We start from the raw sequence: 97067 nt of genomic DNA, 5'->3' as shown, positions 1-97067 counted from the left end.
CTCGTGCTGTGCGTGCACAACTTCTCCCGCTTCGCCCAGCCCACCGAACTCGACCTCCAGACCTTCGACGGCCGCCACCCGGTCGAGCTCATCGGCGGGGTGCGTTTTCCGGCCATCGGTGAACTGCCCTACCTCCTCACCCTCGCAGGTCACGGCTTCTACTGGTTCCGGCTGCGCAAGGAAGCCTGACCGCCGACCGGGGAGGGCCGGTTTCCACCGCCCCTCCCTGGGCACCCATCACCACACACCCCGACACGTCCCGCACGTACTGCCTCTGCCGCATTTCCGGGACGCCGCCCCGCAACCCAGTCGCGGCCCGCCCCGGGGAAAGGACGTGACGCCATGCCGGATGCCGTCACCCGAACCGGCCCGACCGCGCGACCCGAGCTGCTCGCCTCGCTCGATCCGCTTCTGCGTACGTGGCTGCCCCGGCAACGGTGGTTCGCGGGCAGAACAGCGCCCGCCCTCACCCTGCTCGCCGCGACGGACCTGCTGCCGGCCACGGCGCGGCAGCCGGGCCTGATCCACGCCCTCCTGCGCATCGAGCCCACCCAGGAGACGTACCAACTCCTGCTGGGCATACGGGAGTCACTCCCCCCGTACCTGGCGCCGGCCCTCATCGGCCACGTCACGCGGGGACCCCTCGCCGGGCGCACGGTCTACGAGGCCCTGCTCGACCCCCGCCTGACGGACCTCCTCCTGGAACGGCTGCGCCACCCGGGCCGCCTGGACGGACTGCGTTTCGCGCACGACGGCGAGACCCCGATCCCGCCGGGCCTCGCCCCCCGTCCCCTCGACGCGGAGCAGTCCAACTCGTCGATCATTTACGGAGATACGTTCATCCTCAAGGTGTTCCGTCGTGTCACTCCGGGCCTCAACCCGGATCTGGAACTCCAGCGCGCGCTGGCCGACGAAGGCTGCGCACGCGCGCTCGCCCCGGTGGCGTGGTTCGAGACGACGGACGGCGACCCGCTCTCGCTCGGCCTGCTCCAGCCCTACCTCACCGGCGCGACGGACGGCTGGGACCTCGCGCTCGGCGAACTGTCCAAGGGGCAGGACTTCCGCCACGAGGCCCGCGAACTCGGCCGCGCGACAGCCGAGATCCACCTCGCCCTGGCGCACGCCCTGCCGACGGTCACTCTGGGCCGCGCCCACACCGTGCAGCTGGCGCAGTCGATGAAGGACCGTCTCGACAAAGCGGTCCAGGCCGTACCGGCGCTCCATCCCTACGCACCCGCGCTGCACACCGCCTTCGACGCCCTCGCGGCCGACACCACTCCCCGCACCGCCCAGCGCGTCCACGGGGACCTGCACCTGGGCCAGTGCCTGCGCTCGCCCGCCGGCGCCTGGTCGGTCATCGACTTCGAGGGCGAGCCCTCCCGCCCGCTGCCCGAGCGCCGGCTGCCGCACCCGCCCGCCCGGGACGTGGCCGGCATGCTGCGCTCCTTCGACTACGCGGCCCGCACGAACCGGCCGTGGGCTCCGGACTGGGCGCGCCGGTGCCGGGACGCGTACTGCGCGGGCTACGCGCAGGCCGCCGGTGACGACCCGCGTACGGACCCGGTCCTGCTGCGCGCCTACGAGACGGACAAGGCGGTCTACGAAGCCGTCTACGAGGCCCATCACCGCCCGGACTGGCTGCCGATCCCCCTCTCGGCGATCGAGCGCCTCGCCACGGAGGCCGCCGGCGTGCCGCGCCCCCGGCCCGAGGACGCGGCACCGCAGCACCCCATGTCGACCCCGAGCCAGGAGGCCACTCCGTGACGCACGACCCCTCCCGCTCCACACCTCCGACACCCGTCACCGCCGCCCCGGACCCCACCCCCGCCGCCGACCGCGACCGCCTCCTCGCCGGTACCCACCACGACCCGCACTCCACGCTGGGCGCGCATCCCACGGCCACCGGCACGGTCTTCCGGGCGCTGCGCCCGCACGCCCGCACCGTCACCGTCGTGGCGGACGGCCTGCGGGTCCTGCTGCACGACGACGGCGACGGTTTCTTCTCGGGCCTCGTCGACCTGCCCGCCCCCCCGGACGCGTACCGCCTCCTGGCCACCTACGAGGGCGCCGACCACGAGACCCCGGACGCGTACGGGCTGCTGCCCGCGCTCTCCGGGTTCGACCTGCACCTGATCGGCGAGGGCCGGCACGAGCAGCTGTGGCAGGCGCTCGGCGCGCACCCCATGACGCATCAGGGCATCACCGGCACCCGCTTCACCGTCTGGGCGCCCAACGCCCAAGGGGTGCGTGTCGTGGGCGACTTCAACTACTGGAACGGGACGGGCCACCCGATGCGCTCGCTCGGCTCCACGGGGATCTGGGAGCTCTTCGTGCCGTCGCTCGGCGAGGGTGAGCTGTACAAGTTCGAAATCACCCGCCCGGACGGCTCGAAGACGATGCGCGCGGACCCGCTGGCCCGCCGCACGGAGGTCCCGCCCGCCAACTCCTCCGTCATCGAGGCGTCGCACCACACCTGGCACGACGGCGAGTGGATGGGGCGCCGCGGCACGCCGACCGCACACGAGGCCCCGTTCTCGGTCTACGAGATCCACCTCGCGTCCTGGCGCCCGGGCCTCACCTACCGCCAGCTCGCCGACCAGCTTCCCCGCTACGTGGCCGACTTGGGGTTCACGCACGTAGAGCTGATGCCGGTGGCCGAGCATCCCTTCGGCGGGTCGTGGGGCTACCAGGTCACCGGCTTCTACGCCCCGACGGCCCGCATGGGCACGCCCGACGACTTCCGGTACCTGGTCGACGCGCTGCACCGGGCAGGCATCGGCGTGCTCATGGACTGGGTGCCGGCCCACTTCCCGCGCGACGACTGGGCCCTCGCCGAGTTCGACGGCCGCACCCTGTACGAGCACGAGGACCCGCTGCGCGCCGCCCACCCCGACTGGGGCACCCTCGAGTTCGACTACGGCCGCAAGGAGGTCCGCAACTTCCTGGTGGCCAACGCCGTGTACTGGTGCGAGGAGTTCCACATCGACGGCCTGCGGGTCGACGCCGTGGCCTCCATGCTCTACCTCGACTACTCGCGTGAACACGGCCAGTGGTCGCCGAACGAGTACGGCGGCCGGGAGAACCTCGATGCCGTCGAGTTCCTCCAGGAGATGAACGCGACGCTGTACCGCAGGGTCCCCGGCGTCGTGACGATCGCCGAGGAGTCGACGGCGTGGGACGGCGTGACCCGTGCGACGCACCACATCGGGCCGGGCGGCTTCGGCGGTCTCGGCTTCGGCCTGAAGTGGAACATGGGCTGGATGCACGACTCGCTCGGCTACCTGTCCCACGACCCGGTCCACCGCAGCTACCACCACGACGAGATGACCTTCTCGATGGTGTACGCGTACAGCGAGAACTACGTCCTGCCGATCTCGCACGACGAGGTGGTGCACGGCAAGAAGGCCCTGGTGTCCAAGATGCCGGGCGACTGGTGGCAGCAGCGGGCCACCCACCGCGCCTACCTGGCCTTCATGTGGTCCCACCCGGGCAAGCAACTCCTCTTCATGGGGCAGGAGTTCGCACAGGGAGCCGAGTGGTCGGAGGCGCACGGCCCGGACTGGTGGCTGCTCGACCCGTCGTACCCGGCGGAGCCCGACCACCGCGGTGTCCGCGACCTCACCCGCGACCTGAACGCCGTCTACCGGAACGCACCGGCGCTCTGGCAGCGGGACATGGACCCGGCGGGCTTCGAGTGGATCGTCGGTGACGCGGCGCAGGACAACGTGTTCGCCTTCCTGCGGCGCGCCGCCGACGGCAGCCCGCTCATGTCGGTGTCCAACTTCTCGCCCGTCGTCCGCCACGAGTACCGGCTCGGCGCCCCCGACGACGTACCGGCCTGGCACGAGGTCCTCAACACCGACGCGGCCCGCTACGGCGGCGGGGACGTCGGCAACCCCGACCCGGTCAAGCCGGACGCCCAGGGTGCCCACGGGCGTCCGGCAAGTGTCCGGCTCACGCTGCCGCCGCTCGCGACGGTGTGGCTCAGGCCCGCGTGACCGGGACAGGCCCCAGCACGCCGCGCAGCGACGCGGGCAGCTCCCCGCCGTGCACCACGCCGAGGGTCTGGGTGGCCCGGGTCAGTGCGACATAGAGGTCGCTGACGCCGTACTCGCCGGGCTCCACGACCAGTACGCGGTCGAACTCGAGGCCCTTGGCCTGGCGGGGGTCGAGCAGCACCAGGTGTTTGGTGAGATCGGGCTCGCCGCCCGCCACCACGTCCGGCAGGACGGCGGCGAGCGCCGCGTGCATCCGGCGGGGGGCGATCACCGCGAGCCGCCCCTCCTCGGGCGTCGCGGCGGCGGCCTCCTCGGCCACGGCCCGCACGACGTCCTCGGCCGCGCGCACCCAGGGGCGCACGCCCGTCGAGCGGACCGAGGACGGCGGCTCGAAGGCGGGGTGCTCGGCGCGCAGCACCGCCGCCGCCACGTCCATGATCTCGGACGGCGTGCGGTAGTTGACGCCGAGACGGGTGTGCTCCCAGCGGTCCTCGACGTACGGCGCGAGGATCTTCTCCCACGATCCGACGCCGGCCTCCTCGGCGGTCTGCGCGGGGTCGCCGACCAGCGTCATGGACCGTGTCGGCGAGCGCCGCATCAGCAGCCGCCACGCCATCGGCGAGAGCTCCTGCGCCTCGTCGACGATGATGTGCCCGAACGCCCAGGTCCGGTCGGCCGCCGCTCGTTCGGCGGCGCTGCGGTGGTCCTCCTCCTCGTACCAGTCGGCGACCCGCTCGGCGTCGACGATGTCGTGCGCGGCGAGGACCTCGGAGTCCTCCTCGTCCTCGAACTCGTACGTCTCCGAGCCGCGGGAGAGTTCGAGCACGCCCTGCGCGTAGCCGATCCGCTCCTGCCGCGCCGCCTCGGCCAGGGCGCGTTCGGCGCTGTCGTCGACGCCGAGCAGCTCGGCGACCTCGTCGAGGAGCGGAACGTCGGCGGGGGTCCAGTCCGCCGGACCCGTCACGTCCCGGCGGATCGCCTTCGCGTCCTCGTCGGCCACGTGCACGGGCTCGGCCAGGAAGTCCGCGACGAGGCCCTGTGGAGTGAGCCGAGGCCACAACTCCTCGATGGCGGCGTGCACTTCGGAGCTGGCGGCGACGCCCTTGCCGAGCAGGGCGAGGTCGTCGGGGCCGAGGAAGTTGGGCCCGCCGTACGGGTCGGCGCCGATGCGCTCCGCGAGCTGGGCGGTGAGCGCGTCGATGATCCGGAAGGCGAAGTGGGGGCGGGCGAGGTTGTGCGGCAGGAGCGTGTCGCGGGCGGCCTGGCGGGCCTCGTAGGCGATCTCCCAGTCGAGGATCAGGTCGCCGTCGTCGTGCCGGACGATCATCGGGGCGCCGGGCTCGGGGAGCTGCTGCCGGTCCCGCACGGCGAGCGCGAGGGCGTCCACCATGGCATCGGCGCCCTTGACGGCGGCGGCGTGCGGGGTGTCCTCGGCGGTGGCGTGCACGCCGGGGAACAGCTCACCGAGCGACGCGAGCAGCACACCGGTCTCGCCGAGCGCGGGCAGGACCTCACCGATGTAGCCGAGGAAGGCGGGGTTCGGGCCGACGATGAGCACGGCCCGCTTGGCGAGGAGCTCGCGCTGCTCGTACAGGAGGAACGCCGCCCGGTGCAGCGCGACCGCGGTCTTGCCCGTGCCGGGGCCGCCCTCCACCACGAGCACACCGCGGTGCGAGTGGCGGATGATCCGGTCCTGCTCGGCCTGGATGGTCTGCACGATGTCGCCCATGCGGCCGGTGCGGGCCGAGTTCAGGGCGGCGAGCAGCACCGCGTCGCCGCTCGGGTCCTCGAACCCGGTGCGCTCCTCGTCACCCAGGTCGAGGATCTCGTCGTGCAGCTCGGTGACGGTGCGGCCCTCGGTGGTGAGGTGGCGGCGCCGCCTGATGCCCATGGGCGCGTGCCCGGTGGCGAGATAGAAGGGGCGGGCGACCGGCGCGCGCCAGTCGATCAGAATCGGGGTGTGCTCGCTGTCGTCCTCGCGAATTCCGATGCGCCCGATGTGATGCGCGGTGCCGCCCGCCTTTTCGGTGAGGTCGATCCGGCCGAAGCACAGCGAACCGTCGACCGCGTTCAGCGCGGCGAGCAGGCCGGAACGCTCGACGACGAGGAGATCCCTTTCGAGCCGCGCCTGCTGGCCGGTGCCGACCGGCGTCAGGGCGTCCGTGACCGACTCCGCGGCGTCGCCGCGCAGCACATCGACGCGCGCGTAAAGCCGGTCGATGAATTCCTGCTCTTTCTGCAATTCAGCGATTTCACGCGCTTCACGGGTTGACAAAACGGCTCCCTGCCAGGTACTGTGTGTTTATTCGGCCCCTCGTCAGGGGCCTTTTCTGTGGGTATACAGAAACACCAAATATACCCCCTGGCAGGGTCCAATTGCACCCCCGGGATTTCACCGCCGCTATTCGGCCCGGCCGCCGCTCTCCGTCACACCGGCACGATCAGACGGCCTCCGCCAATTCCTCCAGCAGTCGCCGCTTGGGGCGCGCCCCGACCCGCGACCACACCGGCTCGCCACCCTTGAAGACCATCAGCGTGGGCATCGACAGCACCCCGTAACGCGCCGCGGTCTCCGGGTTGCGGTCCACGTCGATCACCACGACGTCGAGCCGCTCCCGCTCCTCGTCCGCGATCGAGCGCAGCACCGGCGCGAGCTGCCGGCACGGTCCGCACCACTCGGCGGTGAACTCCACCAGGACCGGCCGCCCGGCCCCCAGCACCTCCGCGCCGAAGTCCGCGTCCGTGACGTCCCTCAGATCCGTGCTCACATCACCCTCCCAGTTCGCAGCGCGGCGACGGGTCCTCGCCCGCCAGCGCGTCCATGGCCTCTTCGGCGCGCTCCAGCTGCGCGCCGACCTTCTCCCGTACGGCGGTCAACTCGCCGATCAGCGCATCGAGTTCGCCGAGCTTGCGGCGGTAGACCGCGAGCGAGGCGGGGCACGAGTCGCCCTGCGGATGACCGGCCCGCAGGCACTCCACGAAGGGCCGGGTCTCCTCCAGCTCGAACCCGAAGTCCTGCAGGGTCCTGATCTGCCGCAGGGCCCGCAGGTCCGCCTCGTCGTACATGCGGTAGCCGTTGCCCCCGCGCCGCGCGGGCAACAGCCCGCGCGACTCGTAGTACCTCAGCGTCCGCGTGGACGTCCCGGCCCGCTCCGCAAGCTCTCCGATGCGCATGTCTTCGACGGTAGACGTTGACGCCGACGGAAAGGCCAGCGATTACGCGTTGCTCCGCGCGGCCGGCTCCTTCTCGCAGGCGTCCGACGCGCCCCCGGCATCCGGCTCGACGGCGGCGTCCGAATCAGCGGCACCGGACGGTTCGGCAGCGGCGTCCGCCTCCGTCACCCGCTCCCCGCGCCCCGGCAGCAGTACCGCCACCAGCACCGTCCCGACGCCGAGGATCACCGCGCCGACGACGCTCGTGTGGGCCACCGCGTCCGAGAACGCGGAACCCACCGCGTCGGCCATCTGCCGCGCGCCGCCCGCGAGCTGCTCGGCCTGTGCCCTGAGCTGGGCCGCCCGCTCGGGGCTGGTCGCGCCCGCCGCCTGCTCGGCGATCTTGTGGGCCCGGTCCCCGATGCCCTGCGCCACCGCGTAGCCCGCGCCGACCGAGTCCTGCGCAGTGCTCAGCGCGTGGGCGGGCAGCTTCGAACCGGCCGTGTCGTCCGCCAGCTGCGACGCGTACGAACCGGCCAGGACCGAGCCGAGGATCGCGATGCCGAGCGAGCCGCCGAGTTCGAGAGAGGTGTCGTTGACCGCGCCGCCCACGCCCAGCTCCGACTCCGGGAACGAGCCCATGATCGCGTCGGTGCACGGCGAGAGGGCGAGGCCGATCGCGAGGCCGAGGATGACGAGGGGCAGCACGAAGTCCCCGTACGAGGACGTGGCGTCGACGCGGGTGAGGAGGGCGAGGGCCGCGGTGCCGCCGACCATGCCGGCCGTCACCGTGATCTTCATGCCGATGCGCGGGGTGAGGTACCCCGTGAGCGCCGAGCCCACGAAGACCGCTCCGGCGAGCGGCAGCATGCGGACGCCGGTGGCCAGCGCGTCGTAGCCGAGGACGAACTGGAGGTGCTGGGTCAGGTAGTAGAAGGCGCCGAAGACCGCGAGGAAGAAGAGGGCGACCGCGAGGTTCGAGCCGGAGAAGCGGCGGTTCGTGAAGCGGCGGACGTCCAGGACCGGGCGCGGGTGGCGCAGCTCCCACAGGACGAAGGCCACCAGGGCCACGCCCGCGACGACCGCGGCGCCGATCGCCTTGACGCCCCAGCCGAAGTGCGGCCCCTCGATGATCATGTAGACGAGGGCACCGACCCAGACGACGGAGAGCAGCCCGCCGACGTAGTCGATGCGGTGCTGGTGCGCGGCCCTGGACGGGGGCACGAGGACGAGGGCGCCGACGAGGGCGACGGCGGCCACGGGCACGTTGATCAGGAACGTCGACGACCAGCCGTGGTCGCGCAGGAGCGCGCCGGCGACCAGCGGCCCGGCCGCGATGGCGAGGCCCGCGGTGGCGGTCCACAGCACGATGGCCTTGGCGCGCTCGGCGCGCGGGAAAGTGGCCGCGAGCAGCGACAGCGTGGCGGGCATGATCATGGCCGCGCCGACACCCATCACCGCGCGGGCCGCGATGACCCCGGTGGAGCTGTCGACGAGCGAGCCCGCGACGGCGCCGCCGCCGAAGACGACGAGGCCGAGGACGAGCGCCCCGCGCCGGCTGTACTTGTCGCCGATCGCGCCGAGCAGCAGCATCAGGGCCGCGTACGGGACGGTGTAGCCGTCGATGACCCACTGGAGGTCCGCGCTGGTCAGGCCGAGGTCCTTGGTCATGTCGGGCGCCGCGACGGTGAGCGCGGTGTTCGCCATGACGATGATCAGCAGGCTCAGGCAGAGCACGATCAGGGCCCACCAGCGGCGGGCGTACGGCCGGTCCGTCCCCTCGACCGGTTCCTTCATGACGAGGCGCATTCCCTTGCCACCCTCCGGGGCGCTCGGCCCCCACAGTCCACGAGTCCATGCATCCACGGACATTGCACAGTGATGTGCAATTACACAACGCTGTGCAATTTACGTCATTGCACAGCACTGTGCAAAACCACACGTGAACGGGGTCGGGACCGGGGTGCAGAATGGGCGCGTGACTTCAGGCCGAGCCGACACCAACCGCCGCCGCATCCTCGACGTCGCGCTCGCCGAGCTGCTGCGTGACCCGGACGCCTCCATGGACCAGATCGCCCGGGCCGCGGGCGTCGTCAGGCGCACGGTCTACGGGCACTTCCCCAGTCGCGAGGCGCTCGTCGCCGCACTGGTCGACGACGCCGTCGTCGCGGTCGAGGCCGCGCAGACCGAGGGGCGCGCGGGCGTGAGCGACCCGGCCGAGGCCGTGGCCCGCTCGCTGCTCGCCGTGTGGGAGGTCGCCGACCGCTACCGTCTGCTGGTCGCGCTCGCGCAGCGCGCCGTGACCGTCGAGGGCATCCGCACCCGGCTGACCCCGGTCCGCGACAGCTGCGCCGAACTGCTCCAACAGGGTCTGGAATCGGGCGAGTTCGCCTCTCCCCTGCCGCCGTCGGCCCTCGCGTACGTCCATGAGCAGGTCCTGTTCGGGCTGCTCGAAGCGGTCAACGACGGGCTGATCCCAGCAGAAGAGGCGGGCCGCTCCGCCGCGGTCACCGTACTGACCGCGGCGGGCGTACCCGCCTCTCGCGCCACCGAACTGGTGGCAGGGCTCACCTGAGGGCCGCCACACGCCCCGTCAGGGGCGCGGGCAACTGCGCGACCAGCCCCCACCGGTCCGCCGCCTCCCCCTGCCCAGGGGCGCGGGGGAACCGCGCAGCCGGATGCGGACCGACCCGTACCGGCCGCGCACCCGGCGGCGCGCTCACGCCTTCGCCAGCTCCTTGTCGTCGCCGCCCCGCTGGTCCGGAACGTCGGCCGCCGGAGCGTGACTCCCGTCGTCGACGAGCGTGCGCTCGTCGAAGGGCAGGTCACCGGCGAGCACGCGCTGGACGCGGTCCCTGTCCACCTCACCCGTCCACGTACCGATGAGGAGCGTGGCGACGGCGTTGCCCGCGAAGTTGGTCAGGGCGCGGGCCTCGCTCATGAAGCGGTCGATGCCGATGATCAGGCCGACGCCGTCGACGAGCGCGGGCTTGTGCGACTGGAGTCCGCTGGCGAGCACCGCGATGCCGGAGCCGGAGACCCCCGCGGCGCCCTTCGACGCGACCATCATGAACAGCAGCAGGCCGATCTGCTGGCCGATGCCGAGGGGCTGGTCCATGGCGTCCGCGATGAAGAGCGAGGCCATGGTCAGGTAGATCATCGTGCCGTCGAGGTTGAACGAGTACCCGGTCGGCACGGTGATGCCGACGACGGGACGGCTGACGCCCAGGTGCTCCATCTTCGCGATGAGCCGCGGCAGCGCCGACTCGGAGGACGAGGTGGACAGGATCAGCAGGAACTCGCGGCCCAGGTACTTCAGGAGCGCGAACAGGTTGTACCCGGTGGCCAGGCGCAGCACGCTCCCGAGGACCACCACGACGAACAGGACACAGGTCACGTAGAAGCCGAGCATGATCGTGGCCAGGGCCTTCAGGGCGTCCACGCCGGTCTCGCCGATGACGGCCGCCATCGCGCCGAACGCGCCGACGGGCGCGGCCCACATGATCATGCCGAGGACGCGGAAGACCAGCTTCTGGATGTGCTCGACACCCTTGAGGACCGGCTCACCGGCCCGCCCCATGGCCTGGAGCCCGAAGCCGACGAGCAGGGCGACCAGGAGCGTCTGGAGCACCTCGCCCTCCGTGAACGCCGACACGAGGGTCGTCGGGATGATTCCGAGGACGAAGTCGACGGGACCCTCGGCGGCGTCCTTGGCCGCCGTGTGGCCGACGTCCTTCACGGCCTGCGTGAGGTGCATGCCGTCGCCCGGGTGCAGGATGTTGCCGACGACCAGGCCGATGGCGAGCGCGACCACGGACATCACCAGGAAGTAGCCGAGCGCGAGCCCGCCGACCTTGCCGATCTTGGCGGCCTTGCGCACGGAACCGACGCCGAGCACGATCGTGCAGAAGATGATCGGCGAGATCATCATCTTGATCAGGTTCACGAAACCGGTGCCGACCGGCTTGAGCTCCTTGGCGAAGTCCGGCCAGATGAAGCCGACCGCGATGCCGAGAAGGACGGCACCGATGACGGCGATGTACAGATAGTGGGTGCGGTCTCTCTTGGTGGCGGCTGCCACCTGGGTCTCGGCCACGGGTGCCTCCTGACGGCTGTGTCTGAGGTACGGCGTACTGCGTACGGGAAAGCTGCACGTACGCGCCATGCGTGCGGCTCACGTCTGGCGAATCACGAGGACTATCTCCCGGCTTGTGAGGGCCGTCACCCTTCCGTTCATTTAGTTCACGCTTATACGTTCAGCTCGTACCGAGAGGCACACTGGGCCCATGCGCCTCCCCCTCCTGCCACGCGCCCGCAGCCTGGCCGGCCAGCTCTTCGCGATGCAGGTCGTCCTGGTCGCCGTCGTGGTCGCGGGGTGCGCGCTGTTCACGTACATCAGCGACGGCAACCAGGCCGAGCAGGCCGCCACGCGCCAGGCGACGGCGGCGGCCCGCGCGGTCGCGGACGCGCCCTCCGTCCGCGGGGCGATCACGGGCGACGGCGACCCGACCCGCACGCTCCAGCCGTACGCGAGCGACGTCCAGCGCCACACCGGCGTGGACTTCGTCACGATCATGGACCCGCACGGCATCCGCTGGACGCACCCCGACGAGCGCCGCATCGGCGAGCGCTTCCTCGGCCACATCGGGCCCGCCCTGCGGGGCCGGACCTTCTCGGAGACGTACACGGGCACCCTCGGCCCGTCCGTGCGCGTGGTGACCCCGATCGTGTCGGGCGGGCGGATCGTCGGCCTGGTCAGCGCCGGCATCACGGTCGAGGAGATCAGCGCGCAGGCGCGCGGCCAGGTGATGGCGGTGGCCGGTGTCGCGGCGGGCGCCCTCGTACTCGGCGGCATCGGCACCTACGTCATCAACGCCAGGCTGCGGCGGCACACCCACGGCATGAACGCGACCGAGCTCAGCCGCATGCACGCCTACCACCAGGCGGCGCTGCACGCGGTGCGCGAGGGGCTGGTGATGCTCGACGGGCAGCGCAGGATCGCGCTCATCAACGACGGGGCGCGCGAGCTGCTCGGCGTCGGCGACTGGGCGGTCGGGCGCAACGTCGCGGAGCTCGGCCTGCCCACCCCGCTCACGGGCGCGCTCCTCGCGGCGGAGCCCCGCGTCGACGAGGTGCACCTCACCACCGACCGCGTGGTCGTCGTCAACACCTCCCCCGTCTCCAGCGGCGACCGGCGCGGCACCGTGGTGACCCTGCGCGACCACACCGAACTCCAGGCGGTCATGGGCGAGCTGGACTCGGAGCGGGGCTTCACACAGGCGCTGCGCTCGCAGGCCCACGAGGCCGCGAACCGGCTCCACACCGTCGTCTCGCTGATCGAGCTGGACCGGGCCGACGAGGCGGTCGACTTCGCGACGGCCGAACTGGAGCTGGCGCAGACCCTCACCGACCAGGTCGTGGCCGCCGTGAGCGAACCGGTGCTCGCCGCCCTCCTGCTCGGCAAGACGGCGCAGGCCAACGAGCACGGCGTGGAGCTGGAGATATCCGAGGACAGCCGCATCGACGACGGCCTGGTCCCGCCGACCCTGCCGGCCCGCGACCTCGTGACGATCCTCGGCAACCTGCTCGACAACGCGGTCGACGCGGCGCAGGGCTCCGCGCACGCGAAGGTGACGGTCACCGCCCGCGCGCAGGACGACACCCTGCTGCTCAGGGTCACGGACACCGGCCCGGGCGTCGCCGACGGCCACGCGGACGCGGTCTTCGAGCGGGGGTGGTCCACCAAGCCGGCCGGTCCCGGCGGGCGCGGCCTCGGACTCGCCCTCGTCCAGCAGTCCGTCGCCCGCAACTCCGGCACCCTGACCCTGACCGAATCCCCCATGGGCGGCGCCCAGTTCACCGTCATCCTGCCCCTCCAGCGCACGAGCGCGACCACGTCCACGGGAGGCACCGCATGACCGATCCCGACGCCACCGGCGACACCATTCGCGTACTGGTCGTCGAGGACGACCCGGTGGCCGCCGACGCCCACGTCCTGTACGTGAACCGGGTCCCCGGCTTCACCGCGATCGGCAAGGCGCACACGGCGGCCGAGGCCCACCGCGCCCTGGAGCGCACCCAGGTCGACCTGCTCCTCCTCGACCTGCACCTCCCGGACGGCCACGGTCTCCAGCTGGCGCGGTCGCTGCGGGCGGCGGGCCATCACACGGACGTCATCGCGGTGACCTCGGCCCGCGATCTCACGGTGGTCCGCGAAGGGGTCTCACTCGGCGTGGTGCAGTACGTACTGAAGCCCTTCACGTTCCCGACGCTGCGCGACCGGCTGGTGCGCTACGCGGAGTTCCGGGCGGCGGCGGGCGAGGCGGGCGGCCAGGACGAGGTCGACCGCGCTCTGGCCACGCTGCGCGCCCCCGGTCCCGCCGCGCTGCCCAAGGGGCTGAGCGCGCCCACCCTCGAGCGCGTCACGCGGACGCTGCGCGCCTCCCCGGAGGGGCTGACCGCCGCGGCGGCGGCCGAGTCCGTGGGCATCTCGCGCATCACGGCCCGCCGCTACCTGGAGCATCTCGTCGAGTCGGGCCGGGCCGCCCGCAGTCCTCAGTACGGCCAGGTGGGCCGACCTGAACTGCACTACCGCTGGCTCACGGCGGTCTAGGCCATTGGTCAACCGCCCACTCCTGCACGGGGATTGACCTTGGTCCGACCCCGCCCGTACGTTCACCGGGCAGCCCCGCTCGGCAAGCCGGCCGGCGGCGGCCCGTAGGAGGTCGTGCCCGTGCGCCCCACCGCTCCAGTGCTCCTCAGCGCCACTCTGCTCATCGCCGCGACCGGCCTGACGGCCTGCAGCAGCGGCTCCGGGGACGACCCGGACACCGTCAGGATCTCCTTCAAGCAGTCGACCGACAACCAGATACGCGTCATGGACAAGTACCTGGCGTCGATGAAGACACAGTTCGAGAAGGACCATCCGGGCAAGAAGGTGAAGCTGGTGCCGATCAAGGCGCCGGACTCCGAGTACTACACCAAACTCCAGCAGATGCTGCGCTCCCCGAAGACGGCACCCGACCTGGTCTACGAGGACACGTTCCTCATCAACTCGGACATCACCAGCGGCTATCTGAAGCCCCTCGACCCGTATCTCGCCAAGTGGCCCGACTGGAACCAGTTCATCGACACCGCGAAGAACGCGGCCAAGGCCCAGGACGGGAAGACGTACGGCGTCCCGGACGGCACGGACACCCGCGGACTCTGGTACGACAAGGGCATCTTCGCGAAGGCCGGCATCAAGACCCCCTGGCAGCCGAAGACTTGGGACGACGTCCTCGACGCGGCCCGCACGATCAAGAAGAAGGTCCCCTCCGCCATCCCGCTCAACGTCTACACGGGCAAGCCCGGCGGCGAGCAGTCGGCGATGCAGGGCTTCGAGATGCTCCTGTACGGGACGGGGTCGGGCACGGCGGACCCCTTGTACGACAAGTCGTCCAACAAGTGGATCACCGCGGGCAAGCCGTTCAAGGACGCGCTGAACTTCGTGAAGACGGTCTACGGCGAGAAGCTCGGCCCCGACGTCTCCGACGCGCTCGACCCGAACATCGGCACCCGGGTCCGCGGCGAGCTGCTCCCCAAGAGCAAGCTGGCGATCAACCTCGACGGCTCCTGGCTACCGCAGGACTGGCTGAAGGGCAGCGGCCACGAGTGGCCCGAATGGTCGCAGAAGCTGGGCCTCGCGCACATGCCGACACAGAACGGCCAGGCGCCGGGCAAGGTCAGCATGTCGGGCGGCTGGACGTGGTCGGTCCCGGCGAAGGCGTCCAACCCCGATCTGGCCTTCGAGTTCATCAAGACCATGCAGACCAAGGCCAACGCCCAGAAGTGGTACATCGCCAACTCGGGCATCGCGGTGCGCAAGGACGTCGCGGCCGACCCGGCCTACGTGAAGGCGCAGCCCGGCATCAAGTTCTTCACGGACCTGGTGGCGTCGACCCACTACCGGCCCGCGTACCCGGCGTACCCGAAGGTCTCCACGGCGATCCAGGAGGCGATGGAGTCGGTCACGACCGGCGACAGCTCGGTGGAGAAGGCGGCGAGCACCTATGACGAGCAACTCAAGACGGCGACGGACGGCAAGGTGATCAGCAAGTGAAGGTGGGGCGGGGCGGTGCACGCAGCCCCCTGACACGCGCCCTGCCCCTGGCCCCTTCCCTGGTCCTGCTGCTGCTCTTCCTCGCCGGCCCGATCGCGTACTGCGCGTACATCGCCTTCACGGACCTGCAGCTGACGGGCCAGGCCCACTCCTCCTTCGTGGGCTTCGACAACTTCACGGCCGCGTTCCGGGACGACGCGTTCCTGAACGCGGTGTGGCTCACCCTCGTCTTCACCGTCCTGTCCTCGCTCATCGGCCAGAACACGCTGGGCCTCGCCCTCGCCGCGCTGATGCAGCGCGCGTCGAAGACGGTCCGCACGGTCACGGGCGCGGTCGTGATCTGCGCGTGGGTCCTGCCGGAGGTCGTCGCCGGCTTCCTCCTCTACGCGTTCTTCCGCCGCGAGGGCACGCTCAACGCGATCCTGGACTGGCTCCATCTGCCCACCCAGAACTGGCTGTTCACGCTGCCGATCCTCGCGGTGTCCTTCGCGAACGTGTGGCGCGGGACGGCGTTCTCCATGCTGGTCTACTCGGCGGCGCTCGGCGAGATACCCAAGGAGATCACCGAGGCGGCGGAGATGGACGGCGCGGGCGGCTGGCGCCGCATGTGGCACATCACGCTGCCGATGATTCGCCGCTCCATCGGCACGAACCTCATGCTGAACACCCTGCAGACGCTGTCGGTCTTCGGTCTGATCTGGGTGATGACACGAGGCGGGCCCGGAAACCGCAGCCAGACCCTGCCCCTGTTCATGTACGAGCAGGCCTTCCAGAAGAGCATGATCGGCTACGGCACGGCGGTCGCCCTGCTCCTCCTGGTCGTCGGCTCGCTGTTCTCGCTGGTCTATATGCGCCTGCTGCGCTCGGAGGCCTGAGTGTCCTCAGCCCGCTCCGTCCGCCACCGCCTCGCGGCCGACGCCGGACTCCTGGTCGTCGCCGCGGCGTTCGTCCTGCCGCTGGCGTGGGTGGTCCTCTCCGCCCTCGACGCGCACGCGAACCTCCAGGTGAAGATCCCCGACGGCGTCACCCTGGACAACTTCGACGCGGTCCTGACCCCCGACATCACCTTCACGCCGCTGCTCAACAGCCTGCTGCTGTGCGGCGGCGCGACTCTCCTGACGGTGGCGAGCGCGGCCCTCGCGGCGTACCCGCTGTCCCGCTACCGCTCCCGCTTCAACAACCCGTTCCTGGCGACGGTCCTGTTCGCGACGTGCCTGCCCATCACGGCGATCATGGTCCCGGTCTACGCGCTCTTCGTGCAGGTCAATCTGATCGACACGATGCAGGGCACGATCTTCTTCTTCGCCGCGTCCCAACTCCCGTTCGCCATCTGGCTGATGAAGAACTTCATGGACGGCGTCCCGAAGGAGCTGGAGGAAGCGGCCTGGACGGACGGGGCGTCCTCGTTCCAGTCCCTGATCCGTATCGTGCTCCCCTTGATGGGACCCGGCATCTCGGTGGTCACGGTCTTCTCGTTCGTCATGATGTGGGGCAACTTCTTCGTCCCCTTCATGCTCCTGCTCACGCCTGAACAGATGCCGGCCTCGGTGAGCATCAACGACTTCTTCGGCAACCGGGGCACCGTCGTCTACGGCCAGCTGGCCGCCTTCTCGATCATCTACTCGACGCCGGTGATCCTGCTGTACGTCCTGGTGGCCCGGCGCTTCGGCGGGGGGTTCGCGCTGGGGGGTGCGGTCAAGGGCTGACCGGCCGAGCCGCGTCCCGCACCCTCGCGCCCCGCACCGACCGGCCGGCCGCCCGGCCGCCCCGTCAGCCGATCGGCACCGGCATCCTCACCACGTCGTACGCCAGGCCGATCGTGTCGCCCGTGGCCGGGTCGGTCAGTTCCACGCGCCAGTGGGGGGCGAACTGGTCGACACCCTCGGCCATCGGGATCGTGCCGGAGATCAGGACCGTGCCGGGCACCAGGTCGCCGCGCTCGCGCAGGACGTCGGCCCAGTAGGCGGGCGTGAGCAGCTCGGCCAGGGTGCCGTCCTGGATCAGGCTCTCCCGGCCGTCGTGGGTCACCCAGGCGCGCAGGGTCAGGTCGTCGAGGCGCTCCTGCACGTCGGCGAGGCGCCAGGCACGGCGGGCGAGGACGTCCGGGCTCGCGTTCTTGCTCCATGCCACGCCGTGCACCTCCAGCTCGCGGTCGGTGTGGTCGCAGGCGGCCGTCAGGAGGAGGTCGCCGTCCCGGTCGACGACCAGCGCCCACTCGGCTTCGCCGGAGGTGCGTCCGTGCTGGACGCGGACCTGGTCGGTGTGCTGGGCGAGGTAGGGGGAGACGGGGTAGAGCGCGGGGGTCACGGACGGCGCGGGCACCCCCAGCTCGGCGAGTTCTGCCACGTGGGCGGCGACGTCGTCCTGGCTGCGCCCGGCATATCCGGCGTTGAGCACCTGCACGACATCGACCTCGCGCGTGGTGCCGTCGGGCAGTTCGAAGGTCAGCAGCGCCATGGGGTTTCTCCACATCGTTCGCGGTATCGGGAAGGTTGCATTTGCGCGGAAGGCTTGCGCATACGACCTGTATACAAGAAGTATGCCGGAAGGTCGACAGTTAACCTCACCCAAGGAACCTCAGGGACGGACGTCGTGAACCACACCAGCACGCGCACGGAAAAGACCCCGCTCGGCGGGTCCGCGGTCCGCCGCGCCTTCTTCGCCAGCCTGACCGGAACCGCACTGGAGTGGTACGACTTCGCCATCTACTCCGTCGCGGCGGCACTGGTCTTCGGTGACGTCTTCTTCCCGTCGAAGGACCCCGCCACCGGCACCCTGCTGGCGTTCTCCACGTACGCCGTCGGCTACGTGTCGCGCCCGCTCGGCGGTTTCGTCTTCGGCCGCCTCGGCGACAGACTCGGCCGCAAGAAGGTCCTGATCGCGACCCTCGTCCTGATCGGAGCCGCCACCCTCGCGATCGGCCTGCTCCCCTCCTACGCCACGATCGGCGTCGCCGCTCCGCTCACCCTCGTGATACTCCGCTTCGCCCAGGGCGTCGGTGTCGGCGGCGAGTGGGGCGGGGCGGTGCTGCTGTCCAGCGAGTTCGGTGATCCGCGCCGGCGCGGCTTCTACGCCTCGGCCGCGCAGATCGGCCCGCCGGTCGGCAATCTGCTCGCCAACGGCGTACTCGCCGCCCTCGGCGCTCTCCTGACGGAGGCGCAGTTCACGTCTTGGGGCTGGCGCGTGGCGTTCCTGCTCTCGGGCGTGCTCGTCCTCTTCGGCCTGTGGATCCGCGCGAAGCTCGAGGAGACCCCCGTCTTCAAGGCGATGGAGGCCGAGCACAAGCGCCCCGAGGCCCCGATCCGCGAGGTCTTCACGACGCACCCCCGCGCCCTGGCGGCCGCGATCCTCAGCCGCGTGGCCCCGGACGTCCTGTACGCGCTGTTCACCGTCTTCGTCCTGACCTACGCGACCGGCGAGCTCGGCATGTCCCGCGGCTCCGCCCTGGCCGCCGTCCTCATCGGCTCCTCCCTCCAGGTCGTGTTGATCCCGCTGGCCGGCGCCCTGTCCGACCGCGTCAACCGCCGTGTCCTGTACGGGGTCTCGGCCGCGGCCGCCGGTGTGTGGCCGTTCCTGTTCTTCCCGATGATCGGTGGCGGGAGCTGGCCGCTGCTCGCACTCGGCGTCGTGGTGGCCCTGGCCCTGCACTCCGCGATGTACGGGCCGCAGGCGGCCTTCATCGCCGAGCAGTTCTCCCCGCGGCTGCGGTACACCGGCTCCTCGCTCGCGTACACGCTGGCCGGCGTCATCGGCGGCGCCGTCGCGCCGCTGCTGTTCACGGCGCTGCTCGACGCGTACGACTCGTGGGTCCCGCTGGCCCTCTACGTCGCGGGCACCGCAGTCGTCACCATCGCCGGCCTGTGCCTGGGCCGCGACGGCGACCGCAGCGACGAGGAGCTGCTGAGCGGGGACCCGGTCCGCTCCCCCGCCGCGTCGACGGCGTCCTGACCCCCGGACCACGCATTCCCGCACCCTGGCACGAACACGAGGAGGAACGTCTCATGCGTATCGCGCTGAGCCAGATCACCACCGGCCCCCGCCCCGAGGAGAACCTCGCGCTCCTGCGCGAACAGGCCCGTCTCGCGGCGGTCGCGGGCGCCCGCGTCGTCGTCTTCCCGGAGGCCGCGATGGCCTGCTTCGGGACCCCGCTGGCGCCGCTGGCCGAGCCGCTCGACGGCCCCTGGGCCACGACGGTGCGCCAGATCGCCAAGGAGGCCGAGCTCGTCGTCGTCGCGGGCATGTTCACCCCCGCCCCGGACGGGAAGGTGGCGAACACCCTGCTCGCCACCGGCCCCGGCGTCGAGGCCGCGTACGACAAGATCCACCTCTACGACGCCTTCGGCTTCGCCGAGTCGGACACCGTGGCACCCGGGTCCGAGGTCGTCACCTTCGACGTCGACGGCACCCGCATCGGCCTCGCGACCTGCTACGACGTCCGCTTCCCCGAACTGTTCCGGGCCCACGCCGACGCGGGCGCGGTCGTGTCCGTACTCCCCGCCTCGTGGGGCGCCGGTCCGGGCAAGCGGGAGCAGTGGGAGCTGCTGATCCGCGCCCGCGCGCTCGACGCCACGCTCTGGCTCGCCGCCGTGGACCAGGCAGACCCGGCGGCCTCGGGCGTCCCCGCCGCCTCGAACGCCCCCACCGGCATCGGCCACAGCGCCGTCGTCGGCCCGGACGGAACCGTGCGCGAGCGCCTCGAGGAGGGACCGGGGCTGCTCGTCGCGGACCTGGACCTCGACGAGGTCACGTCGGTCCGCCGTTCCATCCCGGTACTGGCCAACCGCCGGAGCCTTTGACGACGAGCCGGGTGCACGTCAGGCCCGCCTGGGCCTGTCGTTCGGATCGGGCCGGACCAGGGAGCGGTCGCCGGTGCCGTGCGTCGCAAAGCTCAGGAAGGAGCCGACGCGGAGCGACGGCGACCGACGACAACGCCGCGCGGCACCGGCACCCGCGAGCCCGGCATGATCCCGACGGCGGGCCCTAGGGCCTGTCGTCACATTCCCGTCGTCCGCCCGAGGGGCGGGCCCGGCGGCGTCCGGTGCGTGCGATCGCAAGGCGCCGAAAAGCCCTGGTAGCGGAGCCACCAGGACTTTTCGGCAACGCCGCATGGGGGTCCCCCCTGCTCGAGCAAAGCCGAGAGCTGGGGGGAGTGCGTGCCAGACGCCGCCGGGCAGACGGCAATGTAACGACAGGTCCTAGCCCGCGAGCAGCACCTTGAGTGTCGACTCCAGGTGGCTGTCGATCGCGGTGCACGCGGCCTGCCGGTCGCCGGAGGCGATCGCGTCGAGGATCGCCTCGTGCTCGTGGAGCACGGACTCCTGCCGGCCGTGCTGGTTGAACAGCGCCACCACCCCGGCCCGGATCTGGCGGCTGCGGAGCCCGTCGTAGTGGCGGTCGAGCAGGGCGTTGCCCGCCGCCGCCACGATCGTCGCGTGGAAGAGGTGGTCCACCGCGATGAACTCCCTGGCGTGCTCGGCCCCGCTGAGCGTGCGCTGGCGGTCGAGCAGCGCGGCCAGCTCGGACACGGGGGCCTTGCCGTCGGCGATGACCCGCTCCGCGGAGTACCGCTCGACGATGCCGCGCAGTTCCATCAGCTCGGTGATCTCCCGCCCCGACAGCGGCACGACCTGCGCCCCGCGCTTGGGGACCAGCCGTACGAGGTCCTCGGCGGCGAGCAGCAGGAGCGCCTCGCGGATCGGGGTGCGGGAGACGCCGATCCGGTCGGCGAGCTCCTGCTCGGAGAGGAACTCCCCTTGCCTGTCCGGGTCCGCGAGCACGTTCTCCTTGAGAAACGCGTAGGCCTTGTCCCGTCCCGACGTCACGACTGCCCCCAGGGTTGCATACAAGGAGTATACGGATCTGGTCGCTCCGAGTCCCGCCCCCGTAGGTTCCTACGACAAGTGACCCGGTGCGAACAGACCGTAGCCACCGGCATGTCCCACACCTACCGTGTGCCCGTGCACCCAAGCGACTCCGCCCCGCCGTTCAACGCTCCGGCCGCCCGACGCCTCCGCGAGGCCCTCGGGATGGCGCCCGGGCATGTCGCTTACGGCATGCGCGCCTCGTACGGTCAGCATCACGTCACGCCCGACACGATCGTCGCCTGGGAGCGTGGGCTCGCCTCGCCGACATCGGCGGAGCTCACCGCGCTCGCCGGTGCCCTGTGGTGCTCGCCGGGCGATCTCATAGGCGCTGCGCGGACGCTGCGCGAGCACCGGATGGCCCGCGGCATGGCGCCGGAGGACGTGGCGCGCACGGTGGGCGTGGAGATCCATGCGTATCTGCGGATGGAGGAGACCGGCGAGTGGCACGGCAACGAGCGCCAGTCGGCCACCCTCGCCGAGGTGCTCGACCTTGCGCCGCCCGACTTCGCGACCGTCACGGGCCGCGACGAGCAGCTGGCGGACTTCCTGCGCAGCGCGGTGACCACGCGCTGGCAGGCGTACACGCGCCCGATCACCAAGCTCGTCCCCGTGCACAAGGGGCAGCTGGAGGAAGCGCTCCAGGAGATGCAGCTCGAGTACCAGGCGCTGATGGCCGCGACGCTCAGCTGGGGCGGCGGTTCGGGGCGCGAGTCGGGCGAGGCCGGACGGGAGTTCCTCGACGGGATCCTCGACGAGTTCTGGTCGAGGATGCACACGTCGTCGTAGGCCGTGGCCGGAGCGTGGAGCCCTAGAAGACCGACTCCGCCTCGTCCATGCGGTCCTTCGGCACCGTCTTCAGCTCGGCGACGGCCTCCGCGAGCGGGACCATCTCGATCTCCGTGCCGCGCAGCGCCGTCATGCGGCCGGAGACGCCCCGGTGCGCGGCCTCGACGGCGTGCCAGCCGAAGCGCGTGGCGAGGACCCGGTCGTACGCGGTCGGGGTGCCGCCGCGCTGGACGTGGCCGAGAATGACCGGCTTCGCCTCCTTGCCGAGGCGGCGCTCCAGCTCGAACGCGAGGGCCGTGCCGATGCCCTGGAAGCGCTCGTGGCCGAAGCGGTCGATCGCGCCGGTCCGGTAGTCCATCGTGCCCTCGGCGGGGTGCGCGCCCTCGGCCACGCAGATGACGGCGAACTTCTTGCCGCGCGCGAAGCGTTCCTCGACCATCTTGACCAGGTCGGCCGGGTCGAAGGGGCGCTCGGGCAGGCAGATGCCGTGCGCGCCGCCCGCCATGCCGGACTCCAGGGCGATCCAGCCCGCGTGCCGGCCCATCACCTCGACGACCATGACGCGCTGGTGGGACTCGGCGGTGGTCTTCAGCCGGTCCATGGCCTCCGTGGCGACGCCGACGGCGGTGTCGAAGCCGAAGGTGCGGTCCGTGGCGGAGATGTCGTTGTCGATGGTCTTCGGGACGCCGACCACGGGCAGGCCCGCGTCGGCGAGCATCCGGGCCGCGGTCAGCGTGCCCTCGCCGCCGATGGGGATGAGGACGTCGAAGCCGATCTCGGTGGCGAGTTCCTTGGCGTTCTCGCAGGCGGCGCGGAAGCGGTCGCGCTCGAGCCGGGAGGAACCGAGGATGGTGCCGCCGCGGGCGAGGATGCCACTCACGGCGTTCAGGTCGAGGGTGCGGTAGCGCCCGTCGAGCAGTCCCGCGTAGCCGTCCTCGAAGCCGATCACCTCGTCGCCGTGGTGTGTGACGGCGCGGTGCACGACCGACCGGATCACTGCGTTCAGGCCAGGACAGTCGCCGCCGGCGGTGAGAACTCCGATACGCATCGTGCGTGTCTCCTGCTCGCTGTTGATACTTGTGAGCCGCTTCGATTCTTTCACGGCCGTGAGGGCGATGCGGATCACCACCGGGCGCAAAGGCCCGTGCGGCGCGTGTTCCGGAGCTCTTTCGGCCCCGGACCAGGGCCTTTGCCCGGCGGGCGACCTAGCCACCCACGGAGGTATTGTCAAGGGGGCACGGCTACGACTTTCATCAGAGGCCGGATCGGCGGCCGAATCTCTGCGGCAGAGGCCCCTTCTCTGCGGCCCGTCCAGCGAAAGGGAGAGCACGCGTGACGCGCAGCGTGTACGTGACCGGGATCGACCGGAGTGACGGCCGGCAGGTCGTGGAGCTGGGAGTCATGGAGCTGCTGACCCGGCAGGTCGACCGGGTGGGAGTCTTCCGCCCGCTCGTCCACGACGGTCCCGACCGGCTCTTCGAACTGCTGCGGGCGCGCTACCGCCTCTCCCAGGACCCGGCGACGGTCTACGGCCTCGACTACCACGAGGCGTCCGCCGTACAGGCCGAGCAGGGCACCGACGAACTGGTCTCACGCCTCGTGGACCGCTTCCACGAGGTCGCCCGCGACTACGAGGTCGTCCTCGTCCTCGGCACGGACTTCGCCGACACCCAGCTCCCCGACGAGCTGGCCGTCAACGCCCGCCTCGCCAACGAGTTCGGAGCGTCCGTCATCCCCGTGGTGGGCGGCCGCAAGCAGACCCCGGAGTCCGTGCACGCCGAGACCCGCAACGCGTACCGCGCGTACGAGGTCCTCGGCTGCGACGTGCTCGCGATGGTCGTGAACCGGGTGGCGGCGCAGGACCGCGAGGAGATACGCGCGAGCCTGGCGGCCCATCTCCCGGTCCCCACCTACGTACTGCCGGACGAGCCCGCCCTGTCCGCGCCGACGGTCTCCCAGATCGCGCAGGCGCTCGGCGGCGAGGTGCTGCTCGGCGACGACGCGGGCCTCGCGCGCGACGCGCTGGACTTCGTGTTCGGCGGCGCGATGCTGCCGGCGTTCATCAAGGCGCTGACGCCTGGCTGTCTGGTCGTGACACCCGGGGACCGCGCGGATCTCGTGGTGGGTTCGCTCGCCGCGCACAGCGCCGGCACCCCGCCGATAGCGGGTGTCCTGCTGACCCTCGACGAGCGGCCCGGCCAGGAGATCCTGACGCTCTCCGACCGCCTCGCGCCCGGCACGCCGGTGGTGGCGGTCAAGGGCGGATCCTTCCCCACGGCGGGTGAACTGTTCGCCATGGAGGGCAAGTTGAACGCGGCGACGCCCCGCAAGGCGGAGACCGCGCTCGGCCTCTTCGAACGCTGGGTCGACACGGCCGGCCTGCTGGAGCGCGTCTCGGCACCGAGCAGCGACCGCGTCACCCCGATGATGTTCGAGCACAAGCTCCTGGAGCGGGCCCGCGCCGACAAGCGTCGCGTCGTGCTGCCCGAGGGCACCGAGGAGCGCGTCCTGCGCGCGGCGGACGTCCTGCTGCGCCGCGGGGTGTGCGACCTGACGCTGCTCGGCCCGGTGGAGCAGATCCGCAAGAAGGCCGCCGACCTGGGCGTCGACCTGGTGGACTCGCAGCTCATCGACCCGGCCACGTCCGAGCTGCGGGACCGGTTCGCCGCCCAGTACGCGCAGCTGCGCGCCCACAAGGGCGTCACGGTCGAGCTCGCGTACGACGTGGTGGCGGACGTGAACTACTTCGGGACGCTGATGGTGCAGGGCGGTCTCGCGGACGGCATGGTGTCGGGTTCCGTGCACTCGACGGCCGCGACGATCCGCCCCGCATTCGAGATCATCAAGACGAAGCCGGACGCCGCCATCGTGTCGTCCGTCTTCTTCATGTGCCTCGCCGACAAGGTCCTCGTCTACGGCGACTGCGCGGTGAACCCGGACCCGGACGCGCAGCAGCTCGCCGACATCGCCGTCCAGGCGGCCGCCACCGCCGAGCAGTTCGGCGTGGACCCGCGGATCGCGATGCTGTCGTACTCGACGGGCACGTCCGGCTCGGGCGCGGACGTCGACAAGGTGCGCAAGGCCACGGAGCTGGTGCGCGAGCGGCGCTCCGATCTGAAGATCGAGGGCCCCATCCAGTACGACGCGGCGGTCGAGCCGTCGGTGGCGGCGACCAAGCTGCCCGGCTCGAAGGTCGCGGGCCAGGCCAGCGTGCTGATCTTCCCCGACCTGAACACCGGCAACAACACGTACAAGGCCGTGCAGCGTTCGGCAGGCGCCATCGCCGTCGGTCCGGTCCTGCAGGGTCTGCGCAAGCCGGTCAACGACCTGTCACGCGGCGCGCTCGTGCAGGACATCGTCAACACGGTCGCCATCACGGCGATCCAGGCCCAGACGCCGGCCTCCTGACCCCTACGAAGAGGTAAGCACCTGTGACCGCCACGCCCAGCCGAGTTCTCGTCCTCAACTCCGGTTCCTCGTCGCTGAAGTACCAGCTGCTCGACATGGAGAGCGGCGCCCGGCTCGCCGTGGGCCTTGTCGAGCGCATCGGCGAGGAGACGTCCCGCCTCAAGCACACGCCGCTGACCGGCGGTGGCGAGACGCGCGAGGTGAACGGCCCGATCGCCGACCACGACGCGGCCCTGAAGGCGGTCGCCGGGGAGCTGGCCCGCGACGGGATGGGCCTGGACTCCCCCGAGCTCGCCGCGATCGGCCACCGGGTGGTGCACGGCGGCATGTTCTTCACCGAGCCGACCGTCATCGACGACGCGGTGCTCGCGGAGATCGAGCGGCTGATCCCGGTCGCGCCGCTGCACAACCCCGCCAACCTCACGGGCATCCGCACCGCGATGGCGCTGCGCCCGGACCTGCCGCAGGTCGCCGTCTTCGACACGGCGTTCCACACGACGATGCCGGAGTCGGCGGCGCGCTACGCGATCGACGTGAAGACCGCCGACGAGCACCGCATCCGCCGCTACGGCTTCCACGGCACGTCGCACGCGTACGTGTCCCGCAAGGCGGCCGAGCTCCTCGGCAAGGCCCCCGAGGAGGTCGACGTCATCGTGCTGCACCTGGGCAACGGCGCCTCGGCGTCGGCGGTGCGCGGCGGCCGGTGCGTGGACACGTCCATGGGGCTGACGCCCTTGGAGGGCCTGGTGATGGGGACGCGTTCGGGCGATGTGGACCCGGCCGTCATCTTCCATTTGATGCGGGTGGGCAACATGTCCGCCGACGAGATCGACGTCCTGCTCAACCAGAAGAGCGGTCTCGTCGGCCTCTGCGGCGACAACGACATGCGGGAGATCCGCCGTCGGATCGACGAGGGCGACGAGGCGGCGCGGCTCGCCTTCGACATCTACATCCACCGTCTGAAGAAGTACATCGGCGCCTACTACGCGGTGCTCGGCCGGGTGGATGCCGTGGTGTTCACGGCGGGGGTGGGCGAGAACGCGGCGCCGGTGCGCGAAGCTGCCGTCGCGGGGCTGGAGGAGCTGGGCCTCGCGGTCGACGGCGAGCTCAATTCCGTACGTTCCGACGAACCGCGGCTGATCTCGCCGGAGTACGCGCGGGTGGCGGTCGCCGTCGTCCCGACCGACGAGGAACTGGAGATCGCGCAACAGACCTACGCGCTCGTGCACGACTCCGCTTCCCGCAACGACTGAGCGCACCACCGCCCATTTGTAGTTTCCACCAGACGGAATATTCCGTAGCGAAACAAACCGATAGGATCGCCCCCATGCGCCGTTCCAAAATCGTCTGCACGCTGGGCCCCGCCGTCGACTCCGAAGAGCAGCTCGTTGCGCTGATCGAAGCCGGCATGAATGTGGCCCGCTTCAACTTCAGCCATGGCACGCACGCCGAGCACCAGGGGCGGTACGACCGTGTCCGGGCCGCCGCGGAGCGCACCGGCCGCGCCGTCGGTGTCCTCGCGGACCTCCAGGGCCCCAAGATCCGTCTCGAGACCTTCGCCGAAGGCCCCGTCGAGCTGGTGCGCGGTGACGAGTTCACCATCACCACCGACGATGTGCCGGGCGACAAGTCGATCTGCGGCACGACCTACAAGGGTCTGCCCGGCGATGTCTCCAAGGGCGACCAGATCCTCATCAACGACGGCAACGTCGAGCTGCGCGTCGTCGAGGTCGACGGGCCGCGCGTGAAGTCGATCGTCGTCGAGGGCGGTGTCATCTCCGACCACAAGGGCATCAACCTGCCCGGCGCGGCCGTGAACGTGCCCGCGCTGTCCGAGAAGGACGTCGAGGACCTGCGCTTCGCCCTGCGGATGGGCTGCGACATGGTCGCCCTGTCCTTCGTGCGCAACGCCGACGACGTCCAGGACGTCCACAAGGTGATGGACGAGGAGGGCCGCCGGGTCCCCGTCATCGCCAAGGTGGAGAAGCCGCAGGCGGTCGACAACATGGAGGGCGTCGTCGCGGCGTTCGACGCCGTGATGGTGGCCCGCGGCGACCTCGCCGTCGAGTACCCGCTCGAGAAGGTCCCGATGGTGCAGAAGCGCCTCGTGGAGATGTGCCGCCGCAACGCCAAGCCGGTGATCGTCGCGACCCAGATGATGGAGTCGATGATCACCAACTCCCGCCCCACGCGCGCCGAGGCGTCCGACGTCGCCAACGCGATCCTGGACGGCGCGGACGCGGTCATGCTGTCCGCCGAGTCCTCCGTGGGCGCCTATCCGATCGAGACCGTGAAGACGATGTCGAAGATCGTCGCCGCGGCCGAGGGGGAGCTCCTGTCCAAGGGTCTCCAGCCGCTCGTGCCCGGCAAGAAGCCGCGCACGCAGGGCGGTTCGGTCGCCCGCGCGGCCTGCGAGATCGCCGACTTCCTGGGCGCCAAGGGCCTCGTCGCCTTCACCCAGTCCGGCGACACGGCCCGCCGTCTGTCCCGCTACCGCGCGGCCCAGCCGATCCTGGCCTTCACCACGGACGAGGGCACCCGCAACCAGCTGACGCTGAGCTGGGGCGTCGAGTCGCACATCGTGCCGTACGTCGACAACACCGACGCGATGGTCGACCTGGTCGACGCCGAGATGGTGAAGCTGGACCGCTTCAACGACGGCGACACTGTGATCATCACGGCCGGTTCGCCTCCCGGCGTCCCCGGCACCACCAACATGGTCCGGGTGCACCACCTGGGCGGCGGAGAGCGCGACTGACGCCTTCCCCCGAACGGCGCCGAGGGCGCCCCCTGTGACAGGGGGCGCCCTCGGCGTCTGTGCGGCTCCCGGACGGGTCCGTGGCTGCGGCGCGGCAGCGGGGTCAGTCGGTGAGGAACTGGTGCAGACCCGGCACGTGCAGGTTGCCACCGAACTGACCGGCCTGCTTGACCTTCACGTTCGTGAAGTAGATCAGCGGGATGTTCAGCGGCGGCGGGTGCTCCGCGTCGAACGTGATCGGGATCAGTCCCAGGAGGTTGCCCGAGATCGACTCCGTGTACATGGTGGTCTTCCCACCGCGGATGGTGGACGTGGTGCCCTTGCCGGCCTGGACGTGGTACGTCTTGCCGCCCGGGCCGTCGACCATCTGATGCAGGTCACCGATGTCGGTGCCGTTCGAGATGACGTACTTCAGGACCTTCTTGACCGTGCCGTTGGGCGTACGCACGTTCACGACGCCCTGGTAGTCCGCGCCCTTGAGGGTCAGCGAACTGGCCTCCAGGCGCCACGAGTCGTTCGGGACCTGAGCGGGGGTCTGCTCGTTGCCCCCCTCGTCGTCCGTGGCGACCGGGCAGTTGTCCGGCACACCGGTCTCGCTCGCCGACGGCGTGGGGACCACCCCGGTGGCCTTGTCCGCGGTGTCGTCGACGGCCTTTCCGGCCTTGTCCACCGTGTCCTTGACCGCGTCCCCGGCCTTGTCCGCCGTGTCCTTGACGGGCTCGGTGACCTTGTCGACGGTGTCCTTGACGGTGCCGCCCACATCCGTGGACTTGGACGCCGAGGGGGTCGGGGTCGCCGACTCCTTCTGATCCGGCGTCAGCAGGTCCTTGAGCGCGTCGCCGACACCCAGCGGGTCGAGCGGGTTCTTGGTCTCGGAGGGCGTCGGGGTCGGCGTGGCCGTCTTGCTGTCGGCCTTGCTGTCGTCCGAGGGCGTGTCCGTGGACTTGGACGCGGAGGGCGACGGGGTGGGCTCGGCCTTGTCGCCCGAGTCCGCCTTGCCGTCCGACGTGTCCTTGCTCGCGGACGCGGAGGGCGACGGGGTGGGCGAGGCGGACTCGTCCCCCTTGTCGTCGGCCGCGTCCTTGCCGTCCTTGGACGCCTTGATCGCGTCGGCACACGCCTTGTAGTCGTCCGCCGAGAACTTGGTGGGGTTGTCCTTGGCCTGCGCGAGCGTGGGGGTCAGCCCCATGCCCATGAGCACGGCCGTGGGCATCGCCGCGATGGCTATGGCCTTGCCCGCGGGCATGTGCAGCCTGTTGAGCAGATGCTTTCTGGGGGCTGCATGCCGCGGCCCGGTTCTCTCACGGAACTCTGCCGCAGAGTTCTCGTGGTGCACCTCGTCAGCCGGCACGGTGCCTCCCGTTCGTCCCGTCGTTACCGTTCGGGCTCGTTCCTGACAGATCGTGCGACGCACCGCCGAAGGCGTCGAAGGCAGCGGTCTCGCTCTTCGGGGCATCCGCGTCGTCCGCGTCCTTCCCGCCGTCCGCCTCCTGCTTCGCGGCCCGCGCGGGCGCCCAGGAGATGCCGAGAGCGCCGCCGAGCAGCGCCAGCAGGAAGCCGATGACGAAGCCACCGAAGTTGGAGACCACCAAGGAGACCAAGGCGAGCAGGATCGCCGCGACGCCCGCGAAGATGCGGGACATCGGCTGGAACCAGAGCGTCAGGCCGAGCACCACAAGCAGGACGCCGATGATCAGCGAACCGGCGCCGGCGGTCGTCGACATCCGGATGGTCATCGAGCCGAGCGTGAGGTTCGCGTACGGGAAGTACATGATCGGAATGCCGCCCAGCAGCGTCAGCAGACCACCCCAGAATGGGCGCTGACCGCGCCACCCTCGGAACGATCGGCGCGTCTGGCCGAGCCTGTCGCCCAGCCCTGCTTGCGCTTCGGCGCTCATGTCGTACAGCTCCTCGGGAATGGCGTTGTTCTGTGGTGATGGTGCGTGTCGGATACGGGCACGGGGACGTCCCGGAGCTTCCGTTCGCCCCCGCGCCCGGCCGTTCAGCGCTGTGAGTGAGCTAGACCCGGGGGCCTAGTAGCACTCGTGTGCGCCCTTCTGCACCTGCATGTGCAGGCCGGAGAGCTTGAAGGTGCCGGCCGTGGTCGCCCACGCGCGCTGCTTGACATCTTCGAAGTGCACCGAGTCGGCCTGCTGCGAGAACGAGTCCGGGACGTACTTGTCGCCCTTGGACGGACCCGGACCCTTGGTGGTCGAGTCGATACCGACGCCGATGTCGATGTTGTTGAACGTGGCGTTGGTCGACAGGTCGTCGGCGTCGATGTAGAGCTTCTTCGCCTCGACGCGGGGACCACCCGCGGCGCCGGCGCTGAGCTTCATCGACACGTCACCGAAGACCGGCACCGGCACGACGACCGACTGGCACAGGTTGGTGATCTTCGCCTCGTTGAGGCCGACGACGGCAACCGGGTGCGCACCCGACTTACCGCTGTCGAGCGCCCCGTACTGGACGAATCCCGTACCGTCGAGCGAGTCGGCCGTCACCTTGAACGACTGACCCGAAACACTGAACGATGCCGCAAGCGCACCCTGCGAGAGGGCGACGCCTATCGCGGCAGTCGCCGCGACGCTCGGCACCATGACTACGGCGAACCGCTTCCATCTGGTTCCGCCACGAGCCACGGACTCCATGACTTTCCTCCTTCTCGGACGTACATCTCCGGCCCTGACTGCACCCCTTGGGGCGCTCAGCCGGGCAGGGATGGGAGAAGTGCTACGTCCTCGGGAAGGAGAGCGCCTGCATCAAGGGCGCGCAATGGCACCCGAATCACCGGCGATCACCCCCGAGCGACAACCACTGGTCGCACCTGACAGTCACGCGCAACCTGCTGGACAGGCCCTGCCGGGAAGCAGAGACCCCCCTGTCCAAGGCCGACGGCACTGCTACCGGCCTGCTCGGTGGGGACCCTGAAACCCCGCGCCCCGATTGGCTGTCGGACTGCGGGATGAGGACCGAGCGTCGCCGATCGTGGTGCATTCTCGGCGCGGGCACAAGGGGGTTCGTTACTCGCTAGTAACGGACGGATAACCGAACGGCGACCCGACGGTGTCACCCGGCAACACAGGGTGGTGTCAAGCGAGTTGCCAAAACAGAGGAAGAAGGGGCGTAACCGGACAGAAGATGGCCCCTGACTTACTCCAAGTAACAGCGGCCGCCTTTACCAAGTTTTGGTAAAGCACGACCACTGTGTACCGGCGGGAACAGAACATTCACCTGGGCACCACATCGCCCGGCGTTTAGGGACTGGTCAGAAACGGCTCAGAAGAGAACTCGGGCCAGAGCCGCACGACCCGTAGTCACCCGCGGATCGTCGGAGCCGACGACCTCGAAGAGTTCGAGCAGCCGCACGCGCGCGGCGTCCCGGTCCTCGCCCGCCGTGACCCTCACCGTGTCGACAAGTCGGCCGAACGCGTCCGCGACATGGCCTCCGACCAGGTCGAGGTCGGCCGCGGCGATCTGCGCCGCCACGTCGGAGGGCCGGTCCGCGGCGTCCTGACGGACCTTCTGCGGATCCAGGTCCTGCACGCGCAGGAGCAACTCGGCCTGCGCCAGGCCGAGCTTGGCCTCGGTGTTGGCGGGGTCGTCGTTCAGCACGTTCTTGTACGCCTGGACGGCACCGGCGAGGTCGCCGGCGTCAAGAGCCTGCACGGCCGCTTCGAGCAGAGCGTCGTGCGGACCGGCCGGAGCCTCCACGACCGGCACAGATCCCTCCGCATCGGGGTCGACCGCGATGCCGGTCAGGCCGAAGCGCTCCTCGGCGACCTGGATCAACTGGTCGAGCGTCCCGCGGATCTGCTCGGCCGGCGCGGCCCCCTGGAAGAGCGGCAGGGCCTGCCCGGCCACCACCGCGAAGACCGCCGGGATCCCCTGGACCCCGAACTGCTGCATCAGCATCTGGTTGGCGTCGACGTCGATCTTGGCGAGCACGAACCGGCCGTTGTACTCGACCGCGAGGGCTTCGAGCAGCGGGCTCAGCTGCTTGCACGGCTCGCACCACTCCGCCCAGAAGTCGATGACGACGGGGACCTCGGCCGAGCGCTGGAGGACATCGCGCTCGAAGCCCGTCTCATCGACGTCGATGACGAGGCTCGACGGGGAGACGGCCCCGCCGCCGCCCTGCCGCGCGGACTCGGCACGCGCCTGCTCCGCCTTCGCCTTGGCCTCCTGGGCCGCCTTCACCGCGGCGAGGTCGACGACTCCGCTCATGGACATGTTCCGTGGCTGCATGAGTACATCCTCCCCCTTCCGCGGTGCGTTGTGGGCCGGGACCACCCGTCGCGGCCTCCCGCCGGACTGCGGGCGCCGTCAAGGATGTGGTCGCGGACTCGGTCTGCGGCCCCGAGAGGGGCCGTTCTGCGCCCCTGGGAGCGCCTGTTCGGCGCCGGGTCCCCACCCGGTGCCTCGTGGTTGTCGCAAGGCTCACTGAGCTTTCGCTACGACGCGTAGCGTAACTCTCGCACGAGCGCGTGGGGAGGGGGCCCCGGTGATCTTCGCTGTGGTCTGCCTCACGGCGCTATCCCTACCGGCCGGTATGGTCACTTTCATGCAGAGCCGCACCCCCACGCCCCTCCCGAGAACGGGCCGCCCACGAAGCGCCGCCGCCGACGCGGCGATCCTCGAGGCGACCCGCGCGGCGCTGGTGGACCTCGGCTGGTCGAAACTCACGATGGGCGACGTGGCGACCCGCGCGGGCGTCGCCAAGACGACGCTCTACCGGCGCTGGGCAGGCAAGAACGAGCTCGTCGTGGACGCGGTCGCGGTCCTCTTCGACGAGCTCGAACTCCCGGACAACGGCAGCCTCGCCGCCGACATCGCCGGTGTGGTCCTCCAGTTCGCGGCGCTCCTGAACCGCCCCGAGACCAAGACGGCCCTGATGGCGGTGGTCGCCGAGTCGACGCGCGACGAACCGCTGCGCGAGCGCATCCGCACCTCGATCGTGGACCGGCAGAAGCGCCTGGTCCTGGAGGGCCGCGCCCGCGCCCACGCACGCGGCGAACTCCCCCTCGAATCCGACCCGGCCGCCGCCGCCCGCACCGCCGACCTCATCTTCGACGTGGTCGCGGGAGCCGTGGTGCACCGCACGCTGGTGAGCGCGGAGCAGGTGGACGAGGAGTGGGTCGACCGCTTCACCATGCTGCTCCTGGGCGGACTCGCCTCCGTACAGGCCTAGGGCCGGTCAGCCGTTCCAGGCGCAACTGCCCAGCGTGGCACGCTTCCTGGCGACCAGTCGGTCCGCCTCGTCCGCCGGCAGGACGCGGGTGCGCGAGCCCCGGCACACGACCGTGCGGTCCCCGTGACCGGCGAGGTCCACGAGGATCTGGTCCCAGTGGCGGTACTGCACGTCGTGCGCGGAGTCGGCGTAGGTGCGGACCGTGACGCGGTCCGCCGGGAACTGCCGCCGCCAGGTCGCGAGGGTGGCCGGCGGGACCGTGGTGTCCTTGTCGCCGCCGTACAGATGAACGGGGGCCGTCAGCTTCGACAGGTCGGGGCCCGGCCGCTCGCAGTACAGCCTCTGCTCGTGGACCTGCGGCGCCGGATCGGCCTGCTGGCCACGCTGGTTGTAGGTACGGGCGCCGTCCTCGTACGCCGTGTCCGCGAAGCCCGGGATGGACTTGACGGGGCTGTCGTCGGGGAACGCCCACCACTTGCGCGGGTCGGTGATGGAGTCCTTCAGGGCCGCGGCGAGCGCGTCGTCGGACATCGCGCAGTACGCGGGCCTGTCACCGTACGGGGGCAGGGCGGCGGCCAGGTGCAGGGCGGAGACGCGGCCCGGCGCGCGGGCTGCGAGTTCGGCCGCGTAGGGACCGCCGCCCGAGATCGCGACGATCCTGAACTTCTCGACGCCGAGGCGGTCGAGCACGTCGAGGGCGTCCCGTGCGAAGTCGGCCTTGCCGAGGGCGGGATCGTACGCCGTGTCGCCGAATCCGTTGCGCTCGACGGAGATCAGCCGCAGGCCCAGGTCCGCGCGCGTGGTGCGGAAGAAGTCGGTCATGTGGACGGCCCGCGCGCTGGTCCCGGTGCCGCCTATGTAGAGGACCGGAACGCCGTCGCGCGGGCCCGAGTCGGTGTAGTGGGCCGTACGCCCGGAGGACAGCTTCGCGGCGCGCACGTCGGGGCCGAGCGGGTCGAAGGTGTTCTGCACCTTCGGCTCGGCCGGCGGGCTCGCGCTCACCGCCCCGGATCCGCCGAGGACCATCCCGCCGAGCAGGGCGAGGGCCGCGCATCCGACCGTGGTGGTGGTGCGGTTGAGTCCGGACGGGCGCACGGGTACTCCTGGGGCAGGCGACGATTGACGTGCCCGCGCCTACCCCGGCCCGCGCCGGGTGACACGTGCCGTGCCCCCGGCGCGAACTCCCGTCAGAATCCCGCGGGTTCGGTGTACACGCCCCACTCGTCGCGCAGCACCCCGCAGATCTCACCCAGAGTGGCCTCGGCGCGTACGGCGTCGAGCATGGGCGGGATCATGTTGCCGCCGTCGCGCGCGGCCTTGAGCATCTCGTCGAGGGCGGAGCGCACGCGGGCGTCGTCCCTAGCGGCCTTGCGCAGGCCGAGCTCGCGCACCTGCTCGCGCTCGACCTCGTGGCTGACCCGCAGGATCTCCAGGTCGCCGGTGACGGACCCGTGGTGCGCGTTGACGCCGACGACCCGCTTGTCGCCCTTCTCCAGCGCCTTCTGGTACTGGAACGCGGACTCGGCGATCTCGCCGGTGAACCAGCCGTCCTCGATGCCGCGCAGGATGCCCGAGGTCATCGGCCCGATCGGGTGCCGCTCGTCCGGGTGGGCGCGCAGGCCGCGCTCCTTGATCTGCTCGAAGATCTTCTCGGCGTCGGCCTCGATCCGGTCCGTGAGCTGCTCCACGAACCACGAACCGCCCAGCGGGTCCGCGACGTTGGCGACGCCGGTCTCCTCCATGAGGACCTGCTGCGTGCGCAGCGCGATCTCGGCGGCCTGCTCGGAGGGGAGCGCCAGGGTCTCGTCGAGGGCGTTCGTGTGCAGCGAGTTGGTGCCGCCGAGCACGGCCGCGAGCGCCTCGACGGCGGTCCGCACGACGTTGTTGTACGGCTGCTGCGCGGTCAGGGAGACCCCGGCGGTCTGCGTGTGGAAGCGCAGCCACTGCGCCTTGTCGGTCTTCGCCCCGTACACGTCCCGCATCCAGCGGGCCCAGATCCGGCGGGCGGCGCGGAACTTGGCGATCTCCTCGAAGAAGTCGAGGTGCGCGTCGAAGAAGAAGGAGAGGCCGGGCGCGAACACGTCCACGTCGAGCCCGCGCGACAGGCCGAGTTCCACATAGCCGAAGCCGTCGGCGAGCGTGTAGGCCAGCTCCTGCGCGGCCGTGGAGCCGGCCTCGCGGATGTGGTACCCGGAGACCGAGAGGGGCTTGTACGCGGGGATGCCCGCCGCGCAGTGCTCCATGAGGTCGCCGATCAGGCGCAGGTGCGGCTCGGGCTGGAAGAGCCACTCCTTCTGCGCGATGTACTCCTTGAAGATGTCGGTCTGGAGCGTGCCGTTGAGGACGGCCGGGTCGACGCCCTGGCGCTCGGCGGCCACGAGGTACATGCAGAAGACGGGCACGGCGGGGCCCGAGATCGTCATGGACGTCGTGACGTCCGCGAGCGGGATGTCCTTGAACAGGACCTCCATGTCGGCGGCGGAGTCGATGGCGACGCCGCAGTGCCCGACCTCGCCGAGCGAGCGCGCGTCGTCGGAGTCGCGCCCCATGAGCGTCGGCATGTCGAACGCGACGCTCAGCCCTCCCCCGCCGGCGGCGAGGATCATCTTGTACCGCTCGTTGGTCTGCTCGGCGTTCCCGAACCCGGCGAACTGCCGGATCGTCCACGTACGGCCCCGGTACCCGGTCGGGTACAGGCCGCGCGTGAACGGGTACTCGCCGGGCCATCCGATCCGCTCGAAGCCCTCGTAGGTGTCCCCGGGACGTGGCCCGTAGGCCGGTTCGACGGGGTCCCCGGAGAGCGTCGAGAAGTCGGCGTCCCGCTTGCGGGCGGAGTCGTACCGGGCCTGCCAGCGACGGCGGCCCTCTTCGATGGCGTCAGCGTCCATGCTTCCCATGCCTTCAAATTTACTAGGACGTCCTAGTAAATGTCGATGGCAAACCGCCCGCACATCGTGCGGGCGGTGCGGTGGCGCGGTCCGTCAGGCCTTGGCGACGGCGGGGGCGTCGTCGGCGACCCTGGAGTCCAGCTCGCGGGAGATCTTCCGCTCCACGAAGAACGCGGCGGTCGGGATCGTGCCGGCGATCAGCACCCACAGCTGCTTGCCGACCGGCCACTTCGCCTTGGAGCCCAGGTCGAAGGCGAAGACCAGGTAGATCACGTACAGCCAGCCGTGCGCGATGGCGACGACGCGCGTGGCATCCGCCGCGCCGTCGATGCCGAGCACGTACTTGGCGATCATGCCGAGGCACAGCAGGACCAGCAGGACGCCCGTGACAAAGGCCATCACCCGGTACCGGGTCAGCACGCTTCGTTTCATGGATACGAGCGTAACGGCCCGTTTTGCGCGATCTTCGCGCGGGTCAGGCCTCGTCGAAGTCGTGGGCGGCGACCCGCAGCGGCCGCAGCATCGCGAAGATCTCGCCGCACTCCTCGGCGTCGTACACCCCGAGCCCGAAGTCCATCGCCATCAGGTCGCGGGTGGCGGCGTCACAGACCTCGCGGCCCTTGGCGGTGATGGAGGCGAGCGTTCCGCGTCCGTCGTTCGGGTTGGGCCGCTTGTCGACGAGCCCGGAGCGCACCAGGCGGTCGACCGTGTTCGTGACGGAGGTCGGGTGCACCATGAGCCGCTCCCCGATCTTCGACATCGGCAGCTCGCCGGCCTTGGAGAAGGTGAGCAGCACCAGCGCCTCGTAGCGCGCGAAGGTCAGCCCGTACGGCTTCACGACCGCGTCGACCTCGGCGAGGAGGATCTGGTGCGCCCGCATGATCGAGGTGATCGCGCCCATGGACGGCACGGATCCCCAACGCTGCTTCCAGAGTTCGTCTGCGCGGGCGATGGGATCGAAGGCAAGGCTGAGCGGCTTCGGCACGCCCAAGACCTTACCGGCCGGTCATATGCTGGTCAGCCCCGTCTCGCCCTTCGGTCCGGAGCCCTGCGCGAAAGCCCCGGCCCACCCGGGCCGGGGCTTCACACACAGGACAGGTTCCGGGGCGTCACTCGGCGGCGAGGTGCCGCTCGACCGTCGCGACCTTCGACGTCATGCCGTCCGTCACGCCGGGGCGGATGTCCGCCTTGAGCACGAGGGACACCCGCGGGGCCCGTGCCTCGACGGCGGCGACGGCACGCTTCACGACGTCCATCACCTCGTCCCACTCACCCTCGATGGAGGTGAACATCGCGTCGGTGCGGTTCGGGAGCCCGGACTCGCGCACGACCCGGACGGCGTCGGCCACGTACTCGCCGACGTCCTCGCCGACGCCGAGCGGGGAGACCGAGAAGGCGACGATCATGCGCTCACGACCTTCTCCTGGCGGGCGCGGGACGCGATGACCGCGGCCTCCGCCTCACGCTTCAGCTTCCGCTCGGCGAAGAAGCCGCCGGTCGGCAGGACGGAGAGGACGAAGTAGAGGGCGCCGGTCCTGAAGCCCCACTTCGCACGGTTCCACGCGTCGAGCCAGAACAGCACGTAGAGGATGAACAGGACGCCGTGCACCATGCCCATGACCGGGACGGCATCGAACTCCGTGGTCCGCTTCAGCACCGAGCAGACGAGGAGCAACAGGAAGGAGACGGCCTCAGGAGCGGAGACCAGGCGGAGTCGGCGGAGTGCGGAGGCGGTCTTGATGTCCACGGGGCACCTTCGGCAGAAGCGGTGAGGGGGCGGGCGTTCGATCTTGTGAACGTAAGCACAAGCGCTGCCCATTGTGGCATCGGGGATGTCCCGGGGTTCGCTCAGGGTTCGTTCAGGGCCGGGGCCCCTGTCCCGGGGGCATCTCGCCCATTACCGTCACATCGTGGCTACGTTCCGGCTCCAAGGCAGCAGAGTGCTCGCCGTCGACATGACGGGCGACAGCGTCAGGGCGAAGAACGGCTCGATGGTCGCGTACGACGGCCGGATGGCGTTCAAGAAGATGACGGGCGGCGGCGAGGGCATCCGCGGCATGGTGACCCGCCGCCTCACCGGCGAGGAGATGACGGTGATGGAGGTGAAGGGGCAGGGCACGTGCTGGTTCGCGGACCGGGCGAGCGAGATCAGCGTCGTGAACCTGCGGGGCGACAGGCTCTTCGTCGAGTCGAGCAATCTGCTCTGCACGGACGCGGGCCTGCGCACCGGCACGTCCTTCACCGGCGTGCGCGGCGCCTCCCAGGGCAACGGCCTGTTCACGACGACCGTCGAGGGCCACGGCCAGGCGGCGATCACGAGCGAGGGCCCGGCCGTCGCGCTCCGCGTCAGCCGGGAACACCCCCTGACCGTCGACCCGGGCGCGTACATCGCCCATCAGGGCGATGTGCGGCAGTCCTTCCGGTCCGGCGTCACATTCCGCACGTTCATGGGCGAGGGCGGCGGTGAGGCCTTCCAGATCCGCTTCGAGGGTGACGGCCTGGTCTACGTACAGCCGAGCGAGCGCTACACGATCGCGGGAGACGTGTGAGATGCCCTTCCGCGAGATCAACTCGAAGATGGTCGAGGCGACGGTCGTCCCCGGGCAGCGGATCTACAGCCAGCGCGGCGCGATGCTCGCCTACAAAGGGGACGTGACGTTCACGCCCAGCATCCAGGGCGGCCAGGGCGGCGTGATGTCCATGATCGGGCGCCGCGTGGCGAACGAGGCGACACCGCTGATGACCGTGGACGGCAGCGGCACCGTCCTGTTCGGGCACGGCGGCCATCACGTCCAGGTGATAGCCCTCTCCGGGGACACCCTCTTCGTGGAGGCGGACCGGCTGCTCGCCTTCGACGGGAGCCTTCGGCAGGGCACGATGTTCATGGGCTCGCAGGGCGGCGTCATGGGGATGGTGCGCGGCCAGGTCACCGGGCAGGGCCTGTTCACCACGACCCTCGAGGGCCACGGCGCGGTCGCCGTCATGGCGCACGGCGGCGTCATCGAGCTGCCGATCACCCCGGGCCGCCCCGTCCATGTCGACCCGCAGGCGTACGTCGCGCACCACGGCGACGTACGGAACAAGCTGTCCACGGCCCTCGGCTGGCGCGACATGGTGGGGCGCGGCTCCGGCGAGGCGTTCCAGCTGGAGCTCAGCGGCAGCGGCGCCGTGTACGTCCAGGCCTCGGAGGAGAAGCTGTGAGCACCCCGGTGATCTTCGACCCAGCCACCCTGCCGGCCGACGACAATGTGAACGCGTACACGTTCTGCGTGGAGCTCGAGGGCGGCAGCTGGTTCCTGCAGAAGGGCAAGATGATCGCCTACTACGGGCGCATCGACTTCAACGGGATCGGGCACGGCCGCCTCGACCGCCTCGTACGGACGTCCTTCCACTCCCCGCTGCACGCGAGCGACTGGGTCGTGGCGGAGGGCTCGGGCAAGATGCTGCTCGCCGACCGGGCCTTCGACGTGAACTCGTACGACCTGGAGAACGGGAACCTGACCATCCGCTCGGGCAACCTGCTCGCTTTTCAGCCAACTCTCGCGCTGAAGCAGTCGATCGTTCCCGGCTTCCTGACACTCATTGGCACGGGCAAATTCGTGGCCGCCTCGAACGGCCCGGTGGTCTTCATGGAGCCGCCGATCCGCGTAGATCCACAGGCGCTGGTCGGCTGGGCTGACTGCCCGTCACCTTGCCACCACTACGACCACTCCTATCTGACGGGCGTGATCGGCGGTCTACGTGCGATGACAGGCGTCGGAGGCGTCTCCGGGGAGGAGCACCAGTTCGAGTTCGTGGGCGCCGGGACGGTACTGCTGCAGTCCACGGAGACGTTGATGACCGAACAGGCGACGGGCACCGCGCCGCAGCAGGCGGGGGTGCCGGGCGGCCACGGGGCGCCCGGACAGCAGCCGGGGGCACCGCGCCTTCCCGGACAGCTCGGCGACCTCCAGCGTCGCTTCGGACTGTGAGCGGTAATCTGCGGAGTGTGACGTCGAACGCGTGACCCCTTTGTGCCACCAGGGGTGGGAGGCGTCACACCCCCCACTTTCGTTCGCATTTCAACTTCTTAGGTAGAATCAATACATGGAGACCGAGACGGCCACACGCTGGCTGACCGACGAGGAACAGTGCGCCTGGCGCACGCACGTAGAGGTCAACAGGATGCTGACGTATCAGCTCGAGAAGGACCTCCAGCCGTTCGGCCTGACGATGAACGACTACGACATCCTCGTGCATCTCTCCGAGACGGACGACCACCGGATGCGCATGAGCGATCTCGCGACCGCCACCTTGCAGTCCAAGAGCCGGCTCTCCCATCAGATCACCCGCATGGAGAACGCCGGACTTGTCCGCCGTGAGAACTGCGAGTCCGACCGCCGCGGCCTGTACACCGTCCTGACCGAGGACGGCATGGAGACCATGAAGAAGGTCGCCCCGCACCACGTGGCGTCCGTGCGGCGGCACTTCGTCGACCTGATCTCCGCGGAGGAGCTCGACGCCCTCCACAAGGCCCTGACCCCGATCGCCGAACACCTGCGTTCGCAGCGCGGCAAACCGTGACCATTGCGAACGGGGAACGCCGGCCTTCCCCGTCCACCGGACTCAGGCCACCGGCGCCACCGGCAGCCTGAGTTCGAAGAGCGCTCCGCCCGCGGGCGACGAGCGGGCCGTCAGGGCGCCGCCGTGCCGCACGGCGACGTCCCTGGCGATGGCGAGTCCCAGACCCGCCCCGCCGTCGTCCCGGGCCCGCGCGTCGTCCAGGCGCACGAACCTCTCGAAGATCCGCTCCCGCTCCGCCTTCGGCACGCCCGCGCCGTCGTCACCGACCTCGACGACCGCCCACGGCCCCTCGGCCCGCACGACGATGTCCACGCGGGACCGGGCGTGACGCTGCGCGTTGTCCAGCAGATTCCCGACCACCCGGGCCAACTGGCTGCGCGAGCCCGCCACTTCGACGGGTTCGAGGTGCGTCCGGACCGCGACCCGCCCCGCCGGGCGCTGCGACAGCTCCTCGCCGGCCAGCGTCGCCAGATCGACCCGGACCTCCCCCGGCCGTTCCCCCGCGTCGAGCCGGGCGAGCAGCAAAAGCCCCGCGGCGAGCTCCTGGAGCCGCACCGTGTCGGCCACCGCCCCGTCCACGTCGAGCAGTTCGGGGTGGGCGGCGCCCACTTCGAGCTGGGTGCGCAGCGACGCGATGGGGCTGCGCAGCTCGTGCGAGGCGTCGGCGACGAAGCGGCGCTGACGCTCCACCGACGTCTCCAGCGCGGCGAGCGTCTCGTTCGTGGTCCGCGCGAGGCGCGCCACCTCGTCGTGCGTGGCCGGCTCCGGCACCCGGCGCGCCAAATCCTGCGACGCCGTGATCGCGGACATCTCGCTCCGGATGCCCTCGACGGGGCGCAGCGCCCTGCGGGTCACCAGCCAGGTGACCGTGCCGACGACGCCGAGCAGCACCGGGAAGCCGATCAGCATGACGGTCAGCGCGGTGCCGACGGCGCTCTGCTCGGCGGACAGCGAGGCGCCCGCGTACACGGTGAGGTCGCCCTGCCGGGTGTTCTTCACCTCCAGCCCGGCGAACCGGTAGTTCCGGCTCTCCCCGTCGACGGTGGCCGAGCCCTTGCCGCCCTCGGCGTCGTCGGCGATCTCCCCGTACGCGTACGAGTCGTCGTCCCCGCCGCTGCCCTTGCCCTTGCCCTTGCCGCCGTGACGGTCGGAGCCGCCGTCGTCGTCTCCCGCGTCGTCATCGCCACCGTCGTCGTCGACGGGCGAAGTCACCGGCTTGACGGCGGACGAGCCGGTCCCGCTGATCCGCTCCAGGTCCTCACTGGCGGCCAGGAGGCGGCCGTCACCGTCCACGACCTGCACCGGGGTGTCGTCCCCGTCCGGGAGTTCGAGGGCGGCGGGCGCAGTGCCCGTCGCGATCGACACGGCGACCTTGCGGGCGGAGGACTCCGCCTCGCTCGACGCCTGGTCGGTGAGGTTGGACCGCAGCGCGAGCAGCACGGACGCCCCGGCGGCGAGGAGCGCCACGGCGACGACGAGGGTCGCGCCGAGCGTGGCTCTGGCCCGTACGGAACCGAACATGCGCCGCCTCATCGCGGAGCCTCCAGGCGGTAGCCCGCGCCGCGCACGGTCCTGATCAGCTCCGCGCCCAGCTTCTTGCGCAGGGTGCTGACGTACACCTCGACGATGTTCGGGTCGCCCTCGTACGCGAAGTCCCAGACGTGCTCCAGGATCTCCGCCTTCGAGACGACCTCGCCGGCCCGCACCACCAGTTGCTCGAGGACCGCGAACTCCTTCGCGGTGAGCGGCACTTCGCTCCCGTCGTGCAGGACGCGGCGCGCGCCGGTGTCGACCCGCAGCGGCCCGAGCGTGCGGACGGCCGAGCCACCGCCGGTGCCGCGCCGCCGCAGGAGCGCCTTCACCCGCGCGACGAGGACGACGTACGAGAACGGCTTGGTGAGGTAGTCGTCGGCGCCCGTGTCGAGCCCCTCCGCCTCGTCGTACTCACCGTCCTTGGCGGTGAGCATGAGGATCGGCACGTCGTGGCCGGCGGCGCGCAGGGCGGCGCAGACGCGGTAGCCGTTCATGCCCGGCAGCATGATGTCGAGGACGACCAGGTCGTACGCGCCCTCGCCCGCCCGGTGGAGCCCTTCGAGGCCGTCGTGGACGACGTCGACGGCGAACCCCTCCGCTGTCAGGCCCCGGGCGAGGGACAGGGCGAGGCGCTTTTCGTCTTCCACGATGAGCAGGCGCATGGGGGCCAGGGTCGCAAACGGAACCTGAAGAAGTCTTCAGGGTCCTTCAGCGGGGCTTCAGCATCGGTCGGCCACTGTGGTCCTCGTCGAAGCGCACCGGATGTCCGGTGGGCCGGGAACCGTCTCGGGGAGGACCCTCATGAAGCGCAACATCGTGATCGCCACCATCGCCGCCGTGGCCCTGATCGGCGGCGGCACCGCGACCGCCCTCGCGGTCTCGGGCGACGACGGCACCACGTCGGCGGGCACGTCGACCGCGTCGCGCGGCACGGGGCACGACGACGACCGCGCGGAGCACGTCACCGAGCTGAAGACCGCGAAGGTGACGGCCTCGGACGCCATCGCCGCCGCCCTCAAGTCGGTGCCCGGCACGGCGGTCTCCGCCGAGCTCGACGACGAGAACGACCATGTGGTCTGGGAGGTCGAGGTCCTGAACGGCACGACGTGGCACGACGTCCTCGTCGACCCCGCCACGGGCAAGGTCACCGGCTCGCACACCTCGCGCCACGACGACACGGCCCGCGTCACCGCCGCTCTGAAGGGCGCGCGGACGACGGCGCAGGACGCGGCCCGGGCCGCCGCCGCGAAGGGGACGGTCACCGAGATCGACCTCGACGACGACGGCACGGCCCACGCCTGGGAGGCCGAGACCACGGCGGCCAACGGCACCGACGCCGACTGGCGCGTCGACCTCCGGACCGGCGCGGTGACCCCGGACCGCTCGTCCCACGACGACAGCCGCGACGACGACGCCACACGCGCCACGCACGACGCGGGCGACGACCACGGCCGTGACGACACCGCCACCCACGACGCGGGCGACGACCACGGCCGCGACGACACCGCCACCCACGACACCGGTGACGACCACGGCCGCGGTCACGACGACGGCGGCGACGACGACCACGGCCACCACAGCGACGACGACTGACATCGGCGCCGACGAGCCCGGCTCGGCGCCGATCGGCTCATCGCGCCGTCGCGCCCCGCTCCTGAGCCGCGTCCGGGACACCGTCCCCGGGCGCGGCTTTCGCTGTCGTACGGGCGCCGCGCACACCCCGTACCGCCCAGACCGCCGCCACGACCGGCGCCGTCGCGGCGACGGCGAAGCAGGCCGCGAGCGGGAGGCGGGCCACCAGGAGGCCCGCTCCCGCCGTGCCGGCCGAGATCCCGGCGTTCACCGCCGTGTTGACCCAGGCCCCGGCCTGGGTGCGGAACGCCGGCCCGGCCGTCTCGTCCGCCACGAGATACGCGGTCGTCAGGGCGGGCGCGACGAAGAGGCCCGCCACCACGGCCGCCGCGCCGAGCGTCACCAGGCCCGGCGCGAGCGCGGCCGCTCCCAGCGCGGCGGCGAGCCCCGCGGCGAGGAAGGGCAGCCGGACCCGGGCGGGGGCGGACCAGGTGACGGCGCCGTGGACGAGGCCGCCGACCGCGCTGCCCGCCGAGAGCGCGGCCATCACCCAGGCCACGGCGTCGGCGTGCTGACGGGCGTCGGCGAAGGCGAGGACGAGCAGGTCGAGGGCGCCGAGCGCGAGGCCGACCCCCACGGCGACGACCACCGGCTGCGCGAGCCCGCGCGCCGGCGACGTCCCGCCGGAGGGCCCGCGCCGCCCCACGTCCCGGCCCGTGAGGCCCCCTACGGCCGGGGACGCCACGAACGCGGCGGTTCCCACGGCCACCAGGGCCGCGCTGACGGCGACACCGAACGCCGCGGGGGCGACCTGCACGACCACGCCCACGATGAGCGGGCCGGACACGAACAGCAGCTCCTCGGCCACCCCGTCCAGGCTGTACGCGCGCTGGAGCAACCCCTCGCGCCGGCCGACGAGTTCGCTCCATACGGTCCGCATGGTCGGGCCGAGGGGCGGCGTGCACGCGCCGGCGGCGAGGGCGGCGGCACCGAGCAGGAGCCCGGAGGCCCCCGGCCGCCAGGTGAGCGCGGCGAGCACGCCGAGCAGGACGGCGTAGGCCCCCGCCATCGGCGAGAGCGCGCGGCGCGGCCCGTACCGGTCGACGAGGAGCGCTCTCAGCGGGGAGAGGAAGACGCTCGCGGCGCCGAAGAGCGCCATGGCCGTGCCCGCGACGGCGTACGAGCCGGTGGCGGACTTCACCGCGAGCATCAGGGACAGGGACACGGTCCCGTAGGAGAGCCGCCCGAGCAGGGCGGCGCCGAAGGTCCTGCGGGCATGGGGAACGCGCAGAAGCGCTGCGTACGACATGGGTGGGAGTTCCTCAGAACGAAGGGCACACGGACGCCGGAGACCGCGACGTCACCGTTCGACGGTGGTCGCGGCCGGGTCGTGCCCTACGCACAGAGGAGGAACATCTGCCCAACGTACCAGCGGGGGGCGGGAGTCGGCAGTGGGCGAAACCGCGGCGCGGTCCCGCCACCGCCGTCCGCTCAGGCCTCCGTCAGGCCCTCCACCAGGGAGTCCGCCGCCCGGTACGGGTCGAGCTCGCCCGCCACGATGCGCTCGGCCAGCGAGCTGAGGCGGCGGTCGCCGTGGAGGTCCGCGATGCGCTCGCGCAGGGCCGTGACGGCGATCGTCTCGACCTCGCGCGACGCGCGGGCGAGGCGGCGCTCCTGGAGGGCGCCGTGCTCCTCCATCCACGCCCGGTGCTTCTCCAGCGCCTCGACGACCTCGTCGATGCCCTCCCCGCGGGCGGCGACGGTCTTGACGATGGGCGGGCGCCAGTCACCGGCGCCCCGGGACTCACCGAGGCCCAGCATGTGGTTGAGCTCGCGGGCGGTCGCGTCCGCGCCGTCGCGGTCGGCCTTGTTGACGACGTAGACGTCGCCGATCTCCAGGATTCCGGCCTTGGCCGCCTGGATCCCGTCGCCCATGCCGGGGGCGAGCAGCACGACCGACGTGTCGGCCTGCGAGGCGATCTCGACCTCGGACTGGCCGACGCCGACCGTCTCCACGAGGACGACGTCGCAGCCGGCCGCGTCGAGCACGCGGATCGCCTGCGGCGCGGCCCACGCGAGCCCGCCCAGGTGCCCGCGCGTGGCCATGGAGCGGATGTACACGCCCGGGTCGGACGCGTGCTCCGACATGCGGACACGGTCACCGAGCAGGGCTCCACCGCTGAACGGCGACGACGGGTCGACGGCGAGCACACCGACCCGCTTCCCGGCCCGCCGGTAGGCGCTGACCAGGGCGGACGTGGACGTGGACTTGCCCACACCCGGCGACCCGGTCAGCCCGACGACATACGCGTGCCCCGCCAGCGGGGCCAGCGTCGCCATCACCTCGCGCAGCTGCGGGGACGCCCCCTCCACCAGGGAGATCAGCCGGGCCACGGCCCTGGGCCGGCCTTCCCTGGCCTGGGCCACCAGGGTGGAGACGTCCTGCATCACAGCTCCGTTCACTCGGTTCGGTCCGACATCCGTAGCGACATCCGTACCGGCATGCGTGCCGGCGAAAGGCTTACGCCTTGGGTACCCGCACGATCAGCGCGTCACCCTGGCCACCGCCGCCGCACAGCGCGGCCGCGCCGACGCCGCCGCCGCGCCGCTTCAGCTCGAGCGCGAGGTGCAGGACGACACGGGCGCCGGACATCCCGATCGGGTGACCGAGGGCGATCGCGCCGCCGTTGACGTTCACCTTTTCCGAGGACACACCGAGGTCCTTCATTGACTGCACGGCGACGGCCGCGAAGGCCTCGTTGATCTCGACGAGGTCGAGGTCCTCGACGCCCAGGCCCTCCTTCTCGAGGGCGTGCCGGATGGCGTTCGAGGGCTGCGACTGGAGCGAGTTGTCGGGGCCCGCCACGTTCCCGTGGGCGCCGATCTCGGCGATCCACTCCAGGCCGAGCTCCTGCGCCTTCGCCTTGCTCATGACGACGACCGCGGCGGCGCCGTCGGAGATCTGCGAGGAGGTGCCGGCCGTGATCGTGCCGTCCTTGGTGAACGCGGGCCGCAGCTTGCCGAGCGACTCGGCGGTCGTCTCGGCGCGGATGCCCTCGTCCTTGCTGAACAGGACCGGCTCGCCCTTGCGCTGCGGGATCTCGACGGGGGTGATCTCCGCCTCGAAGAGGCCGTTCTTCTGGGCGGCCGCGGCGCGCTGGTGCGACTGGGCGGCGATCTCGTCCTGCTCGGGGCGCTTGATGCCGAGGCGGGTGTTGTGCTTCTCCGTCGACTCACCCATCGGGATGTTCTCGAAGGAGTCGGTCAGGCCGTCGTACGCCATCGCGTCGAGCATCTCGACGGCGCCGTACTTGTAGCCCTCACGGGACTTGGGAAGCAGGTGGGGCGCGTTCGTCATGGACTCCTGGCCGCCCGCGACGACGACGTCGAACTCGCCGGCGCGGATCAGCTGGTCGGCGAGCGCGATGGCGTCGAGGCCCGAGAGACACACCTTGTTGATGGTCAGCGCCGGGACGTTCATGGGGATGCCGGCCTTGACGGCCGCCTGGCGCGCGGGGATCTGCCCTGCCCCCGCCTGGAGCACCTGGCCCATGATCACGTACTGCACCTGATCTCCGCCGATCCCGGCCCGGTCGAGCGCCGCCTTGATGGCGACCCCTCCGAGGTCGGCTCCGGAGAAGGACTTCAGCGAGCCGAGCAGCCGGCCCATGGGCGTACGGGCGCCCGCGACGATCACTGAGGTGGTACCGGTCGTTCCAGACATGAGGCACGGCCCCTTGGAGATGAGGAGTGAACGAGGGTTTACTCGAATGTACTGAGCAGTACCCCCCACGTCACCGGCCGAACGGTGTGATCGCGCGCACGTTGCGTAACCACCTCCGACCGCGCTGCACTTACAGCATGCTGACGCGAATCGACCACATCGGAATCGCCTGTTTCGACCTCGACAAGACCGTCGAGTTCTACCGTGCCACCTACGGCTTCGAAGTGTTCCACTCCGAGGTGAACGAGGAGCAGGGCGTGCGCGAGGCCATGCTCAAGATCAATGAGACGAGTGACGGCGGGGCCTCCTACCTCCAGCTCCTGGAGCCCACCCGGGAGGACTCCGCGGTCGGGAAATGGCTGGCCAAGAACGGCGAGGGCGTCCACCACATCGCCTTCGGCACGGCGGACGTCGACGCCGACTCCGCGGACATCAGGGGCAAGGGCGTACGCGTCCTGTACGACGAGCCGCGCATCGGTTCGATGGGGTCGCGCATCACCTTCCTGCACCCCAAGGACTGCCACGGCGTACTGACCGAACTCGTCACTTCCGCACCGGTTGAGTCACCTGAGCACTGACCTCCGTATATCTGGGCCGGTAGGGTTGGGGGCGGCCGTCCGTCACACGGACGGCCGCGGGCCGGGGTCCGGGTTTCGGGGGGCGAGCGACGGGGCAGCAGCCCATGCTCCGCCGTTGATCTGACACCATTCCCCGGGGGCCCCGTTCGGCGGATGGACGGTGCTCGTTTGGAGAGACTTGCGACCAGGGGACGGATGGGACCGCGCAGTGCGGGGCTACGAGAGCCAGGACAGCCGGCGGCCGGCTGAGACCGACCATCTCTCGCGGTTCGAGGCCGAGATGGACCGGCTGAAGACCGAGCGGGAGAAGGCGGTCCAGCACGCCGAGGACCTGGGCTACCAGGTCGAGGTGTTGCGCGCCAAGCTGCACGAGGCGCGCCGCAACCTCGCGTCCCGTCCTGCCTACGACGGCGGGGACATCGGGTACCAGGCCGAGCAGTTGCTGCGTAACGCGCAGATCCAGGCCGACCAGCTGCGCGCCGACGCCGAGCGCGAGCTGCGCGACACCCGCGCCCAGACACAGCGCATCCTCCAGGAGCACGCCGAGCAGCAGTCCCGGCTCCAGTCCGAGCTGCATGCCGAGGCCGTCTCGCGCCGCCAGCAGCTCGACCAGGAGCTGGCCGAGCGCCGCCAGACCGTCGAGGCGCACGTCAACGAGAACGTGGCGTGGGCCGAGCAGCTGCGCTCCCGCAGCGAGCAGCAGGCCCGCCGGCTCGTCGACGAGTCCCGCGCCGAGGCCGACCAGGCGCTCGCCGCCGCCCGCGCCGAGGCCGAGCGGGTCGCCACCGAGGCCCGCCAGCGCCTGACGTCGGAGGCCGAGACCGCCCGCGCCGAGGCCGAGGCCCTGCTGCGCCGCGCCCGCGCCGACGCCGAGCGCCTCCTGAACGCCGCGTCGACGCAGGCGCAGGAAGCCACCGACCACGCCGAGCAGCTGCGCTCGTCCACGGCCACCGAGTCGGACACGGCCCGGCGCCAGTCCGCCGAGCTGAGCCGCGCCGCCGAGCAGCGCCTGTCCGAGGCCGACACGGCGCTGCGCGAGGCGCGGACGTCGGCGGAGAAGCTCCTCACCGAGGCGAAGGACACCGCGGCCAAGCAGCTCGCGAACGCCGAGTCGGCGAACGAGCAGCGCACGCGCACCGCCAAGGAGCAGGTCGCCCGGCTCGTCTCGGAGGCCACCAAGGAGGCCGAGTCGACCAAGGCGGAGGCCGAGCAGGTCGTCACCGACGCCAAGGAGCAGGCGGAGAAGATCCTCGCCGAGGCGGGCGAGAAGGCACGCAACGTCACGGCCGAGGAGACCGCCTCCCAGCTCGCCAAGGCCGCCCGTACGGCCGAAGAGGTGCTCAACAAGGCGTCCGAGGACGCCAAGGCCACCACGAAGGCCGCCTCCGAGGAGGCCGAGCGGCTGCGCAGCGAGGCCGAGGCCGCGGCGGACCGCCTGCGTGGCGAGGCGCACGACATCGCCGAGCAGCTCAAGGGCGCGGCGAAGGACGACACCAAGGAGTACCGCGCCAAGACCGTCGAGCTCCAGGAGGAGGCCCGCCGGCTGCGCGGCGAGGCCGAGCAGCTGCGGGCCGAGGCGGTCGACGAGGGCGAGCGGATCCGCAGCGAGGCGCGCCGCGAGGCCGTCCAGCAGATCGAGGAGGCGGCCAGGACCGCCGAGGAGCTGCTCGCCAAGGCGAAGGCGGACGCGGACGAGCTGCGGGCCGGCGCGCAGACGGAGAGCGAGCGGGTCCGCACCGAGGCCATCGAGCGCGCCACGAACCTGCGCAAGCAGGCCGAGGAGACCCTGGAGCGCACCCGCGCCGAGGCCGAGCAGCACCGCGAGGAGGCCGGCGAGCAGGCCGAGGCCACCAAGGCGGAGGCCGAGCGGGCGGCGCAGGAGCTGCGCGAGGAGACCGAGCGCGCGATCGCGGCCCGCCGGGCGGAGGCCGCCGACGAGCTGACCCGGCTGCACACCGAGGCCGAGCAGCGCCTGACGGCGTCCGAGACCGCGCTCACCGACGCGCGGGCCGCGTCGGAGCGCATCCGCCGCGAGACCGCGGACGAGACGGAGCGGCTGCGCGCCGAGGCCGCCGAGCGGATCCGTACGCTCCAGGCGCAGGCCGAGACGGAGGCCGACCGGCTGCGCACCGAGGCCGCGTCGGACGCGTCCGGGACCCGCGCCGAGGCGGAGAACGTCGCCGTACGGCTGCGGTCCGAGGCCGCGACCGAGGCCGAGCGGCTCAAGTCGGAGGCGCAGGAGAGCGCAGACCGGGTGCGCGCGGAGGCCGCGGCCGCGGCCGAGCGGGTCGCCACGGAGGCCGCGGAGGCGCTGTCCGCCGCCCAGGAGGAGGCCGCCAGGCGACGCCGCGAGGCCGAGGAGACCCTCGGTTCCGCGCGCCAGGAGGCCGACCAGGAGCGCGAGCGGGCCCGCGAGCAGAGCGAGGAACTCCTCGCGGTCGCCCGCGCCCGTGTCGAGGAGGCGCAGGCAGAGGCCGTACGTCTCGTGGAGGAGGCCGACCGGCGCTCCACCGAGATGGTCGGCGCCGCCGAGCAGACCGCACAGCAGGTGCGCGACTCCGTGTCCGGGCTCCAGGAGCAGGCGCAGGAGGAGATCGCGGGCCTGCGCAGCGCCGCGGAACACGCGGCCGAGCGCACCAAGCACGAGGCGCAGGAGGAGGCCGACCGGGTCCGCGCCGACGCGTACGCGGAGCGCGAGCGCGCCACCGACGACGCCAACCGCGTGCGCGGCGAGGCGGCCGCCGAGTCGGAGGCCGCCAAGTCCCTTGCGGAGCGCACGGTTTCGGAGGCGATCGCCGAGTCGGAGCGGATGCGGTCCGAGGCGTCGGAGCACGCCCAGCGGGTCCGTACGGAGGTCTCCGAGCGGCTCGCGTCGGCCGAGCAGGACGCGTCCCGCGCCCGGGCCGACGCCCGCGAGGACGCCAACCGGATCCGTTCGGACGCCGCCACGCAGGCGGATGCCCTCATCACGGAGGCCACGAGCGAGGCCGAGCGCCTCACGAACGAGACGAACACCGAGGCGGAGCGCGTCCGCGCCGAGTCGACGGCCGCCGCCGAGAAGCGCGTCGCTGACGCCACGGAGGCCGCCGAGCGCCTCACGAACGAGACCAACGCCGAGGCGGAGCGCGTCCGTTCGGAGTCCGTCGCCCGCGCCGAGCAGCTCGTCGGCGACGCCACGGCCGAGGCCGCCAGGCTGCACGCGGAGTCCACCGCCGCCGCCGACCAGCTCACGAACGAGACGCTCACCGAGGCCGAGCGGGTGCGCGCCGAATCGGTCGCGCGGGCCGAGCAGCTCATCGCGGACGCGACCGGGGACGCCGAGCGGCTGCGCGCCGAGGCGGCCGAGACCGTCGGGTCCGCGCAGCAGCACGCCGAGCGGATCCGCAGCGAGTCGGAGCGCGTCAAGGCGGAGGCCGCGGAGGAGGCCGAGCGGCTCACGTCCTCGGCGCGCGCCGAGGCCGAGCGGACCCTCGACGAGACCCGCAAGGACGCCAACAAGCGCCGCTCGGAGGCCGCCGCACAGGTCGACAAGCTCATCACGGAGGCGAGCGCGGAGGCCGAGAAACTGACGTCCGAGGCGCAGCAGGCCGCGCTGAAGGCGACCGCGGACGCCGAGTCGCAGGCCGACATGATGGTCGGCGCGGCCCGCAAGGAGGCCGACCGGCTGGTCTCCGAGGCGACCGTCGAGGGCAACTCGCTGGTGGAGAAGTCCCGTACGGACGCGGACGAGTTGCTCGTCGGCGCGCGCCGCGACGCGACGGCGATCAGGGAGCGCGCCGAGGAGCTGCGCGAGCGCGTCACCGGCGAGATCGACGAACTGCACGAGCGGGCGCGGCGCGAGTCCGCCGAGGCCATGAAGACGGCCGGCGAGCGGTGCGACGCGCTGGTGAAGGCCGCCGAGGAGCAGCTCACCGAGGCGCAGGCGAAGGCCGAGGAGATGGTCTCGGAGGCGGGTTCGGAAGCGAGCAAGGTCCGGATCGCCGCCGTGAAGAAGGCCGAGGGCCTGCTCAAGGAGGCCGGGGCGAAGAAGACCGAGCTGACCCGCGAGGCCGAGCGCGTCCTGTCCGAGGCGCAGGCGGAGGCGGAGCGCACGGTCGACGAGGGCAAGCGCGAGCTGGAGGTCCTGGTCCGCCGCCGCGAGGACATCAACGCCGAGATCTCCCGCGTCCAGGACGTCCTGGAGGCGCTGGAGTCCTTCGAGGCCCCGTCCGCAGGCGGCGGGACCAAGGAGGGCGCCGTCAAGGCGGGAGCCGCGGCGGGAGCTACCCGATCGGGTGGCAAGGGGTCAGAAGGGTAGCCAGGACGGCAACGAGCGTGCTTGGTAATGACCTTCGGCGCTGCCGCTGGCAAGCCATCCTGAGGTTAGCCACTCAAAAGGGGTGTCATTCTCCAGATCAAACGGGCATCTGCTCGATGACACGCCGCTTTGACCCCTAGGATTCCCCCTATCACCTCACCGGTCTCATTCGACAGGAACCCCATGAGCGACACTTCCCCCTACGGCTTCGAGCTTGTGCGGCGTGGGTACGACCGCGCTCAGGTGGACGAACGCATTTCCAAGCTCGTCTCCGACCGTGACAGCGCTCTCGCTCGTATCACTGCTCTGGAAAAGCGCATCGAGGAGCTCCACCTCGAGACGCAGAACGCCCAGGCGCAGGTGAACGACGCCGAGCCGTCGTACGCCGGTCTCGGCGCGCGCGTCGAGAAGATCCTCCGCCTCGCCGAGGAGGAGGCGAAGGACCTGCGCGAAGAGGCCCGGCGCGCCGCCGAGCAGCACCGCGAGCTCGCCGAGTCGGCGGCCCAGCAGGTGCGCAACGACGCAGAATCGTTCGCTGCGGAGCGCAAGGCCAAGGCCGAGGACGAGGGCGTCCGGATCGTCGAGAAGGCCAAGAGCGAAGCGGGCACGCTGCGCGCCGAGGCCCAGAAGGACGCTCAGTCGAAGCGTGAGGAGGCGGACGCCCTCTTCGAGGAGACCCGCGCCAAGGCCGCCCAGGCCGCCGCGGACTTCGAGACGAACCTGGCGAAGCGCCGCGAGCAGTCCGAGCGTGACCTGGCCTCGCGTCAGGCGAAGGCCGAGAAGCGTCTCGCGGAGATCGAGCACCGCGCGGAGCAGCTCCGCCTGGAGGCCGAGAAGCTGCGGACCGACGCCGAGCGCCGCGCCCGCCAGACGGTGGAGACCGCGCAGCGTCAGGCCGAGGACATCGTCGCCGACGCGAACGCGAAGGCCGACCGGATCCGCTCGGAATCGGAGCGCGAGCTCGCCGCGCTGACGAACCGCCGCGACTCCATCAACGCGCAGCTCACCAACGTGCGCGAGATGCTGGCGACGCTCACCGGTGCGGCCGTCGCCGCCGCGGGCGCGCCCGCGGAGGACGAGCCGATCTCGCGTGGGGTTCCCGCCCAGCAGACCCGCTGAGCGACCGCAGTCGGAAGCCGAAGCCCCTTGCCGCTCCAGTGGCAGGGGGCTTTGTCCCGTTCTAGCGTTGCCGCATGATCGAGCTCGAGGGGCTGACCAAGCACTACGGCGAGAAGCTGGCCGTCGACCACCTCACCTTCACCGTCCGACCGGGCATCGTCACGGGGTTCCTCGGCCCCAACGGCGCCGGCAAGTCCACGACGATGCGGATGATGCTCGGGCTCGACAACCCGTCAGCCGGCGATGTGCGCATCGACGGGAAGCACTACGCGCAGCTGAGGGACCCGCTGCGCTACATCGGCGCGCTCCTCGACGCGAAGGCCATGCACGGCGGCCGCAGCGCGTACAACCACCTGCTGTGCCTGGCGCAGAGCAACGGCATCCCGCGCACCCGCGTCGCCGAGGTCCTCGACACGGTGGGTCTGACGCCCGTCGCCAGGAAGAAGGCGAAGGGGTTCTCCCTGGGCATGGGCCAGCGCCTCGGCATCGCGGGCGCGCTCCTCGGCGACCCGCGGATCCTGATGTTCGACGAGCCGGTCAACGGGCTCGACCCCGAGGGCATCCACTGGATCCGCAATCTGATGAAGTCCCTCGCGGGGCAGGGCCGTACCGTCTTCGTCTCCTCGCACCTGATGAGTGAGATGGCGCTGACCGCGGACCACCTCGTCGTCATCGGCCAGGGCCATCTCCTCGCCGACACCTCGATGTCCGACTTCATCCGGCAGAACTCCCGCTCGTACGTGCGGCTGCGCTCGCCGCAGCAGGAGCGGCTCCTCGATGTGCTGCACGAGGCCGGGATCACGGTCGTCGAGGCGGGCAACGGCACGCTCGAGGTGGACGGCCACAGCCCCGAGCAGCTCGGTGACCTCGCGGCCGCGCACCATCTCGCCCTGCACGAGCTGAGTCCTCAGCAGGCCTCGCTCGAGGAGGCGTTCATGCAGCTCACCGCGGAATCGGTGGAGTACCACGCGCACACCGACGAGCCCGGGGTGCCGCCGGTCCGGCTGCCTCCGCCCCAGCAGCAGGGCTGGGGCGAGAGCTGGGACCGTACGCGGAACAAGGGAGCCTGACCGATGGCCACGACCCAGGTTCTCCGGTCCGAGTGGACCAAGATCAGGTCCGTCGCTTCGACGGTGTGGACGCTCGGCCTCGCGGCGGTCCTGACGATCGCGCTCGGCGTGCTGATCTCGATCCTGTCCAGGAACGAGTTCAACAACATGAACACGAGGGACCGGCTGTCCTTCGACCCCACGTTCATCAGCTTCGCCGGGATGAGTCTCGGTCAGCTCGCGATGATCGTCTTCGGTGTCCTCGTCGTCTCGAACGAGTACAGCACCGGGATGATCCGTACCTCGCTCGCCGCAGTCCCCCAGCGCGGCACGTTCCTGTTCGGCAAGGTCGCCGTGGCCACCGCCCTGGCGTTCGTCGTGGGCCTCGCCACGAGCTTCATCGCGTTCTTCCTCGGGCAGGCGATCCTCGGCGCGCACCGGGCGCAGATCGGTGACCCGGGCGTCCTGCGCGCGGTCATCGGCGGTGGCCTCTACATGACGCTCATCGCCATGTTCTCGATGGGCGTCGCGTCGATGCTGCGCAGCCCGATGCTGTCGCTCGGCATCCTGATGCCGTTCTTCTTCCTGATCTCGAACATCCTGGGCAACGTCTCGGCGACGAAGAAGATCGGCCGGTTCCTGCCCGACCAGGCCGGCAGCAAGATCATGCAGGTGGTGACGCCGATCGACGACGACACTCCTTACGGGCCGTGGGGCGGCCTGGGCATCATGGTGATCTGGGTGATCCTGGCCCTGTTCTTCGGATATGTGGTCCTCAAGAAGCGGGACGCATAGGGGTTCCGGGCAGCTCCAGGAGCTTTGCCTCGTCTTGGCCGGAACCGTCAGCGCCCCGATAGCCTCCTAACCCTTACGGGGGCGTGTGCCCCGATGTCCTGAACCTTTCGATGGGTGCGGAGAATGATCGAGGCAGTCGGCCTGACGAAGCGCTACGGCGCCAAGACAGCCGTGTACAACCTTTCCTTCCAGGTCCGGCCGGGTACGGTGACCGGCTTCCTGGGTCCGAACGGGTCCGGCAAGTCGACGACCATGCGCATGATCCTCGGTCTCGACCAGCCGACGACCGGCCAGGTGACCATCGGCGGCTACCCGTACCGCAAGCTCCCCAACGCCCCGCGCCAGGTCGGCGCCCTGCTCGACGCCAAGGCGGTGCACGGCGGCCGGCACGCCCGTAACCACCTGCTCTGCCTCGCGCAGCTGTCCGGCATCCCGGCCCGGCGCGTGGACGAGGTGCTCGGCGTCGTCGGCCTCCAGGACGTGGCGAAGAAGCGCTCCAAGGGCTTCTCGCTCGGCATGGGCCAGCGCCTCGGCATCGCGGCCGCGCTGCTCGGCGACCCTCAGGTGCTCCTCTTCGACGAGCCGGTCAACGGCCTCGACCCGGAGGGCATCCTCTGGGTCAGGAACCTGATGAAGTCGCTCGCCGCCGAGGGCCGCACCGTCTTCGTCTCCTCCCACCTGATGAGCGAGATGGCGCTGACCGCCGAGCATCTGATCGTCATCGGCCGCGGGCAGCTCCTCGCCGACATGAGCGTGCGGGACTTCATCTCGCACAACTCGGCCGACTTCGCGCGGGTGCGCACGCCGGAGACGGAGCCGCAGCAGCGCGAGAAGCTGACGGCCGCGCTGACCGAGGCGGGCGGCCAGGTGCTGCCCGAGCAGGACGGCGCGCTGCGCGTCATGGGCCTGCCGCTCCCCCGCATCAGCGACCTGGCGCACGGCGCCGACGTACGGCTGTGGGAGCTCTCGCCGCACCAGGCCTCGCTGGAGGAGGCGTACATGCGGATGACGCAGGGCGCCGTCGACTACCGCTCGACCGTCGACCAGCGTGCCGGTCTTCAGCAGCAGCTCCCGCCGGGCGCGATGCCGCAGCAGCAGTTCCCCGCGCCCGGCCAGGGCCAGCCGGACTGGTACGCGCCGCCGCCGCCCCAGCAGGGCGGTCAGCCGTTCGCCCCGCCGCAGGCCGTACCCGGCGGGCCGAACCCGTACGCCGCGCCGCAGCAGCCGCCGGCCGCACCGCCCGCGGCACCCGCAGCCCCTGCCCCCGCCGACCTGAACAAGCCCGAGGACCCCCGATGACGACGCCGCCCCCGCAGCCGGCTCCGCAGGCCTACGCCCAGCAGAGTGCGCCCAACTGGCAGGGCGCGCCCGGCACTTCGTACACCTCGCCCATCCCGGTCACGCGCACGCACCTGGGGCACGCGCTCGCCTCGGAGTGGACGAAGATCAAGTCGGTGCGCTCCACGCTCTGGACGCTCGGCATCTTCCTGTTCCTGGTCCTCGGCGGCGGCCTGTTCGTCTCCGCGCAGACCGAGGACCTCAACTACCAGGACCTGCCCTTCACGTTCCCGGCCTTCATCGGCCTGCTGCTCGGCCAGATCTGCCTGATCACGCTGGGCGTCCTCGTGACGTCGTCGGAGTACGGCACCGGCATGATCCGCACGACGTTCACCGCTTCTCCGCAGCGCTACCGGGTGTTCGCCGCCAAGATCCTGGTGTTCTTCGCGGTCGCGTTCGCCGTCTCCGCGGGCTCCATCCTGCTGGTGGGCCTGCTCACGTCGTCCATGCACAGCGGCCCCGAGGCGGGCGACCTGAGCTGGGGCGGCACGGTCCTCAAGGGCGGGCTCTACGTGTCCCTGCTCGGCGTCCTCGGCCTCGCCGTGGGCTCCATGCTGCGGCACTCGGCGGGCGCGATCACCGCGATGCTCGGCATCGTGCTGCTGCCGTCGATTCTGCCGGTCTTCCTGATGATCTCGCGCAGCACACGGACGCTCGGCGAGAAGATGCAGGAGTACAACGCCATCAACGCTCTCGCCAAGATCTTCGGCGCGGACGGCGGGAGCACGGGCGGGTCCCAGGTGTGGCTGCTCGTCGGCGTCACGGCCGCGGCCGTGGTCGGCGCGTTCGCGCTGCTCGAGCGGCGCGACGTGTAGAGCCGTCGGCCCCAGGGTCTTCCGTCCGCAGCGGGCCGGACCGCCGGGCGGACGGGAATGTGACGACAGGCCCTAGTAGCGAGGCGCGTTCCTGGACCGCTGCACCCGTGTGGTGCGGCGGTCCTTCGCGTTCCAGCAGGCCTTGTGCCAGTGCCGGCGCTCGTCGACGCCCGAGTGCTCGGGCCAGGCCACCACGTGCGCGACCCCGGAAGGGATCTCCTGGTCGCAGCCGGGGCACCGGTACGTCTTGCCTGCCGCGCTCGCGCCCGCGACCTGACGCACGCTCCACTCCTCGCCCTGCCAGCGCTCCGTGCGCTCGAATCCGCCGTAGCGGCTGCCCTGTTCCTCGTCCGGCACCTTGCTGGACGGTCGGCCGCCGCGACGGGGCGACGTCTGGTTTCGGCGCGGGGACACCGGCTCTCCTCTAGGACTTGTACAGGTGCCTGCACAGGGACTGGGACTCACGTCCAGCGTACGCGGACGCCTGTCGGGTACCCGCACACCGTCACCCTCATGAGTTCTCCGGAAAATCTGCCAATCTCCATGGCAAGCCGTGCCCTTGGCACTTGTCAGCCGTTAATGCCGGTAGGGGAGTGCCGCGTCGGCGCCAAGAAAGGCAGGAGTGCGATGCGCGTAGGAACTTTTGTACTGGCGGCCCAGTTCCCCGGCCAGGGACAGGGGGAGGCGCTGCACCGGGCGGTGCGGTCCGCCGAGGTGGCCGAGGAGGCCGCGCTCGACGCGGTCTGGCTGGCGGAGCACCACTTCGTGCCGTACGGCACCTGTCCGTCCGCGGTGACGCTCGCCGCGTTACTGCTCGGCCGCACCCGGCACATCCGCGTCGGCACGGCGGTCAGCGTGCTGCCGACCGCCCATCCCGTCGCCCTCGGCGAGCAGGCGGCGCTGCTGCACGTGACCTCCGGCGGCCGCTTCTCGCTCGGCGTCGGCCGCGGTGGCCCCTGGGTGGACCTGGAGGTCTTCGGCTCGGGAATCGAGGCGTACGAGAAGGGGTTCCCGGAGTCCCTGGACCTGCTGCTGCGCTGGCTGCGCGAGCCCCGCGTCGAGGCCGCGGGGGAACGGTTCGGCTTCCGCGAGGTCGCCGTGGTCCCGCGCCCCGACGAGGCGCTGAACTCCCCCGACGGTCCCGAGGTGGTGGTCGCCTGCACCTCACCGAAAAGCGTGCGCCTTGCGGCGGAGCGCGGCCTTCCGATGCTGCTGGGCATGCACTGCGGGGACCAGGAGAAGGCCGAGATGGTCTCCCTGTGGCGCACGCACGCGCGGGCCGCCGGCCGCAGCCCGGAGGAGATCCGTGCCGCGGCGCACGTCTCGGCCGGAGTGGCCCAGATCGGCGACCGCGAGGCGCAGGCGCGCGAGACGCTCCTCAAGGCGATGCCCGGCTGGCTGAAACAGGGGCTCGACGCCCATGTGACGGTGGACGGCCGCACGCGCTCCATGCGGGACCCGGTCGCGTACACGGAGCTGCTGTGCGGGCTGCACCCGGTGGGGACTCCCGAGCAGTGCGCGGACCGGCTCGCGGCGACGTCGGAGCGCACGGGCATCACGCGGTTCGCGCTGCTCGTCGAGGGCTCCGGCGATCTCGCGGCCACCGAGGAGAACGTGCGCAGGCTGGGCGCCGAGGTACTCCCCCAGCTGCGCTGAGACCTGTCACCGCCGTGCGGCCCGTAGTCCACCGCCCCGTACTTGTGCACCTCCCGCGTACGGAGCGGCAGACCATCCGATTTCGCCCTCAACCGGCTGTCAGCAGTCCCTGAGTTCAGGGGACTGGTTCAACAGCTGATTGCGGGCCGAGGTGAAGCGGGCCAGTGTGCCGTCCACCGACGGGTCCTGTGGGAACACCGCTAGACGGTGGCAGTTCTGGAAGGCCAGCCGTACACCGAAGTGCCGCTGCAGCGCGCCACGAATCGCGTCACTCGCGAGCGCACGCAGCAGCTGCCCACGTGCCTGCTCGTCCGGCGGAGGCGTCTGGTTGTCGGCGAAGTCTCCGCCGTCGACCTTCAGCTGGGCCACCAGGGAGCTGATCATCTCCCATGCGTAAGGCAGGGAGGTCCGGACGCAGTCGACGAAGTCAGCTTCGTCGACCTCGCCTCGCTCGGCCTGTTCCAACAGTGCCGGTGAGACGTCGAGCGACATGGGTTCTCCTCTCGCACCCCCGCGGGGAGCGGGGGCTGACGGGCAGGTAAGGAGCGCGCGACGACGTACGACCACGAACACGCTGCGTACAGGCGTCGCGACCTCCCGCTTATACGGTAAGCAACGTCCGGGGCCCGCAACAGGGGATCGCAGGCACAGTCGGTCCACAACCGGCCAATAACGAACCCGGTAGTTCCAGGGCGAATCGCGTGGACCACCGGTCGTCGAGTAGCGTTGCCGACCATGCGTCTCGTCATCGCCCGCTGCTCCGTGGACTACGCGGGCAGGCTCACAGCCCATCTCCCGTCGGCTCCCCGCCTGATCCTCGTGAAGGCGGACGGCAGCGTCTCGATCCACGCGGACGACAGGGCCTACAAACCCCTCAACTGGATGTCCCCGCCCTGCACCCTGAAGGAGGGCACGGGCGAGGACAGCGGCACCTGGACCGTCATCAACAAGGCGGGCGAGAAACTCATCATCACGATGGAGGAAGTCCTCCACGACTCCTCGCACGAACTGGGTGTGGACCCGGGCCTGATCAAGGACGGCGTGGAAGCGCACCTCCAGGAGCTCCTCGCCGACAGGATCGACACGCTCGGCGAGGGCTACACGCTCATCCGCCGCGAGTACCCGACGGCGATCGGGCCCGTCGACATCCTGTGCCGGGACGGTGACGGCGCGACCGTGGCCATCGAGATCAAACGCCGTGGCGAGATCGACGGCGTGGAGCAACTCACGCGCTATCTCGAGCTGTTGAACCGCGACCCGCACCTCGCCCCGGTGCGCGGCATCTTCGCCGCCCAGGAGATCAAGCCGCAGGCGCGCGTCCTGGCCACGGACCGCGGCATCGGCTGCACGGTCCTGGACTACGACGCCCTGCGCGGCATCGAGGACGACAAGCTCCGCCTGTTCTGATCCGTCAGGCACGACCGAGGGCCGGGTTCACGGGAACCCGGCCCTCGGTCATGTGCTGCGTACGTACGGCCGTCAGATCGTCGACGAGGCGCCCGGCCCGCTGGGCGAACCCGGCGCGCCGTCCGCCGGGCCGCTCATCGCGGAGCTGCCGCTCGGCGCCGGGCCACTGGCCGAATCCGACGTGTCCGGGGACGACGGCGTGGTGGACGGCGGCTCGGGCGACGACGGCGGCGGGGAGCTGGTCGGCGGCTTGGACGTCGGCGGCTTCGACGTCGGGGGCTTGGACGTGGGCGGCTTGGTGGACGGCGGCTTCGACGCGGTCGGCTTGTCCGACGGCTTGCCGGAGGGCTTGTCGCTCGGCTCGTCCGACGGCTCGCCGCTCTCGGACGACGGTCCGGTGCTGGGCGTCGGGTCGTCCGACGTATTGGGGATGCCGTCCTTGCCCGGGTCGGCGGGCCGACGGGTGGACCCCGCGTCGCCGCCCTGGTCCGCCTCGCCGGAGCCGATCCCGCCGCCGTCCTCGCCCTGCGAGGCCGACGGGTTCACGTTGACGCTGTCGGACGGGGTGTCGTTGTTCGACGTGGCGCCGAGCGTCACGACGGTGCCGAGGACCGCCGCGAGGAGGGCTCCGGCGCCCGCGGCCACGAGGTTGCGCCGCGTGCCGGTGAGGACGGCACGACGGGCGCCGCCGGTCTTGGCACCGAGGCCGGGCTGCCGGGCCTGCCGGGAAACCAGCGTGTCGGGCTCCGGGAGCGGCGGCGCGGGCGGCGCGAACGCGGCCGGCACCCCGCCGGGGGGCGACGCCGATTCCTCGTAGCGTGCGGCGGGGACCTCTTCGCCCGCCGCCGTGCGCCCGCCGGGGAGCGCGCCGCCGGAGCGGTCCGCGACAAGGGCGAGGGCGCGGCGGCCCGCGATGGTGCCCCGCTTGTCGGCCAGCGCGCCGCGCAGGGCGATGGAGGCCTCCAGCTCGGCACGGGCCCGGTCCAGCTGCCCGCCGAGCAGCGCGAGGATGCCCAACTCATGGTGGAAATAGGCCTCTTCGGCCACTTCGCCGGAGAGCCGCGCGGCCTCCTGGCCGGCCCGCAGGCACCGCTCCCACATGGTCCAGCTGAGGCCTGCGGCGAACGCGGGCGCGGCGGTACGGGCGAGCAGCACCGCGACGCTGCCCTCCTCGTCCGGACCGGCCGGCGTCGCGACGGGGACGAGGACGGTCAGCGCGGCGAGCAGCGCGTCGGCCTCGGCCGCGACCCGCTCGGGCCCGACGGAAGGGTGTCCGGCCCACCACGCGTAGTGCTGGGCGGCGGTGTGTGCCCGGTCGCCGGTGTCGTCGGCGTATCCCGCGGTCGCCAGCTGTTCCTGTACACCGCAGGCCAGGCGGTAGCGGCCGCCGACCGGGGTGACGAGGGCGCAGCCGACGAGTTCGGCGAGGGCCGCGTCGGCGTGGGTGTCGCCCACGAGGGCGGGCAGGTGGGCCTGGTGCGGTATCTCGCCGCCGAGCGCGACGGCGAACCGCAGAGTGGCGCGGGCCGATTCGCTGAGCCGGGACGCGAGCAGGGCCGCGGGCGCGGCGCCGTCGGCGAGCGAGGGCAGCGGCACGTCGTGGCCGTCCTCGGCGTCGAAGGGCGCGTCCACGGACGGAGCACCGGGCCCTCCGAAGGAGCCGAACCCGTCGAAGGCGTCGAAGGCGTCCGGGTCGGCGCGCAGCTGGTCGCGCTGGCGCAGGAGCGCGCCGGCCTGCACGAAGCGCAGCGGGAGCCCCTCCGACTCGAACCAGAGGTCGCCGGCCCAGTTCGCCTCCTCGTCCGTGAGGACGCGGCCGACGGACCGCTCCAGGAGTTCGAGGCCGCCGCCGCGGCCGAGGCCACCGAGGAAGACCTCTTCGAGGTGCGAGTCGGCGGACGGCGCGGCGACATCGGGGGTGGCCGCGACCAGGAAGGCGCACTCGGGCGTCGCTTCGAGGAGCTCGTCGAGCGCGGCGCCGCCGAACTCGAGGTCGTCGAGGACGACGACGGCACCGATGTCGTGGACGAGTTCGAGGAGCAGGGCGCGGTCGGGGCGGTGCAGCGGCGCGTCGTACACGACCGCGAAGAGGTCGTACAGCAGGTCGTTCGACGAGCGGCGGTGTCCGGAGAGCCGGACGACGCCGTCGGGCGCGATGTCCGCGCAGTCCTCGGCGACGGTGTCGAGCAGCGCGGTGCGCCCGGAGCCCGAGGGTCCGGTGAGCCGCACGGAACGCCCGCGTGCGAGGAGCCGGACGAGCCGCTCGTGCTCCTCCTGGCGCTCCAGAAGCGGCAGCCGGGGCAGCGGGGGTCCGGCCGGCAGCGGCGGACGGGCGGCCCGGGCCATCTCGGCGCGTTCCGCCGGTGCGTACTTGGCGGGCCGTCCCGGCCGCTCCCCCGGCGGGCAGGGCTCGATCTCGCTGCCGTCGACGGGGTTGACGGTGAGCAGGAAGTCGCCCGACACGAGCTGCACGGTGCGGGCGACCCCTTGTGCGGGCTGGCCGAAGTCAGGCGTGAGGGGATCCCTGGGCGGGCGCGGGCGGCTCGCCCGGGTGTCGCTCTCGCCGTCGTGGCGGCCGCGGTCCGCGCGGTCGTAGGGATCTCCGCCGTACGGATCGTGCCCGAAGTCTTCCGGTCCCCGGTTCATCGGGTCCATGGTCAAAGCCCCCCAAAAGCGTGGTGTGCCGATGCCCCTCCCGGCCTGTGCACACTGCGCTGTCGCTTCTGGTCCGGTGCCCGCGAGTGGGTTCGTCAATCCGCGGGCGACCGAACCTTAGACCTGGCTCAGTATCGTTGAACAGCCGGGGTGCCGCGTCGTCCGAGACATCACAGTCTCGTGAGGATTGTGGGCGCCGCATACCGGAACACCCGATTCACACCCTGGGCAGTGATTCGACCCCGATGCCGCCCTCGATGGCGAGGATCCGGTGCAGCCGCGTCGCCACCAGGAGGCGCTGCATCTGGGGCGGCACACCCCGCAGCACGAGCCTGCGGCCGCAGCGTCCGGCCCGCCGGTGGGCACCCATGATGACGCCGAGACCCGTCGCGTCCCAGGAGTCCAGCTCTGACAGGTCGAGCAGGAGGTCGCCGACGCCGTCGTCGAGAGCCGTGTGCAGGACCGTACGGGCGTCCGCCGCGCTGCGGACGTCGAGGCGGCCCCCGACGACCAGCTCGGCGTGGTCGCCCCTGATGTACATATGCGCTCCCCGAGAGTGCTTGTGTGCCGTGATTGCAGTGGTCTCTGTGTCGTACGGCGATCTGGGTATGTCACTGCAACTGACTGGCGCGGGGGCGCAGAAGTTGCCGTCTGTAAGCGAACCGATACCGAATTCACCCCGTGGGGTTACCCGCGGGGTGACGAGAATCAGTGCTTGTAGAACCCCTGCCCGCTCTTGCGCCCGATGTCACCGGCGTCAACCATCCGGCGCATCAGCTCGGGCGGAGCGAACTTCTCGTCCTGGGACTCGGTGTAGATGTTGCCGGTGGCGTGCAGCAGGATGTCGACGCCCGTGAGGTCGGCGGTGGCGAGCGGCCCCATGGCGTGGCCGAAGCCCAGCTTGCAGGCGATGTCGATGTCCTCGGCGGTGGCGACGCCCGACTCGTACAGCTTGGCGGCCTCGACGACGAGGGCCGAGATCAGCCGCGTGGTCACGAAGCCGGCGACGTCGCGGTTGACGACGATGCAGGTCTTGCCCACCGACTCGGCGAACTCCCGCGTGGTGGCGAGCGTTTCGTCGCTCGTCTTGTAGCCGCGGACCAGTTCGCACAGCTGCATCATCGGGACCGGCGAGAAGAAGTGGGCGCCGACGACGCGCTCCGGGCGCTCCGTGACGGCCGCGATCTTCGTGATCGGGATGGCGGAGGTGTTCGAGGCGAGCACGGCGTCCTCGCGGACGATCTTGTCGAGCGCCCGGAAGATCTCGTGCTTGACCTCGAGCTTCTCGAAGACGGCCTCGACGACGATGTCGGCGTCGGCGACCGCGTCCAGGTCGGTGGTCGTGGTGATGCGCCCGAGCGCGGCCTCCGCGTCCTGCGCGGACAGCTTGCCCTTGCTCACGAACTTGTCGTACGAGGCCTTGATGCCGTCGGTGCCACGGGTCAGGGCGGCGTCGGTGACGTCGCGCAGGACGACGTCCCAGCCCGCCTGCGCCGAGACCTGGGCGATTCCGGACCCCATGAGTCCGGCTCCGATGACGGCGAGCTTCCCTGCCACTGTGCGACTCCCCTTACCCGCTGACCGCGTACCACTTGCAACTGACCGCTAACCGCTGTTCACGTATCTCTCCGGCGGACATTAGCGTCCGTGAGGGGTCGTGGGGCCGCGAAGTAATGCGCGTCACGTCTCGAATGACGGACATCACACCGGACGGGCCACCAGGGGCCGCGCACGGCGTAGTTGAGCACCGGCCCGCCCGGGAGACCCTCCCTCTCGTCGAGCCGGCCGAGTGCTTGGCGGGAGCGGCGGCGACTTCACGAGGCAGCCCGCGCGGGACGGGCCTCGGCCGCGGACCCGCCGCGCTCACGGGCGCGCACGAAGCGGGAGCGGTCGCCCTCGCCCCGGCGGCGCTCGCCGTGACGGTCGGCACACGTGGCTTCCGCGGGGCGGCCGCGTAACTACGCTGACCCCATGGTCAATCTGACGCGTATCTACACCAGGACCGGCGACCAGGGCACGACCGCCCTCGGCGACATGAGCCGGACCGCCAAGACCGATCTGCGGATCTCCGCCTACGCCGACGCCAACGAGGCCAATGCCGTCATCGGCACGGCGATCGCGCTCGGCGGGCTGGACGAGGAGGTCGTGCAGGTCCTCGTACGGGTCCAGAACGACCTGTTCGACGTGGGGGCCGACCTGTCGACGCCCGTGGTCGAGGAACCGAAGTACCCGCCGCTGCGCGTCGAGCAGTTCTACGTCGACAAGCTGGAGGCGGACTGCGACCGCTTCAACGAGCAGCTGGAGAAGCTCCGGTCCTTCATCCTGCCCGGGGGCACTCCTGGTGCGGCGCTGTTGCACCAGGCGTGCACCGTGGTCCGCAGGGCCGAGCGCTCCACCTGGGCGGCGCTCGAGGTGCACGGCGAGTCGATGAACCCGCTGACCGCGACGTATCTGAACCGCCTCTCCGACCTCCTGTTCATCCTGGCGCGCACGGCGAACAAGGAGGTCGGGGACGTGCTCTGGGTCCCGGGCGGCGAGCGCTAGCGGTCGAGGGCGGGCGCCTTCTTCGGGAACAGCGTGTAGCTCAGCGCGATCACGAGGTTGAGTCCGATCACGAAGAGCATCTTCTGCTGCCACATCCGCAGCGAGCCGGTGTTCCCGTCGGCGCCCACGTACCAGACGGCGCCCTGGAGCAGGGCGAGCGCGACGACGCAGGCGAGGATCCAGCGCGCGGCCGTCCGCCACTCGTGGGCGGCGCGCGCGGCCCCGTATCTCGGCGGCTTCACCGGGGGCGGTCCCCCGGCGAACCGGTGGGCGACGCGGGCGTCCACCCACCTGACGGTGGAGTGGCCGAGCCCGACGGAGAAGCCGATGTAGACGGCGGCGAGGCCGTGTTTCCAGTCCGGTTCGGCCCCGTTCCTGAGGTCGGTCGCGGTGGCGACGAACAGGACGGCCTCCAGGAGCGGCTCGCACAGCAGGACGCCGACGCTCGTGCGCGGCATCTTCGCCACGTAGCGCAGGGCGAGTCCCGCGGCGAGCAGCACCCAGAAGCCGATCTCGCAGGCGACGATCAGCGTGACGATCACGACGGGCTCCTCGGGACGGGCTGGTGGTCTCCTTCCAGGCTCCCGCCGGTACGGCCGCCGGTCGTCGTCGGCGATGACGAACCGGGACTGCATCCTTCGATGTACGTCGGCCGCCGAGGCCCGCCCGCCGGGCGCAGGCGCCGCCTCGTCCGGCCGTATTCAATGGGTGCATGCCCCTGCCCCTGTCCCGTCCGCACCGCGACGACGTCCGCATCGCGGCGGTCGGCCTGCTCGGCGGTCTCCTGCTGTGGGCGCTCGGCCTGACCAACAGCCAGGGCTGGCGGGCCCTCGGCGGCGCCTGGCTGCTGGTGCCGCTGTGCGCGATGGCGGGCCTGGAACTGCTGCGCAGGACCGCGCCTCAAGCCGCCCTGGTCCTCGGCACCCTCGTCCTGATCGCGGACCAGTTCACGCCCGGCAGTCTCGCGACGACGCTGATGTTCACCGACCTCGTCTACGCGGCCGTCCTGTACGGCACCCCGGCCGCCGCCCGCCGCATCCCGGTGACCACGGCGCTGATCACCATCGCGGCGGCCCTGGGGTTCCTGGCCTGGTTCCGCAGGCCGGAGGCGCTTTTGATCGGGGTCGTGACCGGGCTCGTGTCGTTCGCGCCCGCGGCCACCGGCGTCCTCGTACGCAACCATCGGGAGGCCGCCGAGTCCGCGCGGCTGCGCGCCGAACAGACCGCGCTGCTCGCGGAGATGGACCGCACGCAGGCGGTCGTCGCCGAGCGGGCACGGATGGCCCGCGAGCTGCACGACATGGTCGCCAACCATTTGTCGGCGATCGCCATCCACTCCACGGCCGCGATCTCGCTCGACGACGCACGGACCACGCGGCAGGCGCTGACCGTCATCCGCGAGAACAGCGTGGCGGGCCTCGCCGAGATGCGGCGCCTCATCGGCATCCTGCGGGACGACAGCGGTGACTGCCGGGGCGAGCCCGTCGCCGCGCCCACACTGGACGGCCTCGGATCCCTCGTCGAGCAGTCCCGCACCAACGGCCTCGACGTCGCGCTCAGCGTCGGCGAAGGCGTCGGCGGCCTGCCCGCGCCGATCGAGCTCGCCACGTACCGCATCGTGCAGGAATCCCTCACGAACGCGCTCAAGCACGGGTCGCACGGCACCGTCTCCGTGGCCGTCCACCGCACCGACGGGGCCCTGACCGTGCGGGTGACCAGCCCGTACGGGGATCTGGACGGCCCGCGCGCACCCGGCTCCGGCGCCGGGCTCATTGGGATGCGCGAGCGCACCGCTCTGCTGCGCGGCACGTTCGAGGCGGGTCCCGGGAGCGGGCCCGACGGGAAGATCTGGCAGGTCAGGGCCGAGCTGCCCGTCGACCCGGCCGACGAAGGAGTGAGCGAATGACCACGACGATCCGGGTCCTTGTCGCCGAGGACCAGTCCGCCGTACGGGCGGGGCTGGTCCTGATCCTGGGCAGCGCCCCCGACATCGAGGTCGTCGGGGAGGCGGCGGACGGCGAGCAGGCGGTGGCGATGGCGCGCGCACTTCGGCCGGATCTCGTCCTCATGGACATCCAGATGCCGCGCCTGGACGGCGTCTCGGCGACCCGTCAGGTGGTCTCCGAGGGGCTCGCGGACGTGCTCGTCCTGACGACGTTCGACCTCGACGCGTACGTGTTCGGGGCGCTGCGCGCGGGCGCCGGCGGGTTCCTGCTGAAGAACACCGAGGCGAAGGACCTGATCGAGGGGGTCCGCACGGTCGCGCGGGGTGAGGGGCTGATCGCTCCGGCGGTGACCCGCAAGCTCATCGCCGAGTTCGCGGCAAAGCCCGTGCGCCCGGAGCCGGGGCCCGCGCCCGCGGGGCTCGACACCCTCACGCGCCGGGAGCGGGAGGTGCTTTCCTGCCTCGGTGACGGGTTGTCGAACGCGGAGATCGCGACGCGTCTGGGGATGGCGGAGGCGACGGTGAAGACGCACGTCAGCAGGTTGCTCGGGAAGCTGGAGCTGCGCAGCAGGGTGCAAGCGGCCGTTCTGGCACAGGAGTTGGGACGGTGAGAGGTCAATTCCTGTAATTGGTTTAGACCTTGACCGCTGGTCCAGACCTTTCTATTCTCACGGCACTGCGGTGAGCTCAGCCATGCACATGACCAGCACGGCGACGCTCACGGGCGGCGCAGGGTTTTACCCCCGTCATGTCCCCCGGATATCACCCGAGGAGCACCCCTTGCGCTTGAGACTCAGACAGAGAGCCGTGGCAGGCCTCACCACCCTGCTGCTCCCGGCCGCCGCCCTCGTCGGCCTCGCCACCCCCTCCCACGCGGCCGCCGCCGCGAGCACCGCCACCGCGACCTACGTGAAGACCCAGGACTGGGGCACCGGCTTCGAAGGCAAGTGGACCGTCAAGAACACCGGTACCACGGCCCTCAGTTCATGGACCGTCGAGTGGGACTTCCCCTCCGGCACCAAGGTGACTTCCGCCTGGGACGCCACGGTCACCAACTCCGCCGACCACTGGACCGCCAAGAACGTCTCCTGGAACGGCTCGCTCGCCCCCGGCGCCTCGGTCTCCTTCGGGTTCAACGGCTCGGGCCCCGGCGCCCCCTCCGGCTGCAAGCTCAACGGCGCCTCCTGCGACGGCGGTGACGTCCCCGGCGACGCGGCCCCCTCCGCGCCCGGCACCCCCACCGCCTCCTCCGTCACCGACACCTCGGTCAAGCTCGCCTGGACCGCGGCCACCGACGACAAGGGCATCAAGAACTACGACGTCCTGCGCGACGGCGCCAAGGTCGCGACGGTGACCGGGACTTCGTACTCCGACACCGGTCTCGCCGCCGGCACGGACTACTCGTACACCGTCCAGGCCCGTGACACCGCCGACCAGACCGGCCCCGCCTCCGGCTCGGTCAAGGTGCACACGACCGGCGGCGGCACCGACCCGGGCCCCGGCGGCAAGGTCAAGCTGGGGTACTTCACCGACTGGGGCGTCTACGGACGCCAGTACTTCCCCAAGAACCTGGAGACCTCAGGGTCCGCCGCGAAGGTCACCCACATCAACTACGCCTTCGGCAACGTGCAGAACGGCCAGTGCACGATGGGCGACTCGTACGCCGACACGGACATGGCGTACACGGCCGCCAACTCCGTCTCGGGCGTCGCCGACACCTGGGACCAGCCGCTGCGCGGCGCGTTCAACCAGCTGCGCCAGCTCAAGGCCAAGCACCCGAACCTGAAGATTCTCTGGTCGTTCGGCGGCTGGACCTGGTCCGGCGGCTTCGGCCAGGCCGCGCAGAACCCGGCCGCGTTCGCCGACTCCTGCTACAAGCTGGTCGAGGACCCGCGCTGGGCCGACGTCTTCGACGGCATCGACATCGACTGGGAGTACCCCAACGCCTGTGGCCTGTCCTGCGACACCTCGGGCCAGGACGCCCTGAAGAAGCTGGCGTCCGCGCTGCGCGCCAAGTTCGGCTCCAACAACCTGGTGACGGCGGCGATCACGGCCGACGCGTCCACCGGCGGCAAGATCGAGAAGAACGACTACGCGGGCGCGTCCCAGTCCTTCGACTGGTACAACGTCATGACCTACGACTTCTTCGGCGCGTTCAACGCCCAGGGTCCGACAGCCCCGCACTCCCCGCTCACCTCGTACACCGGCATCCCGCAGCAGGGCTTCGACTCCGCCGACGCCATTGCCAAGTTGAAGGCCCAGGGCGTCCCGTCGGGCAAGCTCCTGCTCGGCATCGGCTTCTACGGCCGCGGCTGGACCGGCGTCACACAGAAGGAACCGGGCGGGACCGCGACCGGCCCCGCCGCAGGCACCTACGAGCAGGGCATCGAGGACTACAAGGTCCTCAAGACCAAGTGCCCCGCCAACGGCACCGTCGCCGGCACGGCCTACGCGTACTGCGGCAGCGACTGGTGGTCCTACGACACCCCCGCGACCATCAACTCCAAGATGGCCTGGGCCAAGAGCCAGAACCTCGGCGGAGCCTTCTTCTGGGAGTTCAGCGGTGACACCACCAACGGCGAGCTGGTGACCGCCATCGACGGCGGCCTGAAGTAGCAGCACCGGGCCGCACATGACGGAAGCCGGGTGAACGGGGCCGCCCCCTGTTCACCCGGCTTCTCCATGCACAACCTCAGGCCGCATGCACCCTCCACCAACCGGGCTCCGCACCAGGGGTGACCCCCGACCAGCGGGACCCCGAACGCCGCTACGCGACGTTCACCCTCCCCCAAGGAGCTCCACTACGCGACGTTCACCCTCTGTCCCGGGGGAGCCGCCTCCAGCCATGCCAGGAAGCCGGTCAGTGCGTCCTCGCTCATCGCCAGCTCGAGACGCGAGCCGCGGTGCGAGCACCCGAGGACGATCGCGTCCGAGAGCAGGGCCAGCTCCTCCTCGCCCTCAGGCGCGCGCCGCCCCGTCACCTCGATCGCCGAGCGCTCCAGAGTGCGGCGGGGCCTGATCGCGTAGGAGAAGACCCGGAACCACTCGATCCGGTCGCCGTTGTAGCGGGCCACGCCGTAGCTCCAGCCCTTGCCGGAGGCGTCGCCCCCCTCGGGCACGTCCCACCGCAGGGAGCAGTCGAAGGTGCCCCCGGAGCGCTGGATCAGCCGGCGCCTCAGGCCGAAGACGAACAACCCCAGCAATACGAGTACGACGACCGCGACCACGCACAGCACGAGAACGAGGACCATTCGTACCGACCTCCTCGCCTCATCTGATAACGGGCCCGACAGCGGATCCGATAACGGAACTGCAAAATTGACCAAGGATCGCCTCAGCCGCGACCCGGTCCGGAGAGGTTCTCCGGTCCTGGCCGCGGCTGAGTCATGTCACTCCGCGCTCCTCCATAGCCTAAAGGGCCTGGGAGGTACCCCCAGGGCTCAGCGCGTCGCCACCGCACGCAGTCGGACGTCCGCGCGACGCTCGGCGGATGCGTCGGCATCCGACTTCGCGCGCTCGAGCGCCCGCTCCGCACGCTGGACATCGATCTCGTCCGACAGCTCGGCGATCTCGGCGAGCAGGGACAGCTTGTTGTCGGCGAACGAGACGAAACCGCCGTGCACAGCGGCGACAACCGTCCCGCCGTCGCTCGTGCGGATCATCACCGGGCCCGACTCCAGCACACCGAGAAGCGGCTGGTGACCGGGCATGACGCCGATGTCGCCGGACGCGGTGCGCGCGACGACCAGGGTGGCCTCGCCGGACCAGACACTGCGGTCCGCGGCGACGAGCTCGACATGCAGCTCAGCAGCCAAGGTGGGCTCCTCGGGTCACCACCCGGCGGTTTCTGCCGGGTGTTGGGTCAAAGTCTAGTCGGCGTACGGAGAGGGGCGGGACGCACCCTGCGGGTAGTCCCCGCCCCTCTCCCACGAGTCTGTGCTTCCGGAGAAGCCAGAATCAGGAGACGCCGAGCTCCTTGGCGTTGGCCTTCAGGTCCTCGATGCCACCGCACATGAAGAACGCCTGCTCGGGGAAGTGGTCGTACTCACCGTCGCAGATCGCGTTGAACGCGGTGATCGACTCCTCGAGCGACACGTCCGAACCGTCCACGCCGGTGAACTGCTTGGCGGCGTGGGTGTTCTGCGACAGGAAGCGCTCGACGCGACGGGCACGGTGGACAACGAGCTTGTCCTCCTCGCCCAGCTCGTCGATACCGAGGATCGCGATGATGTCCTGGAGATCCTTGTACTTCTGCAGGATCGTCTTGACGCGCATCGCGGCGTCGTAGTGGTCCTGCGCGATGTAGCGCGGGTCCAGGATGCGGGACGTGGAGTCCAGCGGGTCCACGGCCGGGTAGATGCCCTTCTCGGAGATCGGACGGGAGAGAACCGTCGTCGCGTCGAGGTGGGCGAACGTGGTGGCCGGGGCCGGGTCGGTCAGGTCGTCCGCGGGGACGTAGATCGCCTGCATCGAGGTGATCGAGTGACCACGGGTCGACGTGATGCGCTCCTGGAGGAGACCCATCTCGTCGGCGAGGGTCGGCTGGTAACCCACCGCGGAGGGCATGCGGCCGAGCAGGGTCGAGACCTCGGAACCGGCCTGCGTGAAGCGGAAGATGTTGTCGATGAAGAACAGCACGTCCTGCTTCTGCACATCGCGGAAGTACTCCGCCATGGTCAGACCGGCCAGGGCGACGCGAAGACGCGTGCCCGGCGGCTCGTCCATCTGGCCGAAGACCAGCGCGGTCTTGTCCAGAACGCCGGCTTCCTCCATCTCGACCATGAGGTCGTTGCCCTCACGGGTGCGCTCGCCGACACCGGCGAAGACGGAGACACCGTCGTGCAGCTTGGCCACACGGACGATCATTTCCTGGATCAGAACGGTCTTGCCGACACCGGCACCACCGAACAGACCGATCTTTCCACCCTTGACGTACGGGGTGAGAAGGTCGACGACCTTCAGGCCGGTCTCGAACATCTCGGTCTTGGACTCGAGCTGGTCGAAGTCCGGGGCCTTGCGGTGGATCTCCCAGCGCGGGGCCTCCGCGACGCTGGACGCGTCGTCGTTCAGCACGTCGCCCAGGGTGTTGAACACCCGGCCCTTGGTCAGGTCACCGACGGGCACCGAGATGCCGGCGCCGGTGTCCGTCACGGGGGCCTGGCGGACCAGGCCGTCGGTGGGCTGCATCGAGACCGTACGGACCACGCCGTCACCCAGGTGCTGGGCGACCTCGAGGGTCAGCGTCTTCTTCGCGCCCTCGGTGGCCGGGTCGTCGACCTGGACGTGCAGGGCGTTGTAGATCTCCGGCATCGCGTCGACGGGGAACTCCACGTCGACGACCGGGCCGATGACCCGGGCGACGCGGCCCGTGGCAACGGCCGTCTCAACAGTGGTCGTCATTACTTGTCACTCCCCGCGGTCGCGTCGGCCAGGGCTGCAGTGCCGCCGACGATCTCGCTGATTTCCTGGGTGATTTCGGCCTGGCGGGCCGCGTTGGCAAGTCGGGAGAGCGAGTTGATCAAGTCTCCCGCGTTGTCGGTGGCCGACTTCATCGCGCGGCGCGTGGCGGCGTGCTTGGAAGCAGCCGACTGGAGCAGCGCGTTGTAGATACGGCTCTCGACGTAGCGCGGCAGCAGGGCGTCGAGGACGTCCTCCGCCGACGGTTCGAAGTCGTACAGCGGAAGGATCTCGCCGCCCTTGGACTTCGACTCCTCCGCCACCTCTTCGAGGCTGAGCGGAAGCAGACGGCCGTCGATGGCCGACTGCGTCATCATCGAGATGAACTCCGTGTAGACGATGTGGAGTTCATCCACGCCGCCCTCCGCCGAGTCCTTCTCGATCGCCTCGATCAGCGGGCCCGCGACCTTCTTGGCGTCCGCGTACGTGGGCTCGTCGGTGAAGCCCGTCCACTGCTCCGCGATCTTGCGCTCACGGAAGTTGTAGTGGGCGACACCACGGCGGCCGACGATGTAGATCTCGACCTCCTTGCCCTCGGCCTCGAGACGCGCGGTCAGCTTCTCCGCGGCCTTGATGGCGTTCGAGTTGAAGGCGCCGGCGAGACCGCGGTCGCTCGTGAGGAGCAGCACCGCGGAGCGCGTCGCCTTCTCCGGCTCCGTCGTCAGCGGGTGGTTCGTGTTCGAACCGGTGCCGACAGCCGTGACCGCGCGGGTGAGCTCGGTCGCGTACGGCGTGGAGGCCGCCACCTTGCGCTGCGCCTTGACGACACGCGAGGCGGCGATCATCTCCATCGCCTTGGTGATCTTCTTGGTCGCGGTGACGGATTTGATGCGACGCTTGTAGACCCGGAGCTGGGCTCCCATGAGTCAGGTCCCTTCCGTCGTCACTTACCGGCGGCGGCCGGAGCGTCCTCGCCGAGAAGCTTCCCGTCCGAGGTCTCGAACTGCTTCTTGAAGTCCGCGATGGCGTCGGCGGTGGCGGTCAGGGTGTCGTCCGACATCTTGCCGCCCTCCTTGATGGAGGTCATCAGGCCCTGCTCCTTGCGGTGCAGGTAGTCGAGCAGCTCGCGCTCGAAGCGCCGGATGTCCGCGACCGGGACGTCGTCCATCTTGCCGGTGGTGCCGGCCCAGACGGAGACAACCTGGTCCTCGGTCGCCATCGGCTGGTACTGGGGCTGCTTGAGCAGCTCCACCATGCGCTGACCGCGCTCCAGCTGGGCCTTCGACGCGGCGTCCAGGTCGGAACCGAAGGCGGCGAACGCCTCGAGCTCACGGAACTGGGCGAGGTCCACACGGAGGCGGCCGGAGACCTGCTTCATCGCCTTGTGCTGCGCGGAACCACCGACTCGGGAGACGGAGATACCGACGTTCAGCGCGGGGCGCTGACCGGCGTTGAACAGGTCCGACTCCAGGAAGCACTGGCCGTCGGTGATGGAGATGACGTTGGTCGGGATGAACGCCGACACGTCGTTCGCCTTGGTCTCGACGATCGGCAGACCGGTCATCGAGCCCGAGCCCAGCTCGTCCGAGAGCTTCGCGCAGCGCTCGAGGAGGCGGGAGTGCAGGTAGAAGACGTCACCCGGGTAGGCCTCGCGCCCCGGCGGGCGGCGGAGCAGCAGGGACACGGCGCGGTAGGCGTCGGCCTGCTTCGAGAGGTCGTCGAAGACGATGAGGACGTGCTTGCCCTCGTACATCCACTGCTGACCGATGGCCGAACCGGTGTACGGCGCCAGGTACTTGAAGCCGGCCGGGTCGGACGCCGGGGCGGCGACGATGGTCGTGTACTCCAGCGCGCCGGCCTCTTCGAGGGCGCCACGCACGGAGGCGATGGTCGAGCCCTTCTGACCGACGGCGACGTAGATGCAGCGGACCTGCTTCTTCGGGTCGCCGCTGCGCCAGTTGTCACGCTGGTTGATGATCGTGTCGACGGCCAGGGCGGTCTTGCCCGTCTGGCGGTCGCCGATGATCAGCTGACGCTGACCGCGGCCGATCGGGGTCATCGCGTCGACGGCCTTGTAGCCGGTCTCCATCGGCTCGTGCACCGACTTGCGCTGCGTGACCGTGGGGGCCTGCAGCTCAAGGGCACGACGCGCGCTGGTCTCGATCTCGCCGAGGCCGTCGATCGGGTTGCCGAGCGGGTCGACGACGCGACCCAGGTAACCCTCGCCGACGGCGACGGAGAGCACCTCACCGGTGCGCTGCACCGGCTGGCCCTCCTCGATACCGGTGAACTCACCGAGCACGATGGCACCGATCTCGCGCTCCTCGAGGTTGAGGGCGAGGCCGAGGGTGCCGTCCTCGAACTTCAGCAGTTCGTTGGCCATGGCCGAGGGCAGGCCCTCGACCTTCGCGATGCCGTCGCCGGCAAGGGTGACCGTACCGACCTCCTCGCGCGAGGCCGCGTCCGGCTTGTACGCCTGGACAAAGTTCTCCAGCGCGTCCCGGATCTCCTCCGGCCGGATCGTGAGCTCCGCCATCTGGGTTCCCTGCTCTCCTTGTTGGGCCCGAAGTTTTCTTGGGGGGTCTGGGGTCAGCCCCCAGGAATCCTCTGCACGGCCCAACTAGGGCCGTAGGTACTACTACGTTGTGCGAGTCGGCTAGCCGGCCATACGGCGGCTGGCGTCCTCAATGCGGTCCGCGATGCTTCCGTTGATGAGCTCGTCGCCCACCTGCACGTTGATCCCGCCGAGGACCTCGGGGTCCACGTCGAGGTTCAGGTGCATCTGACGCCCGTAGAGCTTTGCCAGGGCGGCGCCCAGGCGCTGCTTCTGCGCATCGCTCAGCGGAACCGCCGTGGTGACGACGGCCACCGTGCGGTCCCGGCGCTCCGCGGCGAGCTTGGACAGGGACTCGAGTCCCCCTTCCAGGCTACGTCCACGCGGCTGGGTCACAAGGCGCTCGACGAGACGCTCCGTGGTGGCCGTGGCGCGACCGCCGAGCAGGCTGCGCAGCAGCTCACCCTTGGCCGTGCCCGTGGCGATACGGTCCGTGAGCGCGGCGCGCAGCTCGGTGCTCGAGGAGACGATCCGGCCGAACCGGAACAGCTCGTCCTCGACGTCGTCCAGCTCGCCCGCCTTCTGCGCCGCGGTCAGCTCGGCGATGCCGGCCAGCTCCTCGACGGAGTCGACCAGGTCGCGCGGGGCGGACCAGCGGGAGCGGACCAGGCCGGCCACCAGGTCGGCGGTCGCACCGCTGACCTGGCCGCCCAGCAGACGCCCCGCGAGCTCGGCCTTGGCCTCACCGGACTGCGCCGGGTCGGTAAGGACCCGACGCAGCGACACCTCGCGGTCGAGCAGCGCGGTGACCGCGGCCAGCTCTCCGGCAAGCTGTCGGGCGTCGACCGAGGTGCTGTCGGTCAGCGCGTCGAGACGCTCACGTGCGGAGGCGAGTGCCTCGCGGCTCGCTCCGTGGGCAGTCATCGAACAGCCTCGGCCTTCTCCTCGAGGTCGTCGAGGAAGCGGTCGATCGTGCGCGACTGCCGGGCGTGGTCCTCGAGGGACTCGCCGACCAGCTTGCCGGCCAGGGTGGTGGCCAGCTGGCCCACGTCCTGGCGCAGCGCCTGAGCGGCGGCCTTGCGGTCGGCCTCGATCTGCGAGTGGCCCGCGGCGATGATTTCCTCACGCTGCCGCTGGCCTTCCGCGCGCATCTCGGCGATGAGCGTGGCGCCCTGCTCCTGCGCCTCCTGGCGCAGACGCGCGGCCTCGTGACGAGCCTCGGCCAGCTGAGCCTTGTACTGCTCGAGCACGCTCTGGGCCTCGGTCTGGGCCGACTCGGCCTTCTCGATACCGCCTTCGATCAGCTCGCGGCGCTCTTCCAGCGTCTTGTTGATACGCGGGAGGAGCTTCTTGGCGAAGAAGAAGAAGACGATGGCGAAGGCAAGCGTGCCAATGAGCAGCTCGGGACCCGGCGGGATGAGCGGGTTCTGCTCCTCCTCGGCCGCGAGTGCAACCAGGTTGGCGATCACATCAGTGCCTTTCGTCGAAAGTGTCAGTAAGAAGTGATTACTTACCGAACACGAACGGCATAACGATGCCGATGAGGGCGAGCGCCTCACAGAAGGCGAAGCCGAGGATCTGGTTGGCGCGGATCAGGCCGGCAGCCTCGGGCTGACGGGCCAGGGCCTGGGTGCCGTTACCGAAGACGATGCCGACGCCGATGCCGGGGCCGATGGCAGCGAGACCGTAGCCGATGGAACCGAGGGAGCCGGTGACGCCAGCGGCGAGTTCGATGGTCGCGGACATGCCGTTACTTCCTTCTCTTTAACGAACCGGTGGGGGTTGGCCACCGGACGACTGAAATATGACGGGACGGGACTGGCTCAGTGGTGCTCGGCGAGCGCGCCCTGGATGTACGTGCAGGCGAGGAGCACGAAGACGTACGCCTGGACGGCCTGCACGAAAAGCTCGAAGAGGATCATGACGACGGTCATGACGAACGAGACGCCCGCGGCCGGGATCATGTAGCTGTTCAGCAGGTACCAGGAGGCCACGGTGAACATGACCAGCATCAGGTGACCGGCGAACATGTTCGCGAACAGTCGCACCGCGTGCGTGAACGGCCGGACGAGCAGGTTCGAGAAGAACTCGATGAACGAGACGAGCCACTTGATCGGGCCGAGCGAGTTGTCGTAGCCCGTGATGTTCTTCCAGCCGCCCACGAAACCGTGGCGCTTGAAGGTCAGCGGCACCCAGATCAGGTAGACGATGACGGCGAGCACGATCGGGTACGCGATGACCGACGACACCGGGAACTGGGCCAGCGGAATCACGGACCACACGTTCATGATCCAGATGAAGAAGAACATCGAGACCATGACGGGGACGTACTTCTCGCCCTCCTTCTTGCCGAGGGTCTCGTAGACGATGTTGCGGCGTACGAAGTCGTACCCCGCCTCACCGATCATCTGGAGCTTCCCCGGGACCACCTTGGCGCGGCCGAAGGCGGCGTAGAAGAGGCTCATGATGACCAGCGTCGTCAACAGGGCAAGCAGCATCACCTTGTTGAACTCGAACCCGCCGACGGTGAAGATCGGCTGGAACAGGAACGAGTGCAGACCGGGAGCCGGAAAGCCGCAGCCGTTGTCGGACAGGATCCGACAGCTCCAGTCAAAGGCGAGCTCAGTCTGGTCAGCACTCACCACGGGCTCCTTCGGCGTGACGCATAGGTACGGCAACCTCGTTGTGTCGTTGCGGCGCGCAGCCGCGGATCGGCACCGGTCTGGTGTTTCGGATGTGGGGGCGGCAGGCAGGCAGTGAGCCTCGCAGTCGAGCAGGCGTCAGCTCAGATGCCCGCGCCCGCAGTGCCGCAGTTGGCACCGGACGATAGCAGTAACGCGAACCCGCACTTATCCCGCCCCTACCCCTCACGAGGACGACCCTGAATTCTGGGGCTTGTCACTCTTCTCGGAGTCTTTCGCCGAGTCGGGATCGATATAGAAAATCTTGGCCTTCATGTGCGCACGCGCCTGCGCGGCCATCCATACGACGGTGGCGGCGACGAGTGAAGCGGCGAAGGCCTTGGGGTTGAACAGCGTCGTGTCCTTGAAGACGGCGACGAAGATCAGAAGCAGCAGCAACTGAGCGACGTAGAGCATCAGCCCCATCGCCTGGAAGAGCTGCGGAAGCGATTTTGCCGTCCGCTGGAGGACGACCTGGCCGAGGCCCATGAAAGCGATCACGACCACCGTGCCGATGACTGCACCGAGAGCCCCCTTGCCGCCGGCGACCACACCACTGATCACGGCGGCGAGCGCGCCGGCAATGGCTGTGGGCACAACGGCCTGAAGGAGGATCCGTGCGTCGTTGGAGGGCATGGCGGCAGCTCCCTTTACTGGGTGGGGGCAGGTTGTCGTCATGGACGAGCGTAGACCGGGGCCGAGAGGGAACTTCGGGCCAATGGGCCGTCGCACTACGGTCCTTCGGCTCTATCCCCGGGTCTCGTGAACGGTATCACAAACTATTTGATGAGGTCTTTACCTGTGTAGTGTGCTCACTGTCACACGTGAGAGGTAATCCGCGCGTCTGTGCAAAAAAGCGGCCAACTTGTCTGGTAATGAGGCGTTTTCGTCTCCCGCGTCAGCGCGATGAGTGCGCCTTGCGCCGATCCAGGAAGCGTGAACGAGGGCCAATGGCCGTCGCCCCGTTGACCCCTGCGGGCAGCGGTGTGCACGCGCCCTCGGGCGCCTGCGCGGCGCCGGCCGACCCGGTCTCCTCCTCGGCCGGTCCGGCCGCCTCCTGAGCCGCGTACGACGGCGCCGTCTCGGGCGCCTGGGCAGCCGCCGCCCGCGCGGCCCGCCTGCGCCGGTAGCGCGGCGGCAGGAAGGCCTCCGCCCAGCGCGGGGCGCGCGGCGTGAAGCGCGGCAGCAGGAGCAGCACGAGACCGACGAAACTCAGCACGACGATCGCCATGACGATCCACATCGACGACGAGTGCACGGAGTAGGCGACCGCGCCGAAGGACAGCAGCGCCGACCAGAAGTACATGATCAGGACCGCGCGGCTGTGGGAGTGGCCGATCTCCAGGAGCCGGTGGTGCAGGTGTCCGCGGTCCGCCGCGAACGGTGACTGGCCCTTCCAGGTACGGCGCACGATCGCGAGGACCAGGTCCGCGAACGGCACCGCGATGATCGTCAGCGGCATCAGCAGCGGGATGAAGACCGGGACCATCGCGTGGGTGGCGTCACGGGTGCCGCCGAAGTTCAGCTTCATCAGGCTCGGGTCGACCTGGCCGGTGATGGAGATGGCGCCGGCGGACAGGACCAGGCCGATGAGCATCGACCCGGAGTCACCCATGAAGATCCTGGCGGGGTGCATGTTGTGCGGCAGGAAGCCCAGACACATGCCGATCAGGATCGCCGCGAACAGCGTCGCGGGGGCGGCCGCCTCGATGCCGTAGCCGTACCAGAGGCGGTACGAGTACAGGAAGAACGCCGACGCGGCGATGCAGACCATGCCGGACGCGAGGCCGTCGAGGCCGTCCACGAAGTTGACCGCGTTGATGCTGATCACGACCAGGGCGACGGTGAGGAGCGTGCCCTGCCACTGCGTGAGTGAGACCGTTCCCACACCCGGGATCGGCAGCCACAGGATCGTAAGACCCTGCATGACCATGACGCCGGCGGCGATCATCTGGCCGCCCAGCTTGATCAGGGCGTCGATCTCGAACTTGTCGTCCAGGACGCCGATCAGCCAGATCAGAGCGGCTCCGGAGAGCAACGCCCGCGGCTCGTTCGACATCTTGAAGACGGGGCTGAGGTTCGTCAGGTGGTCCGCGACGAGGAGACCCGCGCACAGGCCGAAGAACATGGCGATCCCGCCGAGCCGGGGCGTGGGCTCCCGGTGCACGTCGCGGGCGCGGATCTCCGGCATGGCGCCGGCCACGATCGCGAACTTCCGCACCGGGCCGGTCAGCAGGTATGTCACCGCGGCCGTGATGCAGAGCGTCAGCAGGTATTCACGCACGGGCTTCCCCACAGATATCGCTGGCCATCTCAGCCCCACACCCTAGCTTCGCGCGCATGTGGTGAAGGACTGCCGGGTAGCGATGATGGTTGCACGGGTGACGGACCACCCAGGCCCGCCTACCCCTGTCTAGTCCGGATACGGCGGAAATCTTCCGGTGAGATCGCGCACTTCCGCACGCGCCGTACGCGGATCGACCTCGTCCCGCAGCACCCCCGCGAAGAGCGCCGCGATGCGCGCCATCTCCGGCTCGCCCATGCCCTGCGTGGTGACGGCGGCGGTGCCGAGGCGCAGGCCGCGCCCGTCGCCGAAGGGCAGCGCGCAGGTGTCGAGGACCATGCCGGCCGAGGCCAGCCGCCCCCGGGCGGTCGGGCCGTCCGCGCCCAGCGACGTGGGGTCGGCGGTCAGGAGATGGGTGTCCGTGCCGCCGGTGGTGATCGCGAGGCCCTCGGCGCCCAGCGCGGCCGCGAGAACCCTCGCGTTGGTGACCACCTGCCGGGTGTACGCGGCGAAGGCCGGGGTCCCGGCCTCGCCGAACGCGACGGCCTTGGCGGCGATCGTGTGCATCTGGGCGCCGCCCTGTGTGAACGGGAAGACGGCCCGGTCGATGCGTCCGGCGAGCTCGGCCCCGCACAGGACCATGCCGCCGCGGGGGCCGCGCAGCACCTTGTGCGTGGTGGCGCAGACGACGTCGGCGTACGGCACGGGGTTCGGCGCCGCTCCCCCGGCCACCAGGCCGATGGGGTGCGCGGCGTCGGCGATGAGGTAGGCCCCGACGTCGTCGGCGATGTCGCGGAAGGCCGCGTAGTCGATGTGCCGGGGGTAGGCGATCGAGCCGCACACGATCGCCTTGGGGCGGTGGGCGCGGGCCAGCGCGCGGACCTGGTCGTGATCGATGAGGCCGGTCTCCGGGTCGACGCCGTAGGGCACGAAGTCGAACCAGCGGCCCGAGAAGTTCGCGGGCGAGCCATGGGTGAGGTGGCCCCCGTACGGGAGTCCCATCGCGAGGACGGTGTCGCCGGGGCGCAGCAGGGCGGCGTACGCGGCGAGGACCGCGGAGGAGCCGGAGTGGGGCTGCACGTTGGCGTGCTCGGCGCCGAAGAGCGCCCTGGCCCGGTCGACGGCGATCCGCTCCGCCACGTCGACGAGCTCGCAGCCGCCGTGGTGACGGGCGCCGGGGTAGCCCTCGGCGTACTTGTTGGCGAGCGGGGAGCCGAGGGCCGCGAGGACGGCCGGCGACGTGAAGTTCTCGGCGGCGATCAGTTGCAGCGACGTGGCCTGCCGGACCGCCTCGCCGAGCATGATCTCGGCGATCTCGGGGTCCTGCCGGCGCAGCACGTCGAAGCCGGCGTGCGCGTACGTCGCACCGGCGGGGGCTTGTTCAGTGGTGACCGGCATCTTGGGCTCCGGGCCTCGCGGGGGTGACCTCAAAACCAATGTAGGCCCGCACCGCGCGCTGCGCCCGAAACTCAGGTACGAGCGGGTAATCCGGCAGACGCTGTCACCACGTTCGGCGGCAGGCCAGGACACCCGTCAGCGCCGTCACCACGCGATCCAGCGCCTCGCAGAGCCCACCTCGACGCGCCCCCGGCACCGTCCGGCACCGAGGGCCTCCCCGGCGGCGCAGCGCCGGACCGCGTCCGCCGGTTCAACGGCAGGCCGGAACGCCCGTCAGTGCCGTCACCACGGGATCCAGCGCCTCGCTGATCTCCTCACCCACCGAGCGGAAGAACGGCAGAGGCGCGCCGTACGGGTCGTAGACCTCGTCGGCCTCGGCGTTCGGGGCGAGAAGCCACCCGCGTAGAGCCGCCGCGGCGCGCACCAGCGCGCGTGCGCGCTCCACCACGCCGCCGTCCAGCGGATCGGGCAGCGTGGCCGGGTCGATGGCCTGCACGAGGCGCGTGAACTCCTTCAGCGTGAAGGTGCGCAGGCCCGCGCTGTGGCCCATGGAGATGACCTGGGCGCGGTGGTCGCGGGTGGCCGTGAGGACCAGGTCCGCGCGGATCACGTGGTCGTCGAGGAGCTCGCGCCCCACGAAGCCGGAGGCGTCCGCGCCGAAGTCCGCGAGGACGGTCTCGGCGTTGGCCTCCATGGGCGCGCCCTCGTGGCCCCAGGTGCCCGCGCTCTCGACGATCAGGCCGCGTACGAGAGGGTCCCCGAGCCTGCCCACCAGGGCATGCCGGGTCAGCCGCTCGGTGATCGGCGAGCGGCACACGTTGCCGGTGCTGACATGGAGGATGCGGAAGGAGTCCCCGGTGCCTATGCCACGCCCCGTCTCAGGGGCTGTCAATTCGCCACCTCGAGGTCGGGTACGACCTTGCGCAGCTCGTCCGCGGTCAGGGCACCCGCGCGCAGGAGCACCGGAACCTTCCCGGTCACGTCGACGATCGAGGACGGGACGATGCCGGGCGTGGGGCCGCCGTCGAGGTAGACGGAGACGGAGTCGCCGAGCATGTCCTGCGCGGCGTCGCAGTCCTCGGGGGCGGGGTGTCCCGTGAGGTTCGCGGACGAGACGGCCATGGGGCCGACCTCGGTGAGCAGCTCGATCGCGACCGGGTGCAGGGGCATGCGGACGGCGACGGTGCCACGGGTGTCGCCGAGGTCCCACGCCAGGGACGGCTGGTGCTTGGCGACGAGCGTGAGGGCGCCCGGCCAGAACGCGTCGACGAGTTCCCAGGCCATCTCGGAGAAGTCCGTGACGAGGCCGTGCAGCGTGTTCGGGGAGCCGATGAGGACAGGGGTCGGCATGGTGCGGCCGCGCCCCTTGGCGTCCAGCAGGTCGGCGACGGCCTCGGCGGTGAAGGCGTCGGCGCCGATGCCGTACACGGTGTCGGTGGGCAGCACGACCAGTTCACCGCGACGGACGGCGGACGCTGCTTCGCGCAGACCGGTCGTACGGTCCGACGCGTCGTTGGTGTCGTATCGCCGAGCCATTTAGCGGGCCTCCTCGTACACGAAGTACACGTAGTCCATGCGAGAGACGCAGGAACTGCCGGTGCTGATGCTGCTGTTGCTGCGCTGATTCTGTCGCGTCACGGCATCGCCTTGCGGGCGGTCGCGAAGCGCGGGCGGTTGTTCAGGTCGGGGTGGTCGGCGGCGTCGGCCCAGCCCCGTTCCTCGGTGAAGATCCACGGGACCTGGCCGCCCTGGGTGTCGGCGTGCTCCACGACGACGACGCCACCGGGGCGCAGCAGGCGGTGCGCGGTGCGCTCGATGCCGCGGATCAGGTGGAGTCCGTCCTCGCCGGAGAACAGCGCGAGTTCGGGGTCGTGGTCGCGGGCCTCGGGGGCGACGTACTCCCATTCGGTGAGCGGGATGTACGGCGGGTTGGAGACCACCAGGTCGACCTGGCCGTCGAGCTCGGGGAAGGCCTCCAGGGCGTCTCCCTGGCGCAGGTCGACCCTGGACCCCTCGACGTTCTTGCGCGTCCAGCGCAGGGCGTCCTCGGACAGCTCCACGGCGTGCACACGGGAGCGCGGGACCTCCTGCGCGAGGGCGAGCGCGATGGCGCCCGAGCCCGTGCACAGGTCGACGATGAGCGGCTCGACGACGTCCATGGCCCGTACGGCGTCTATGGCCCAGCCGACCACGGACTCCGTCTCGGGCCGCGGCACGAACACGCCCGGCCCCACCTGGAGTTCGAGGTAGCGGAAGTAGGCGCGCCCGGTGATGTGCTGGAGCGGCTCACGGGCCTCGCGGCGCGCGGTGACCTCCCAGTAACGGGCGTCGAAGTCCGCGTCCTTGACGAGATGCAGCTCGCCCCGCTTCACGCCGTGCACGAAGGCGGCGAGCTCCTCCGCGTCGTTGCGGGGCGAGGGCACGCCCGCGTCGGCGAGGCGCTGGGTGGCCTGGGCGACTTCCGCGAGCAGCACGCTGCGGGGGTTTGGGGGTCGCCCCCCAAGATGTTGCTGCACGCTGGTCCTCCGGGGCTGAGCTGGTCTTTTTTGGTGTGGCTTAGGCGGCGGCGAGCTTGGCGGCCGAGTCGGCGTCGACGCAGGCCTGGATCACCGGGTCGAGCTCACCGTCGAGCACCTGGTCCAAGTTGTACGCCTTGAAACCGACGCGGTGGTCCGAGATGCGGTTCTCCGGGAAGTTGTACGTACGGATCTTCTCGGAGCGGTCGACGGTGCGGACCTGGCTGCGGCGGGCGTCCGCGGCCTCGGCCTCGGCCTTCTCCTGGGCCGCGGCGAGCAGCCTGGAACGCAGGATACGCATCGCCTGCTCCTTGTTCTGGAGCTGGCTCTTCTCGTTCTGGCAGGAGGCGACCACTCCGGTCGGCAGGTGCGTGATGCGCACCGCGGAGTCCGTCGTGTTGACGGACTGGCCGCCGGGTCCCGACGAGCGGTAGACGTCGATGCGGAGATCGTTCGCGTGGATCTCGACGTCGACCTCCTCGGCCTCGGGCGTCACGAGGACACCGGCCGCGGAGGTGTGGATACGGCCCTGCGACTCGGTCGAGGGCACACGCTGCACGCGGTGCACGCCGCCCTCGTACTTCAGGCGGGCCCAGACACCCTGGCCGGGTTCCGTCGCGCCGTTGCCGCCCTTGGTCTTCACGGCGACCTGGACGTCCTTGTAGCCGCCCAGCTCGGACTCGGTGGCGTCGATGATCTCGGTCTTCCAGCCGACGCGCTCCGCGTACCGCAGGTACATGCGCAGCAGGTCGCCGGCGAACAGGGCCGACTCGTCGCCGCCCGCGCCCGCCTTGACCTCGAGGATGACGTCCTTGTCGTCGTTGGGGTCCCGGGGGACCAGCAGGAGCCGCAGCTTCTCGGTGATCTCCTCGCGCTGCTTCTCGAGGTCCTTGACCTCGGCGGCGAAGTCCGGGTCGTCCGCGGCGAATTCACGCGCGGTCTCGATGTCGTCACCGGTCTGCTTCCAGGAGCGGTAGGTGGCGACGATCGGGGTCAGCTCGGCATAGCGCTTGTTGAGCTTGCGCGCGTTCGCCTGGTCGGCGTGGACCGAGGGGTCCGCGAGCTTCGTCTCGAGATCGGTGTGCTCACCGATGAGGTCCTCGACGGCCTCGAACATCTCCGGCTCCTGAAGTGAGGTACAGCGAAAGGGAACGGCCACCGGCCGGCCGGGGAAGACCCCCGGGTCCCCGGCCAACCAAAAACAAGCACGCCGGTCCCGGCCCGCCCCGGAGGGCGGCCGTGGACCGGCGCAAGTGGCTCGCTACTTGTTGGCGGCAGCAGCCTTGCCGAAGCGGGCCTCGAAGCGGGCCACGCGGCCACCGGTGTCGAGGATCTTCTGCTTGCCCGTGTAGAACGGGTGGCACTCGGAGCAGACCTCGGCACGGACGGTGCCGCTGGAGATCGTGCTGCGGGTGGTGAACGACGCGCCACAGGTGCAGCTGACCTGCGTCTCGACGTACTCGGGGTGGATGTCGCGCTTCAAGGTGTCTCCTATGATCTCGGAGGGCTCCGGGTCGCTTCCGCGGATTGCGAGGGCGTGAACCGGGGCCGACGTACCAGTCTGCCAGGACTGGCCGTATCCCCCAAAACCGGGGTCGGGGCGGAACTATTCCCGAAGGGTCACCGACACGTGGTGGACCGCAGCCCGGTGCGCGGCTAGTGGCTGGTCACGACGGAGCCCGCGGCGCCCTTGTCACCGGCGGAGCCCTTGAAGGCGGAGGCCGGGACGGGCCGGTCCGTCCTGAGCGCCGCCCAGACCTTCGCGCCCGCCTTCTCCAGCGGGAGTACGCGGTTCGGGTCGGTGGGGTCGTACTGGACGGGGAGCGTCACCATCTTCATGTCGCCCGCGCCGATGCCCTTGAGGCCGCCCGCGAAGCCCGCCAGTTCGTTGACCGAGTTGAGCTCGGAGTCGGTGGTGACGGCGCTGGTGGCGGTGTCCGCGAGGTCGTAGAGCTTCTTGGGGCTGGTGAAGACGCCGACGTCCTTGATCTGGTTGATCAGCGCCTTCATGAAGGCCTGCTGGAGCTGTATTCGGCCCAGGTCGCTGCCGTCGCCGACGGCGTGCCGGGTGCGGACGAGGCCGAGCGCCTGCTCGCCGGTGAGGGTGTGCTTCCCGGCCGCCAAGTGCAGATGGCTCTTGTCGTCGTCTATGGCCCGCTGCGTGGTGATGTCGACGCCACCGAGCGTGTTGATGAGCTTCTTGAAGCCCGAGAAGTCGACCTCGACGTAGTGGTCCATGCGGATCCCGGACATCTTCTCGACCGTCTTGACGGCGCAGGCCGGGCCGCCGACCTCGTACGCCGTGTTGAACATCTGCTGGCTGCCGCCCGCGACCGTGTTTCCGGCGCTGTCGGTGCAGGTCGGGCGGGTGACCAGGGTGTCGCGCGGTATGGAGACCACGCTGGCCTTCTTGTGGCCCTTGTACACGTGGACGACCATCGCGGTGTCGGAACGGGCGCCGCCGCCGTCCCGGCCGTACTTGGCGTTCGCGCCGGAGCGCGAGTCCGAGCCGAGGACGAGGATGTCCATCGAGCCGTCGTCGACGTTCGCGGGGCGCTCGGCGCCGAGCGCGGCGTTGATGTCGACGCCCTTGATGTTCCCGTTGAGCTTGAAGTAGAGGAAGCCGGCGCCCGCGCCCGCCAGGACGACGAGTCCCGCCGCGGTGCAGGCCGTGACGACGAGGGCCCTGCTGCGCTTGGCGCGCGGCTTGCGCCGTCGGCCGCCGCTTCCGCCGCCGCGGGTGGGGCGGCTCGGATCGGTGGTCGCGGGGCTGCTCTCGTCGGGCATGTGCTCCTCAGTCCTCAGCTGCTCGGTTGGCCGGTTACCCCCTGTTTGCAGGGTCAGGCGTGGTCGGACGTCTCTTCGTCCGTCTCTTCGCGTGACGTGGAAACCGGGAAGAAGGGTTGCACAACGCTCTGTGCCCGCCGCGGGGCTCGCGACGGGCACAGAGCGTGCTGACGAGAGCCGGTCGCCCGGCTCTCACCTGGGGGTTTATCCGAAGATGTTGTACTGCGTGTAGCCGGTCCCGATCTTGATGCGTGTGGCAAAGATCTCCGAGGAGGCGGTCCCCGTGCCCGGGTACAGGTACAGCGTGCCGCCGGGCGTGCGGGCCACGTAGTCGGCCTTGCCGTCGCCGGTCACGTCACCCGGCGCCGCGAACGCGTTGTACCCGTCCCAGGTGCGCACCTGCACGCCGGCCTCGAAGGGCGCGGACGCCTTGCCGGTGCCCTTGAGGAGGTACAGCCTGCCGCCGCTGCCGCGGGCGATCAGGTCGCTCCGGCCGTCACCGGTGAAGTCGCCCTTGCCGCGCAGGGAGTTGAAGGCCTGGTAGCCGCTGCCGACGGTGGTGCGGGTGCCGTACGTCCCGTCGCCCTTGCCCGGGTACAGGTAGAGCGTGCCGCCGGAGGTCACCGACAGCAGGTCGGGGTACCGGTCGCCGGTCACGTCGCCGGGCACCACGATGAACTTCCGCGTCGACCAGTCGCTCGCGATCTTCGTGTCCGTGTACGTCGAGCTGGACGCGGACCGGTGCCGCCAGTAGACGTTCCCGTCCGACCTGCGGCGGATGATGAAGTCCTGGTAGCCGTCACGGTTCATGTCGGCCTGAAGGACGAGGTTGTACGCGCTCCAGGACCCGCTCATCGTCTTGCGCGTGGCGAAGCCGCTGCCCGTGGACTCCTTGACGTAGCCCTTGCCGCCGGAGGAGGCCCGGACGAAGAGGTCGGCCTTGCCGTTGCGGCTGATGTCGGTGTCGTCGATGCGCGGACGGACCTTGGGCTGGTACGTGGAGACCTTGGTGAAGGCCTCGTACGTGCCGGAGACGTTGCAGAGCTGACTGCCCTGGCTGATGCCCCAGGAGACGATGCCGACGACCTTGTCGCCCACGACGAGCGGACCGCCCGAGTCACCCGGGCACGTGGTCTTGCCGGTGCTGTCGTCGCCGGTGCCGAGCTGTCCGGCGCAGATCATCTTCCCGGCCTGGAAGTACGGGTCCAGGTTCTGGGTGCAGGCGTCGTCGGAGTTCAGCGGCAGGGTGACCTTCTGCAGCTGGGACGCGATGTCGGCGGTGTCCGCGTTCGAGCTCGTGAGACCCCAGCCGTACACGGTGGCGCTCGTGCCGGCGGCGTACAGCGCGCTGTCGTCCGGTCCGGCCAGCTCCAGCGTGGTCTGGGCGACCGGCTTGGCGAGGGTGAGCAGGGCGACGTCGTTCGTGATGGCGTCGGGGTCGTAGCCGTCGCGCACCCAGCTGCGGGTGACGTCGATGTAGGTGGCGCCGTTGCCGGCGACGGTGACGCTCTTGCTGGTGCCCACGGCGACTTCGCCGTACTTGCCCCAGTCCTGCCGGTTGCCGTTCTCGTCGTGCAGGCAGTGCGCGGCGGTGAGCACCTTGTTCGGCGCGACCAGCGTGCCGCCGCAGACGAAGTACGAGCCGCCCGCGGGGTCGTTGTAGACGAGCTGCACCATCCAGGAGGCGGCGCTCGACGTGCCGCCGATGATGCGGGGCGTGACCTTCTTGTCGCCGCTCGGCGACGGGGACGACGCCGCCGGCTCCGCGGTCTTCGCGCCGGGCGGCGGCTGCACGACCCGGCCGGTGTCGGACTCCCCCGCGTACGAGGTGACGGCGAACGCGCCCGCGCCGATCAGGGCGAGTCCGGCCGCGGCGGCCGGCAGCACCTTGCCGAGTCTTCGGCGGTGCCGGCCGGAGCCGGATATCGATATGTCCATGCAAGTCCCCCCAGGGAGCGATCAGTTGAACGCTGGATGAAGAGCGCGATCGTACAACCCGCCCCGAACAGCACAAAGGGCCGCCCCCGTCACGGATGTGACGGGGGCGGCCCTTGAGCGGTGCTACCGCCCGGAGAAGCTCTCAGTCGTTGCCGTTGCCCGGCGTCGGCGTCGTCTTCGCGATCTGCATCAGGAACTCGGCGTTCGACTTCGTCTGCTTCATCTTGTCGAGAAGCAGCTCGATGGCCTGCTGCGAGTCGAGCGCGTGCAGCACCCGGCGCAGCTTCCAGACGATCGCCAGCTCTTCCGCGTTGAGCAGGATCTCTTCCTTGCGGGTGGAGGACGCGTCGACGTCCACCGCCGGGAAGATGCGCTTGTCGGAGAGCTTGCGGTCGAGCTTGAGCTCCATGTTGCCGGTGCCCTTGAACTCCTCGAAGATCACCTCGTCCATGCGCGAGCCGGTGTCGACCAGCGCGGTGGCGAGAATGGTCAGCGAGCCGCCGTCCTCGATGTTGCGCGCCGCACCGAAGAAGCGCTTCGGCGGGTAGAGCGCGGTCGAGTCGACACCACCGGACAGGATGCGGCCGGAGGCCGGCGCCGCCAGATTGTAGGCGCGGCCCAGACGCGTGATCGAGTCGAGCAGGACGACCACGTCGTGACCGAGCTCCACGAGACGCTTGGCGCGCTCGATGGCGAGCTCGGCGACCGTGGTGTGGTCCTCGGCCGGACGGTCGAAGGTCGAGGAGATGACCTCGCCCTTCACCGACCGCTGCATGTCGGTGACCTCTTCCGGACGCTCGTCGACCAGGACGACCATCAGGTGGCACTCGGGGCTGTTGGTGGTGATCGCGTTGGCGACCGCCTGCATGATCATGGTCTTGCCGGTCTTCGGCGGGGCCACGATCAGGCCTCGCTGGCCCTTACCGATCGGCGACACGAGGTCGATGATGCGGGTGGTCAGGATGCCCGGGTCGGTCTCCAGACGGAGCCGGTCCTGCGGGTAGAGCGGCGTCAGCTTGTTGAACTCCGGCCGCCCGCGCCCGGATTCGGGCGCCATGCCGTTGACGGAGTCGAGGCGGACCAGCGCGTTGAACTTCTCGCGGCGCTCGCCGTCCTTGGGCTGGCGGACCGCGCCGGTGACGTGGTCACCCTTGCGCAGGCCGTTCTTGCGGACCTGGGCGAGCGACACGTACACGTCGTTCGGACCGGGCAGGTAGCCGGAGGTCCGGATGAACGCGTAGTTGTCGAGGATGTCCAGGATGCCCGCGACGGGGATCAGGACGTCGTCCTCGGAGACCTGCACCTCGTTGCCGAAGCCGGCCTCGTCACGGCCACGACGGCCACGACGGTCGCGGTAGCGGCCACGGCGGCCGCGGCGGCCACCCTCGAAGTCGTCGTCGTCCTGCGGACCGTTGTCCCGCTGACGGTCCTGGCGTCCGCCGCCCTGCGGCTGGCGGTTGCCGCCCTGCTCCTTGCCCTGCTCGTCGCCCTTTCCACGGCGGTCGCCGCGGTCACGGCCACCGCGCTCACCGCGGTCGCCGCCACGGTCACCGCGGTCACGGCGGTCACGGCGGTCGCGACGGCCCTCGGCGCCGCCCTCACCGGCGTCACCCTTGGCCTCGCCCTGGGCGTCCGTCTTGGTCTCGGTCTTCGCCTCGGCCGTGACGGTCTCGGGGCTGCCGGCCTCGGAGGTGGCACGGCGGCGGCGACGCTCGCCGCCCTTCTCGTCGCTCGCCGGCTGACCGGGGATGTCGATCTGCTGCTGAGCGGCGGCCTTCGCGGCCTTGGCGTCCTCGGCCTTGACGGCCTTGGCGGCGGGGGCCTCCGTGCCGTTGGCCGCGGCCTCGTCGCCGGTGCGCGCCTTGGAGGTGGCGCGGCGCTTCGGCTTGGTCTCGGTGGTGTCGGCGCTCTTCGCGGGAGCGCCTCCCCCGGCCTGCGCCTCCTTGATGACCTCGATCAGCTGGCTCTTGCGCATACGCGCTGTGCCCCTGATGCCGAGGCCCGATGCGACCTGCTGGAGCTCGGCCAGCACCATGCCCTCGAGGCCGGTACCGCGGCGCCGCCGGGAGCCCGAAGCACCGGCAGCAGGGGCATCCGCAGCGGCGGAGGGCGCGGCAGCGGAGCTGTCGGCGCTCACGCCCATCAGATCGGTGGTGTCGCTCACGAAGGGTCCTTCCCTGGAGCGGACGTCGGCCTGTCTGGCTCGGCGACCGGTTGTGCTGTCCGGCGGTGGTCCTGTCGGTATGGACCGTGCCGGGGCGGTGGTCCGCCAACGCGGCGGAAGAATTCATTGGTGACGGCGAGTCCCGAAGCCGCGGGTTCCACTGGAATGTCTGTGTCACCCGGCTCGATCACACCGGTTCCGGAGCATGCTCGAAACGGTTCAGTGCACGGCACCGAGCAATTTGCGGGGCTCCCGGAAGAATGGTTGTCCCGGAGGGGGACACACAGCACCTCGCCATGGTGGGGTCGGGTGCAGACTTGAGGTTAACACTACCGGATCCAACAAATATTCCCCCTCTCGAATTCCGGCAACCGTGTATCAGTGAGCAAGCGGCAGCACGCTCGCTCCGTCGACATCGAGGTCGAGGCGGTTCGCCGCCCATCCCTCACCGGCCAGCCGGGCGACCTTGTCGGCCGCTGACTCCTCCACAAGGGCGAGGACCGTGGGGCCCGCCCCTGAGATCACCGCGGGAACGCCGTCCGCCCGCAGCCGCTCCACGAGTGCGAGGCTCTCCGGCATCGCGGGAGCCCGGTATTCCTGGTGGAGCCGGTCCTCGGTGGCGGGCAGCAGCAGCTCGGGGCGCCTCGTGAGGGCCTCTACGAGCAGGGCCGCTCGGCCCGCGTTCACCGCGGCGTCCACGTGCGGGACGCTGCGCGGCAGGAGACCGCGTGCGGTCTCGGTGAGTACCGGCTTTCCCGGTACGAAAACCACCGGAACGATGGAACCCGCGGGGTCCATCCTGATCGCCCGGGCCGCGCCGCCGTCCATCCAGGAGAGCGTGAAGCCGCCAAGCAGGCACGCCGCGACGTTGTCCGGGTGCCCCTCGATCTCGGTCGCGAGTTCCAGCAGGGCCGCGTCGTCGAGGCGGGCGTCGCCGCCTATCGTCACGGCGCGGGCGGCGACGATGCCGGCGCAGATGGCGGCCGACGAGGAGCCGAGGCCGCGGCCGTGCGGGATGCGGTTGGCGCAGACGACCTCGAGGCCGCGCGGCTGTCCGCCGAGCAGGTCGAAGGCGGTGCGCAGGGAACGTACGAGCAGATGGGACTCGTCGCGCGGAAGGGTTTCGGAGCCCTCACCTGCGATGTCGATGTTCAGGCCGGAGTCGGCGACCCGGACGACCACGTCGTCGTAGAGACCCAGCGAGAGGCCGAAGGCATCGAAGCCCGGGCCGAGATTGGCGCTGGAGGCGGGGACGCGCACCCTGACGGCGGCGGCGCGGAAGGCGGGACCGGCCATCGCTCGATGACACTCCTTGAGCTGCGGTTCTTGCGTGATGAACGAGGTGACTGCGGTAGAGATCCGATGATTGCTGCCCGTGTGAGAACCCGAAGGCCGCGAGGACTACGACGCCTGCGGCACCGCGGCACATGCCTATGCGGCGGGGTGGGTTCGGTACAGCCTATCGAAGGAAGGTTCTGTGGCGACATAGGGCGCACAGGAGGCGCACGATGCGTGTCGAAAGCCCCCTGTGCACCCCCTGTGCGGAGTTGACCGGTCCGGTCCGTTTACGCCAGGCCGAGGCGCTCGGCCGCGGTGGCCGCGTCGACCGGGACGGTGACGGGCTGCGGGGCGCCCGCGACGGCCCAGTCGGGGTCCTTGAGACCGTTGCCCGTGACGGTGCAGACGATCTTCTGCCCCTTGTCGACCTTGCCCTGCTCGGCGGCCTTGAGCAGACCGGCGACGGAGGCGGCCGACGCGGGCTCCACGAAGACACCCTCCTGGGACGCCAACAGCTTGTAGGCACGCAGGATTTCACGGTCCGTCACTTCGTCGATGAAGCCGCCGGACTCGTCACGGGCGGCCAGCGCGAAGTCCCAGGACGCGGGGTTGCCGATGCGAATCGCGGTGGCGATCGTCGACGGGTCCTTGACGATCTCTCCGCGCACGATGGGCGCGGAACCGGAGGCCTGGAAGCCCCACATGCGCGGCGTGTGCGTGGCGATGCCGTCCGCCGCGTACTCCTTGTAGCCCTTCCAGTAGGCCGTGATGTTGCCGGCGTTGCCGACGGGGAGGACGTGGATGTCAGGCGCGTCGCCGAGCGCGTCGACGATCTCGAACGAGGCGGTCTTCTGGCCCTCGATACGGAACGGGTTGACCGAATTGACCAGCGCCACCGGGTAGTTCTCGGAGAGGGCGCGGGCCAGGTTCAGGCAGTCGTCGAAGTTGCCGTCGACCTGGAGGATCTTCGAGCCGTAGACCAGCGCCTGGCCCATCTTGCCGAGCGCGATCTTGCCCTGCGGGACGAGGACGGCGCAGACCATCCCGGCGCGCACGGCGTAGGCCGCGGCAGAGGCGGAGGTGTTGCCGGTGGAGGCGCAGATGACGGCCTGCGCGCCCTCCTCCTTGGCCTTCGTGATCGCCATCGTCATGCCGCGGTCCTTGAAGGACCCGGTCGGGTTGGCACCCTCGACCTTGAGGTGGACCTCGCAGCCCGTGCGCTCGGAGAGCACCTGGGCGGGCACGAGCGGCGTGCCGCCCTCGCGCAGCGTGACGACCGGCGTGGTGTCGGACACCGGAAGCCGGTCGCGGTACTCCTCGATGATTCCGCGCCACTGGTGGGTCATTGCTCGTTACTCCCCTTCAACACGCATGATGCTGGCGACACCACGCACGGTGTCGAGCTTGCGCAGCGCGTCGACGGTCCCGGTGAGGGCCGCGTCCGCCGCACGGTGGGTGACCACGACGAGGGAGGCCTCGCCGTCCTTGCCCGATTGGCGCACCGTGTCAATGGATACGCCGTGCTCGGCGAAGACCGTCGCCACCTGGGCGAGCACGCCCGGCTTGTCGGCCACGTCGAGGCTGATGTGGTAGCGCGTCACGACCTCGCCCATGGGCGAGACGGGCAGCTGGGTGTAGGCGGACTCACCGGGTCCGGTGGCCTCGCCGAGCTTGTTGCGGCACACGGCCACGAGGTCGCCGAGCACGGCCGACGCGGTGGGCGCGCCACCGGCTCCGGGCCCGTAGAACATGAGCTGGCCGGCGGCCTCGGCCTCGACGAACACGGCGTTGTACGCGCCGCGCACGGAGGCCAGCGGGTGGTCGAGCGGGATCATCGCGGGGTGCACGCGCGCGGTGACGGACCCGCCGTGCGCCGCCCGCTCGCAGATGGCGAGCAGCTTGATGGTGCAGCTCATCTCCTTCGCGGAAGCGAAGTCGGCGGCGGTCACCTCGGTCATTCCCTCGCGGTAGACGTCGTCGAGACGTACGCGGGTGTGGAAGGAGATCCCGGCGAGGATGGCCGCCTTGGCGGCGGCGTCGAAGCCCTCGACGTCGGCGGTCGGGTCGGCCTCGGCGTAACCGAGCGCCGTGGCCTCGTCGAGGGCCTCCTGGTAGCCGGCGCCCGTCGAGTCCATCTTGTCGAGGATGAAGTTCGTGGTGCCGTTGACGATGCCCATCACGCGGTTGATCTTGTCGCCGGCGAGAGACTCGCGCAGCGGCCTGATCAGCGGGATCGCACCGGCGACGGCGGCCTCGTAGTAGAGGTCCTTGCCGTGCTCCTCGGCGGCGGCGTGCAGCGCGGCGCCGTCCTGGGCGATGAGCGCCTTGTTGGCGGAGACGACGGAGGCGCCGTGCTCGAACGCCGTCATGATGAGGCCGCGGGCCGGCTCGATGCCTCCGATGACCTCGACGACCACGTCGATGTCGCCCCGTTTGACCAGCGCGGTCGCGTCCGTCGTCACCAGCGAGGGGTCGATGCCCTCGCGCACCTTCGACGGGCGCCGGACGGCGACCCCGGCCAGTTCCACGGGGGCGCCGATCCGGGCCGCGAGGTCCTCGGCGTGCGTCGTCATGATGCGCGCCACCTCTGAGCCGACTACCCCACAGCCAAGGAGCGCCACCTTCAGCGGACGCGTACGCATCATCGACCTACGCCTTTCATTGAACCCAGCTCAGAGAGCTCAGCCTGCTTGATACTGCTTCAGTGGACCAGTCTCACCCACCGGACCGGGGTTTCTGCCCCCGGTCCGAATCCTGAGACGTGTATTTCATTTATCCGACGTCGAGACGCAGGAGATCTTCCTCCGTCTCACGCCGGACGATCACCCGCGCCTCACCGTCGCGCACGGCGACGACGGGCGGGCGAAGTGCGTGGTTGTAGTTGCTGGCCATGGACCGGCAGTACGCGCCGGTCGCCGGCACGGCGATCAGGTCACCGGGCGCGAGGTCGGCGGGCAGGAAGGCGTCCTTGACCACGATGTCGCCGCTCTCACAGTGCTTGCCCACCACACGGACGAGCATCGGCTCGGCGTCGGAGGTCCGCGAGACGAGGGCGACCGTGTACTCGGCGTCGTAGAGGGCGGTGCGGATGTTGTCCGACATGCCGCCGTCCACGGACACGTACGTACGGAGGGTCTCGAGCGGCTTGATGGTGCCGACCTCGTAGAGCGTGAAGGCGGTCGGGCCGACGATGGCGCGGCCCGGCTCGACGGAGATGCGCGGCGTGCGCAGACCGGCCGCCTCGCACTCGCGCGTCACGATCTCACCGAGCGCCTTGGCGATCTCGTGCGGTTCACGGGGGTCGTCATCGGAGGTGTACGCGATGCCGAGCCCGCCGCCGAGGTCGATCTCGGGCAGCTCGACACCGTGCTCGTCGCGTACCTCGGCCAACAGCGACACGACGCGCCGCGCGGCGACCTCGAAGCCCGCCATGTCGAAGATCTGCGAGCCGATGTGGCTGTGGATGCCGATCAGCTCGAGACCGTCGAGCTTGAGCGCACGCCGTACGGCCTCGGCGGCCTGCCCCCCGGCGAGCGCGATCCCGAACTTCTGGTCCTCGTGCGCGGTGGCGATGAACTCGTGCGTGTGGGCCTCGACGCCGACCGTCACGCGGATCTGCACGGGCTGGCGCTTGCCGAGCCGCTCGGCGATGTGCGACACCCGCACGATCTCCTGGAACGAGTCGAGCACGATCCGCCCGACCCCGACCTCGACGGCCCGCTCGATCTCTTCCTCGGACTTGTTGTTGCCGTGGAAGGCGATGCGCTCCGCGGGCATCCCGGCCGACAGCGCGGTGGCCAGCTCTCCACCGGAGCAGACATCGAGATTGAGCCCCTCCTCGTGCAGCCAGCGCACCACGGCACGGGAGAGGAACGCCTTGCCGGCGTAGAAGACGTCGGCGTCGGCCCCGAAGGCGTCACGCCAGGCGCGGCAACGGGCCCGGAAGTCCTCCTCGTCGAGGAAGTAGGCGGGGGTGCCGAACTCCTCGGCGAGCCGGGCCACTTCGATGCCGCCGACGCGGACCGCGCCGTCACCCGCACGGGTGACGGTCCGCGACCACACCTTCGGGTCGAGGGCGTTGAGATCGGCGGGCGGGGCGGCGTAGTGCCCCTCGGTCAGGACATCGGCGTGGCGAGGCCCGGCGGGGTGTGCGGAACGGCTCATGACTGTCTTCTGCGCTCTCTCAAAGATGTTCGGGTGCGTCGATACCGAGCAGGGACAGGCCGCCGGCGAGCACCGACCCGGCGGCTTCGGCAAGCGCGAGCCGGGCACGGTGGGCGGCCGAGGGTTTCTCCTCCCCCTGCGGCAGCACGGTGTGCTGAAACCCGAGCAA

General features: G+C 70.6%; 89 protein-coding genes (1 of these 89 running past the window's edge). 35 read left to right on the top strand and 54 right to left on the bottom strand.

What is annotated here, in order from left to right:
• The 3 genes from ACFC96_RS31525 to glgB all read left to right on the top strand — a co-directional run.
• Nucleotides 1-189 (top strand): alpha-glucosidase C-terminal domain-containing protein (locus ACFC96_RS31525; RefSeq protein ID WP_376615294.1); only part of this gene is annotated, 189 nt, incomplete at its 5' end.
• A 153-nt stretch (nucleotides 190-342) separates the two neighbouring features.
• A complete protein-coding gene (locus ACFC96_RS31520; RefSeq protein ID WP_376258296.1) occupies nucleotides 343-1764 on the top strand; it encodes a maltokinase in 1422 nt (473 codons plus the stop codon).
• Nucleotides 1761-3998: a 1,4-alpha-glucan branching enzyme gene (gene glgB / locus ACFC96_RS31515; protein WP_376615292.1), complete on the top strand. Its 2238-nt coding sequence runs from the start codon at nucleotides 1761-1763 to the stop codon at nucleotides 3996-3998. Before ACFC96_RS31520 ends, glgB begins: the two co-directional genes overlap by 4 nt.
• Here the strand turns inward: glgB and ACFC96_RS31510 are convergent.
• The 4 genes from ACFC96_RS31510 to ACFC96_RS31495 form a co-directional block, all read right to left on the bottom strand.
• Nucleotides 3985-6240 carry a HelD family protein gene (locus tag ACFC96_RS31510; protein ID WP_376615290.1) on the bottom strand — a complete coding sequence of 752 codons (2256 nt, stop codon included), beginning with the start codon at nucleotides 6238-6240 and terminating at the stop codon, nucleotides 3985-3987. The genes glgB and ACFC96_RS31510 overlap by 14 nt on opposite strands.
• 199 nt (nucleotides 6241-6439) lie before the next feature.
• Entirely contained in the window at nucleotides 6440-6766 is a 327-nt protein-coding gene (gene trxA, locus ACFC96_RS31505; RefSeq protein ID WP_376615288.1) for a thioredoxin, read from the bottom strand.
• A gap of 1 nt (nucleotide 6767) precedes the next feature.
• Nucleotides 6768-7172, bottom strand: a complete 405-nt coding sequence (locus ACFC96_RS31500; protein WP_376258289.1) for a MerR family transcriptional regulator — start codon at nucleotides 7170-7172, stop codon at nucleotides 6768-6770.
• A 42-nt stretch (nucleotides 7173-7214) separates the two neighbouring features.
• A complete protein-coding gene (locus ACFC96_RS31495) occupies nucleotides 7215-8960 on the bottom strand; it encodes an MFS transporter (RefSeq protein ID WP_376615286.1) in 1746 nt (581 codons plus the stop codon).
• Between the two features lie 169 nt (nucleotides 8961-9129).
• On the opposite strand from ACFC96_RS31495, the gene ACFC96_RS31490 reads away from it, so the two are divergent.
• Complete coding sequence (locus tag ACFC96_RS31490) at nucleotides 9130-9726, top strand: TetR/AcrR family transcriptional regulator (protein WP_376258286.1); 597 nt, start codon at nucleotides 9130-9132, stop codon at nucleotides 9724-9726.
• A gap of 144 nt (nucleotides 9727-9870) precedes the next feature.
• Here ACFC96_RS31490 and ACFC96_RS31485 read toward each other — a convergent pair whose 3' ends face one another.
• On the bottom strand, nucleotides 9871-11247 hold the full coding sequence (locus ACFC96_RS31485) for a cation:dicarboxylate symporter family transporter (protein WP_376258284.1): 1377 nt from the start codon (nucleotides 11245-11247) through the stop codon (nucleotides 9871-9873).
• A 190-nt stretch (nucleotides 11248-11437) separates the two neighbouring features.
• Here ACFC96_RS31485 and ACFC96_RS31480 point away from each other — a divergent pair, with 190 nt between their 5' ends.
• The 5 genes from ACFC96_RS31480 to ACFC96_RS31460 all read left to right on the top strand — a co-directional run bounded on the left by ACFC96_RS31480 (nucleotide 11438) and on the right by ACFC96_RS31460 (nucleotide 16958).
• Complete coding sequence (locus ACFC96_RS31480) at nucleotides 11438-13069, top strand: ATP-binding protein (protein WP_376615284.1); 1632 nt, start codon at nucleotides 11438-11440, stop codon at nucleotides 13067-13069.
• On the top strand, nucleotides 13066-13764 hold the full coding sequence (locus tag ACFC96_RS31475; RefSeq protein WP_376258280.1) for a response regulator: 699 nt from the start codon (nucleotides 13066-13068) through the stop codon (nucleotides 13762-13764). The genes ACFC96_RS31480 and ACFC96_RS31475 overlap by 4 nt, the downstream gene beginning before the upstream one ends.
• A gap of 120 nt (nucleotides 13765-13884) precedes the next feature.
• Nucleotides 13885-15252 (top strand): extracellular solute-binding protein, encoded by a 1368-nt coding sequence (locus tag ACFC96_RS31470; RefSeq protein WP_376258278.1) that lies wholly within the window; start codon nucleotides 13885-13887, stop codon nucleotides 15250-15252.
• Nucleotides 15249-16127 carry a carbohydrate ABC transporter permease gene (locus ACFC96_RS31465; protein ID WP_376258276.1) on the top strand — a complete coding sequence of 293 codons (879 nt, stop codon included), beginning with the start codon at nucleotides 15249-15251 and terminating at the stop codon, nucleotides 16125-16127. Before ACFC96_RS31470 ends, ACFC96_RS31465 begins: the two co-directional genes overlap by 4 nt.
• On the top strand, nucleotides 16128-16958 hold the full coding sequence (locus ACFC96_RS31460; protein WP_376615282.1) for a carbohydrate ABC transporter permease: 831 nt from the start codon (nucleotides 16128-16130) through the stop codon (nucleotides 16956-16958).
• A gap of 64 nt (nucleotides 16959-17022) precedes the next feature.
• Here ACFC96_RS31460 and ACFC96_RS31455 read toward each other — a convergent pair whose 3' ends face one another.
• Nucleotides 17023-17709: a DUF2848 domain-containing protein gene (locus tag ACFC96_RS31455; RefSeq protein WP_376258272.1), complete on the bottom strand. Its 687-nt coding sequence runs from the start codon at nucleotides 17707-17709 to the stop codon at nucleotides 17023-17025.
• A 135-nt stretch (nucleotides 17710-17844) separates the two neighbouring features.
• Here ACFC96_RS31455 and ACFC96_RS31450 point away from each other — a divergent pair, with 135 nt between their 5' ends.
• Entirely contained in the window at nucleotides 17845-19200 is a 1356-nt protein-coding gene (locus ACFC96_RS31450) for an MFS transporter (RefSeq protein ID WP_376615280.1), read from the top strand.
• A gap of 53 nt (nucleotides 19201-19253) precedes the next feature.
• A complete protein-coding gene (locus tag ACFC96_RS31445; protein ID WP_376615278.1) occupies nucleotides 19254-20048 on the top strand; it encodes a carbon-nitrogen hydrolase family protein in 795 nt (264 codons plus the stop codon).
• 399 nt (nucleotides 20049-20447) lie between these two features.
• On the opposite strand, the gene ACFC96_RS31440 is transcribed toward ACFC96_RS31445, so the two are convergent.
• Nucleotides 20448-21074 carry a GntR family transcriptional regulator gene (locus tag ACFC96_RS31440; protein WP_376258268.1) on the bottom strand — a complete coding sequence of 209 codons (627 nt, stop codon included), beginning with the start codon at nucleotides 21072-21074 and terminating at the stop codon, nucleotides 20448-20450.
• 111 nt (nucleotides 21075-21185) lie between these two features.
• Here ACFC96_RS31440 and ACFC96_RS31435 point away from each other — a divergent pair, with 111 nt between their 5' ends.
• The gene (locus ACFC96_RS31435; RefSeq protein WP_376615276.1) at nucleotides 21186-21902 is read left to right on the top strand and encodes a helix-turn-helix domain-containing protein; all 717 of its coding nucleotides are present in this window, start codon (nucleotides 21186-21188) and stop codon (nucleotides 21900-21902) included.
• 22 nt (nucleotides 21903-21924) lie between these two features.
• Here ACFC96_RS31435 and ACFC96_RS31430 read toward each other — a convergent pair whose 3' ends face one another.
• Complete coding sequence (locus ACFC96_RS31430; protein WP_376258264.1) at nucleotides 21925-22950, bottom strand: ATP-dependent 6-phosphofructokinase; 1026 nt, start codon at nucleotides 22948-22950, stop codon at nucleotides 21925-21927.
• 284 nt (nucleotides 22951-23234) lie between these two features.
• Between ACFC96_RS31430 and pta the strand changes: the two genes are divergently transcribed.
• The 3 genes from pta (at nucleotide 23235) to pyk (ending at nucleotide 28068) form a co-directional block, all read left to right on the top strand.
• A complete protein-coding gene (pta, locus tag ACFC96_RS31425; protein ID WP_376258263.1) occupies nucleotides 23235-25310 on the top strand; it encodes a phosphate acetyltransferase in 2076 nt (691 codons plus the stop codon).
• A 23-nt stretch (nucleotides 25311-25333) separates the two neighbouring features.
• The gene (locus tag ACFC96_RS31420) at nucleotides 25334-26563 is read left to right on the top strand and encodes an acetate kinase (RefSeq protein ID WP_376258261.1); all 1230 of its coding nucleotides are present in this window, start codon (nucleotides 25334-25336) and stop codon (nucleotides 26561-26563) included.
• Nucleotides 26564-26637: 74 nt separating this feature from the next.
• Nucleotides 26638-28068, top strand: coding sequence for a pyruvate kinase (gene pyk / locus ACFC96_RS31415; RefSeq protein ID WP_376258259.1), 1431 nt, complete (start codon nucleotides 26638-26640; stop codon nucleotides 28066-28068).
• Nucleotides 28069-28171: 103 nt separating this feature from the next.
• Here pyk and ACFC96_RS31410 read toward each other — a convergent pair whose 3' ends face one another.
• From ACFC96_RS31410 to ACFC96_RS31395, 4 genes are all read right to left on the bottom strand, one after another.
• A complete protein-coding gene (locus ACFC96_RS31410; RefSeq protein WP_376615275.1) occupies nucleotides 28172-29419 on the bottom strand; it encodes a hypothetical protein in 1248 nt (415 codons plus the stop codon).
• A complete protein-coding gene (locus ACFC96_RS31405; RefSeq protein WP_376615273.1) occupies nucleotides 29409-29966 on the bottom strand; it encodes a DUF6114 domain-containing protein in 558 nt (185 codons plus the stop codon). Before ACFC96_RS31405 ends, ACFC96_RS31410 begins: the two co-directional genes overlap by 11 nt.
• Nucleotides 29967-30101: 135 nt before the next feature.
• A complete protein-coding gene (locus ACFC96_RS31400; RefSeq protein WP_376258254.1) occupies nucleotides 30102-30719 on the bottom strand; it encodes a DUF6230 family protein in 618 nt (205 codons plus the stop codon).
• A gap of 628 nt (nucleotides 30720-31347) precedes the next feature.
• Nucleotides 31348-32316, bottom strand: a complete 969-nt coding sequence (locus ACFC96_RS31395) for a tetratricopeptide repeat protein (RefSeq protein WP_376258252.1) — start codon at nucleotides 32314-32316, stop codon at nucleotides 31348-31350.
• A 316-nt stretch (nucleotides 32317-32632) separates the two neighbouring features.
• On the opposite strand from ACFC96_RS31395, the gene ACFC96_RS31390 reads away from it, so the two are divergent.
• Entirely contained in the window at nucleotides 32633-33259 is a 627-nt protein-coding gene (locus ACFC96_RS31390) for a TetR/AcrR family transcriptional regulator (protein ID WP_376258250.1), read from the top strand.
• Nucleotides 33260-33265: 6 nt separating this feature from the next.
• Here ACFC96_RS31390 and ACFC96_RS31385 read toward each other — a convergent pair whose 3' ends face one another.
• The 6 genes from ACFC96_RS31385 to ACFC96_RS31360 form a co-directional block, all read right to left on the bottom strand.
• Nucleotides 33266-34354 (bottom strand): alpha/beta fold hydrolase, encoded by a 1089-nt coding sequence (locus ACFC96_RS31385; protein WP_376615271.1) that lies wholly within the window; start codon nucleotides 34352-34354, stop codon nucleotides 33266-33268.
• A 92-nt stretch (nucleotides 34355-34446) separates the two neighbouring features.
• Complete coding sequence (locus ACFC96_RS31380; protein ID WP_376615300.1) at nucleotides 34447-36147, bottom strand: methylmalonyl-CoA mutase; 1701 nt, start codon at nucleotides 36145-36147, stop codon at nucleotides 34447-34449.
• Between the two features lie 93 nt (nucleotides 36148-36240).
• Nucleotides 36241-36579 (bottom strand): DUF3817 domain-containing protein, encoded by a 339-nt coding sequence (locus ACFC96_RS31375; RefSeq protein ID WP_376258247.1) that lies wholly within the window; start codon nucleotides 36577-36579, stop codon nucleotides 36241-36243.
• Between the two features lie 43 nt (nucleotides 36580-36622).
• A complete protein-coding gene (locus ACFC96_RS31370; RefSeq protein ID WP_116509794.1) occupies nucleotides 36623-37132 on the bottom strand; it encodes a MarR family winged helix-turn-helix transcriptional regulator in 510 nt (169 codons plus the stop codon).
• Between the two features lie 124 nt (nucleotides 37133-37256).
• Nucleotides 37257-37553, bottom strand: a complete 297-nt coding sequence (locus ACFC96_RS31365) for an MTH1187 family thiamine-binding protein (RefSeq protein WP_116509796.1) — start codon at nucleotides 37551-37553, stop codon at nucleotides 37257-37259.
• Nucleotides 37550-37894, bottom strand: a complete 345-nt coding sequence (locus ACFC96_RS31360; RefSeq protein ID WP_376258245.1) for a DUF3817 domain-containing protein — start codon at nucleotides 37892-37894, stop codon at nucleotides 37550-37552. Before ACFC96_RS31360 ends, ACFC96_RS31365 begins: the two co-directional genes overlap by 4 nt.
• Before the next feature lie 163 nt (nucleotides 37895-38057).
• On the opposite strand from ACFC96_RS31360, the gene ACFC96_RS31355 reads away from it, so the two are divergent.
• The 4 genes from ACFC96_RS31355 (at nucleotide 38058) to ACFC96_RS31340 (ending at nucleotide 40710) form a co-directional block, all read left to right on the top strand.
• Entirely contained in the window at nucleotides 38058-38696 is a 639-nt protein-coding gene (locus ACFC96_RS31355) for an AIM24 family protein (RefSeq protein ID WP_376615269.1), read from the top strand.
• A 1-nt stretch (nucleotide 38697) separates the two neighbouring features.
• Nucleotides 38698-39348 carry an AIM24 family protein gene (locus tag ACFC96_RS31350; protein WP_376615267.1) on the top strand — a complete coding sequence of 217 codons (651 nt, stop codon included), beginning with the start codon at nucleotides 38698-38700 and terminating at the stop codon, nucleotides 39346-39348.
• Nucleotides 39345-40118 carry an AIM24 family protein gene (locus ACFC96_RS31345; protein WP_376615265.1) on the top strand — a complete coding sequence of 258 codons (774 nt, stop codon included), beginning with the start codon at nucleotides 39345-39347 and terminating at the stop codon, nucleotides 40116-40118. Before ACFC96_RS31350 ends, ACFC96_RS31345 begins: the two co-directional genes overlap by 4 nt.
• Nucleotides 40119-40233: 115 nt before the next feature.
• A complete protein-coding gene (locus ACFC96_RS31340) occupies nucleotides 40234-40710 on the top strand; it encodes a MarR family winged helix-turn-helix transcriptional regulator (RefSeq protein ID WP_375989273.1) in 477 nt (158 codons plus the stop codon).
• Nucleotides 40711-40752: 42 nt separating this feature from the next.
• On the opposite strand, the gene ACFC96_RS31335 is transcribed toward ACFC96_RS31340, so the two are convergent.
• Both ACFC96_RS31335 and ACFC96_RS31330 read right to left on the bottom strand, forming a co-directional pair.
• The gene (locus ACFC96_RS31335) at nucleotides 40753-42231 is read right to left on the bottom strand and encodes an ATP-binding protein (protein ID WP_376615263.1); all 1479 of its coding nucleotides are present in this window, start codon (nucleotides 42229-42231) and stop codon (nucleotides 40753-40755) included.
• A gap of 8 nt (nucleotides 42232-42239) precedes the next feature.
• Nucleotides 42240-42905 (bottom strand): response regulator transcription factor, encoded by a 666-nt coding sequence (locus ACFC96_RS31330; RefSeq protein WP_376258236.1) that lies wholly within the window; start codon nucleotides 42903-42905, stop codon nucleotides 42240-42242.
• A gap of 139 nt (nucleotides 42906-43044) precedes the next feature.
• Here ACFC96_RS31330 and ACFC96_RS31325 point away from each other — a divergent pair, with 139 nt between their 5' ends.
• Entirely contained in the window at nucleotides 43045-43836 is a 792-nt protein-coding gene (locus tag ACFC96_RS31325; RefSeq protein ID WP_376615261.1) for a PepSY domain-containing protein, read from the top strand.
• 37 nt (nucleotides 43837-43873) lie between these two features.
• Here the strand turns inward: ACFC96_RS31325 and ACFC96_RS31320 are convergent, their stop codons facing one another.
• The 3 genes from ACFC96_RS31320 to ACFC96_RS31310 all read right to left on the bottom strand — a co-directional run bounded on the left by ACFC96_RS31320 (nucleotide 43874) and on the right by ACFC96_RS31310 (nucleotide 47539).
• Nucleotides 43874-45124, bottom strand: a complete 1251-nt coding sequence (locus ACFC96_RS31320) for an MFS transporter (RefSeq protein ID WP_376615259.1) — start codon at nucleotides 45122-45124, stop codon at nucleotides 43874-43876.
• Nucleotides 45125-45306: 182 nt separating this feature from the next.
• Entirely contained in the window at nucleotides 45307-46263 is a 957-nt protein-coding gene (gene meaB / locus ACFC96_RS31315; RefSeq protein ID WP_376258231.1) for a methylmalonyl Co-A mutase-associated GTPase MeaB, read from the bottom strand.
• A 73-nt stretch (nucleotides 46264-46336) separates the two neighbouring features.
• Nucleotides 46337-47539 (bottom strand): acetyl-CoA C-acetyltransferase, encoded by a 1203-nt coding sequence (locus tag ACFC96_RS31310; RefSeq protein WP_376258229.1) that lies wholly within the window; start codon nucleotides 47537-47539, stop codon nucleotides 46337-46339.
• A 137-nt stretch (nucleotides 47540-47676) separates the two neighbouring features.
• Between ACFC96_RS31310 and mce the strand changes: the two genes are divergently transcribed.
• The 7 genes from mce to ACFC96_RS31275 all read left to right on the top strand — a co-directional run bounded on the left by mce (nucleotide 47677) and on the right by ACFC96_RS31275 (nucleotide 57530).
• Nucleotides 47677-48117 (top strand): methylmalonyl-CoA epimerase, encoded by a 441-nt coding sequence (gene mce, locus ACFC96_RS31305; protein WP_100595983.1) that lies wholly within the window; start codon nucleotides 47677-47679, stop codon nucleotides 48115-48117.
• Between the two features lie 208 nt (nucleotides 48118-48325).
• The gene (gene scy, locus ACFC96_RS31300; RefSeq protein WP_376615257.1) at nucleotides 48326-52414 is read left to right on the top strand and encodes a polarized growth protein Scy; all 4089 of its coding nucleotides are present in this window, start codon (nucleotides 48326-48328) and stop codon (nucleotides 52412-52414) included.
• Between the two features lie 183 nt (nucleotides 52415-52597).
• Complete coding sequence (locus tag ACFC96_RS31295) at nucleotides 52598-53533, top strand: cellulose-binding protein (protein ID WP_376258225.1); 936 nt, start codon at nucleotides 52598-52600, stop codon at nucleotides 53531-53533.
• 74 nt (nucleotides 53534-53607) lie between these two features.
• Nucleotides 53608-54603, top strand: coding sequence for an ABC transporter ATP-binding protein (locus tag ACFC96_RS31290; protein ID WP_376258223.1), 996 nt, complete (start codon nucleotides 53608-53610; stop codon nucleotides 54601-54603).
• Between the two features lie 3 nt (nucleotides 54604-54606).
• On the top strand, nucleotides 54607-55377 hold the full coding sequence (locus ACFC96_RS31285) for an ABC transporter permease (protein WP_376615255.1): 771 nt from the start codon (nucleotides 54607-54609) through the stop codon (nucleotides 55375-55377).
• Between the two features lie 123 nt (nucleotides 55378-55500).
• Nucleotides 55501-56676, top strand: a complete 1176-nt coding sequence (locus ACFC96_RS31280) for an ABC transporter ATP-binding protein (protein WP_376258219.1) — start codon at nucleotides 55501-55503, stop codon at nucleotides 56674-56676.
• Nucleotides 56673-57530 (top strand): ABC transporter permease, encoded by an 858-nt coding sequence (locus ACFC96_RS31275; RefSeq protein ID WP_376258217.1) that lies wholly within the window; start codon nucleotides 56673-56675, stop codon nucleotides 57528-57530. The genes ACFC96_RS31280 and ACFC96_RS31275 overlap by 4 nt, the downstream gene beginning before the upstream one ends.
• Before the next feature lie 72 nt (nucleotides 57531-57602).
• Here ACFC96_RS31275 and ACFC96_RS31270 read toward each other — a convergent pair whose 3' ends face one another.
• Nucleotides 57603-57944: an ATP/GTP-binding protein gene (locus tag ACFC96_RS31270; protein ID WP_376258215.1), complete on the bottom strand. Its 342-nt coding sequence runs from the start codon at nucleotides 57942-57944 to the stop codon at nucleotides 57603-57605.
• Nucleotides 57945-58157: 213 nt separating this feature from the next.
• On the opposite strand from ACFC96_RS31270, the gene ACFC96_RS31265 reads away from it, so the two are divergent.
• Nucleotides 58158-59186 (top strand): LLM class flavin-dependent oxidoreductase, encoded by a 1029-nt coding sequence (locus tag ACFC96_RS31265; protein ID WP_376615253.1) that lies wholly within the window; start codon nucleotides 58158-58160, stop codon nucleotides 59184-59186.
• Between the two features lie 99 nt (nucleotides 59187-59285).
• Here the strand turns inward: ACFC96_RS31265 and ACFC96_RS31260 are convergent, their stop codons facing one another.
• Nucleotides 59286-59678, bottom strand: coding sequence for an SCO5389 family protein (locus ACFC96_RS31260; protein WP_116509837.1), 393 nt, complete (start codon nucleotides 59676-59678; stop codon nucleotides 59286-59288).
• Between the two features lie 243 nt (nucleotides 59679-59921).
• Between ACFC96_RS31260 and nucS the strand changes: the two genes are divergently transcribed.
• Nucleotides 59922-60593 carry an endonuclease NucS gene (gene nucS / locus ACFC96_RS31255; protein ID WP_376258211.1) on the top strand — a complete coding sequence of 224 codons (672 nt, stop codon included), beginning with the start codon at nucleotides 59922-59924 and terminating at the stop codon, nucleotides 60591-60593.
• Nucleotides 60594-60665: 72 nt separating this feature from the next.
• Here nucS and ACFC96_RS31250 read toward each other — a convergent pair whose 3' ends face one another.
• From ACFC96_RS31250 to ACFC96_RS31240, 3 genes are all read right to left on the bottom strand, one after another.
• The gene (locus ACFC96_RS31250) at nucleotides 60666-63248 is read right to left on the bottom strand and encodes an ATP-binding protein (RefSeq protein WP_376615252.1); all 2583 of its coding nucleotides are present in this window, start codon (nucleotides 63246-63248) and stop codon (nucleotides 60666-60668) included.
• Between the two features lie 217 nt (nucleotides 63249-63465).
• Nucleotides 63466-63789 (bottom strand): STAS domain-containing protein, encoded by a 324-nt coding sequence (locus tag ACFC96_RS31245; protein ID WP_329570262.1) that lies wholly within the window; start codon nucleotides 63787-63789, stop codon nucleotides 63466-63468.
• A 167-nt stretch (nucleotides 63790-63956) separates the two neighbouring features.
• Complete coding sequence (locus tag ACFC96_RS31240) at nucleotides 63957-64805, bottom strand: 3-hydroxyacyl-CoA dehydrogenase family protein (RefSeq protein ID WP_376258208.1); 849 nt, start codon at nucleotides 64803-64805, stop codon at nucleotides 63957-63959.
• A gap of 134 nt (nucleotides 64806-64939) precedes the next feature.
• On the opposite strand from ACFC96_RS31240, the gene ACFC96_RS31235 reads away from it, so the two are divergent.
• Nucleotides 64940-65206 (top strand): hypothetical protein, encoded by a 267-nt coding sequence (locus tag ACFC96_RS31235; RefSeq protein WP_376615250.1) that lies wholly within the window; start codon nucleotides 64940-64942, stop codon nucleotides 65204-65206.
• Nucleotides 65207-65219: 13 nt separating this feature from the next.
• On the top strand, nucleotides 65220-65792 hold the full coding sequence (locus ACFC96_RS31230; protein ID WP_376258206.1) for a cob(I)yrinic acid a,c-diamide adenosyltransferase: 573 nt from the start codon (nucleotides 65220-65222) through the stop codon (nucleotides 65790-65792).
• On the opposite strand, the gene ACFC96_RS31225 is transcribed toward ACFC96_RS31230, so the two are convergent.
• Nucleotides 65789-66334, bottom strand: coding sequence for a hypothetical protein (locus ACFC96_RS31225; protein WP_376615248.1), 546 nt, complete (start codon nucleotides 66332-66334; stop codon nucleotides 65789-65791). The genes ACFC96_RS31230 and ACFC96_RS31225 overlap by 4 nt on opposite strands.
• Nucleotides 66335-66504: 170 nt before the next feature.
• On the opposite strand from ACFC96_RS31225, the gene ACFC96_RS31220 reads away from it, so the two are divergent.
• The 3 genes from ACFC96_RS31220 (at nucleotide 66505) to ACFC96_RS31210 (ending at nucleotide 70353) form a co-directional block, all read left to right on the top strand.
• Nucleotides 66505-67698, top strand: coding sequence for a sensor histidine kinase (locus ACFC96_RS31220; protein ID WP_376615246.1), 1194 nt, complete (start codon nucleotides 66505-66507; stop codon nucleotides 67696-67698).
• Entirely contained in the window at nucleotides 67695-68348 is a 654-nt protein-coding gene (locus tag ACFC96_RS31215) for a response regulator (protein ID WP_376258201.1), read from the top strand. The genes ACFC96_RS31220 and ACFC96_RS31215 overlap by 4 nt, the downstream gene beginning before the upstream one ends.
• Before the next feature lie 175 nt (nucleotides 68349-68523).
• Complete coding sequence (locus ACFC96_RS31210; RefSeq protein WP_376258199.1) at nucleotides 68524-70353, top strand: glycosyl hydrolase family 18 protein; 1830 nt, start codon at nucleotides 68524-68526, stop codon at nucleotides 70351-70353.
• A gap of 185 nt (nucleotides 70354-70538) precedes the next feature.
• Here ACFC96_RS31210 and ACFC96_RS31205 read toward each other — a convergent pair whose 3' ends face one another.
• From ACFC96_RS31205 to nrtL, 25 genes are all read right to left on the bottom strand, one after another.
• Nucleotides 70539-70988: a DUF2550 domain-containing protein gene (locus ACFC96_RS31205; protein WP_376258197.1), complete on the bottom strand. Its 450-nt coding sequence runs from the start codon at nucleotides 70986-70988 to the stop codon at nucleotides 70539-70541.
• A gap of 189 nt (nucleotides 70989-71177) precedes the next feature.
• Entirely contained in the window at nucleotides 71178-71552 is a 375-nt protein-coding gene (locus ACFC96_RS31200; RefSeq protein ID WP_116509861.1) for a F0F1 ATP synthase subunit epsilon, read from the bottom strand.
• A gap of 142 nt (nucleotides 71553-71694) precedes the next feature.
• Nucleotides 71695-73137: a F0F1 ATP synthase subunit beta gene (gene atpD, locus ACFC96_RS31195; RefSeq protein ID WP_376258195.1), complete on the bottom strand. Its 1443-nt coding sequence runs from the start codon at nucleotides 73135-73137 to the stop codon at nucleotides 71695-71697.
• Nucleotides 73137-74057: a F0F1 ATP synthase subunit gamma gene (locus tag ACFC96_RS31190; protein WP_376258194.1), complete on the bottom strand. Its 921-nt coding sequence runs from the start codon at nucleotides 74055-74057 to the stop codon at nucleotides 73137-73139. Before ACFC96_RS31190 ends, atpD begins: the two co-directional genes overlap by 1 nt.
• A gap of 20 nt (nucleotides 74058-74077) precedes the next feature.
• Nucleotides 74078-75670, bottom strand: a complete 1593-nt coding sequence (gene atpA, locus ACFC96_RS31185) for a F0F1 ATP synthase subunit alpha (protein ID WP_376258192.1) — start codon at nucleotides 75668-75670, stop codon at nucleotides 74078-74080.
• A 120-nt stretch (nucleotides 75671-75790) separates the two neighbouring features.
• Nucleotides 75791-76612 (bottom strand): F0F1 ATP synthase subunit delta, encoded by an 822-nt coding sequence (locus ACFC96_RS31180; protein WP_376258190.1) that lies wholly within the window; start codon nucleotides 76610-76612, stop codon nucleotides 75791-75793.
• The gene (locus tag ACFC96_RS31175; protein ID WP_266674194.1) at nucleotides 76609-77157 is read right to left on the bottom strand and encodes a F0F1 ATP synthase subunit B; all 549 of its coding nucleotides are present in this window, start codon (nucleotides 77155-77157) and stop codon (nucleotides 76609-76611) included. Before ACFC96_RS31175 ends, ACFC96_RS31180 begins: the two co-directional genes overlap by 4 nt.
• Nucleotides 77158-77194: 37 nt before the next feature.
• Nucleotides 77195-77434, bottom strand: a complete 240-nt coding sequence (gene atpE, locus ACFC96_RS31170; RefSeq protein WP_326774080.1) for an ATP synthase F0 subunit C — start codon at nucleotides 77432-77434, stop codon at nucleotides 77195-77197.
• Nucleotides 77435-77511: 77 nt separating this feature from the next.
• Nucleotides 77512-78282 (bottom strand): F0F1 ATP synthase subunit A, encoded by a 771-nt coding sequence (atpB, locus tag ACFC96_RS31165; protein ID WP_266676634.1) that lies wholly within the window; start codon nucleotides 78280-78282, stop codon nucleotides 77512-77514.
• Between the two features lie 273 nt (nucleotides 78283-78555).
• A complete protein-coding gene (locus ACFC96_RS31160; RefSeq protein WP_376258187.1) occupies nucleotides 78556-79005 on the bottom strand; it encodes a hypothetical protein in 450 nt (149 codons plus the stop codon).
• 262 nt (nucleotides 79006-79267) lie between these two features.
• Complete coding sequence (locus ACFC96_RS31155) at nucleotides 79268-80653, bottom strand: MraY family glycosyltransferase (protein ID WP_376258185.1); 1386 nt, start codon at nucleotides 80651-80653, stop codon at nucleotides 79268-79270.
• A 129-nt stretch (nucleotides 80654-80782) separates the two neighbouring features.
• A complete protein-coding gene (gene glyA, locus ACFC96_RS31150) occupies nucleotides 80783-82051 on the bottom strand; it encodes a serine hydroxymethyltransferase (protein WP_376258183.1) in 1269 nt (422 codons plus the stop codon).
• Nucleotides 82052-82301: 250 nt separating this feature from the next.
• On the bottom strand, nucleotides 82302-82943 hold the full coding sequence (locus tag ACFC96_RS31145; RefSeq protein ID WP_116509886.1) for a protein-tyrosine-phosphatase: 642 nt from the start codon (nucleotides 82941-82943) through the stop codon (nucleotides 82302-82304).
• Nucleotides 82940-83587, bottom strand: a complete 648-nt coding sequence (locus ACFC96_RS31140) for an L-threonylcarbamoyladenylate synthase (RefSeq protein ID WP_376258181.1) — start codon at nucleotides 83585-83587, stop codon at nucleotides 82940-82942. Before ACFC96_RS31140 ends, ACFC96_RS31145 begins: the two co-directional genes overlap by 4 nt.
• 98 nt (nucleotides 83588-83685) lie before the next feature.
• Nucleotides 83686-84525 carry a peptide chain release factor N(5)-glutamine methyltransferase gene (prmC, locus tag ACFC96_RS31135; RefSeq protein WP_100595862.1) on the bottom strand — a complete coding sequence of 280 codons (840 nt, stop codon included), beginning with the start codon at nucleotides 84523-84525 and terminating at the stop codon, nucleotides 83686-83688.
• 82 nt (nucleotides 84526-84607) lie between these two features.
• Entirely contained in the window at nucleotides 84608-85684 is a 1077-nt protein-coding gene (gene prfA / locus ACFC96_RS31130; RefSeq protein WP_376258178.1) for a peptide chain release factor 1, read from the bottom strand.
• Nucleotides 85685-85828: 144 nt separating this feature from the next.
• Nucleotides 85829-86050, bottom strand: a complete 222-nt coding sequence (rpmE, locus tag ACFC96_RS31125) for a 50S ribosomal protein L31 (protein ID WP_100595864.1) — start codon at nucleotides 86048-86050, stop codon at nucleotides 85829-85831.
• Between the two features lie 173 nt (nucleotides 86051-86223).
• Nucleotides 86224-87354, bottom strand: coding sequence for an LCP family protein (locus ACFC96_RS31120; RefSeq protein ID WP_376615244.1), 1131 nt, complete (start codon nucleotides 87352-87354; stop codon nucleotides 86224-86226).
• A gap of 204 nt (nucleotides 87355-87558) precedes the next feature.
• A complete protein-coding gene (locus tag ACFC96_RS31115; protein ID WP_376258174.1) occupies nucleotides 87559-89292 on the bottom strand; it encodes a trypsin-like serine protease in 1734 nt (577 codons plus the stop codon).
• A 142-nt stretch (nucleotides 89293-89434) separates the two neighbouring features.
• Entirely contained in the window at nucleotides 89435-91456 is a 2022-nt protein-coding gene (rho, locus tag ACFC96_RS31110) for a transcription termination factor Rho (RefSeq protein ID WP_376258172.1), read from the bottom strand.
• 378 nt (nucleotides 91457-91834) lie between these two features.
• Nucleotides 91835-92752 (bottom strand): homoserine kinase, encoded by a 918-nt coding sequence (gene thrB, locus ACFC96_RS31105; RefSeq protein ID WP_266560063.1) that lies wholly within the window; start codon nucleotides 92750-92752, stop codon nucleotides 91835-91837.
• A gap of 269 nt (nucleotides 92753-93021) precedes the next feature.
• Nucleotides 93022-94080, bottom strand: coding sequence for a threonine synthase (thrC, locus tag ACFC96_RS31100; protein WP_100595869.1), 1059 nt, complete (start codon nucleotides 94078-94080; stop codon nucleotides 93022-93024).
• A 6-nt stretch (nucleotides 94081-94086) separates the two neighbouring features.
• A complete protein-coding gene (locus ACFC96_RS31095; protein WP_376615298.1) occupies nucleotides 94087-95376 on the bottom strand; it encodes a homoserine dehydrogenase in 1290 nt (429 codons plus the stop codon).
• A 130-nt stretch (nucleotides 95377-95506) separates the two neighbouring features.
• Nucleotides 95507-96898 carry a diaminopimelate decarboxylase gene (gene lysA, locus ACFC96_RS31090; protein ID WP_376258171.1) on the bottom strand — a complete coding sequence of 464 codons (1392 nt, stop codon included), beginning with the start codon at nucleotides 96896-96898 and terminating at the stop codon, nucleotides 95507-95509.
• Nucleotides 96899-96917: 19 nt separating this feature from the next.
• Nucleotides 96918-97067, bottom strand: the end of a protein-coding gene (gene nrtL / locus ACFC96_RS31085; RefSeq protein WP_376615242.1) for an ArgS-related anticodon-binding protein NrtL. The gene runs 882 nt beyond the window's last position; 150 of the gene's 1032 nt are visible here — the last part of the coding sequence; its start codon lies beyond the right edge, outside the window — the gene reads right to left on this strand; it ends in the stop codon at nucleotides 96918-96920.

Source organism: Streptomyces sp. NPDC055955 (assembly GCF_042270245.1).
Taxonomy (GTDB): Bacteria; Actinomycetota; Actinomycetes; order Streptomycetales; family Streptomycetaceae; genus Streptomyces.
This window is presented reverse-complemented; position numbering and strand designations above follow the sequence as displayed.

Coding starts and splice junctions, on each gene's coding strand:
- ACFC96_RS31500 (WP_376258289.1), bottom strand. CDS start 7,172: ATGCGCATCGGAGAGCTTGCGGAGCGGGCCGGGACGTCCACGCGGACG.
- thrC (WP_100595869.1), bottom strand. CDS start 94,080: ATGACCCACCAGTGGCGCGGAATCATCGAGGAGTACCGCGACCGGCTT.
- lysA (WP_376258171.1), bottom strand. CDS start 96,898: ATGAGCCGTTCCGCACACCCCGCCGGGCCTCGCCACGCCGATGTCCTG.
- ACFC96_RS31220 (WP_376615246.1), top strand. CDS start 66,505: ATGCCCCTGCCCCTGTCCCGTCCGCACCGCGACGACGTCCGCATCGCG.
- ACFC96_RS31290 (WP_376258223.1), top strand. CDS start 53,608: ATGATCGAGCTCGAGGGGCTGACCAAGCACTACGGCGAGAAGCTGGCC.
- ACFC96_RS31395 (WP_376258252.1), bottom strand. CDS start 32,316: ATGCAGCCACGGAACATGTCCATGAGCGGAGTCGTCGACCTCGCCGCG.
- ACFC96_RS31375 (WP_376258247.1), bottom strand. CDS start 36,579: ATGAAACGAAGCGTGCTGACCCGGTACCGGGTGATGGCCTTTGTCACG.
- ACFC96_RS31205 (WP_376258197.1), bottom strand. CDS start 70,988: ATGGTCCTCGTTCTCGTGCTGTGCGTGGTCGCGGTCGTCGTACTCGTA.
- ACFC96_RS31325 (WP_376615261.1), top strand. CDS start 43,045: ATGAAGCGCAACATCGTGATCGCCACCATCGCCGCCGTGGCCCTGATC.
- ACFC96_RS31235 (WP_376615250.1), top strand. CDS start 64,940: ATGACGGACATCACACCGGACGGGCCACCAGGGGCCGCGCACGGCGTA.
- prfA (WP_376258178.1), bottom strand. CDS start 85,684: ATGTTCGAGGCCGTCGAGGACCTCATCGGTGAGCACACCGATCTCGAG.
- ACFC96_RS31430 (WP_376258264.1), bottom strand. CDS start 22,950: ATGCGTATCGGAGTTCTCACCGCCGGCGGCGACTGTCCTGGCCTGAAC.
- ACFC96_RS31400 (WP_376258254.1), bottom strand. CDS start 30,719: ATGGAGTCCGTGGCTCGTGGCGGAACCAGATGGAAGCGGTTCGCCGTA.
- ACFC96_RS31445 (WP_376615278.1), top strand. CDS start 19,254: ATGCGTATCGCGCTGAGCCAGATCACCACCGGCCCCCGCCCCGAGGAG.
- ACFC96_RS31310 (WP_376258229.1), bottom strand. CDS start 47,539: ATGTCTGGAACGACCGGTACCACCTCAGTGATCGTCGCGGGCGCCCGT.
- ACFC96_RS31245 (WP_329570262.1), bottom strand. CDS start 63,789: ATGTACATCAGGGGCGACCACGCCGAGCTGGTCGTCGGGGGCCGCCTC.
- ACFC96_RS31350 (WP_376615267.1), top strand. CDS start 38,698: ATGCCCTTCCGCGAGATCAACTCGAAGATGGTCGAGGCGACGGTCGTC.
- ACFC96_RS31285 (WP_376615255.1), top strand. CDS start 54,607: ATGGCCACGACCCAGGTTCTCCGGTCCGAGTGGACCAAGATCAGGTCC.
- atpE (WP_326774080.1), bottom strand. CDS start 77,434: ATGTCCGCGACCATCGAACTCGCCGCTGGCGTCACCGGCTCCCTCGGT.
- ACFC96_RS31365 (WP_116509796.1), bottom strand. CDS start 37,553: ATGATCGTCGCCTTCTCGGTCTCCCCGCTCGGCGTCGGCGAGGACGTC.
- ACFC96_RS31475 (WP_376258280.1), top strand. CDS start 13,066: ATGACCGATCCCGACGCCACCGGCGACACCATTCGCGTACTGGTCGTC.
- ACFC96_RS31275 (WP_376258217.1), top strand. CDS start 56,673: ATGACGACGCCGCCCCCGCAGCCGGCTCCGCAGGCCTACGCCCAGCAG.
- ACFC96_RS31495 (WP_376615286.1), bottom strand. CDS start 8,960: ATGCGCCTCGTCATGAAGGAACCGGTCGAGGGGACGGACCGGCCGTAC.
- ACFC96_RS31455 (WP_376258272.1), bottom strand. CDS start 17,709: ATGGCGCTGCTGACCTTCGAACTGCCCGACGGCACCACGCGCGAGGTC.
- ACFC96_RS31295 (WP_376258225.1), top strand. CDS start 52,598: ATGAGCGACACTTCCCCCTACGGCTTCGAGCTTGTGCGGCGTGGGTAC.
- ACFC96_RS31120 (WP_376615244.1), bottom strand. CDS start 87,354: ATGCCCGACGAGAGCAGCCCCGCGACCACCGATCCGAGCCGCCCCACC.
- glyA (WP_376258183.1), bottom strand. CDS start 82,051: ATGCCGGTCACCACTGAACAAGCCCCCGCCGGTGCGACGTACGCGCAC.
- atpA (WP_376258192.1), bottom strand. CDS start 75,670: ATGGCGGAGCTCACGATCCGGCCGGAGGAGATCCGGGACGCGCTGGAG.
- thrB (WP_266560063.1), bottom strand. CDS start 92,752: ATGGCCGGTCCCGCCTTCCGCGCCGCCGCCGTCAGGGTGCGCGTCCCC.
- ACFC96_RS31280 (WP_376258219.1), top strand. CDS start 55,501: ATGATCGAGGCAGTCGGCCTGACGAAGCGCTACGGCGCCAAGACAGCC.
- ACFC96_RS31160 (WP_376258187.1), bottom strand. CDS start 79,005: ATGCCCTCCAACGACGCACGGATCCTCCTTCAGGCCGTTGTGCCCACA.
- ACFC96_RS31095 (WP_376615298.1), bottom strand. CDS start 95,376: ATGCGTACGCGTCCGCTGAAGGTGGCGCTCCTTGGCTGTGGGGTAGTC.
- ACFC96_RS31330 (WP_376258236.1), bottom strand. CDS start 42,905: ATGCGCCTGCTCATCGTGGAAGACGAAAAGCGCCTCGCCCTGTCCCTC.
- ACFC96_RS31335 (WP_376615263.1), bottom strand. CDS start 42,231: ATGTTCGGTTCCGTACGGGCCAGAGCCACGCTCGGCGCGACCCTCGTC.
- ACFC96_RS31190 (WP_376258194.1), bottom strand. CDS start 74,057: ATGGGAGCCCAGCTCCGGGTCTACAAGCGTCGCATCAAATCCGTCACC.
- ACFC96_RS31115 (WP_376258174.1), bottom strand. CDS start 89,292: ATGGACATATCGATATCCGGCTCCGGCCGGCACCGCCGAAGACTCGGC.
- meaB (WP_376258231.1), bottom strand. CDS start 46,263: ATGCAGGACGTCTCCACCCTGGTGGCCCAGGCCAGGGAAGGCCGGCCC.
- ACFC96_RS31230 (WP_376258206.1), top strand. CDS start 65,220: ATGGTCAATCTGACGCGTATCTACACCAGGACCGGCGACCAGGGCACG.
- ACFC96_RS31265 (WP_376615253.1), top strand. CDS start 58,158: ATGCGCGTAGGAACTTTTGTACTGGCGGCCCAGTTCCCCGGCCAGGGA.
- ACFC96_RS31390 (WP_376258250.1), top strand. CDS start 32,633: ATGCAGAGCCGCACCCCCACGCCCCTCCCGAGAACGGGCCGCCCACGA.
- ACFC96_RS31250 (WP_376615252.1), bottom strand. CDS start 63,248: ATGGACCCGATGAACCGGGGACCGGAAGACTTCGGGCACGATCCGTAC.
- ACFC96_RS31140 (WP_376258181.1), bottom strand. CDS start 83,587: ATGGCTCGGCGATACGACACCAACGACGCGTCGGACCGTACGACCGGT.
- ACFC96_RS31435 (WP_376615276.1), top strand. CDS start 21,186: ATGTCCCACACCTACCGTGTGCCCGTGCACCCAAGCGACTCCGCCCCG.
- mce (WP_100595983.1), top strand. CDS start 47,677: ATGCTGACGCGAATCGACCACATCGGAATCGCCTGTTTCGACCTCGAC.
- ACFC96_RS31520 (WP_376258296.1), top strand. CDS start 343: ATGCCGGATGCCGTCACCCGAACCGGCCCGACCGCGCGACCCGAGCTG.
- ACFC96_RS31215 (WP_376258201.1), top strand. CDS start 67,695: ATGACCACGACGATCCGGGTCCTTGTCGCCGAGGACCAGTCCGCCGTA.
- ACFC96_RS31480 (WP_376615284.1), top strand. CDS start 11,438: ATGCGCCTCCCCCTCCTGCCACGCGCCCGCAGCCTGGCCGGCCAGCTC.
- ACFC96_RS31320 (WP_376615259.1), bottom strand. CDS start 45,124: ATGTCGTACGCAGCGCTTCTGCGCGTTCCCCATGCCCGCAGGACCTTC.
- atpD (WP_376258195.1), bottom strand. CDS start 73,137: ATGACGACCACTGTTGAGACGGCCGTTGCCACGGGCCGCGTCGCCCGG.
- ACFC96_RS31405 (WP_376615273.1), bottom strand. CDS start 29,966: ATGAGCGCCGAAGCGCAAGCAGGGCTGGGCGACAGGCTCGGCCAGACG.
- ACFC96_RS31260 (WP_116509837.1), bottom strand. CDS start 59,678: ATGTCGCTCGACGTCTCACCGGCACTGTTGGAACAGGCCGAGCGAGGC.
- ACFC96_RS31180 (WP_376258190.1), bottom strand. CDS start 76,612: ATGACTGCCCACGGAGCGAGCCGCGAGGCACTCGCCTCCGCACGTGAG.
- pyk (WP_376258259.1), top strand. CDS start 26,638: ATGCGCCGTTCCAAAATCGTCTGCACGCTGGGCCCCGCCGTCGACTCC.
- ACFC96_RS31340 (WP_375989273.1), top strand. CDS start 40,234: ATGGAGACCGAGACGGCCACACGCTGGCTGACCGACGAGGAACAGTGC.
- ACFC96_RS31380 (WP_376615300.1), bottom strand. CDS start 36,147: ATGGACGCTGACGCCATCGAAGAGGGCCGCCGTCGCTGGCAGGCCCGG.
- nucS (WP_376258211.1), top strand. CDS start 59,922: ATGCGTCTCGTCATCGCCCGCTGCTCCGTGGACTACGCGGGCAGGCTC.